This window comes from Pedobacter frigiditerrae, from assembly GCF_004331645.1.
In the GTDB taxonomy this organism is placed as follows: Bacteria; Bacteroidota; Bacteroidia; order Sphingobacteriales; family Sphingobacteriaceae; genus Pedobacter; species Pedobacter frigiditerrae.
In genome coordinates this window covers 1,153,432-1,268,774 of record NZ_SJSK01000001.1, presented here as the reverse complement: position 1 = coordinate 1,268,774, position 115,343 = coordinate 1,153,432, and the positions used below count along the sequence as shown (strand labels likewise).

Below are 115,343 nucleotides of genomic sequence, written 5' to 3'. Positions count from 1 at the left end.
CCTCAGCCACCAAAATATCAAGATGTATTTGGACATACGCTGGTAGAACTAGCCGAAGCAAATGCAAAAATTGTAGGCATTACACCCGCCATGCCCTCAGGCTCATCAATGAATATCATGATGAAGGCCATGCCAGAACGTGCATTTGATGTGGGTATTGCCGAACAACATGCGGTAACCTTTTCGGCTGGGCTAGCTACACAAGGTTTAGTGCCTTTTTGTAATATCTACTCAAGTTTTATGCAAAGAGCTTATGATCAGGTTATCCATGATGTGGCCATACAAAACTTAAATGTTGTTTTTTGTTTAGATAGAGCTGGTTTAGCAGGTGCCGATGGCGCAACACACCATGGTGCTTATGATTTGGCTTACATGCGTTGTATACCCAACATGGTGATTGCTTCTCCAATGAATGAAGAAGAATTGCGTAATTTAATGTTTACTGCCCAACAAGAAAACATAGGCCCATTTACTATCCGTTATCCTCGTGGTAATGGAGTAATGCCCGATTGGAAAAGACCTTTTAAAACACTAGAAATTGGCAAAGGGCGTAAAATAGCCGACGGAGAAGATGTAGCTATGCTATCAATTGGCCATATCGGTAATTTTGCCGTTGATGCTTGTAAGGAACTAAATAGTGAAGGAATTCATCCCGCTCATTACGATTTAAGATTTGTTAAACCTCTTGATGCTACAATGTTGCATGAAGTGTTTAATCGCTATAAAAACATCATCACCATAGAAGATGGTTGTTTACAAGGTGGTATGGGAAGTGCTATTATAGAGTTCATGGCCGACCATAACTATCAAGCGAATGTGGTTAGATTAGGCATTCCTGATGAGTTTATAGAACACGGAGAACAACCAGAACTTTGGGCAATATGTGGTTATGACACCAACGCGATTATTTCTGCCGTAAAAAAACTAGCCGTTAGTCGTACCACTAAAACAATGGCATCTTAAAAAGAGATATGGTCATCGGATGAATAGAAGGCTACATGCAATTTTCATCCCATGACAATACCACCAACGCTAATATTTATCAATTGGAAAAGAACTCAAAAATATACATCGCTGGGCATAGGGGAATGGTTGGCTCTGCCATTTACCGTAAACTGCAAAAAGAAGATTTCACTAACATCATTACCAAAACCTCTAGTGAACTAGACTTAAGAAACCAACAAGCTGTTGCCGATTTTTTTTCAACTGAGCAACCAGACTATGTATTTTTAGCAGCTGCTAAAGTTGGTGGTATTGTAGCAAACAATACCTACCGAGCAGATTTTCTTTATGAAAACCTAGCTATCCAAAATAACGTTATCCACCAATCTTATCTTACTGGTGTTAAAAAATTAATGTTCTTAGGCTCTAGTTGCATTTACCCAAAACTAGCCCCACAACCATTAAAAGAAGAATATTTATTAACTGGCTTATTGGAAGAAACCAATGAACCCTATGCCATGGCAAAAATTGCAGGCATCAAAATGTGCGATGCCTATAGGGCACAATATGGCTGTAATTTTATCTCTGTCATGCCAACCAATCTTTATGGCTATAACGATAATTACCACCCACAAAACTCACATGTTTTACCTGCTTTGATTCGTAGATTTGATGAAGCCAAAAAAAGCAATGCAAGTGAAGTAGTAATTTGGGGATCCGGAACACCCATGCGTGAATTTCTCTTTGCAGATGATTTAGCAGCCGCTTGTTATTTCCTCATGCAAACCTATAACGAACCACATTTAATTAACATTGGTACCGGCGAAGACCTAACCATTAAAGAGCTAGCATTAACAATTGCTGCAGTTGTAGGTTATAAGGGAGAGTTAAATTTTGATAGTACTAAACCTGATGGCACTCCACGTAAATTAATGGACGTATCTAAACTTCATAATTTAGGCTGGAAACATCAAATTGAATTAAAAGAAGGTCTAAAGCTAGCTTACCAGGATTACCTAAGCAAAATTTAGTCTGCTCCCTTCCTTGGTTGGTGGCTCACCAACCATTTGCTAGTTAATGGAACTATTTGTTATTGCAATTCTTGGTTGATGGGCCACCAACCAAGGGATAAAGCGTCCCACGCTACTACGCGAACGTCATACCCCTGCCTGTCCGGCAGGCAGGCAACTTGTCCCGATAGCTATCGGGAGGGCATCTTAATGCGATCGCAAGGCTCGCTATCCTTCCCTATTGCTTTAGGACTTTTGTTTGCTAGGAAATGAAGTAGCTGAGCGAGGTTAGTTATGCTCAACTTTACTGCTCTGAAGGAGTACCCTTCCGTCCTTGGTTGGTGAGCCACCAACCAAGGGATAAACTAGAGAAGGCCTGACGTAAATCGACAATGCTCACCTTGTCCCGATAGTTATAGGGAGGAAATCTTGATATAATGAAAAAGGTTTGTGTTTCCTGCAACAAACAGTAGTTAAGGCAAGTATACAACTCCACAACTCACCACCTCCACAACTAAACCCCAACCCTAAAAATCCTGATAAATATTTCTAAAGCTACTTCTCAATCCAAAAGTAACCATGGTCGTTTTATCAGTAGATAAGTTATTCTTTTCTTGCCTAAATATGGCCCCAGCTTCAAACCTCAGGTTATACTTAGGGTTAATGATATAAGAAACCCTCCCGTCTAAATAAGCAAAGTTTGTTTTTAAGCCTCCAGCAGTTTTATAGCCATTTTGCCTAACACGTGTAATATAAGACTCATTAATATCTTTCCCTACATTTTCACCGTTATTTAAACCATAAGTGGCATAATTAGCTTGTGCAGAAAAAGCCCATTTATTAATTTGATAATTCCAGATGGTTAAAAATTCTCTAAAGTTAGCACCCATTGGATGTGCCAGCGCTTCGGCATAATGCCCATAATTAAGTAAAGAGCTTCTCTGGGTATACGTAAATGGACGGGCAGTATTAAACTCTGCTAAATAATTTAAGCCAGGCACTTTAAAAGCATCAAAACCTTTTACACCTAATTGATAGGCAAATTTATTAGCCCAATACCCCTTACCTGCAAAAACTTCCTTCGCTGTAAACTCATCTGCTACAGCTTGCCCATATACGGTTAAATTCTTAAGTACTTTATACTTTCCAGTAAAACCTAATAATGCATTATCAGGAGAACCATTAATACCCTCTACTGTTCTTAAAAAGATAATGGGATTAAGGTAAGACGCATCAAATCCTCGTTTACCACTAGCGTCGGCATCTTGCCAAATAATGGCATCAAAAAAACCAACAGAAAGTCGATTGTTAACATTCCAATCTAAATAATGAAAAGCGCCCCATTTTTTCCTGAAACCATTATCGTATGAAAGTTGTGGTGATAATGGGTCTTGAAATTGCGACCACATGGCCATGTATTTTACATTACCTAAGGTAGCGGTTAACTTAAGAAAGGGATAGGGTGAAGATACGTCTGATAATAACATGGAGCGATAACCATCTCCAATAAAATTTTTATCTTGTCCTAAGGTAATAGTAAGGTATTTATTAACGTTGTAATTTAAAACTGCTGTAGCATAAGCCCAATCTTTAGTAGTTTTTTCAATACCAAATTTATCATTTGCCATCCCCGGGATTACGCCCTTGCTATTCACGTAATTGGTTAAATAATTATTAAATCGAGCTTGGTTCTCAAAACCACTACTATAAAAACTAAATTTCTCTCCAATATTACCTCCAACCTGATAACCCCTGGTATTCAAGAAAGTGTTGATTTTATGCTCCGAATCCCTACCGATTTGTAGGTCTGATAAAAAGTCGATGTAAAAACTATAATCTTCTTTGTTTATTTCAACCAAGTGTTCATTAAATAACTTACGCCCAACCCAAGTACTTCGTTCTCTTATTCCAACACTAAGTAGCGAATCTAGTTTTTTAGTAAGTAGGCTATCATCGGCTATTACAGGCTTAAAAGAGGTATGAAATCTAGTGTCTAAGCTGTATAAATCTCTATTTAATTTTTGATATTGATAATAGCTATAAGGTATAATCTGTTGGGCACTTAAAGTTGAGGCGGCAAAAATTAAAAGGATACTTAGTAATCTTATTTTCATAAAGGGGTTTTATTATTTAATGCTAGGCGTATGATCTAATTCTTCGAAGACTGAGTTTTTGCTCTTGTACTCTCTCACCAAAGCCTTCATGGTCATCACTACATTTCTATCATCATTTTTCCTAGCATGATCTAGTAGTGTATATATTTGTGATTCAATTTCAGAGAAAACATATTCACGCACCTTCCCAATCATGATTTTTTCATGATGCGTTGGCATGGTATTCTCACTGTCATTTAAAAGTTCTTCAAACAATTTCTCTCCTGGTCTTAGACCAGTAAATTGAATCTTAATTTCTTGGTTTGGAATTAAACCCGCCAATCGAATCATTTTTTTGGCAAGTTCAACTATCTTAACAGATTTACCCATGTCAAAAATAAAGATCTCTCCTCCTGCCCCCATACACCCAGCCTCCAAAACTAATCGACAAGCCTCCGGAATGGTCATGAAATACCTTGTAATTTCTGGATGGGTAACTGTAATAGGCCCACCCTTTTCTATCTGTTGTTTAAAGCGAGGTATTACAGAGCCATTAGAACCTAAAACATTGCCAAATCTGGTGGTAATAAATCTAGTAATTGGTTTTACATCCAAATCATTAATATAACTTAAGCCATTGCTAAAAATAAAATTGGGCTTATGTAATGAATTATTTAATGATTGCACATAAATCTCAGCAATGCGCTTAGAAGCGCCCATGACATTGGTAGGATTAACCGCTTTATCTGTAGAAATCATCACAAATTTCTGTACACCATGTTTCACAGATAGATCTGCAATGGTCTTGGTTCCCCACACATTGGTTTTTACAGCTTCTGCAGGGTTATCCTCCATTAAAGGAACATGTTTATAGGCTGCTGCATGGTAAACGTAATGAGGTTTATAGGTTTCAAAAAGGTGATCCATCCTTTTCTCATCCTTAACATCCCCTACAAAGGCATGAAAATTAGTATTAGAATACGTTTCTTCTAATTCTAGGTAAATATGATGCAATGAAGTTTCAGATTGGTCGCAAAGAATAATCAAACTGGTTTCAAATTTAATTAATTGGCGTACAATCTCACTACCAATAGAGCCTGCTGCACCAGTAATTAAAATTCTTTTGCCCTTCAATTGATTCTGTATACCCTCTATATCAATCTGAATGGTTTTTCGATTTAATAAATCCTCAATATTAATGTTTTGTATCTGTCTGGTATGCAATTTACTTCTAGACCAAACATCTGCTGGCGGTATATTAAGTACCATGATGTCATTTTCTAGGCAAATGTCTACAATCTGGTTTTTTCGCTCAACAGGAATCGTATAAGAGGCAAAAATAATTTCATCAACTTGATGATCACTGATCAACTGCTCTAACTTCTCGCCTGCTATAATTTTCACTCCATCAATAGTCTTTCCAACTTTTCGTTCATCATCATCCACAAAGGCAATAATCGTTTTGTTCACTTTTCCATCGTGGTCAAAGGTTCGTTTGGTTGCCAGTCCCGCTTCTCCAGCACCATAAATAATCACCTTTCTTTTGTCAAGCGTCAAATTTTTAATGTACATGAAAAAGTACTTGATCAATACTCGGTAAGTAATCAAGAAAAGAAAGCTGGTTAAGCCATTAATAACCAATACGATATTGGAAATATAAGGGTCTCCCTTAAGAGCCAGCACAGCCATGTTAATGAAAAAGAATATTCCATTAGTGGCTATTACTGCATATAAAACCCTAAATGTATCTTGTGCACTCGTATACCTGATAATTCCAGAATAGGTTTTCACATTTAAAAAAACCATGATATTAATCACACTAATGATGATTACATTCCTGCCAAATTCTGCAGGTTGTATACTATTAAGATCAAAATTATATCGTAAGAAATACGCAATAAACAAAGAAAACAGGCAGATACCTAAATCCAGTAAAAAAATGATCCACTTTGGAACGATATTTATTTGACTAAACAATTTCATTTAATTTAAATCAAATATAACAAATATAATACCACAGTCAATTTTTTTTGATTGGCCGACATTAACAAGGTCTATCGTCAACCGTTTATCGTCTGGCGTCTGTTAAAACGCTCAACGAACAACGAACAACGCCTCACCGTCCACCGTTTGTCGTTTGTCGTCTGATAAACCCTCCACAACCCCACAACTAACCAACTCAACGCCTTCACAACTAACCGCCTCAACCCTCAATAAGCATTATCCTCACCTCTTAGCATGTTAATGATGGTCATGAAAACAATCTTCACATCTAACATGGCGGTCCAATTCTCTAAATAGTGGATATCATATTTAATACGGTTCTCCATGTCAAACGCATCTTTAGTTTCACCTCTTAAGCCATGCACCTGGGCCCAGCCCGTTATACCAGGTTTTACAAAATGACGCACCATGTATTTATCAATTATCGTTTGAAATTGATCATTTAGCTTTAAAGGATGTGGCCTTGGCCCTACTACACTCATGTCGCCAAGCATCACATTGATAAACTGCGGAAGCTCATCCAAACTACTTCGCCTTAAATAATTACCTACACGGGTTATCCTTGCATCGCCTTTTTTTGCCTGTACATACTCATGCTCTGTTTCCCTCACGCTCATGGTTCGAAATTTAAAAACAGTAAATTGTTTGTTATTTCTTCCAGCACGTTTTTGAAGAAAAAATACCGGCCCCTTTGAGTCTAGTTTAATGATAATCGCAATAAGGGGTAGTAACCACCATAATAGAAATACAAAAAGCAAACAAGAAAAGGCCAAATCGAAAAAACGTTTTTTAAATCGCTCATCTATTTCCTCTAAAGGTTCTGGCCTTATGGTAATAATGGGAAATTTGTTGCCCAGATAATTAACGTTATAATTGCCAAATAAATGAGAACCCATATCTGGAATGAATTTGAGTCTCAAACCATTTTTATCCGCCTCTTTGATCAGATCATGTACAGCTAACATCCGATCTGGTATTACAGTTACATATACATCTTTAACACCAGCAGCCGCAGCTTCGCTTAAGCGTTGCGAAATACCGCTAGATATAATTTGCAACTGATCAAAATAAACACATTCATCACCGCCAATGGTGCCGTAAAACAAGAAATTTCGTTCTTGATTAAAATGATCTATTAATCTTATAGAAGTTTGGTTGGAACCAATAACGGCTACTTCTCTAGACAATCGGAACCGATCTACAGCAAGGTAATGTATGGAAGTCCCTATTAGCCTGTTTATGATAAATGCACCAGCCAGCAAGATGTAAAACCACAATAAGAGAGATGGAGATAAATGGTTTTCTTTATGAAATTGAAGATATAACACATATAAGATCACATGTAAACCGTAAGTTCGCCAAGTGGCCCGGTAAACCTGTTCCATCTTATTCTCGCCAGTCACCCTGTATAAACCAAAATAGCCTGAGCATACCAACCATATCAAGTTACAAACTACAACATGGTTATTGTTATTTCCTATAAAAACCTCTCGATTAGCGATAGATGCCCAATAGCCTACAATATAGAAGATTATATTAATCATTAATAAATCTACTAAAGGCAAAATATACCTTAACAGGAAAACATATCTGGTTTGATTGTTCATAGGTTACAGGTTTCAGGGCCCTGTTTCTTAATGTATTTTAAACTTCACCCATACACTATAGCCTACAAAATTAACTATAAATAAATAGAATGTATGATTGAAGTACTAAAAAAGAGAGCTGCGTCGTTAAATGGACTTAAAAAGTCGATAAATATTACTTATTACTCGATATCATTAAAATTAACAATTAATCTGCTTAGTAGGCGTTTTCTTCTCCCCTAACCATATTAATCACCGTCATGAACACAATCCTCACATCAAACATCCCAGCCCAATTTTCAATGTAATAGATGTCTGCCTTAACCCTATTTTCCATATCCAATTTATCCTTTGTTTCACCCCTATAGCCATTTACCTGCGCCCAGCCCGTAATACCAGGTTTTGCAAAATGACGAACCATGTATTTTTTTATAATTTCTTGATATTGATCATTCAACAACAATGGATGTGGTCTAGGCCCAACTACGCTCATGTCTCCGTAAAACACATTGATAAATTGTGGGATCTCATCTAAACTTGTTCTTCTTAAAAAAGCGCCTATCTTGGTAATCCTGCTATCATTCTTGGTGGCCTGTTTAAATTCACCATCATCCTCGGCAACAGTCATTGTCCTAAATTTAAGTACTTTAAAAATCTCGTTATTCCGTCCTGCTCTATTTTGTTTGAATAAAACCGGCCCCTTACTTTCCAATTTAATTAACAAGGCAATAATGGGGTAAAGCCAGCTAAAAACAAACAGGATAAATAAAGAACTAAAGACTAAATCAAATGCCCTTTTTTTAAAACGATTGCTCATTTCTTCCAAAGGTTCATTTCTTAAGGTAATAATCGGGAACTCGCCTCCCATATACCCAATGGTAAAGGGCGTATTTAAGGTGCCGCCAAAATCTGGAATAAACTTTAAACGAACACAAGCCTTATCAGCTTCAGCTACCAAGGTTTTAACATCAGCCATGCGTTGTGGGGCAACAGCTACATAAACCTCCTTAACGCCATAATCTACTGCTTCTGCTAATTTTCCTGCAATAATTTGAGCAGTAACGCCTTCCTTAGAATCATAAATGGTTTCATCATCTCCTAAAGAACCATAAAACTCTAAACTTCTCTGCCCTTGCAAATAGACAGATAGCCGCTCTGCAGTAACATTAGAACCCAATACCGCTACCTTTTTTGCAGCCTTAAACTTGTTCAGTACAATATACTGAATAGAGGTACCAACAAAACGATTTAGGATAAAGGCAAAAGACAATACAATGTAAAACACAACTAAAAATGCTCTCGAAAAAGCATCCTGATTAAAAAAAATCAGGTAGGCAGAAAACAGCACAAAATGAAAGGCAACACTGCGCCAAGTACCCCTGTAAATTCTTTCTATTTTTCTAGAGCCATAAGTAGTATACAAACCAAATACAGCAGTACTTACTATCCAAATTAAATTACAGATTACAATGTGGTGGCTGTTTAACTCATTACTTAATGTTCTTCCAAAAGATACCGCTAAAAAATAGCTTGCAAAATAGATTACGTTCAACATTAAGACATCAGTTACTGGCAAAATATACCTTAAAAGATAGATGTAACGTGTTTGAATAGCCATAATCAGGGATGAATGTTAAAAAGCTTCAATATATCCACAAAGTTAATATATTATATTTTAGATTAAATACCTACAACTTGGTATTTGTTAACTTTTTGTAAGAAATTTGTGTCAAAACTTAAGGCTTAACGAAAAATTAACAGAATTAGGAAAAAAGTAAACCAAAATCAGACTAATACTGACATAAAAGAGGCTTGCATCATTAACTTACTAGAAATTTATTTAGTTTTTTGTCATCCGATGTATGGGCAACATCAATGTATCATCGGATGAAAGCCAGTAGCTCTTTCGTGTAGTCAAATATTTTGATTCATCATGCTCAGCTTCTCGTCATCCCCTCGTGCGTCCTCTCGACGATAGGAGAACCCAGAATGGCTCATTAATACCATTAAAACAATAAAAACTTATTAATAGATCTGTTAGACAAACCCACCCTTCCCATCATCTCGACGACAGGAGAACCCAGAATGGCTCATTAATACAGTTAAAGTAATAAGAACTTATTAATAGATCTCTGGGTTAATTCTCCTTGCTAACCTATAACCCCTAACCATCTAAACCCTAACCGCCTTCAACAACTCAACCTCTAACCATCCAAATTCATAAACATCCTCAGCTTCCCGAATCAAAACAAGAATTGCGAAGATCGATCCTCATCAACCTAAACCTATTAGAAGAGACCATCAGTTTTGAAGCACCTGAATTCCATTTAAGGCTTTCAATCCAATTTTTGTTTTTAAAGAAACTCTTTTAAATAAATTGTTGGTTATATATATAAGAATTTTTTACAAAAAAATGAAATCTTAAGGCATGAGTTTGTTATTCACTACCTTAAATCAAGATAATTAGAAAAATTTTCGCAAGAAATTTGTATTTTTACAGCAAACATTTAAAAAAACAGCCAACTTAATTAAAATATTAATTAATCATAAACTTTTAGTTAATTAATTAGGCAATTAAATCATCCCATATTAAAATTTTAAGGATAAACTTCGAAAATCAATGAAAAAAGCACTCATCACTGGTATTACAGGTCAAGACGGCTCTTACTTAGCCAGTCTATTATTAAAAAAAGGTTACGAAGTACATGGCATTAAACGCCGTAGTTCGTTATTCAATACCGACCGTATCGATCATTTGTATCAAGATCCTCATGAAAACGACGTTAAGTTTGTACTACACTATGGAGATTTAAGTGATTCAACAAACCTTATCCGCATTATCCAGCAGGTACAACCAGATGAGATTTATAATTTGGGTGCAATGAGCCATGTACAGGTAAGTTTCGAAACGCCTGAATATACCGCAAATGCTGATGGGATTGGCACTTTGAGGATTTTAGAAGCCATTCGTATTTTAGGTTTAGTTAATAAAACTAAGATATATCAAGCATCTACCTCAGAACTGTACGGCTTGGTGCAAGCAGTACCTCAAAGCGAAACCACCCCTTTCTATCCTCGTTCGCCTTATGCAGTAGCTAAAATGTATGCTTATTGGATTACCGTAAATTATCGTGAAGCTTATGGCATATACGCATGTAATGGCATCCTATTCAATCACGAAAGTCCACTCCGTGGAGAAACCTTCGTTACCCGTAAAATTACTCGTGGTACAGCGAAGATTGCATTAGGCATGCAAGATAAATTATATTTAGGGAACCTAGATGCACGTAGAGATTGGGGCCACGCCAAAGATTATGTAGAAGCCATGTGGTTAATCTTACAACAAGAAAAACCAGAGGACTTTGTAATCGCAACTGGCGTAACCACAACCGTACGTGATTTTATTAAGATGGCATTTGGAGAAGTGGGAATTAGCCTCGAATTTAAAGGAGAAGGTGCCGAAGAAAGAGGATATGTAACCGCATGCAGCAAACCAGAATTTCAGGTAGAAATTGGAAAAGAAGTAGTAGCCGTTGACGCTCGTTATTTCCGCCCTACTGAAGTAGACCTGTTGATCGGCGACCCAACCAAATGTAAAGAGAAGTTAAATTGGAAGCCTAAATATGACCTAGCTGGATTGGTTAACGACATGATGAATGCAGATGTAGAACTTTTCCAAAAGGAGAGAATGTTAAAAGAAGCTGGTTACGCCGTTAAAAATCAGTTCGAATAATGGACAAATCAAGCAAAATATATGTAGCAGGGCACAATGGAATGGTTGGCTCTGCTATTGTTAGAAAACTGAAAAGTGAAGGCTTTGAAAACATTATAACTCGTTCTTCCAAAGAACTAGATTTGAGGGATCAAAAAGCAGTAAGCGACTTTTTTACTACCGAAAAACCAAGTCATGTTTTCCTAGCTGCTGCAAAAGTGGGTGGCATATTGGCTAACAATATCTACCGTGCAGATTTCCTTTATGAAAATTTAATGATCCAGAACAATGTAATTCATTCTGCCTACCAAAATGAGGTTACCAAACTGATGTTCTTAGGGTCTTCATGTATTTATCCAAAACTTGCCCCACAACCATTAAAGGAAGATTATTTATTAACTGGCGAATTAGAGCCTACCAATGAGCCCTATGCCATTGCCAAAATTGCAGGCATCAAATTGTGCGACGCTTATCGTGCTCAATATGGCTGCAATTACATTTCGGTGATGCCAACTAATTTGTATGGGCCAAATGATAATTACGATTTGAATAATTCCCATGTTTTACCCGCATTAATCCGTAAGGTAATTACTGCTAAAAACAATAAGGACGCAAACGTAACCATTTGGGGAACAGGCACACCAAAAAGAGAATTTTTATATGTTGATGATTTAGCAGAAGCTTGTTTTTACTTAATGCAAACCTACAATGAGCCAGGCCTGGTAAATATTGGCGTTGGCGAAGATGTTTCCATTTTAGAACTTGCTCAATTAGTGGTTAAAGTTGTAGGTTATGAAGGAGAAATTGTAACCGATACCACAAAACCAGATGGCACGCCTAGAAAACTAATGGATGTAGGCAAACTTCATGCAAAGGGCTGGAAAGCAAAAATATCGCTCGAAGAAGGGATAACTAAAGTATATAACGAAGTTAAGAACCTTAATTGGAACTAATGAACCCTAACAATTACGTATTAATCATGGCCGGGGGTGTGGGCAGCCGATTCTGGCCTAAGAGCCGCAACAATTTCCCAAAACAATTCTTGGACATTTTAGGCATAGGAAAATCTTTATTACAGCTAACCTATGAAAGATTCCTTAAACTATGCCCTAAAGAAAATATCTTCATTGTAACCAACAATCAATATGAAGACATTATCTTACAGCAATTAGAAGGCATCACATCATCACAATTGATTTGTGAACCTAGCCGTAACAACACAGCACCATGTATTGCGTATGCTTCTTTTAAATTACAAGCACTCAATCCAGAAGCTAACATCGTGGTTGCTCCTTCTGATCATTTCATTCTTTACGAAGATGTTTTTATTGAAAAGATCAAAATCGCCTTAGCTTATACCGAGCAAAACGAAGCATTGGTAACTTTAGGAATTAACCCTATACGCCCAGACACTGGTTATGGCTATATTAAGTATGCAAGTGAAAATGTAGAGGGGGTGTACAAAGTAGCTCAATTTACGGAGAAGCCCACTTTGGATAAGGCAAAAATATTTTTGGAGGATGGGAATTATGTTTGGAATGCAGGAATTTTCATTTGGAAAGTCGGCTCCATTATCAACGCCCTACAAAAACATGCCGCAGAAATACATGATTTATTCAATAAGGGCATAGCTAACTATAACACAGAATTGGAACGTGGCTTTATCGACACACATTATCCTAACTCACCAAATATATCCATTGATTATGCAATCATGGAACAGGCGGATAATGTTTATACCATACCTGCAGAATTTGGCTGGTCTGATTTAGGTACTTGGGCATCGCTATATGATGCTGCGCCTAAAAATGAGGAGCATAATGTGATTGCGGCTCAACAAATTAATGTAAAGGATACCAATAATAGCATTATCCACATCAATGGAGATAAACTTGCTGTAATTAGAGGCCTAGAAAACTTTATTGTAGTTGATGAAGGAAATGCCTTGCTGATTTATCCAAAAGCACAAGAACAGGAAATTAAAGAAGTGGTTAAAGAAATGAGCATTAGTTTTGGTGATCGTTTTAACTAAAAAACCACATTCTCGTTAGCATTTTTATTGAAATGAATTTATGGATACCTTGGTTACTACGAGCCAAGGTATTTTCATTTATAAGGTTACTAAAATAAGATTGACGAGGTGCGTTATCGCTTAGGCTGGCTGCTTTAAGATGCCCAGGCAAGCTGAGCATGATGGTGTTTAACCACATAGGCACGTAGAAAACATAGGGTTTGTCAGAAAGGTTATATACCGCTGCAATGGCAACCGAAGATTAAATTGCATTAAGATACCCAGTCAAGCTGAGCATGACGACTCTCGACTGTTGAGCTGAGTACGGCGGTTCTGATAACTATGGGCTTGATGGGCGAAATGGGCAAGACGGCTTTGAACCACATAGAAAGATTAGCTCTTTGTCCGAAAAGCTATATGTATCGCTACAATACCAATCATAGGTTAATGGCGTTTTGCAATATTTGCGCTCTTGACGGGCAGCTATGTTGGATCAAGCGGAATTCGGATCAATGCCAAATGTTGAGGGAAGAACGCTACATTTTCCACACCTTTAAATTCGATTCTGAAGGCCTTGCTCTCTGCGTTAAAAGTAGGGCAAATATCTTTAGTCAGACTTTTGATTGATCTCTATGTCAAGCACTTTCCGTTACTTGTTATTCTTCAAATTTTCTAGCTTAATCTGATAGTGAATTTAACATTTAATCACGTTTTTTTTATGGTCCATTACGTTCCTTTTTAATAGGAGATAACTAAATTTAGGAAATTTAAAAAAGCAAACTATGGACTCAACCACATTACCGGAGTTAAACCTTCCAATTAAGGATGACTTTACAGGTGACTCTGACGGATCGATCGCACTCACGTCAACAAATGAAGTAAAATTTAAAGACACCGATGGTTTAATTAGAGAATTGACAGATGTGCCTGCGGTAATTGCACTGGTAACGCCAACATCAAGTGATGTATCATTTTTAATTAGTTAGGGATGGCAATACTAACTAACGGAAAAATAGTTAATAACTATGATCGATTTACAGGTGTGCCCTTTAATGCGACAATTTATCCTGCACTGCCAGCAGGAGTAATAGTAGATGATGCCATCTGGTTTCACAACCGAGCTGAGTTTGGGGGTGGATATGCAAAACGAGACTTTGAAGATGGGTTTGTTAATCCTGAATGGTTTGGTGCAATACCCGACGACTTAGATGAGGATTATACCGAAATCCTTCAAGCAATTTTGGATTGCGATTATTATCCCAACATTTCTTTAAGAGGCGCTTTTAAGGTAAATGATTTGGTGGTGCCAGATCATAAGGTACTAAGATGTTCGAATTTTAAACTTATCCAAAGGGCTTTAAGCACTACCACGGGAAATGTACTACTTACCTTAGGCGATAATGTTAAGATTAATGGCGAGCTTACCATTGACGGAAATAATTTGGAACTTGTAAGGCCAAATAACAATAGGGAATACATAGGACTAGAGATTGGCAATGGACTGGTAGCAGACCACATTATCATTAAAAACACCTTTAATCTTACCGCTAGAGGTATTGAGAAGAGTAATTTCAGAATTGATCAACTTACGGAAATTGGGATGGGCCGTGGCGCTCTATTGTTGCGGTGTTCTGACGGTTTTATTGGAACTTATATCAGCAGAAATGCGAATATGGTTTTTAATTCAATCTATCAACATTGCCTTGATCTGTTTTATTGTAACAATATAGAAATCAACTCTTATAATGTCTTTGATGTGCATTCAACAAGCGCTGCGCCCTCTTACGCAATAACGGGAATTACAATGGGCGGAAATAGCTTTTGCAAGATAAATTCGGCCATATTTTCTGGATTTTCATCTGATCTAACTGGGCTACCCATCGCAGAAGATGGAGGCTACGGAAACATTATCAGCAATGTACAAATTAAAGATTGGAATCTGGGTTGTGGCCTGGAAGTGCAGGGGAGCTGTTTTTGCATCTTTAACAACTGGTATATTGATGCCACTGCAATACCCAATGATGTATCGACCAGCGTAGGGATGCATATTTTAGAAACGGGGATTAGCGGCGCTTTTACAGACCCTAAATACCTGTATGTGCAAAACAGAGACCGGGGACTGGCAAATAACAATACCTTTGATAATTTTACCGTTGTAGGCGCATACGCTTCGTTTAGGGTTGCTGGCAACAATAACATCTTTAGGAATTGTGCCGCAATAGGAAATACATTCGGTTGGCGAATTCAGAGTTTGCAAGGTGGTGTTGCTACACATTACTGGAACAGCAGAATTGACGAAAAAATTGTTAATAATCGTTTTATTGACTGTAAGGCAGAGCAATGTACAATTGGTTTTGCATTTTGGGGCGGTAGAAACGTACAGTTAGTAAACCCAGAAATTAGGAACTGTAAAACTGGACTTACCAATGTTACACTGCAAATTTTTGCAAGTTCTACCGCTGCTACAACTAATACCATTACGGCGCCAATAGCAGTAACGGCCAACCAATACAAAGGATATCATATATTTATATCTAATGGGCCATCAGTAGGCGACCTCAGAAAAATTATAAGCCATACGGCTACCGTTTACACCATTGAGGGTACATTTACTACTATACCTTTAGCCAGCGAGTTCGCAATAGCAGAAGACCAAGGCGATATTTATATCAAGGGCGGACAAATCTTTGATGATCAAAATTTTGCAATGAATAGTGTTTGCAGCTTTTCGCCAGCGATTACTACGGTGGATCAGCTAAAAGAAGTAATTATTGCAAACAATGGTGATCGGATTGCCTACAATCAAAAATTTAAAATAAAGAACATTATTACGGGAGCAAGTAGCCCTGATTTGATTGTTCAATGTATTAATGTTGACCCAGATACGAGGGATCGAATTAATATTAAACCCTTAACTTTAGGCGATGGGAGTGCAATTGCTGGAGCATTAGCTACGCCATTTGTAAATGGTACAGGCACATTGAGCACTGAAGATGTACCAGTAGCCCCAGGTGCTAAATTATCTAGACTAATAGGTACGGGCACAAACTTTCCGGATGAAATTGATGGCCACTATTGGCTTAAAGTTGGTACAGAAAATGCGCAGGTGCTTAATGCTGATTACGCAGATCTGAGCAAATATTATCTCACAGACCAGCTGACGCAACTGTATGCAAACGTACCTTTTCAAATTGTGAAATGTGATATCGAAGGTATACCACAGATGGTAGATGGTCTTAACTTTAACAGGTACCATGGTGATGTTGTGATTGCAGATGACGTGATTATTAAAGGAGAAAGTAATGCTAAAATTGCTGGCTACCGATCAAGAAGTATAAATGAAATTGAGCTTACACCAAACGTTGCCGCACCCAAATTGGTGGTTGGTGCCAATAAGTATTTGACCAATAATACAACTGCAATTACCTTGGCTAATTTTACCAATGGCATAGTAGGCAGAAAAATAAGTATTCGAGCTAATGATGTAAATACGACAGTTGGTTTCCAAGGAACAAATTTAAAGGGGTACACCCGAAACGTGAAGCTAAATATTGGCGATATTATTGAAGCAACATTTACGGGCTCTTCATGGCTGTGTATAATTGTTCCCATTGGTGGTAGACTGCCATTATTTGATGTTGGCGATAGTAGTAGTACAACCCCATCTGTAATAGAAGGGGGTAAGGGTGGTACTGATTTACTTCAGTTAAAAAGAACAGATGGCTTTATAGGTACTTGGGGAATCGCTGTAAGAAGTTTTTTAACCTTTAGAGACGCCATTGCAAACTACGAAGTGTTTTCTATTGCAAGAAACACAACCCCTAGAAATATTGCTGTATTGGGCTTGGATAAGACTGCTGAGACTGTTGCTGGCCAAATTAGTGCCGAAAGTGTAATTGGGATCTCTGATAAAGTTGGAGGAGACATTTATGTAACTTCGGGGAGAGGAACAGGGAGTGCAGTACCAAGTAAAATCATTTTTTCCACGCCAGAACCAACCACTTCTGGTACTAATAGCCAAACATGGTTAGAAAGAGGGCGCTTTAGTGAAACAGGCGCATTTTTGATCGGGGCAATTTCTGATCAACCCTCATCTATATTCACAGTTGGTACCAGTACGAAAGGAACAATTCCATTTACAAGATTAACTTCACTACAAAGAAAATCAATTGTTGCACCTACAAATGGACTTTTCGTGTTTGATACCAACACCCAATTTTTATGGTTTTTTGACGGAACTGTTTGGCTGCCGGTGGCCAATCGCATAATTAGGGTTAGTAGTACAACCGACCCAGTGGATAAAGCTTTTTTAAATACTAACTATCCAGTTGTGGATTATCCGATTGGAACTGTTGTTAATTATTATAATGTTGGAAAAAGGTATGAAAGACAAACTGCTGATGTATGGACTGAACAATCTTCCGCAATATTGGCTTAATATATTCTGCGTGTACAGTGGTACATGCAGAATATTTTTACTGCATTTATATCTGACGTTCGTGCATCAGCGCTTAAGGCTAGGGAGTTAAAGTCAACTAGTAGATTTTTATTCTATAAATCTTTAAGGAAACTTACAAACACAGGGTTGTTAATCGCATGACTAATGCCCGTATCGATTAAGCCTCCGGTAATCTTATCAATTTTAAACAACCTGATCTCATTGCTATATTGATGCGCAACCAAGAGATAGTTGCCACTAGGATCTACAGCAAAATTGCGGGGACCATTACCAAGGGTGGCTGTTCTTTGAAGTAGCGTTAGCTCACCTGTTTCCTGATTGACTGCAAAACTGATCAACTGGTTGGCATCTCCCCTATTCGATAGGTATATAAATCTCCCATCAGCACCAAAATGGATGTCGGCGGCACTATTCTTGCCATTAAAATCTGATGGCATTAGCATAGCTTTTTGTACAAAAGACAAAACGCCATTATCCCAAGCTAAAACGTGTACGCTTCCATCTAATTCACCTACTACGTATGCAAATTTACCATTGCTGCTAAACAATAGGTGCCTAGGGCCAGTGCCAATTGGGAATTGATAAACTTGCTCAGGTATTTCCTTTAGGGGCTCTTTATGGTTATCTGGTTGATAGTTATAAAGGCTAAGGGTATCCAAACCTAAATTGGTTACCAATAAGAATTGCTTATCTGGTGACAGCAATGCGGCATGCATGTGCGTATTTGGGTGTAGCTCGTCTGATGGATCAGTTGGATGTTTGATTACCTGAACTAGGTTTGCTAATGAACCATCTGCATGCAGGCTAACACAACTTAAGGTACCATCACTATAATTAGCAGTAAATAAGTATTTACCCTTACTATCGGTGCTGATGAAACATGGGTCGGCTCCGCAAATGTCAATTTCGTTAATTGTTTCTAGTTTTTGCGTTTTACGGTCAAAGGAAATCGCAGTTACCTTATCTGAGGGTGTATGGCTTTCGTTAACCGTATAAATAACCGATCCGTCTGATGAAAAAGTTAAATAAGAAGGATTAGCCACAACATGGCTTGTTATTGAATTGATGCTATTATTCTGCCCATCTAGTTCTAATAAGTGCAGGCCATTGTTATCCGTTTCACTTGTATAACATCCAACTAAAAATCTCATCTTATGTTAAAATTAAGGGTTACAATTCTACTTGTTTCAAGAAATTTTGCATGATTCCGTTTAAGGAAATATTAGCGATTGCGTAATTACGAATGTGTTGTTGTTGGGCCACATCGTTATTTGCAATATTGGCCATGATTGCCTCATGTAAAGCCTTGCTATTTTCTGGCTCTACCACTATCCCGATGTTATTCTGAACCAAAACTTCATATAAACTTGTTCCTGGATTTGCCGTAGCTAGGGCAAGGCCACCGATAGATAATATGGTGGTTAATTTAGAAGGCATTACTAAATCTCCTGCATCTTTCTTCTGAATGATTAAATGTAAATCGGCCATATTCAAAAAGCGGTTAAAGGCTTCGTTTGACTGTAAGGGCAGAAAGAATACATTATCTAGGTTTTGAGCTTTTGCAAGGCCGATGAGGGTTTCTTTATAACCACCAGTACCACAAATTACATACTTGATCTCCGTATGGGCTTTACTGGCTGCGGCTACGCTAATAATTTGGTCGAGGCCCTGTTTTTCTCCAATGCTTCCTGAATACAAAACCACCTTGTCTGTAGGCTCAAAACCCCATTCCTTTTTAAGTTCATCCCTATTCTGAAGGGGATAATAATGATCAACATTTGCCCAATTTGGAAAATCAACAATTTCTCTATTTACCTTATTTTTAATCTTTGTAGTCATTCCAAGAGAAATTGTACTCACAAAATCTGCACTTTTAATCACGTATTTCTCTAAGCTCTCCAAAAAAGTTAACAATGCTTTCGATTTGATCATGTTCATCTCCCTTGCCATGTCTACCTGAAGGTCTTGAATATGATGTACCACCTTAGTCCCTTTAAAGAACCTATAAAAAAAGGCAACAAAAGCTAAATGAAAAGGCGGTGCAACCGAAATAATGAGGTCAAATCTTTTTGAAAACAATAACCTAAAAAAGACAAAAAAAGAAGTAAATAGAAATGTGCCCTCATGGATAATCCTTTTCATACCAGTAGGGTTTGCCGGCACATATAAAGGACAACGGTAAATGGTTAAACTTTTGTCTTCGTTCAACTCTTTTTTATACCAGCTGTTGCTATAGGGCGCTTGAATTTTCCAATAGGGATAGAAAGGAAAAGCTGTAATTACAGTACAATCAAATCCATTTTCTACTAGCCAATCGGTCATTTCGCCAGAATACTTACTAATACCCGTCATTTCTGGTTTAAAGAATAAACTATGAATTAAGATTCTTTTTTTAACTGCCATCTGTATAACGCTTTTTTATATTTAGAATTTATACCCTTTTTCTTCACTCATCCACTTTAAGGTCTCTCTTACACCTTCAATCCGGGTATGAGGCATTTTACCCGTTACCTCCATCGTATTCTCCAAAGGCAAAACATTATTGGTAGTCATGTTAGAAAGCCTAAAACTTGTCATCGGAAACTTAAACTTCATGGCAGTAAGTACATCACCAACCAATGCTGCTGTTTTCAACACAAAAAAAGGAACTTTTTTAATTGGCCCTTTTTTCATTTCAATAGAGATTTCATTGGCCCATTCAGAAATTTGAATGGCAGGTAAATCTCCTAAATAATAGGTCTGTTTATTGATGTTTTGGGCATCCATGATTTTCCTGATCTGGTTTACCGTATTACCGATATAACCATAAGATTTTGTACAGGCTTTTCCAAAATCAAAATATTTCTTCTGATATACAATATTAAAAAAGTCGATATACGGAATATTAAACCATGGTCCCCAAATGGAAGTTGGCCTTACAATTACCCAATCATAACTTACATCCTTAATAGCCTTCACTAACTTTTCTCCTGCTACCTTACTTTCTCCGTAAGTGGTATGTGGTGTATAAGTATCATAGTCTTTCGGAATAAAACCTGGCTTACAAACGTACATCGACGAAGTATAGATTACCTTTTTAAGCGCTGGCAGTTTAGCCGCAATATCAATTATATTTTGGGTACCCTGTGTATTGGCTAAATAATGTTCAGCCGTGGTTCCAATAATATCCGTTACCGCTGCTAAGTGCACTATAACATTTGGATTAAAATCCAAGATTAAGTTTTCTAACAGCGGCTGATCCAAAATATCAACCTTTTTCCAATAAGGATCATGGGCCTTTTTTAAAGGCTTAACACTATCCAAATTCAAAACATTTAAGCCATCGTCAATTAAGCTTTGCATTAAATTAGTTCCTATAAAACCGGAACCTCCCGTAACCAAAATTTTCATATCTTATTGTTTAACTGGTTTTTTCATAATTCTATCTTTCAATACCCTCGCTGGAGACCCTACGCAAACTTTACCACTCGGAATAGACTTCAAAACCGTGCTTCTTGCTCCAATTACAGTACCTCTACCAATAGTTATTCCTGGGGCTAAGTAAACATCGTTAGTTATCCAACATTCATCTTCAATTACTAGATCCTTTGCATAGATATCAAAAGTAATCTGATCATAATCGTGTCCCCCCGTATTAAAATAAACTTTATGTGCTACTGCCACATTTGAGCCAATATCAATTCTACCTAGACTATACAATACACAATCATCGCCTATCCATGTATAATCTCCAATGCTGATGTTCCATGGATAAGTAACTTTAACAGTCGATCTTATTAAAGCTTTTTTACCGATTTTGGCTCCAAATAACCTCAGTAAAAATCTTCTCCATCCATATAAAATTTGTGGAGACCAGCTAAATATGGTGCTCTGAACAATCCACCATAATTGAACAGTAATTTTTGATTTACCCCTAAATGTTTTAGGAACCCTGAAAATACTTAAATCTTGATATTCCATATTAATTAAAGAACTTTAAATACATATTTGCTAATTGTCCTGTTTTATATTGTTCTCCTACAGTGAAAGAGTCCTTCTTTAATTTGTCTTTGTCATGAGGCTTCAAGGCTTCTAATATGCAGCTCTTCAAGTCAGATAAGTCACTTTCGCAAAGCCACCCAGGACTAAGATCTGCTCTTTCAAATAGTTCCTTATAGATATATACATTTTTAGAAATCAGTACTGGTGTTCCACTCTGAAGCGCTTCTACGATTGCTAGACCAAAGTTTTCATTTTTTGAAGGTAATACAAATGCATCAGCACCTACATAAGCATCTGCTTTGTCTTGTCCAGTAATTAGCCCAATAAACCTTGCGGTGTTTTCAAGATGATACTCCTTTAAAAGTACTCTCATCTCATCTGCATATTCATTTTTATCATCCCCGGCGATGATAAAACTAAGTCTTGCCGAATCAATTTGGCCGTCTTTAATCAATTCAGACAAGGCAATAATAAAATTATTTAGTCCTTTTTTATAATTGATACGAGATAGAAATAAAAAAACGAACTGATTTTTATCAATTCCATATTTAGTCCTAAATGAGACGCCATCTCCTGTTATTCCCTCCTCGTAATCAACAGGCAATGGTAAAACAACAGCATTTTTTGCCTTTTCCCCAAAGTAGTGGATTACGTCTGTTTCTATCTGACTGGTGCAAAAAATATACTTGGCATTAAGTAATATTTTATTAACTATAAGTTTTCCAAGTATTTTTTTAAAATAAAATTTTTTCTTTATATCGAATGGATCTAATGAACCATGGGGAGATATATAGTAAGTCAAGTTATTTTTTAAGGCAAAGGCGTATAACTGTAATATGGCAATATTCCAAACACTATGAAAATAAATAACATCAAATGCCGTATAGTTTTGTTTAAACCAGTTAACTCCTTCACTAGCGTAAGCCTGACCAGCAATTTGCTTGGAATTAAAGCCAATTGTATTTTCTGGCAAAATTTCAGGGTTATCACCAATTGATAGAATTTTATATTCAATTCCAGCTGTTTTAAAAAGTGTAGTTACGTTCAAAACTGCAGTAGGAACACCTCCCCTTTTCGGATGTAAACCATCAACTATATGTAGAACCTTCATTTGATTATAACTATTTAATATTTTTCTCTAACATTTTAGGCAATAATTTTTCTAGGGCTGTAACCTGGAATAACTTTCTCATCTCTTTTCTTTTCTCTAAATCGGACGTTTTTTTTAAGGCTAAGATTTCCAAAATGTGATTTGAAAATTCTTTAGGACTATTCCCAATAAAGAAAACTTGAGAAATTTCTTTAGGAAGACCCTTAACCCCATATATCGTAGATACAACTGGATTATCTAACGATAACATATTTATTGCTTTTATATTTACGCCACTACTAAATCTTACAGGATTTATCAGCACATTGGATTTCTGAATGTATTCATTCGTATCAGGTACATTGGTGAAAAGATCAATAAATTCTGAATTATTGCAAGCTTTAATGATTTCTGTAACTGGATTTGACCCAACAACAGCAAATCGTAGACCAGGTATCTTTTCGTTTATTAATGGTAAAACATCATTAATAAACCATAACAATCCAGAAACATTATTTGGGGCATATAAATTACCAATAAATGCGATATGATAAAATTTTGTCAATTTATTTACATCAGTTACTAAATTCCCCATAGTATCATCAATAATCGGAGGTAGCCAATATCCATTCTTGAAATTTTGTTTTTCCCAAAAAGCAAGATCCTCTATCGAAATATCAAAAAAGGCATCAGCTTTCGAAATCAAATTATATTCAAAGCTTTTAAGATGAATATTCATTGCAAGAAGTGACATCTTTGATCTGATTCCTTTAGCAAGTTTCAATTGCCCCCACATATAATTGTGCTCGACATTGTGAAGCCTTAATGAAAAAGGCACTGCTAAATCTTTTGCGAGCCTCAAACCCGTTTCTCCTCCATATATGCTATCAATGAATATCGCATCTGGGTTAAACTGAGTAGCTTTAGTTAATAATGATTTATAATCAGCCTTTTTTAGCATCCTAGCAGCTACCTGCGAAGGAAAAGAGATTAATTTAATTATTCGATTTAAGGTACTAGAAAGTGGGAACGTAGCTAAACTTGCTACTTGCCTTAATACACAATCTACATTCTCTTTACTTGGTGTGGATTTTTCTGGATGCCAAGTAACAAGAAATACCTCGACATTTAATTTTTTAAAAGCTAAAATTCTATTCCATATATCAACTTTTGCACCATGATTTGCTGGAAATGGAAATTCTGATGCAATAATTAAGACTTTCATAACTTATTATAGATTAAATCAATTATGGGTTATTGTTTTTATATGTAAAATAGTATTGCGTATTTATTGCAATTGCAACCATAAATAATAATAATTGGTAATTAAGCAGATTCATCCCCCCAATTGCCTCTGTAATGCCAGCAAGAATATTATAGATTAAAAAAGAAAGAAATGCGTAACTTGTTAAAGGGTTATATTTCCATAGATATGCAACCCGTGACAAAAGTTGGTACAATAATCCAATATAAACCACAAGTCCAATATACCCATAATCAAATAGTATTGTAAACAAGGAAGTATGAGAACTTGCTGATAGTTCAGGATCATTATAGCCCTCAAAAAGATAAGCCCACATTTTAGAAGCTCCCGAACCAAAGTGTCCATATAATCCATAACCTATAGTATGAATCCATTTAAAATCAATAAATTCTGCAAAGGAAATTGCCCAAACTACAGACCTTGAACTTGCAGTTTTTATATCTTCATCACCCCTTGCCAAGAATTCAAGTGCAGGAATATTTGCTGAAAGTGCTAAAATACTAACAAATATCAATGGCCCTAAGATAACTACGAAAGCCATAAGGCTAATTTTTTTATTGAGTACTTGCTTATTTTTTAGAAAATAAACAACCAAGGTAATTATCAAAGGGTAAAATAAGGCCCCCCTTGAATCTGTTGATATTAATGTTAAAATAAATATTGCCGAAGCAAAACCTGTTAAATACCTATTCTTCTTATACCATAAAAATAATGGAATTGATAAAGACAAAACCCCGCCAACAAAAACAGAATAACTATTTACTCCTTTTACCAACGGAAATTCAATTCTATTTATAATTATCCCAAAATTTGACAATAAAACGGATGGTGTGGTTGACTCCCCTGCAATCGAAGAGCTAGGCAATACTTTAATGTTTAAAAGATATAATATCCAATTAGATAAGGAAAAAAGTGCAAACGGCAGAATAATCAAATAAATAAAAATTGTAGCATAATCATATTTGTTTTTTCTTACGAAATAATAGACTATAAATGAATAGAAAGAAACAAATAATAATAAGTTAGATGTGGAGTAAACTGAAGCCGATAAGGTGTCTTCAACCGGATTATTATTTCTAACAATGGCAAACACTATTAACAAGCTAAAGATAAATATCAGTTTATTAATTTCTATTATCTTCAAAAATGATATTTTGAAATATATTGTAACCCATTCAATAAATAACAAAACTAAAGGAATAAGTCTTAGCACATTCGATTGTGAATACCCAAAAGGCATTAGCATTAAGAAAATCAATAATATCGAATAGAACATTATGTTTAATAGTTTAATTTATTTACTCGCTTTTTGAGATCTCTTACTCAATGTTTCTGTATATGAGAAATGCATCATTGTAAATTTGTAGCCTCTATTTTCTGCAATAGTTAAAGCGTGATCTAAGGAGTCGCCATGTACATTTTTGACATATGATTCTGGTGAATCTTTTGGCACTAGTGTATTAAAAAATCCATTGTGCAAATTCTTTAACTCATCAACATCATCAGTGTAAAAATGTCTAGATGAATTCTTCCAAAAAAGTTTATCATCAGGGGATCTCCCGTCAAAGCCCCATAAATTTACATTTTTACTTAAAGTACATGCTAATGGCAGCAGCAATAACGGTAAAACGTTCCCAACTAAAGGTAACCTATATTCCTTAGTTAGATCTGTTGTGAAAATGGTCTTATTTCCAAACGGTATTGGAATTAATCTATCTTTAAATTCACTAAACTCTTTTAAGCAAAATGGATAGAATATTGCAGGCATAACGAAATAGGTATTCGTTCTAGCAAGGCAATTTCTCAGGTCTTTTCTGAATTTCTGCGCAAATTGTGCAATCCCATAATGATATATACCATCTCCCGCAACAATGAAATGTGGATTAATGTAATCCCATAACTCTGTATCTTTAACGATTGTGTTACTTACAATCCTTATACCATCATTCCAATTTTCTTCATTTGCTTTTTCTAAAGATGGCCCTGTACCCAGGATATAAGCTTTTTGGTATGAATTTTTTAGACTCTCAGTTAGTTCCTCCAGCTTCTTTTTCCCTTCCCTGACTCCTTTTGATACTTCCTCTTTATGTAAGATGCTTAATAGTTTATGGTACTCCCAACCCTCCACTACATAATTTTCAAAATCGAAGTTAAATACCTCCCCCTTCTTTAATGAAAATGATTTTTCTGAAAAATCAGTTGCATCAACGAAACCAATTAATGAATAATCTAAATACTGCTTCGGTAATATTTTATGAGTATACGTTATATCGTTATCTAAGCCAAAATATTTTAGTCTTCTTAATACTTCTTTTAATTTGTCATTAAAAGAAGTAGAAGGTTGACTAGGAAGATAAATCTGAAGATAGTTATGCTTTTTAAAAATTAAATTCCTTATTGCATTGACAAGCGGTTTTAGTTTCTTTTTCATATCCTAGGTTGATGAATTATCGTAAATAGTATGTAAAGTAAAAATAAGATAGTGGGGGTTAATAAAACTTTCTTTTCAAAATCATAAAAACTTATATTAAGTGAACGATAGGAATACCTAGCTGCATACCAAGCATAAAAACCCAAATACCCAATTAGCATTGCTATTGGAACTGCATAAATGCCAATATAGTTTACCAATAATAAGCAGGACACGATGTATAGAACTCCAGAAATGCCATCTGCAATATGAGAAATGATATGATTTGTAGACATATAAGCCTGTATGTGCATTGCCCCAAAACGATGTACAAAGAAAGCGAAACTAATCAACACCCACATTTTTTGATCAACGAATTTCAAATCACTTCCTATTAAACCTAATAAATAATCTGAAAATAAGCCAACAAAAATTACTCCCAAGACAAATACGAAATGACTTAATCCCATACCTCTTATAATGGCTTTCCGCAGATTCGTTAAATCATTTTTAATTCTATACATCGCAAACAAAGGTAGTTTGCTATAAAAAGGAGCCATTGACACCTCTTTGATTTGATTAATTATTCGCAATGCCAATAAATAAGCTGCAACAGATGGGGTATTGCCTACTTGTGCATAAATTAATCCTGTTAAATTAGTTAGTCCAACTGACATTAACCCTGAAATCCCACTTCGCCATGCAGGAACCCAAATTTGTTTAAATAATTTTCTATCAAACGGCAAAGAGGGCGAAATTTTATTATAAAATTTATCATCTACATTTATGCATAAATACCAATCTCTCAATACATTTAAAAGTACCCAGAATTGATTTACAATTACTAAATTCAATAGAGAGGGAGCAAATGCTAGTACTAATAAACTTGTTATTATACTTCCCAAGCTGGTCATCGATTCTATCCTTCTAACTAAAGCTATTTTATTTAACCCCTCTAAAAAATTCATATAAATCCTACCATAAAAACTAATGGTTGAAATAAATATAATTATCACCCAGGCTATCCATGCTTGATTTATATTATTTGATTGTTGTATTGGCTTAAACATAGACCAAGTACCCAATGTTATCATTCCTACAAAAACGATAATTGTAAGTACAACATAAATATACTTCATTGTTGAAATTATTCTACTCAGCAAATCAATATTAGGTCTACTTATATCAGTAATTTCACCGTCAGTATTACTCCCGTCTTTATAAACAAAGATATCTTTGGCTCCACCAAAAGCGTAAGCAATGATTCTTGAAAAAGTTTGTCTAAACCCAAAATCAGATAGACTTTGTAATGAAATTACCGTCGAAAATAAATACCAAAGTACAATATCACCCTCAGAAAAAAATTTCAACACCATTGGTAACACTACAAAAAGTGTTAATGCCTTTGTCGAATAACTCATCCAGGTCATGATAGTGGGTGAGTTCAATACCTTGTTAAAATTTTTATTAGCCAATTATCTTAATATTAAATTGTAAATAGCATATTTACCATTATCAATTACCAAACTTGTTTTTAGTACTTTAGAATAATTCAAATTCTTCATCAATGTACTTGCATCCCTAGTAAACTCTTTCTCAGGTATTTTAGTTGGGGCAGCATTTAAGACAATTAATCTCATATTCTTATCATTAAGCTTAAGTACTTTTACCCATAGATTATCATTTATACTGCTATTTGAAATATTATTGAAGCCAATTATTTCTCCTTTCAGAAAATTCATTGTCTTTTTAAAATATTCGGGCTTCATATAAAATCTTTTTCGACTTTTGGTATCAACAAGGATATCCCAAGGAATAACATAATCGCGACCATTTAAATAATTGTAAAATAGCAACCAATCTTGTAATACAATGTTGTTAGATACTAAAGTAAACAGCTGAGTTTTCTGTAGCTCATCAGCCAATCTATATGCCTTTGATAAATATAAAATATTGAGATTACCAACACCTAATTCAGCAACTCCTCTATCAAACACCTTATATATATTATTCCACTCACCATTTCCGTTATTGGTTAATAATTTGATGTTAGTATTTTGCTCTAATAATTTTTTTTTAAGTTGTGAAAGAAAAATAACTACTGATTCTTCTTGATACTTCTCGTAATCTTTTATAAAATATTTATTATTTTTTAGTTCATTTTTGATCTGTAACTTATCCAAACGCCCTATATTAATTGCACCTGATCTTTTCGAATAACCTTCTAAACAATATTCGCAGAAACACCCGTAGGAATTAGGTTTGTCTAATTTAAGCTGCGCATTAAATAACGCATCATCAATAAAAATTCCATATGCACCTAGTTTCAATAGCTTTTCAGCCTTTCTAAAAAACAAATCCTTAAATAAAGGATTATTCACACATCCCCAATAAGGGTTGGTAATATTCCAATTCCTCATCCAAGGAGCAATATATCCTAATCCGTCTATACTCTTAATTCTATACTTAAGATTTGTATATCCAACAGAATCAGGATATTGAGGATTTAGAGTTAGGCTGTAAGACAAACCCATTTCCCTATACACATCAGTTGTCTTAACATCTTCTGTATAAGTCCAATCAATTCTTTGTGGTTTGAAATATTTTATTGCATCGATTGTCTTAACAGAGTCATGCAAGTCTCTAGGATGAAACCATCTAGATGATAATACGGCTTTTTGACCGTAAGATAAATTACTTAATATGCAAAGGAAAAGAAAAATTCCAATATTAAATAAAACACTCTTCCAGATCCCTAACCTAACATGCATACTTAAATTTTATTCAAGATCCTTTAATACATTACTAATTCCACCATCAATGTTTAAGTTGGCACCATTGATAAAGCCCAATTTATCTTCAGCTAACAACAAGGCCAGTTGCGATACCTCTTGTGGTTTACCAATCCTTTGGCTTGGATGCAATTCATTTAATAATTGAACCTTAGCCTCATCATTATCAAACCCATCCCTTAACATTTGGGTATCTATTGCTGCGGGGCTAATGGCGTTTACCCTCACTCTTCCCTGTAAATCAACAGACATGGCCTTGGTTAACCCAACTAAGGCACTTTTAGAGCTGGCATAGGCCACAAAGCGTTTTTTAGTCAATTGATGGTGTATGCTGGCAATATTAATGATAGAACCCATTGATTTTTCTAACCTCGACAAGAAAAATTGACTTAACATTAATGGCCCTGTTAGGTTTACATTTAAAGTCTGATTCCAATCTTCTAATTTAACTTCTGCAACACTGCCTAGTATTTGTACCGCAGCATTATTGATCAATAAAAAAAGTGCTGGTATTTCTGCATCAAAAACTGCTTCCAATTCCTTTTTGTAATTAGCATCTGAACAATACTGGTGCAAATCAAACTTAAAGAACTTGTCGCAATAAGGTACTTCTGCTGCCCTCACATCCAAACCTACTACATGATAATTGTTTTCCTTAAAGGTTTTGGCCAATTGGCTTCCAATACCACCTAAAACGCCTGTTATTACTACTGTTTTTTTATCCATTATTTGATATCTAAAAATCCGAATAGTATTTCTATTGCCCTATGGCTTGCACGAATAACGGCTTCTTTTGTATTTGAACCGTTATGTGTACCAAATATACATTGCTCAAAAGTCCGTAATTCGCTATCGGCTGGTAGCGGCTCTATTTCAAAAACATCTAAACCAGCAGCACTCACTTTTCCAGATTTTAAAGCGTCAATTAAAGCGGGTTCATCAATCAGCGGGCCGCGTGCCACATTGATTACTTTAACACCGTCTTTCATTTGAGCAATGGTTTCTGCATTAATCATGTGGTAGCTTGAAGGCGTTAAGGCGCAAGTGATGATCACAAAATCTGCTGCTTCTAATCCTTCAGGAAAAGGAAGGACTTGGTCTACCCCTGCTTGTGCTGCATTCAAATTAGTGAATGGATCATAGGCATTAATTTTTACATCAAAACCTTTTAATCTTCTTGCCACAGCTAAACCTATATCACCCAAACCAATTAAGGCAACCGTTTTATCAACTGTAGACATACCTGGAGGCTTAATCCAGTTACCCTTGCGCACTTCGCGGTCTACTTTATAACTCTCCCTTAGCAAGCCTGTAAAGTAAGCTAATGCCATGTCTGCCACTTCATTGCCAAACATTCTTGGTGTATTCTGAATAGGAATACCCAATTTCTCACAAGCCTTAAAGTCAACATTATCTACCCCAACTCCCCATTTAACAGCCGCCCTTAGCTTACCATTCTTACCCGCCGTAAAAACACGCTCAGTTGCAGGGTCATCACCAATAATCCAAGCATCAACCGTCGGAACAAGCTCAATCAGTTCTTCCTCTGTTAATACCTGTACCACATTTGGCGTAATCAATTCTATACCCTTTTCTTCAAATAGGTGCCTAAGCTGATCTATGGCTTTAAGCATTGGTGGACATGTTACTAATACTTTCATTTTTATAGGTTATTCAGGTTTTTATATAATAGTTCGGCCATGATGAAGTTTAACTCTACATCGATGTCTTGTGCTTCGGCTTCTGGAATTTCATATAGGAATGGTCTATCTCCTATTCGGTTATGCTTCTTTTCCAATATTTCCTTTGTAAAAAGATAAAAGCAAGAATTCTCTTCAAATATGGGTGGCAAATCTTGAGTCCTTAACAAAATATTTGCATTGTGATTAATTGGCCTAGCTAAGCTATCCCAAAACCTTACGTGTTTTCTGGTTACAGAAAACAAGGAATCATGCATTGGATACAAGTCCAAAAATTTGGCTATACCTGCACTTAATGTCTGTGCAGTTAAAATTGGATTGGTACTATGTGTTTGTAGGTAAAAGTCTGATGGCACTTGATTGATGGAATTTAATAACACATCATTCATGGGTATGGCGCCATCTTTTAAATGTTCAGGACGTTCCAAAACAAGCACCGTAGGGAATACGGCTGCACATTGTTCCATTACAATCGGGCTATCCGTATCAATCACTACCTGGTCAATTTGTTTACAATCAAGCAAGGTTTGTACCACATGGTGAAACAAGGGTTTACCTGCAAAATCACGGTAGTTTTTACCTGGTACACGCTCACTAGAATGGCGCATGGGTACTATAGCTGTTAATCTATTTTTTGTCATCTAAAGAATAATCTAAATCTGCATAATTAATGGCCTCACCAAATCCTTGATGGCTTTCGGCCTCTCTTCTTTGAAATAATTTTTTCCTAAAATCATTAGGATAATACATCCTCATCCTTAAGGTTTCATCTGGCTTCGATTTGCCATTATAACCTAAATAAGTACCCCAAAACTGCAAGGTCCTGAACATGATAATCGAGGAAAATTCCTTAAAGAATTTTTTCTCATGAATGGCATGTACAGCATCAGACCAAATATTTGAATTGGTTAGTCTAATAAAACTCCAAAAAGAGAATTTCTCTTCAGGGTAAATATTTTTAAGTGCAATGGCTTCCCTGCGGTACCTGTTTTTTATCCTAGAAGGGGTTTCTTCATGTACGTGTACAATGGGCGCATAAGCTTCATAAGCAATCTGATAGCCTTCTGCCTGTATTTTGGTAGCCCAATCCAGGTCTTCTAGCCCAGTTAATTGTACATCATAAGGTTGCTTTTGCCATAATTCCTTACGGATTACCGCATTGGCATTATTGCAAAATGGGATAGACTGCTCATAATTTGAAACTGCCGGAAACCATTTTTTAAACAACTGATGTTCTGAGTATTTGGTCAGGTCGTTACCAACCTGTCTGCCATATACCAAAGCCACCTTATCATTTTTAAATGGCGCTATCATTTTTTGTACCCAGTCTGTATATAAAGGATAAACGTGTGCACTGGCAAACAATAAAAACTCCCCGGTTGCCGCTTCACAGCCCACATTAATGGCCCTTCCAAAGGAGAAGTTCTCTGGTCTAATGTTAACTATCTTAACGCCAAATTGCTTTGCAATCTCAACCGTACGATCAGTAGAGCCAGAATCAACCAAAATCACCTCAATATCCCGATAAAGTGTTTGTTTTTGAATGCCAACCAATAACTGACCGATGTGTTTTTCTTCATTAAAAGAACGGATAATGATGCTACATTTGATCGCTGTCATTTCTTTTACTAATTGCTATGTTATATTTTATTTATTTGGAATAAGTAGAAAAATCTTTATGGTCTTTTTTATTTAATTGTTCGGCAGTTAATGTTTTAAAATAGGCATAAGTACGTTCCAAACCTTCTTTTCTACTTACCTTAGGCTCCCAACCCAACAATTCCCTAGCCAGGCTAATGTCTGGTTGTCTTTGCTTAGGATCATCTACTGGCAAATCATGATACACCACTTTTTGGTTAGACCCTGTTAAAGCAATGATCTCTTCGGCAAAAGCCTTAATGGTTATTTCATCTGGATTGCCAATATTTACCGGACTTGCATAATCAGATAATAATAAACGGTAAATCCCTTCTACTAAATCATCTACATAACAGAAAGCCCTGGTCTGGCTTCCATCTCCAAAAATGGTAATGTCTTCGCCCCTAATGGCCTGCCCTATAAATGCTGGCAATACACGGCCATCGTTTAAACGCATGCGAGGGCCATAGGTATTAAAGATCCTTACAATTCTAGTTTCTAAGCCATGGAAAGTATGATAAGCCATGGTCATGGCCTCTTGGAAACGTTTAGCTTCATCATATACACCACGAGGCCCTACTGGATTTACATTGCCCCAATAACTCTCTACTTGAGGGTGTACGGTTGGGTCTCCATAGATCTCTGAGGTAGAAGCAATTAAAACCCTTGCATTTTTTGCCTTCGCTAAACCTAATAAATTATGTATACCCAAAGAACCAACTTTTAAGGTTTGGATAGGGATTTTTAAGTAATCGATTGGACTGGCTGGTGAAGCAAAGTGTAAGATATAATCTAATGCTCCAGCAACATGTACAAATTTACTTACATCATGATGATGAAATTCAAAATTTTCTAAAGGAAATAAATGCTCTATGTTCTGTAAATCGCCAGTAATGAGGTTATCCATGGCAATAACATGATAACCTTCTTTAATAAAACGATCACATAAATGTGAACCTAAAAATCCTGCTGCACCTGTTATTAGTATTCTTTTTTTCATTATTCTGCGGTTTTAGGTTGTGAACCAATGCCATAATAGGTAAAGCCTTCTGCAGCTATGGTTTTTGCCTGGTAAATGTTACGGCCATCAAAAATTACACGGCCATGCATGACCGATTTAATTTTGTTCCAATCTGGCAACCTAAACTCTGGCCATTCTGTTACCAATAACAAAGCCTCAGCTCCCTTAACCGCATCAATGGCATCTTTTACAAAGATCACTCGCTTATCTGCAAAATGTTTAGCTTCTTCCATCGCAATTGGATCATAGGCCAATACCGTTGCACCTGCCTTTAAAAGCTCATCAATCAAGATCAATGAGGGTGCTTCACGCATGTCATCGGTATTAGGCTTAAAAGACAAACCCCACATACCAAATGTTTTGCCTTTTAAATCACCATTAAAGTGTTTTTCAATTTTTTTGAACAGTACAAATTTCTGGTCATCATTTACTTCATCTACGGCTTTTAAGATCCGCATATTATATTTGTAGTCATCTGCGGTATGGAATAGTGCTTTTACGTCTTTAGGGAAACAAGAACCGCCATAACCTATGCCTGGGTAGATAAATCGAGTACCAATACGTGGATCTGAACCTATACCCTTACGCACCTCGTTTACATCTGCGCCCACCAATTCGCACAGATTGGCAATATCATTCATGAAAGATATCTTTGTGGCCAACATCGCATTAGCTGCATACTTGGTCATTTCTGCAGAAGGAATGTCCATGAAATAAATGGGATGCCCATTCAATACAAAGGGTTGATATAATTTAGTTAAGGTTTCTTTAGCTCGCTCAGATTCTACACCTACCACAATACGATCAGGTTTTAAAAAGTCATCAACAGCAGCACCTTCTTTTAAAAACTCCGGATTAGAAGCTACATCAAAAGGAAGATCTACACCACGTTTGTCTAATGCAGCAGCAATAGCTGCCTTTACCTTTTTAGCCGTTCCAACTGGCACCGTACTTTTGGTTACCACAATGGCATAATCTTCAATGTAGGTACCCACGGTATCTGCTACCTGCAACACATACTTCAAATCTGCACTGCCATCTTCTCCCGGAGGAGTGCCTACAGCAATGAAGATTACAGATGCCCCTTTTACCGATGCCTCGAAATCGGTACTAAAAGATAGCCTCCCTTTGTTATAGTTGTTTTCTACCAGTTGCTCTAAACCGGGCTCATAAATAGGTAAGATACCTTTTTTTAAGTTATCAATCTTTTTTTGGTCTACATCAACACAAATTACCTCTGTTCCAATTTCTGCCAAACAGGTTCCGGTAACCAAGCCCACATAACCAGTGCCTACAATAATAATTTTCATAATGAACTGCTCTTAACGAATCTTTATAATTTTGAATATAAATGTGTGTTACTTTCTTCCTAATATGCGTCTCCAAATACTCTTTTTAGTCTTTTCGTTACCATAATTGCCGTAGCCGTAGCCATAACCATAGCCATAGCCGTAACCGTAACCGTAACCGTAGCCATAACCGTAACCATAAGAATCAGAAGCATGAATATCATTTACCACAATGCCTAGTTGTTTCATTTTTTTATCTCTAAGCAATTCCTCCACAATGTTTAATTGTGCTTTATAGGTATATTTTTGACGTACCAAATACAAACAGATATCCGCATAAGGCGCCAATAATTGGGCATCCGTAACGATACCTACTGGTGGGGCATCAATAATGATATAATCAAATTGTTGCTTCAATTCTTCCATTAATATCCCTGTTCGTTCATTTAATAAAGACTCAGCAGGATTTGGAGGAATAGGGCCTGAATTAATGATGAATAAATTCTCATGGATGTTCAAAGGTTTAATCAAATCACTAGCCTTTAAATCTTTTTGAATGATGTAATTGGTAAAACCTTGTTTATTGGTTATATCTAACTTCGCAGATAAACCCGGTTTACGTAAATCCAGCTCCATTAACAAGACTTTTTTACCTGTAATGGCTAAGATATTACCCAGATTAATGGCCATGAACGATTTACCTTCCCCAGACATGCTCGAGGTAAACAAAATCACTTTTTGGTCTTTCCCATCTAAATAAAAGGAAAGATTGGTACGCAAGGCCCTAAACTGTTCTGCAATGGCCGAACGTGAACTATTGGCCACAATTAAATTATCTGCCTCATCATTATGGCTGATCTCTCCTAAAATAGGCACATCAGTGGCCCTAATAATATCATCCTTGTTATTTACCTTGTTGTTAAGCAAATCTAGCACATAAATGATACTTATCGGAATAACAAAGCCCATAACCACCCCGAAAAGTCCAATTATATTCTTTTGTGGGCTATAAGGTTTAACTGCTGATTTTGGTGGATCAATTGTTTTTGAATTCGCAATATTTGATGTTTTCGAGATGGCTGTTTCCTCGCTTTTTTGCATCAAGAAGATATACAACTCTTGTTTGATCCTTTGCTGGCGCGCCAAGTCTAAATAATCTTTCTCAATAGCAGGTACTTGTTTAACTTGTCCCTCTGCATTTTTCATTTGCGAATTCAGTTTATCCCTGGTAATTTGCAAACTGCTTTTACTGGAAATTAAATTCGCCAGCATGTCTTTACGCAGGTTCGCGATTTGCTGATCTAAGTTTAAAATAATAGGATTGGTATCTGTTAAACCCAATAATCGCCGTTCACGTTCTAATGATAAGGCGTTGTAACGTTCAATCAAACCCGTAAATACTAAATCAGCAGGCATCAAAGAACTTGGTAAAACTCGCTTTTTATCATCCTTTAAATAATCCTGCAAACTATTCAACATGCTCAACTGTATTTCTACCTTGGCTAAATCGTTCATATAAACGGCAGAATTTTGCACCAATAGTTTAGCCTGTTCACTCATGTCAGCCAAATTATTCTGCTGTTTAAAACCCTGGATATTACCCTCCAAATCGCCCAGTTCAGTACCAATGTACCTTAGCCTGCTATTGATGAATTTAATGGTACTGTCTGCCACCTCATTTTTATCTTTCAGGTTGGCCTCTACATACTTTTCAATCAATTTATTGAGAATGTCCTCTCCCTTTTTAGGGATGGCGTGGTTGATGCTTAAATCTACAATGGTAACCAGTTTATTGGTAACGGCAACCTCCAAGTCTTCGGTTAAGTCGGCAACCTTTTTATCTACAGAAGAGATGGTAAAGCTATAATCCTTATCCTTAAATGGTTTTAATGGATTTTTAGTAATGATAAAGGATCCGATCTTAGGAATGTTGATCGCTTGATTGAACTTAGCTACTGTATTTAATTCATCTGTAGTAACCGCGATTCGATTAGCTGTTAATAATTTCAGGTTAACTTTTGTAGTAGTAATGGTATCTTCCGCAGTTATTAAATGGACTTTAAATGGACTTTGGTACAATTCTACATCTTTAACCCTACCATGATGGTAATAGGTAATGTTTAAATCCATGTCACGTACCACCTGCTCCATTAAGTGGCGTGTCTTTAAAATCTCCGCTTCATTGTCTACCGTACTCTTAGAACCTAATAGCCCACCTAAACTCCCTAGCAGATCGCTACCACCTAACATCCCTGCACCCTTTTTTTCATCATTAACCAATACCCTTGCACTGATCTTGTACATGGGGGTTTTATAACGGATGTATAAATAAGCCGCACCCAAACAAAGGCATACAGAGAGAATTAACCAAGGCCATTTCCCTATAATTTTAGCTAACAAGACCTTTAAGTTAACGCCCTCATCCTCTCTATCCTTCTCGATATTTGATATAGTATTATTCATGTTTTTCTAAAGTAAATTATATGGGTTAAAACCTAAAGCCTACTAAATAAGATTACCAACACTGACAGTGCTGAGCCAATAATGGCATAGGTTTGTGTACGGGCCGCATTTAAAGAGGCAGCCTTACCCTTGTTAGGTTCTACGTAGATCACATCGTTTTGTTTAAGGTAAAAGTAAGGGCTATTGATAAATTCGGTAGAATTTAAATCAAAGCGAATGAACTCTTTCTTGCCCGCGTTGTCACGAATTAACATGACATTTTCCCGGCGACCAAAGATGGTCATGTCACCTGCTAAACCTAGGGCATCTAAAAAAGTAACCTTCTCATTGGGCATGGTATAAACTGCAGGGCGATTAACCTCTCCTAAAACGGTAATTTTGAAGTTTGCAAAACGCACCTCTACACTCGGTTTATTATATAAAGCTGCTACTTTAGTCCTGATTAGATTTTTGGCTTCAAAAGTGGTTAAACCAGCTAACTTAAGTTTTCCAATACCTACCAATTCTACCTCACCATTTTTATCTACCAAAAAAGCGCTTGCTTGTTGGGCCGCTGTAGCAGTTGCCGAGTTAGTTGTGCCACCCAATGATTGCAAACTAGTCCCTTGGTTAACCACCATGGTGCTTTGTGGATCTATACTCAAGATGTTAATGGATAAGATGTCATCTGCTTGGATAACGGGCTCAGTAAAGGTGGCCATGGTTTTAATTTGAGAACCTCCGGTTAAGGGTATATCCTGAAAGTAGCTCACTTTTTTAGTGCTTGCACAAGAGGCAAGAAGACCGATTAAAAAAAGCGCAATTAGGCTTCTTAAATAAGAAGGAAGGTAAGTTTTTAACATATAGGGATAGATAATTGCAGTAAAGATAAGAAGTTTAGTTTAAAAGACATTGATTTTTGAGGCCCCTCATACTAAACCAAGTTTTTCTAAGTAAAATTGTTGTTGTTGTCAAATAATTTTTGGTTTTTAAAAGGGTAATTGCCAATTTGTTTAAATAACTCGCCATTTTTAACACTATGTTCTAATGCCTTTAAGTGTTTTTCATGATGCAAGTCGGTAGCAGCTAAGTCATACAGCTTATTTTTCAGCAAATAATCAGTAACTAACTTTACTTCTTTTCCATAATATCCGGTAACCGACAATAAATTCAATTGAAACAGGCAGCCCATGTCTTTAAAACGTTGGTAACGGCTTAAGCTTTTATGGTAAAAGTTATATCGTTCGGGATGTGCCAAAATTACGGTATAGCCCTTAATCTGTAGATCAAACACAGTTTGTTCTATATGAGGGGCCTCAGAGAGGTAAGACATTTCTATCAAGATATAATTGTCTGGCATCAGTTGTAATGGTTCATCCATGTTAAAATCGCCATCAATCATGTATTCTGCTCCTGCAGCTACTTTTATGTTAGAACCCGCCTTCTTCAAACTTTCTTTTACGGTAGCTAATGCCGCACCAATGCTTGCTGGGGTATTGGGATATAATTCTTTAAAAATATGTGGTGTACAGATGAATTTGCTAAAACCCAGTTCATTTAACTTTTTAATCAGAAAAAGAGAAGTCTCTAAATCTGGAGCTCCATCATCTAAGCCTGGCAGTAAATGGGAGTGCAAATCTACACCGAGCCAAGTCAGATCGGCAACTAATGGAGGTTTCGTTTTAAAAAAAGAGAGCATAGGGATGATTTTCTTTAAAAATCCAAACAATTTTAAGCTTAAAACCTAAATTATCGTGAAATAACATAAGTAAATAAGCTTATCGGTGCTAAATTACTACTTTTTAGTCAAAAAGCAAGTGTAAATAACACACTAACTCACCAACCGTCTTAAAAAAGCTGAATTAAAATCATTTTGACATCAAAATTTTTAGTTTTTTAATCTTAAGTTAACGTTGTTGAGGGTGGAGAAGTTAGAGGTTAGGAGTTGGGAGGCTGGAGTAGTTAGCAATATATTCCATTAAGCAACTAGGAATCTGTTTGGCTTTAGCGCGCTATTACTGCCCCAACTCATTTTATCATTGCATAAAATTAATTAAGGAAAACCTGCCCATCACATATGCCCATAATGGGCAGGTTTTTTTGCTATTGTTTGATAAACTCAATAAAGTAGGGCTGTTTCCAAGACCCTTTACATTTTCTTACACTAGTCCACTCATTTGTAGTTGAACTACATTTAGCACTTAATACTTGCCCTATTAGGCCAGACCTGTAATATTGGTTTGGTCTATTTGCTAAGATTTGCTGGCCAACAAATGCTTCGATGGCTTGTTTAGCTTTTTGGTTAACCGTATTTTGGGTGCAGCAACCACTTACGCCTTTCCAACTGATAGAAGCAACTCCCTCAATGCGCAAAACTTGACCAGGTGTTGGCTTCTGAAATTTATTGATCGAATCTACAAGTGTACCAAGTTCTACTAAAATCGAATCTTTGGTTGCTTTCGCCCAGCAAGTGTCTGATTCCATTTTTTCATAGTCCGAGTCGTCAATTGTAACCATGATGTTGTCTGAGTCACAACCTGCAACATTTGAGTTACTGTCAGCTTTTTTTTCTCCGCATCCAATAAATCCAAGTGCTAAGCATAAGAGAAGAATTGCAATGGTGTTTTGTCTAAAATTTTTCATTGTCCTTTAGTTTAATTTCCTAGTCGTATGGCTTGCTAGGATCGCCCCGTTTTTTTGATTGGTCTCTGGTCTCCACTTTATATGGTTTTGTAGGCAAGGTCAAGAGATCAGTTGGCAGTTTATAAGGTCTTTTACCACAGCTCTCGATGATGTTTTTTTCGTTAAAATCATCATCATGAAACTAAGCCCATTGCTTAGAAAATGCAATACCTAGATTTAGGTAATTTAAAGCCATAAAGTAAAGAAAATGAATATTTTACCCCTTAAAACAAAGAATAATCAAATGCAATTGCAGACTTGAACTTTGTTATGCATTGCCATTACCTCGCTGGCGCATTCTTGTGTGCGGCCAAGTACCTAGGGGGAATGTGACCGAGGGTTTGGGCGGAGGAAAGAGTCTAAGTCCTAGCAATCGCATTACGATACCCTCCCGATAGCTATCGGGACAAGCTGAGTATGACGCTCGCCGGTTGTAGCCGCCAAAACACAGCCCCCACCCCCTAACCCCTCCGATGTGAAATCGGAGCAGGCTCTAAAGGGGGAATACTGGGAGCACAATCCCTCAGAATTGAATGCAAGATTGTAAGCGTTATTTAAAGGACAATCGCCTTCTAAAAAACAAAAAACTAAATACCACAACTACCACCACCAAAAGACAACCCCCATAACTCATTCCTTCCCATTCCACCTTTTTCTCCTTCTGCTTTGTAACACTTACCTTTTCTTGTTTAAGCCTAGTGTTTGATCCCCTATTGGCTGATGTTACCTTGCTAAAATCAACTAAACTGGATTGTTTACCCCTCATTTCCATTTTAAAAGCCTCGCCTGCAAAACCGGTAGCTGGCGAAAAGGTAAAAGGTCCTTTTGGCCAAATGGTTAGCTCCATCATGGTATAGGTACTATCCCTAATGTTGACGGCTTGTTGAACCGCCAGCGTTTCGGAATGTTCCTGGCTAAGGGTTTCCTTTTTTATGTTTTTGCTAAACAACTTATCCTTGTTTAAGGTGCCACAGCCCGGCAACAAAAAAGCACAAGTAATGATGGTTAGCTTTTTCATCTTAAACCCTCCTTCCTTGGCTCGTTTAACCAATCTGCGTAAACCTTGATGGTTCTCAGGTGCCTCAGCTTTCGGTAAACCCCATCCCCTTCCCTGCTACCTACCACATTGGTATTCCCCTCTATGGTATAAAGCCAATTACCTTGTTTTTTCTCTACCAAACCACAATGTGCAATGCGCCCCAATGCTGCGAAGTAAATCCCAAACACATCTGCCGGTTGTGGCTTAAGCGTTTGCCGAGCCAAAGGGAATAAACCAGGGCTCCAAGCCGTTTTGGGTTGCACATAACCAGCCTGACCGTAAACCCAACTCACAAAACTGGCGCACCAAGGTTCACCTTTTTTGTTGCCGGTGTAGCGAAGGTATTTTTCTACTTGTATTCCATCGTTGTTGCCCGTTGCCTCATGAACGCCAAGTTGTGATTGGGCAATGGCGAGGATGTTTGAGGTTAACTGGAGTTGGGTTAACTGGTTAATTGTGGAACTGGTTAACTGGCTTGTGGTTAACTGGAGTTGGGTTAACTGGTTAATTGTGTAATTGTTTAACTGTCGATTAACCGATTCGACAGTTAACCCTCTCCCCGATTTTACAATTAACCCCCTCCCTAAAATATCGCCGCCAGGCTCAACAGCCCTCCCAAAAAAAGCAAGGCAAACAATGCCCAGTACAATACGAATCGTTGCCATAACTGTAAGTTCTTAAATTGTAAAACCATCATGTTAATTGTGGGTAGGCCAAGCCAGCTTAAGAGCCACCTGAATAAAAGGATGGAGATGCCCAGCAATAGTAAAAAGCTGATCAATGCGAAGAGCAGCAGTTGCCAGATGCCATTATCCAATAAGCCAACCTCAGTGTTAAGGCTCGTGAGTAAAAAAGGCAAGCCTTGCCATGATACCGCAGCCGCTAGGAGAATTGCCACAAAAGGCAAAATGTGTTTATTTAAGGTCCCGCTTGGGGATGTAATTTTTAAAGTTTTCATATCATAAAAATTAAGTTGGCACCTCGCAAAAGGTGCCAACTGGGTTAAGAATTGTTTAAACTATCACTATTGGTGCAACATAGCTAGTTGGCGACTGCCTATCACCATTTCGGCTTACGTAAAAGAAATACGCATGCACCGTCTGTCCAGAAAAATCTGCTGGGATCTCCAGTACGGTTCCCATATCAGACCTTGCCCCTACCGTGGTATACGAGAGGAAGAAATTTTGCTGCTCGTTGTAAAGCAATACCACCATGGTATCTTCAGGAAAGGCATTTAACGCATTTATCTGAGGTGACCATGCCACATCTAAACTGCCAGCTACAGCAGAACTGACAACCAAGCTACTTGGTGGCTGCAATGTACCCTTGCTAATCTGCAACTTTGCCTTGTCCAAATCGTAAGCTGGATAAGTGCCTATTACCGCATTGCCCAACGCATGCTGTATGCCCAGGTTAAAGCCCGTTGTCCTACCAGATTTCTGGCCCTTGTAGCCCAACAGCAATATATCCTTAATTGGCCCCATGAACTTAAGCACCGCCGCAAAGCGTGCCCTTTGATCCAACTGCTTTAAGCTAGCTGGCTTGGTACTGATTTTTGGCAGTCCCTTGATGTAACTGATATCGTTCCATCTACTACCGATAACACTTCCGGCCTTGCCAGAGAAGCCTCCATTGGCTCCGTTTCTAATTGTTCCCATTTTTTTAAAAATTTAAATTGTGAAACCCTGATGGCCGGCCGGTACACCAGAGCGTGGAACAAACATAGAAACGCAAAACCTAAGAACCTAGCAATGAGACCCTTGTGACTGGATTTGACTGGGTTTGACCGAATTTGACCGATTGCCGAGTGGCCTGAGTTAGAAAAAACAGCAAAAACCATCGCCTTTTGCTCAACTTGGCGGCGTAACTGCATCGTAAAAGGATGGGGTTGCGACCGTAAAGTGATTGACTTGGCTTCGGGAGCTGTTCGGGATTTTCCCGACCACTTCCCGACCGTTTCCCGAAGCCTTCCCGAACGCTTCCCGAAGCAGACTCGACCGCTTCCCGAACAGCTCCCGAAGAAACCTAAATGAATTCCCGAAGAAATTACGAAGAATATTGGCTTGTCCGTTGACCGTTTTTCGTTGCTCGTTAGCAACTCGTTTTTACAAAGAATGGGCGGGTTTGTGCCGCACATACCAGCTCTTAAAGGTGGCGTTTTCACGGGCACTCGGACTAACTTCTTTCATTAAGGCGGTTAAGACCTTATTGTCATTTAAGGGATTTGGCAGCGGGTCAAACAACATCACGGTTGTTCGTTTTGGGTCAATTACCTTGATATCTTCTATTGCCTTAAGGTTAATAATCAGCGACCTATGCAATTGAAAAAACCGATTGGTGGGCAATTGGGTCATGGTGTCTTTGAGTGTCAAATCCCAACCTGTTTTTTCGCCAAAGTAATTAACAACGTAACAACTCTTGTTTTCTGCAAATAGATAGGCAATTTCTGCAAAAGGCAAGGGTAATGGCGGCTGCGTTGTTTTTTGTGCCAACAAGGATTTTGGGGTCTTCTTGCCCCGGTGCTTTTTTTCCCACAACAGGTGTAAATAAGCACTGAGCACAACCAATAACAAAACAATTAAGGGTATATACCTACTGATGTAAACCGTTTTAAGCACATTTATGCCAAGGCGATTAAAATAAATGGCGGCGGCTATAAACAGCGGCAGCACCGGAAAAACCACGCCAAGCACCAGTTGCCAAAACAACCGCTTGCTGTAATTGGTATGCCAAGGCAGGCGGTAGTCTAAAAAACGAGTAACCCAAATCACAAGTACTATGGCACCGTAGGCAAATAAACAGCTGCATATGGATGCAATGTAAAAACCTACGTTGGTAAAAATAACTTCGAATGGCTTTTTCTCTTGATACAAAATGACGCCATTGGCAGCACAAAAAGCTGCCGCCATTTTAAAGCGCATCCCTAGGTAAACATTCTTGCTTACCTTGGGCAATCTAATTCTAAACATAGGTTGTGGTTATCGTGGTAATAAATATAAAACAAATGCCAAAAAACCGAAAAAAGGCAGTTTTACGCTTTATCTGATTGTGCCACAAAAACTTAGGCCTGCAAAATAAGCCATAGTACTCCTCCCCTAAAAATCAACGTCTCGCTTATCGTGCAATTACTTCCACGCTTATCAAAATAGTGCGTTTAAGCTAAACCAAACCACATTTTAAATTTTAGATTTAGCTTATAAAAAATCTAATTATGAGAAAATTTACATTTAATGAAGCAGGTTTTCAGGCCCTTCAACAAGAATTGTATCAGCTTAACAACGATATGTTGGCAGCTGAAGCTTACCAGATTAAAAACGCGTTTGCAGCATGGGTACTATCAAAGTTTGAGCTTGCCCAAAGCCAGATCGACTTCCTAAACAAGCTAAACGAGGCCTATGTTGTTTTCATGGCAGAGCAGACCAGTTTCGCCGTGGGCAACCGGCTACCAGTTAGCCTAGCAAAGGAAGAGGCTCCAGCAAATGGCGATGATCAGGGTAAAATTGTTTACACCAAAAGCTCGCTAACGGCTAGTAATGCCCATCCTAGCGGTTTTGCGGCAGGTGGCGAATTGTTGTTCATGATCAGTTACACGGGTTAATGCCTGTTGGGAGCCTAGGTAATCAGGCTCCCAATTTAACTTTGTTAACGCGCTGTTCCCTTTAAGTATCTGGCATAAAGTTCGGTTTTGCCGCCAACAATTCTTGCAACACAGCAAAGTTATAATACCATTTACCTGCAACCTGTTTGGCGGGCAAGAGCTTGTTCTTGCGCAAACGGTACAGCGAACTGTCACTTATCTTCAATAGGTTTTTTACATCGGCATTGTCTAACCACTCTTCTGGTGGCAAGGGCTGGCTAAGCGATTGGCAAAGGTTAACCAGTTGATGCTGTAAAGCCAGTAACTCATCTAGCTTGCTTAAGATTTCGGTGTGCATGGTTCCAGTATTTAAGTGGAAAAATTAATGCAGGATGTATGGATGAAGTTAATGGCTCGGCATGTGCCAATCAATCAGCTTAATTTAAATAAACGCACCATGAATTTTAAACATTTTCTTAACCACCTGCAACAGCGGTGTGAACAGGTAACCGAATTTGAAAGCGCCATTAACGAACGGGCCAAGGAAATAGAAATGAATAAGGGACAAGTGTTGCTTTACCCTGGCGAGGTATGCAAATACGTTTATTTTGTGCATAGTGGTTTCTTAAGGCTTTACCATGAGACACCTTACCAAGAAGCTACGGTAGATTTTGCCGGTGAAGGACAATTTACCACTTGCATGGCCAGCTTCTTTACCCAACAAAAAAGCAAAGAAGGCATTGTATGCGAGAGCAGCGGCATTCTTTTCAGAATCAGTTACCATGATTGGCTTTCTCTTGAAGACCTTTCGCCAGTATTCATTCTGTTAAGCAAGGCTATTTTTCAGGAATACCTAACCCTTATTAGCGAGGAGCGAAACGTATTTAGAACCAGTAATGCCACCCAAAAATACCTTTACCTAAAAAGCAGGCATCCGCAGATCAGTAACCTAGTGAGCCAAAAACACATTGCCTCCTATCTGGGCATCACCGAGCAAAGCATGAGCATTATTCGCAAAGGCTTGATAAGGTAACCTTAATTTTTTCCTCAAGTATTTCTTAAGATAAACTAAGTCCTAATTACTGTCTGCCAAACGAAATTTGTTGCAAAGAGATTTGAACATGTCTATTGCACGGCGCAGGCAAAAACTGCAGAAATTACTTTTCATGTTGAAACACAAGCAGGTGCAAACCGCAGCTGCCGTTGCCCAACAGCTCCACTGCCACCCATCAACGGTAGTGAAATTGCTATACCGGTTGCGCAAAGATGGTTACCAAATCACTTATGATAAAAGTTTAAAGCGGTATGTGTTGGTGGAGGAGGGTTAAAGGGGGTTAAATGGTTAATTGTTGAACTGGTTAATTGAGCGACCCCATCGAGGAATTTAGTAAAAACCAAATTTAAGTTCGCCTCTAGGAGGCAAAACTTAAGGTATCGCCTACCAAAACGGCAAATATTTTCCGTCATCCGATTGCTATCGGATTCGAGGGAAGCATAGCGACGAGAACACCGAAGGGCTCAGCAGAGCTAAATCTATCTCATAGCTACAACCTAATTATTTAAACCAACTTTTTCGGCTGTTTTTTCAAATGCAATAAAGCAGCACACGTCATGAAAAATTTAAAAAAATTATTACCAGTTATCGCAGTTGTATTAGGCTTGGTTATTGCTTTTGGCACTAGTGCGTTTAAAGCGAAAGTAAAAACTCCAGTAGTTTATGAGTACACCAGTAATTCTCATTTAGCTGCAGACATTAAGAACATTGCGAACTGGGAAGTTGCCGATTTGGAAACTCCAAGCTGTGGTGAGTCTGGCGATCTTGTTTGTCGTTTTAGCTTTGAGGGTGACATGACAGATTTGCAAAATTATCTGGAAGACACCGCAACTGACGTTGCAGATATTAATGATAACGCCATTAACAAAAAACAGTAATTGATAAAGGCGGGCTTTGTTGCCCGCCTTTATTATGGATTTTGCTTTAAACCTACTAGGTTGATGATGTATTCTGGTAAGGGCATTGCAAATCGGGGATCGTTAGGAGGCAAAACCAATTGAGATGAATTATAATTTCGTTTCAATTCAATTTGATAGCCAAGTAAATTGAGCCTCTTTACATCAGGCCAACGCAAGCCTCTCGACAACAATTCTTTTCTTCTCTCCATTAATATCCAATCGACCACCTTTTTTTGATCGTTACTCTCAAATTTCGTATACAGCTTATTTTTATCCCATCGCTTTAACATAAAAGCGTTTAGGTCAGCCAAGGCCTCCATTAACCTGTTCTGTCTTGCATAACTTTCTGCCCTATTTAAATACATCTCATCTACTGCCGGGCCAAAGAATTGTGAGGTGCCACCGGAGTAATTTCCCTTAAAACTAAAATCAGTTCCTATTGTCTTAAAATACATCTTTTTCCGTAGGTCATCGGTATGGTATTGTTGGTAAAGTTCTGGCACAACAAAGGCATTGGCTTGGTTAAGCATTTCGGGATTTGCATCATTTAAATGAAAAAGCACCTCTCCCTTGTATGCCGTAAACGGGTTGGCGGCTGAAGACACCAATGTGTTGTAATCTAAGAGCGTTGCATTAACCTGAAGTACAGAATCTGCATATAGACCAGCCTCTACATACTTGTTCATCGATAAATACGCTCTAGAGAGCAGGGCAAAAGCGGCAACTTTTGACGGCCTCATTGGATGTATTTGAGTTAGTGGCAATAATTTTGCCGCCTGCTTCAAATCAGAAAGTATCTGCGCATAGGTTGCCCCTAGCGTTGCCCTCTCGCTTTTGACATTAAAATCAGTGTTTTCCCTTATTACCAATCCCAAGTTTGTGCTTGCTCCCTCGTCGCTATAGGCATTGCACCATACAAATGCAGCGTGTAACAGTGCAGTACCCTTAAAAGCGTGTGCCTGCCCCTTTATGTTATCCCATTCTTTATAGTTGCCGGTATTTCTTTCTATGTTAGCAATATTATCCATTACCGTATTTCCATAATAAACGGTTCTATAAGTGTTTTGCCAACTGTTTGATACATCCTCAAACTGATTTTGTTTCTCCCAGTTATAAATGTTTACGTCTGTTTGTTTGAAAATAGCCTTTAACGCCGCATCCTTAACAAAAAAATTATCAGCGGCAATTTCTCCCGCGTAAACCATCTGTGAATTTTGGCGCAGGTCATCATCCATGAGTGCCTGCAAGTCTATTAATGTGTTAGGCGCCGCTAGTTTTTTATCTGGTTTTGCGTCTAAAAATTTCTCGCAAGAAATTAAGCTTATTAGTAACATCCCTGCACTAAATATGATTGCTATTTTAGTTTTCATTTTTTCGAATTTAGAGTGTACAACGTATTCCAAGTGAGAAGTATTTGCTTGGTAGTATTTGGTTATCTCGGTAATCTGGATCAATGCCTTGTTTATTGGCCGTCCAAATAACGCCAAGATTGCTTGCGTTAGCTTGCAGCTGTATAGATTTAAAAGGGAGCTTGTTTAGCCATTCGCGTTTTAACTCATAACCTATAGAAATATAGGCCAAACGTACGTTATCACCCTTCAATACCGCTACGCCTGCATAATTGTAAAAAGCATCCCTCCTGCTTACCGCAGGGTAAACCAAAGAGGGTACATTGGTAACTAATTCATCACCTGGTTTTTGCCACCTCTTCAGATAGTCTGGATGACCCACATTTGATGCAAATAAATTAGAATAATTAATGCTATTTGGCCTAAAGTAGTGTCCCAATTTATAGGTAAACCTTGCGGTTGCACTAAAACCTTTGTAGCTGAAGGTGTTACCCAAGTTACCAAACATGGTTGGGAATGCCGGGCCATTGTACACTAAATCCTTTACGCTAACATCTGCACCAGTAAGCAGGTTATAATCGCTAGAGACCTCGCCCTTATAATAGCCCCGTGGGTTTCCATTTGTAGGGTCTAGGCCAGCCCATTGATAGGAAAACACGCCATACACGGGATAGCCAATTAGAGGGGTGCCGATTGTACCATTGCCAACAAACTGACTTCCCTGTACGCTTGCCAAATAATATGCTTTTACCTCATCCTTATATAGGTTAAAGTTCAGGTCTGTAGTCCATTTAAATGCACCAGTCGTGTTAACGGTATTCAATGAAACATCTAAACCCCTTGCCCTTATGCTGGCTACATTTTTAGTGATGCTAGTGGCCGCAATAGCCGTATAATCAACCAAGCTCGTTCCATAAAGGTCAACTGCTTTTTTGTGATAAACCTCTATGCTACCCTTGATGCGTTGATTTACCAGGGCGAAATCTATGGCGATATTGGTGGTGCCAACCTTTTCCCACCTTAACGATGGGTTGCTAAACTGACCGAACCTAGCTATCCCCGTATTGGTAAATGCTGACGTTGTACCACCAACAATGGTTGTTAGGGAGCTTTTACTTAAATCTACATTACCGCTATAACCGTAACTTCCCCTTAGTTTTAGATAAGGCAACCATGGCACTTTATAAAAGGATTCTCTACCGATTACCCAGCCTGCTCCCACTGACCATAATGGTTTCCATTTCTCGTTTGTTGCTACCCCGTAAATGTTAGAGGCATCCTTTCTCATGCTTGCTGAGAACAGGTATTTATCATCGAATCCATAACCCAAATTGGCATAAAGTGAAACAAACCTATTCAGCTTACTGGTTAGGTTATTGGGGCCTTGGTCTAGGTAACTCATGGTTTTGCTGATATAATTTGGATAAGTGGTGGCCATGTTCATGCCTACATTTGTTAAGCGTTCATCACTATAGCCATATACCCTAAACCCATCTCCCTCTGTCTTATTCTCGCTAAACTCCCATCCAGCCAGGGCATTTACGGTATGCTTGTTCCATTGTTTGTCGTAATTAACCTGCGAACGAAAGCTCTGGGCATTTAGGCTAACTTGGGTCTGATCTAGTATTTCCCCTATGGGGATAATCCTTGTTACCTCTCCGTTGCTACCAATCTGGGTAAACGTATTTACCATGTTGCGCACCATGTAACTGTTTGTGCCGTAAATACTTTTAGCTTGCTCTACCTGCTTTTCTGCTTGGTAATAGGCCCTAACACTTAATGAGGGGAGTACTTGATAACGTAAACTTACATTCCCCAATAAATCACTCGATGCATTGCTGATGTTATTATTCAGGTAATCGTTAATTGGATAGTAATTCCAATTGCCAAATACGGTTTGGTTAAGGGTGTTTAAATAAGAAAGGGAATAACCCTTGGCTACCGAAACAGGATTGCCTTGATCATCTAACAAACGCAAATAAGGGTAAGTGACCCCACCAGTAGAGGCCAAATCACCATAACCTACCTTACCGGGCGCTCCATTATTTTTGGTATAGGCGAGACTAAAATCTAGCTCTAGCTTTTTTGTGATTTTTAGCGTATTCCTACTCATTAGGTTTAACCTAGAATCTAAACCGCCTAGATCAGATCGGTTATTGTCATATCCGGCTAACACATTCCAATTTATTCGATCGGCGCTACCTCTTAAGCTGATGCTATATTGCTGCTTAATTGCCTTTCCATAATTGAGCTGAAGCAGTTCTTCCCTGATATCAGTTTGCCGCATTGTACTTGCCATGGCCTCAAAACCTGCGGCATCAATTTGGCCTCTCGTTTTTGCCAGCAATAGTTCTACAAATGGCGAGAGGGCTGCCTTGGCAACGGCATTGATTTTACTGGTATAATAGCCCTTATCATATAACATTTGTTCTACCTCCATGAATGAAGCAGCATCCAATTGTTTCATGGTAAATAGGTTGGGTTTTTCTACAACACTCCAATTGGCATTAACATCAATTGCCAAAGCCTCGCCCGTCTTGGCCTTTTTAGAGGTCAAGACAATTACGCCATTGCCTGCCCTGCTTCCCCAGATTGAGGCTGCAGCGGCATCTTTCAGGATCGTTATGCTTTCAATATCATTTGGGTTAATGTTCTGCAAATCTCCCTGATATGGAAAATTATCCAAGATAATTAAGGGTGTTCTTGGTCCGGAGATCGTGCTAAGCCCTCTTACCATCAGGTTACCAAGTGAGCTCGACCTTTTATCGACAGTGATACCATTGGCTACCGCCTCGAGCCTACTGATGATATCGGTACTCATTTGCTCGTTGAGCTGCTTGTTGCTAATGGTAACGAACGACCCCGTAGCCCTTTCTTTGGCCAAGGTTTGGTAACCTGTGTTAATGGCTACTTCCTGCAGTATGTTTAAGCTGGGCAGTAGGTAAAAATTTAGGCTCTTGCTGGGCAAGGTAATGGTGGTGTTAATGGAAACATAACCCATATATTTGATCTGTACCTGATAAGTGCCAGTTGGGTAATTTAACATGAACTGCCCATTGTTGCCGCTAGTAAGCGGCTGTTTCCCAACTACGTTGATGCTTGCCCCACTAATGGGCACGGTATCTGGCAGGCTATAGACGTGGAACTGGTTCTGTTGTGCATTTGCGGCAAGGCCAAATATGATCAGGCAGATGGTGATTAACTTCTTCATGGCTTATTGGTAAGCTCTGCCTGCGCTTTATTATTCTCGTCTTTAATGTCAGCAAGATAATGTTCAATGGTCTGTTCGTTTATCATTTCGGCACCAGTTATGGCCAATACTTCTCCTTTTGCGCCTAGCCAAACATAGTGTGGCAGGTAACTGTGCGGAAAAAGCTTGTACAACACCGTATCGTTATATATGGTTGTTAGGTTAGCTTTAATGAAAGGGGCTTTCTCTCCCGATAAGATTCCTCTCATGCGCTCGGGTGTATCTTTTGTGTATTTGGCATTCACCAAAACCACTTGGAACTGTGTTTTATACTTTTCTTGCAATTGACCGAGCAAATCGAATTTATAGATACAATTGGTACACCAAGTGGCCCAAAAGTCTAATAAGATTAATTTGCCCTTAAACTGGCTTAGGTTTAGGCTATCATGCTGTTTGGTAGCTGTGCCAAGTACGGGATAGTTTTGGTTTAAGGTTGTTGCTGGTATTTTTTGACCAAGGTTTAGCGGTTTCATCTCTTGCGCCTCGGCAAAAAAATTTAGGCATGACAATGCCATTACGCATATTATCGTTGTTTTTTTCATAGGTAGTAAAATTTGTTTTTCTTGGTTTTTGGTCCTTTTCTATTAGTTCCTTTATCCTTGAACTATGCTAACCGCCCAGCAATGGCCTCAGTAAATTCTCGTTAAAAAATCATTAGGAAGAACCGTAAAGAAATAAAAGCTGTTTGAGCGAAGCGAGTTCTTTTATTTTAGGTTCAGACTTTTGATTTTTAGAGAATTTAGTGCAGCCTTGATTTTTTGGTTACTTTTGGATCAAGCCAAAAGAAAGAGCCCTCGGTGGCGGTGAGCCGAGGCCAGCCTGTGCATTGGGCTATCTATCCCATTAGCACAGCCCTAAAAAAAGCGGGAACACCTTTACCTCATAAGAAAAAGGGGAATTGATTTATTAACCACTAACAACCTACATTCTTGTTCCCGCTTAAGACCTTTCAAACTGGCTTGCCAATGATGAGTGCAAACAGCTGTTTTTGAGTAACATTTGGAGCTACCAATGCAGAAAAAACAGCGACGCCAACTTTCCCACTAACTGTGAAAATGTTCACTTCTTTTACATTCTGAGCCAGTTTTCTCATTATTTTTTAGTTGTTGAAAAATATTTAAACAAAAACCAGCCCTTACCACCTATTTCAAAGCAGTTTACGGAAAACCGTATAGTTTTATAGCAAAAAGATGTTTACCTTGGGATAGCAACAAACCATCGTATTACACCTTTAGCTTTAAAAACTAAAGGGCTGGTACAAAAACTAAATGTAAACCGATCTAAAGAACTGAAGCGCTCTCAATTCGCACCAGCCTCTTTTTTATTGGCCTATTTTAATTTTTGAATTTCTAGCGTGCTACGATGGAGAACAGATCACGTTCTTTATAAGGAGTAAAAGGGAATAATTACGCAACAACCGAACCGGCTGCTGGTAATGGGAAACATTTGGTTTTTTCGTTTTCATTAGGTTAGGTATTTGGTTATGTAAAACGATGGGTACCCAAGGCAAAAGAAATAAACCGAATTGGTTAAAGACCAATAAGGCGAACCTCAATGCTTTTGAACTGGTACCGCTAAGAACCACTCAAACTGTAGTTTGAGTTCCACAAAAGACTGACACGAGGTTCGCCTTATTGAATATGATATCACGAAGATAGCAAAACTCAATAAAAAGGCGAACGCACGATCGGCTCATGTGGAAATTAGCGGTTTCGTTCATGAGTGACATCGTAAAAAGCAAGGTTTTACCCCTCTTCTATTTGTCGCTATTAATAAAACAATATTACAAAAAGTTTCTCATTAAACGATAAACTTTTTAGAATTATTTTTTGATTTAAATGAAGAAAATTAATCGGCTAGCGGAAGTATTAATTGAAAAAGACGTTTACAATAGAGAAATAGCAAAGCTTGTGAACAAATCTGAGCAGACAGTTTCTAGATGGACAAATAATCATAGGCAGCCTTCAGTAGATGATTTAAATAAGATAGCGGAATTTTTAAGAGTAGACATAAGAGAATTGCTAAATCCTAGTGATTGGAGCGAGAGTAAGGTTGAGGGGTTTAAACCTAAAAAGTAAAAGCTATGTCCATAAAAGAAATTGGCCTACCAGATGAAATTGTCATGAACCAAATTTATTTGGTACGTGCTCAGAAAGTTATGCTCGATAGGGATTTGGCAATACTTTACGGGGTGGAGACTAGAGTATTAAAACAAGCAGTAAGGCGGAACATAGATCGCTTCCCAGAAGACTTTATGTTCGAAGTTAGAGAGGAAGAGCTAGATGAGATGGTATCACAATCTGTGATACCAGACAAGAAATCATTTGGAGGTGCTAAACCATTCGCATTTACAGAACAAGGGGTCGCCATGTTATCCAGTGTGCTTAGCAGTAAACAAGCTATACAAGTGAATATACAGATCATTAGGGTTTTCACTAAGATAAGACAGCTATTAACAGACAATACAGAACTAAGATTAGAAATAGCAGAAATCAAAACCATATTGCAGAAACACGCTGAAATGCACACCAACCAAAGCAAGAACATAGAACTTGTCTTTAATTACCTAGATGAACTTGGTGAGAAGAAGGAACAAGTAACAGTTGAAAGAAAAGAGATTGGTTATAAGATTAACAAAGAGAAAAAAACAAACTCACAAAACAGATGAGGCACTTAGAAAAAGCTTGGGTACGCATAGTTATAGCTCTCCTGTTAGGAGGTGTATTGCGAGAAGCAATATTTATTTCTACTGGTGAGCCAAATAGACCCAGAGGTGCAAACTATGATGTTATCACCTTAGCATATTTTGCGGGTGTATATCTCATCTTAACTTTTTATGTGAGAAGTAAAAAGAAGAATACTGTTGGTTGAAAGCTAAGTGAGAACTGAAAAGACTGCATTACTAGGAATGACTACCCTACGAAGTGGAAAAAGCTTGACAGCAAAAAAATATTTGCTGACAGGTAATAATAAATTAAAGAAAAGCTAAATTAAAAAGCTGATAAATGGATAACCATATAACCGAATTTAGGCCAGGAAAGCGCATAGGTGCTAACTTATCTATATTAACATTACAAGAAAAAAAACTGGTAGATATTTTAACTAAATATGATTGGTTTCTCACTAGAGTAGATGAGATTTTTATTGCAAATAGTGCCTATAAGGCAATGTTAATGAAGCCATCCCCCAAGATTAAACAAGCTTTCAACATATCTAGGGAAGTCGTTTTCGCATTCAGCCCATATGATACGTTCCAGCCAAGATCTATAGATTCGATTGAACATTATGATATTCAAGAGCTAAGATTAGAAGAAATCTGTAGCGTAATTATTAGCAAGGATAACGATATTGAACAAAAATTAAATTCTATCCTTAAGACGAACGAGGAAGCTAGAGTTATTGTGCCATTTTCTTACCACGAACTAGAAGAGTCAGCAAATGATCCAGATTATTTTATTAATAAATTTCGCCAGAACTTTTATTCCAGAGATTTATTTGGCATTCAAGACCCCTTGAAGAAAGATTTGTACTTTTTTGGCAGGAGAGATTTGATTCACACCTTAGTCAACAAACACTTATCTTCTGAAAATGCAGGCATTTTTGGTTTACGTAAAACTGGAAAAACATCGATTCTTTATGGTATCGAAAGAGCTTTAGACAGGAAGAATTCCACAACAGTTTTTGTCGATTGCCAGACATTACACCTAAAAAAGTGGAATACAGCGTTGCTATACATTATAGATGAACTTAGGAAGTCTTCTAGTGTTAAAAATGAGGACTTAAAACTTATTAAAGGATATGAGAAGCTAGAATTTGTATCAGATTTTTTTCTAGATGATATCAAAACCATATATCATAAAAACGGCAAAAAAAGCATTTTGTTAATTTTTGATGAAATAGAACACATCACATTTGAAAGCTCGATTAGCTCGGATTGGAAGAACGGAGATAGCTACATCAAATTTTGGCAAATAATCAGAAGCACTTATCAGAAGTTGAGACAGATTAATGTTATGACTTACTTAATTACTGGAACTAATCCTAAATGCATTGAACAATCAGCGGTCAATAAAATAGATAACCCAATTTTTGCGCAATTCCAACCAATTTACATACCACCATTTGATTTTAATCAAACTAAGGAAATGCTAGATAAATTAGGTGGCTATATGGGTTTAAAATTTGATGAAATAACATGCGCTAGGCTCGTCGAAGATTTTGGCGGCCACCCCCTATTAATGAGGCAAATGTGCAGTTTTATACATAGAAAAACTGTAAAACCTAGACCACACCATATACATAAAAGTGAATATGAAAATCTAAAGAAACTTTTCTACGAAGATGAATCAGGTTTCATTAAATATGCACAAATGGTTTTGGAAGTTTTAGATAACTGGTATCCTGATGAGGCTCAAATGTTAACTTGGTTATCAATTGGAGACAACGAAACTTTTAAGGGTCTAGCAGATGCGTCACCTGATTATATTAAACACTTAATAAATTATGGTATAATCGAAAAAAATGACGAAAATTACTCCTTTTCAATTGAATCACTCAAAGACTATCTATCAAGAAAAAACAAATACAAGAGACTCAGACTTACCAACGAAGAAAAACAAAATGAAATTAGTGTTAGAAGAAATACGATTGAACCTATTTTAAGAAAATATGTTAGAAACACGTTAAAGGCCAATTATGGTGAAGTTGAAGCGAAAAAGTTAATTATTAAGGAAATCTATGGTGCAAAAGAAATTTCAAAACACGAAAACAAACCATACGCAGAATTTTATGATTCGAATAAACACAATATATACTTAAAAACATTATTTGATTTGATGAAGAAACATTGGGAGAAATGTTTCCGAAATACTTTCGAAATAGACGAAAAAGTTTTTGAGGCTAAGGCAACGTTTATAAATCATTTAAGAAAAGGAGATGCCCACGCAAGCAAAATAACCGATCAAGATTTTCAGTCCTTCAGGGGAGCTATGGAGTGGCTTGAAGAAAGGCTTCATGAGTTTAATTAATAGTTTAAGGAAACAGCTAACAAGTTTAGATTTTGTATTATGGTAAGGAGGTACTGCAAATCAGACTTAGAAATACATTATGCTGGTTTGAAATGTCTAAGTAAAAAAACGTTAAAAATTTCATCAGGATTAAAATATTTGTCAAATATCTACATTACAAAGCAATCATCTTCAATCTCATCAAGCTTAACTAAGATACTCTCATTTTGAAAAAACTTATCCCGGATATAACAGAAGTTACGTAAAATAATTAACAAACGTGAATGCAAACGCTCGAAACACTAAAAACCAAACTTACCAAATTTAAAATCTCAGATAGCCATTTGGCTGAGGTTTGGGTAACACAAAACGGTGGCAAGATTCGGCTATTTACGTTACTCGACATAATTATAAGGCATAGATATATAGACATCGGGGAGGCTAACCCAATTTTATCAAAACTATGCTTACAGTATTTAAACTATTATCCATCCATACCACAATTAGACTTAGAAAAAATAGCAATATCCCTCGATTATTCTAGAGAAAGGATTAGGCAGGTTAACGATGAATTCCGAGTAAACTTTAACAAAAAGTTTTCATTTGTAAGAGACCTTGAAATTTTAGATGAGCTAATGATCAATGAGGATTTAAGCTTCTTCAGTTTAAGCAAGCAAAGCACAGAAGATATAAACCTGGTTAATAGAACAAATTTTGCAAATAAATTTATTACTAGGATTTACAGCGTGCTTAATTCAAAAAATTACAATTATATAGGATTTGATGAAAAAGCGGAATGGAGATCAGGTTACTTAGTTAAAAACATAATCAACTTTGATTTCATCAACATTATAAACAATTACTTCTTTAAATTACGCCCAAACCCTATTAGACACATCGACGAAGTTTGGTCTTATAGCGAAATTGGATTAGACATAAGTGCTAATTTAGAGAAAATGATACTACAACATTTGGTAAGTTCGGAGTGTTCTTTGAGCTCCTTCAACGACGTGGGCCTACTATTACCAAGAACGAAAAAAATTAATATAGATGAAAAGATCGAGTCTGTTTTAAATGATCTAAAAATTGAACGAAAAGGACACCATATAGACACCATAATTTCTTCGCTATATATGCAGTATGGAAAATTGGAAAGAAAATCGACGGTTAGGTCTAGATTAAACACCAATAAAAAGTTTTCTTCCTACGGAAAAACAAGCACTTATATTTTGACAGAGTGGCTTGACGTTCCGGAGTCCAATATCATCATAGGCGACTATTGGCGTGTATGTCAACATATCCTTGAGTTAGAGCCTAAACCAGTTGACATAATATCGCTTGTAGACAGGGTTGGTTTTTACCGTAGAAACCCAGATAAAAAAAGTATACATACGATATTAACCCAGAAAAGAGAAATTTTCAATATTGAAGGTTCCTTTATTGGTTTGGTAGCAAATGAAAATCATAATAGTTTTTTTAAAGAAGCAAAACGTATTCCAGGTCATTATTTTACAGATGACTATTGGGAAAACTTACTTAAAACAAATGTTGATATAAAACAACATTTTAAGGAACTGGGGTTATTGCAGGTACAAATTGATTATTTGATAAAATACAGAAACCAGCAGAATGAAGACTTTCTGGTTAATTCAAATGTTAATATAAATTTTTCTCAGAGAATCGTAGAAATTGAGGATATAAAAGAGCGACTTGAACTTTTAGCTACAACAGATAGTAAAATTTACAGCTTCACAAAAAGAAGACGGGAACATATATTACTTAAGCAATTTTTATTTCAAAACAACGAATTAATAACGTGCGCTATATGCGGCCAAACTCTGCCCAAAAGGCTAATAAATGTCGCACATATCAAACGACGTTGTACAGCATCGGAGGCAGAAAGAAAAAATCCTTTTATAGTTTTTGCTGCCTGCTCTTTAGGATGCGATGCCCTCTATGAAAAAGGATATATATCAGTAGATCCCACTGGGAAGATTAAATCATTAAGACACACTTCAAATTCAAATAACCTTTCAAAGCATCTTGAGGCAATAATTGAAAAAAAATGTGATGCATACAATGAGAATAATAAAGGCTTTTTTAGGGATCACTATAACTTTCATGCAGCACTGAAAAATCAATCAAACTAACTTAATCTGAAAGCAATGGAAGAAGTTCACACACTCGCAAAAGACTACTTGCAACCAAACAAATGAAAACTGAACAGAGACGAAGATTAGACTACGATTTAATAAACATCCTGGAATATATACTATAATGAGTTGATTAAAAGGAATGAGGAACATATTGACACTACACGAAGCAATAGCAATTGTTCTCTTAAATATGTCAGACAGAAAAGCGACATTTATTGAGATTGCTAATGAAATTGAAAATAGAAACTTTTATCCAAATAGAAAGGGTAACATTTCCCTAGCAAAACAAATTAAGCTGCGTAGTGCAATTAATTCAAGTCCCTATTTAAACACCTGGTTCGAAGTTATCTCTGACACAGAAATAAGATTAATCTAATATCTAAAATATAATTATGAGCATACCTACGCATTTAAGCCATAAGCCCATTATTGGCGTTGACAATTATGATAAAATTGATAGTATTTATGTCGGTAACACGGACGTTGAAGCTCTGTCCATAGGAAATGCACAGTACGATCATGGAGAGATTTCACTTAAGGTCTGGAGAAGAGTGAGTAACAGATGGAGCAGGCAAAGCGAAGAGCTTCCAATCCATAGAAATTTAGATTTAAGCATATTATTTCTTGCAGCTCTAATGACCGATGTCAATTCCAATTACTCCAAATCCAGCCTGAGAGAAGAAATCGTAAACAAACAAAAGGTAGGAGAAATTAGAGGTTATTACGAAGAGAACGAAAACAAACTCAGACCAAGAATATTAGAACTAAAGAAGGTTTTAGATGAATTTTTATTGTTAACTTAACTTTTATCCAACATGAAGCCAAAAGAGCTTTTTTTTCTATTGTTCAACTGCCATACCGAAAGTGATCTTGAAAAGATTATAAGTTTAAATAGCGGAATTTTTAAACAGGCGAATTGGTTCCCCTTAGGTGGTAATGAAAATAATTATGGCGTCATAGAAAATCAACAGGCTTCCCCGATAGCTGCTTTGATAGAAAAAGTAACAAATTCTATAGATGCAACGCTAATGAGAAAATGTTATGAAGCCAAAATAGAACCTAGCGCTGAAGATGCTCCAAAAACAATGGAGCAAGCAAGAACAAAATTCTATCCAAAGTATAAAGACTGGGATTTAACTAGTCACAGAAAGACTCAAGCTAAAGAAATACAGATACTAGCAGATGGCCCGAAGCTAAACACATCACTTACTATTTATGACAATGGCGAAGGACAACATCCTCAAAATTTCGAGAATTCATTCTTATCCCTGTTAAGAGGAAACAAAAATGAAATCCAATTTGTGCAGGGTAAGTATAATATGGGGGGTAGTGGTGCAATTATTTTTTGTGGAAAAAGGGGGTATCAGCTTATTGCTTCACGTAGGTATGACAAAACGGGCGAGTTTGGATTTACCTTAACCCGAAAGCACCCTTTTAGCAAAGATGAACAAGGAAAAAAGAAAAACACTTGGTATGAGTTTTTAAAGATTGATAATAAAATTCCTTCATTTGGTATTGAAAAACTAGATTTAGGGCTACATGATAGCTTCTTTGAAACCGGTAGTATTATCAAACTATATTCTTACGACCTACCTTCCGGTAGTCGATCAGTAATATCTAGAGATTTAAATCAAAGTATCAACGAGTTTCTTTTTGAGCCAGCACTGCCAATACTAACAGTTGATCGTTCCTATCGATACCCCGATGATAGAAATCTTGAAAGAGACTTGTTTGGGTTAAAACGAAGGCTTGAAGGTGATGATAATAAATATATTGAAGATTACTTTTCTGAAGACTACCACGACACAGAAATTGGAAAATTTAAGGTCACATGTTATGTTTTTAATACTAGAATAGATGATAAGAATGTAAAGGAAACTAAGGACACTATTCAACGGGAATTTTTTAAGAACAATATGTCTGTCGTGTTTTCAATGAATGGTCAGGTGCATGGGAATTTTGGTTCTGAATTTATCTCGAGGTCTTTGAAATTTAACTTATTAAAGCCCCACCTTCTTATACATGTTGATTGTACAAACATGGAATATGACTTTAGAAGTGACCTTTTTATGGCATCAAGGGATAGACTAAAAGAAGGAGATCATACTACAAAATTGAGAAAATTTCTCACTTCAAAATTAGGCAGTAGTAAAGGAAGATTAGCTGAAATTGAAAAACGCCGTAGAGATAGCATTTCTGTAGATTCTAAAAATACCCAGGAAATGTTAAAGTCATTTTCTAAAAATCTTCCTATGGATAGTAATTTAATGAAATTGCTTAATCAAGCTTTTAAGATTGATATCAAGGAAGAAAAGCCAAAAATAAAACCTGAGCAACAGAAAACAAAAAAGATAGATCAAGAAGCTTTTAGGCCACAACGATTCCCCTCTTTTTTAAAAGTGAAATCACAGCTAAATGAAGGAAAAAAATGCATTAACCTACCTAAGGGACAAGAAAAAACCATTCGTTTTGAAACAGATGTAGAAAACCATTACTTCGACAGAGTAGAAGAGCCGGGTCTATTCACTATTGGCTTAGTTAGTTATATTCCCAAAGCAAATAATGGTATTGGTGGAACTGTCTCAGGTGTAAAAGAAGCAGTTGAAGACGTTTTTAATATCAATACCTCTAGCCCACATGATGGCACCATTAGATTAAACCTCTTGACAAATAACGAAGTTAAAGTTGGAGATGAAATTGAAATGAAGGCTATACTAACTGGTGCAGGGGAAGAATTTGAGGAACTTTTTTGGATTAAGGTAGTCGACCCTGAAGAAAAAAAAGAGACCATAAAAAAAGAAGATCAGGCCTCTGATAATAATATAGGCCTCCCTCCTTTTGTTCTAGTATATAAAGAAAAAAAAGAGGACTATCTTACATGGGATGAAGTAGAGGAAGGTCTTGACGATAAAGTTGATTACGATATTGTCATGATTCCACAGGTTAATGGTGATAATATTGATAAGATTATCATCAACATGGATAGCCATGTATTAAAATCCTTTAAATCTAGTTACAAAAATCAAGACCAGCTAGAAATAGCTGACCGCAAATATATTTCATCCGTTTATTTTCACACTTTATTCCTCTATACCATTACAAAGAATAAAAAATACGCAATACACCAAACGAAAGAACGTGATGAGGAAGTGGATTTAAGCAGCTATTTAAAGGATTTGTTTTCTAGCTTTTACTCTGAGTTTATTTTAAATTTTGGATCGAATGATTTGTTAGAAATGATGGGAGAGTAAAGATTAAGCCAACTTAATTTTTAAAACATCCAACCTTCTCTCAACATTTTGTTTTAATGAACCATCTTTCGCAAATGCTGTTATGTATTTATACAATTCTGGATCGAAATCTTGATCTTTTACATCTAATAAATTTGCGGATTTACTAATATATTTTCTTCGTTTTAATTCAAAATCCTTGAATTTAGCAGCAATATTCTTTACATTTATCTTTTTTGCTCCAACCTGGTTTATATAATTCAAAATATCCACAAATGCCCATTTATTTTTGAAAAATCCAGGAATTAAATCATTTATCTTCTTTAGAATATCTAATGATGATTTTAGTTTGATTATTAAGTCTTTTACTTTTGATTGAGTAGCTGCGTCATTTTCAGTAAGTTCAATATAAAGTTCACTCATCGCCTTCGCTTTTAAATCTTTATTATTATTGAAAAACAATAATGTAGCAGCGTTATCCAAATATTCTTGATAGGTAAATCTTCGATCAACAATTTTAGAATTAGCAAAAAATGGATGACTTATTAAAGACTTTAAAGTAGTTCCAAAATAACTTGGAATTGCATTTCTTAATTCAGCAGGATTTAAACTAACCCCTTGCTGCAGTCTTGCAAATAATTCATTTACTTCATTATTAGTAGCAGTTAGTATTTCAGCAAATGTAAGCTCAAAGTCCAAAAACTCATTTTGTTTATCGAGTGGTAGATCTTTAAAAAACATACCGTTATATATGTCATTAGGTTTAGTTAATTTACCTAAACCATATATATTGTTTACATAATCCCAAATTGCTTTCATCCGTTGTTGACCATCCGTTACTTCGAATTTGTAACCATCAGTTGGATTATTAAAATATCTAACATAAAATTTAGGAAGGTCAAAACCTTGTATGATTGAATCTATTAATTTTTGCTTTCTTGTTAAAGTCCAAACATCTGTCCTTTGATATTGTGGCTTAGGATTTATGGTTTTTTTTTCGTCAATCAATTCCTGAATCGACCAATTTTGCTTCTTTATCTTCATAATGTTATATAAAACAAGCCGCACATCCTTCTTCTTCTGCATCGAGAATATCGATGAGCTTATTAGAACGAAAATTTTGAGAGGCGTTTTGCTGTTTAGTTAAAAATTCTTGTTTAATTTGTTGGATACGCTCGGGGTTAATCAATTCTTCCAAGCGTTCGTCTTGCATCCAGGTGTAACCGTCTTTTTCATATTCCATAGCTAAAAAGAACTTGGCTGGATTTTGCTCATAGAGCCATACCCATTCTATTTTACGTTGAAAAAAACAGAAAAAACAGCCTGAGCGGCTACGGTTATAATGCCCTGTTTTACCATTTACTTCATAAGGGATTTCTTCATAATAAGCAGGAACCCCTACTCCACTTTCGCGTAATATCCTGAAAATATCGTCACGTATTAAAATAGACTCGTTATCTAACAATGGGAACTCATCTACTAAAGCAATCGGCAATTGGCTACTTTTTAAGGATTGAAATGCCACATGATTAAACTCCTTAATCCCCAAGCCCATTAAAGCTTTTAGCTTTTGGTTCTGGGTATAGCCCATACGCAATGGGGTTTTTATAATATCTGCTGCCCTTTGGTAAATGTTCTCCGTTAAGAAATCTTTATAAAGGGTAAGTAAATGCTGCTGATTGTCATTGGCTAATACCTTCCCTATCACTTCCTCACTCCAAATGTTTTCTCTAAATGGAAAGATGGATTGTACGTGTGGTTTGGTAGAGATATAACCCTCGCGATCTTCATCTCCCCGGATGCCTACATAAGAAATTACAGGTGTAGTACCTATGTAATTTTCAAAAGGTTCTATCTTTAATTTTTGGGTACACCAACGGGCATTAGATGAAGGTAGGTAGCCACCAAATAACTGGTGATAAAAATCAAAAGGATTATCGTGGTCTGCTGTTTTGGCATCTAGCTTTTTAATAGACACACCTAGTTTAGATTCTAGGTTATGGATTAGCTGGTAAGTCTCATCTAACTCTTTACCCGTATCACAAGTATAGAATTCTATATCCATTTGCGGATAAAGTTCTTTCATATAGATAGCCAAAGCGGCACTATCCTTACCTCCCGAAATACCTAGTACATGCCTTACGCTACTGCCCATCTTCTAATGTCTGTTTTAACAGTTTAGCCAATATAGCAATTTTTGTGCTTTTATTTTCCTTATGCATCAAATCTGACATTCCCGTTTCTAAATCAGCAAACTGTTTACTCTGTACTTTCGGCATCCGGATAATTTTATGGCTTGCCTTTGCACCTGGTGAAGTGAGTTCGAATTTAAAGACGTCCTCTTCATCAAGGTTAACCTTTTGGATGGCCATATCGTTTAGGTTATCTAACTCATGAATTAAGTTCAAGAAACGTTCTTGCAATTGGTCTACCTCTTTATCGGTAATCTGGTCTAGTGTTTTACCTACGGTAGCTTGCGCTACTGATGATAGCCAAGCGGCACGATCATCTAAAGGTGAACATAAACGATCAAAAAAGGTTTTTTGGTAAGGTAATAGCAAATATTGTTTTAATGCCCCTTGGTAACGTTGGCGTAGCTGGGCCTTATAGTCGGCAAAAGCATAATTAGTATTCCAAAGCGAATTGATAATCCCTTCAAACTTACTCAATAACTCCTCGTAGGCATTACGTAATTCTCTAATGGCATCTTGTAATTCTGCACTAAATTGTTGCAGCAGCTCTGGTTTTTTGTTAAGCTGTACCAGGTCGTAGTTTAAGGCATTAGGCAAATCCTCAAAGAACAGTTTTTCAGGTTCTGTGGCATCTGTTAAGGCCTTTCTAACCTGTTGTGCCTTTCTGCTTACATTTTTTGTTTGCTTTACATAAGGCTTAAGGTCTTTGTAGAATTTAAAGAAAGGGATAATGGTTTTAATGAAAGCTTCATTTGATGTTTTTTGCGCCTCACCTAAAGCCAATAGGCCCCTATATTGATTAAATAGTCGTACTTTAATGCCATCTGTGTCAAATGCTTTAATGCTATAATTATGTGGGTTTTTAACCAATAGTTCTAATACTTCTGAATCTATTTCTGGAATGAAACCATTTTGACCGTACAAAGCAAAATCATCAGTTTTCATCAATAGGTAAATGGGTATCCAACAATCTAAAAAGCCTTTTTTTAATTTAAACGGTGCTTGCTCTAGTTGTTCATAAAACTCGGCAATACTACGTTTAGCCCCTTTTGAAGTTTCTATAAATGCCTGGCATGCATTAAATAAAGGTAGAAAGCAATAAGGATCTTGGGTTTTTTCGGTAATTTCCTGTAAAGACCAGCCCTCTTCTGTTTGACAATGTATCCCCGTTTCCTTTAGTAAAGAGAGGTAAATAGCTTTTTGTGGTGGGAAACCTTTAATGCCCAAACCTTCTTCATGGCTATTTTTTATTAATGCTTCTACCAATGCCTTTCTAGCACCAGATATCGGTGTAGAAAGTTTAGTTTTATTAGCCAATTCACTTACAAAAATAGGCGTTAAGTGATACACCTCGTTAGCTATATCAGATAAAAATGCGTTAAAGTCTTTGCTATTTCTGAAGGTTTTAATATTACCATGGTAATACCATTTAACTGATTCAGCATCATAAAAACCTTCGTACAGAAAATAATTAAGCAAGTTTTTCTGTATTTCAATAATGGCGTTTAACTCTCGCTGAATGATTTTATCATCAGGGTATTTGTCTTTAGCAATACCTGCCTTTTCTATTTCCTCTATGGCATGTTGTATATCATCTACCCTTAGAAAGTGAGCATATAGGATCGCATGCCCATGAGATGCTGATTCTTTTAAAAGTTCTGCTTCCTTAATGTTAGCATTAAAGATTAAATTGATAAAACCATCTACCTGTCCGCTAGGTTGTGAAGCTTGATAAGGGCTATCGGTAATTTTATACTCGAATACCCGAGGCGTACCCCTTTCGTAATAAGCACGTTTTGCAGAAACAGGTGCCAAGGGCAAATAACCATTTAAGAAATTAACAATGTTATTGGCTCGGCTAATTTCTAAACCAGCCTCTTGTATCGCATCTTCTATATTTACTACTGTAGTTTCTGAGTAGAAGTAACGGTGCGAATGTTTGTTATAACCTAGTAAGTTTCTTTTAAGCAAATTATCAATAGCCTCGGTTACGCCTTCTAACTTCGCTGTTAATTCTATGTATTTTGTTAAAAATACTTGATCTAATCTTGCACCTGCATGGCTAAAGATATTTAATAGCCCAATGGTTTTAATTAAAGTTTGGTAAAGGATATGTTCTTCTTCATCTACTTCTCCCTCTATTCTTTCTAGGGCATTTTTAATTTCTGCCCATTTGCTGTAATGGATATTAGCCTTAGAGTTTAAAAAAGAATAGAGGTTGTAGTTCAAATAATCGTATACATTGGCTACCCCGTAAAAGTGCTGGCGCTTAGGTTCAAATTCATCTAGCCCATAGAAACTATCAGTATTTAAGAAAGTAAATAAGGAACGTTCATTTTGCCCGTACTGCTGTAAAGCTAGCGCTAGTACACTACCCGAAAGTAAGTCTAATGGAAATAATTTCTTGGCTATTTTCTCATCGAAATAATCTTTTAAAGAGAATGCCCTAGCTTTGGCAATTTCCTCGATTAAAGCATTAATTAACTGGATTTGAGACCTATCTGGGCGTCCCTCTATCCTCTTACTAGCTAGCAATAACAATTGCTCTACTGGTTCGTTAAAGGTAAGTTCTTTAAAACGGCCTTTAACCTTAGTCCATTCGTTACGTTGGGTAGCATTAAGGTTTACCGAATAGGCTGCAAAATCTTGGTGTAAGGTTGTAATAAATGCTGCTTCATATTCCGCATTGCTAATAAGTTCTGCAATCTGCTGTAAAAAGTAAAGTTCCTTTTCGGCATTGTGAGTGGAGGCATATTCTAAGAATTTGCCAAACTCATCAATCATAAAAATAAAGCCCTTGCCTTGGGCATTTGCTGCTTTAATAAGTACTTCTAGCTCTTGCACCAATACTACAGGCTTAATACTTGATGAACCTATTACCGTTTTTACGTTATCGATAATCGAATCGTAATTACCTACAAGCTTAAGTATTTCGAAATGTTTGTGCTTTTTCCAGTCTTGGCTTTCTGCAAAAATTTGTTCTTCATTTAGGTGGTAAGCCAAAGCATTTAGAAAAGTAGACTTCCCTGTACCATATGCACCAATTAAATTGAATGACCTAACGCCTGCCGCATAGTTTTTAACCACGGAAGTAAATACTTCTTGCGTGTTAGGTGTGATGATATAATCGGCAACCTCAAAATTGTTGAGGAGTATATTTTGAGATGGAGAAAAATGCTTAACCATTGTAATACCAGTTTAGAAACGTCACTTTATCCAATTCTTGTTTGATTTGTAATACCCTATTGCCTGCGGTTTCATTATAGTTAAATTCAACTGGCCAAGTATCAGCTAGTTGAGCCAGCTTATCTTCCAATCCCCTTTCAGTTAGGCAAAATATGTTGCCTGGAGAATTGATCCCTTCTAGCAGATCTTTAAATGCTAGTGATTGTATATGGCTACCATAAGTATCAAGAATAGCATAGGCTAGAATAGCTATTGGCATTTCTGCCCTGCTTTCCCTAATTACCTTAAACCATTGTTGGTTGTTACCTTGTATATCAATCTTGTTAAAAGGACGAATGAGGTTAAGTTCTACCAATAAATTTGCTGTTTCTTCTTCTATATCTGCCTTGCCATCATTAGCCCGGTTATAGGTACGCAAGAAAACGTTCACATCCGCTTCGTAAGTTTTATCGCTAAAATGTTTTAAGCCTGCTTCTTCTGTTTTACGCTTTAAGAAAGAAATAAGCTGTGGCCTTGTAAATTCATTCTTTTCTTTTAGAAACTGATTAAAGAAAGTATAGAAGATAAATAGCTTTTCATTTTTAATAGCCGAATAATGCAATAGCCAAAGGCTAGCTGTATCCTCTAAATAGGGGTCTACTCCTGCAAGTAAGTAATTACCAAAGGTTGTGATTTGATCGGCTTCATCTGCAATACCGAAACCTTTTAACCAGAATTTAATAGCGGTAGTCATATTCTTACCCACTCCCAAATGCACTACAGCATCGTCTTCTGAAAAAGAGCGCTGGGCCAATAAGTGCTCATACCCTTTTTTTAACCAAAACTGCCTGCAAACAAATGTTTCATGACCTGAGAAACTTATTTTCATACTTAAATATCACCTTAAAAAAAAGACTTTGAAAGCCTATAAACCTAAAGTTATCAACAAAAACAACTCTCTAGTTTTCAACCAGTTAAACAAACCCCAGTTTAAACCAAAATTCAACTATGTTAACAATTAAAAAACCTGCTTTTAAACAACCTTACTATCTTTGTTTTAACAAATAAGGGAGCCTCACACTCCCCTACAATCTTTATCAGAAGAAACAATATTCTCGCAAGAATATTGGTAATTCAATCCTCGAAGCTATCGCTTCGAGGATTTTTATTTAATGAGCAAAATTACAGTTAAAAGTTTATTTTGCCATAATTCGTTATACTTTTATTTCATTTATTTCACAAACTGAATATCCCATCTGGCGCAGACCTCTCGCTTGTGACCTAGTTAATGTCGCCAATGTGTTTGGATAAGTACTTAATGTCTATTGCGGTTTGGCTTGGCCGAAAGGCAAATGATCAATAAGAAAGCTAGGGATGATAATTTTTACCGATTAAAGGTAATGAAAAAACAAACTCGCCCATTTTGGCAGATTGTTTCATTTGTTTATAATTCATAAACAAGTTGCTCTTGTTGGTTAATATTATAAAATATACTTATCATTATTTACCGATAAAATTGTCACTTATAAAAAAAAGCACTGCATAAAATCAAACCTCATTATCAACTAGTTATAAAGAATTATACGGAAGTGTCCTTTACGGGACATAAAATTTTTTGTTTGATTTCGAAAGCCATCAATAAAAAACCACTCACAAAAATGTCATCTATGAAAAAGAGCAGAGGAACAAAATTGCCACTCATTATCAGTAAGTTACAGCTATTGTTACGCAATTGTCCTTTATGAGCACAACTAGAGATTAAAATGGGTGTGAATAATCTTACCTGGAAGACCAGAATAAATAACTGACAATTAACAACTTACAGTATCAGATTCTCCCCACTAATTGTAAAAATTACTTGTCGTTTATCAGCTATAAAACGATACATAGCTTTATCCAATTGATTTAGAGCACTTTTTGCCTGTCCTTTCGTGGGCAAGAAAAGATAAGTCAATTTGTAAAAGTTAATTTATACCAATTACATAATATTTAGATTATGATACCTTCTAAAAAAACCTTTCAGAAATACATATTGCCAGTTATCATTGCAGGTATACTTGGGTGGTTTTTTAATCATTATCTAACTAATGAGCCTGCTAAATTAGTGTCAAGAGAGATTACAATAAATAAAAATGTGGATGGTTCGGTAACTGAGCGTAAAATGGAGATTTATAAGTGAGTAAATAATTCAGCAAATCGCTTATTTTTCTCTCAAGTATTTAAATATAAATTGCATTTTGAATATATAATGAGGTACAATTGTGTTATGGCATTATATTTTATAGATGATTTACTACTATGTTTTGCGCCACTAATAAATTATTGCTCAATTGAAAAAAGCAGAAGAATATGCAAAGAAGTATCTCGCTGAAGAGATAAAGGAAATAGAAAATACTACGAGAATTAATCACCTATTAAATCTTAGTGTTTTTGAAAAAGCCTCCATTCTCAAATATACCAATGATGGATATGAGGATTTGAATGAATACCTTAGAAAAACAGAAGGTAAAGAAAAAACTGATTTTGGGAAGATTATTGATCAAAGCCTTTCTAAACTTGACAATTACAATGGCTTGGTTTACCGATGCGCCACACTAAGTAAAAAGGAATTGCAACTGTATAAGAATGCTTTTGAATTAGCAAAGCCCATTGTAGAACATACCTTTCTATCAACGAGTAAATCAAAGACAATAGCTTATATGTTTGGAAAGAACACCATTTTTAGAATATATAGTAGAACAGGAAAAGATATTGAAAAAATTGCTAAATTTGGTAGTGATCATCCTCAAAACGAACAAGAGGTATTATTTAGAACAGGAAGTGCTTTTGACATATTAGATATATCAAAAGAAGGATCACGTACGTTAATAACAATGGAGGAAAGAAAATGACAACTATACAGTTAGAAAAATTTACTGAAACGGGCATAATTGCTCAGGAAGAAGTTGTGAAGATTTCGAATATCATTCTTAATGCTTTTTCTCCTAATCATCAAAAAAAAATAAGTCTTACATCCGCAAACAAGAAGGAACAATTAATTGACAGTTTTTCTGAATTAATCGAAAAGATCATGGATGTTTCTAATTCTCGCCAAGAAAAACTAATGCTCATTAATTTTCTTGACAAGCTAAACCATCAAAAAGAGGTTTTGGAAATTTTGAGTGGAGAAAGAAAATTTAATGATATTAAAAAAGCATCAGAAAGATTAGGTAAAAAAGCCCAATCGGCGTTTGAGACTAAGTAATTTATCGCTAAAAAAGCACAAGCTATTTATCGATTTTACAATTTTCGAGAACAACCTAAAATCTTATTAATATGATTAAAACATTAAGCAAAACCAGTCAAATTAAGGACAAACTTAAAATGGACGGCAAAGTTTCTTATCTTGATAAACCTGAGCATTTGCATGCAATCATAGCGATGAATGAAGAAATGGAAAGTGTTCGTAGGGAATATCACATTAAAGATAGGAATTCGCAAAATTCAGCTTCCCACATGATATTAACAGCTTAAAAAAGCCATTGGTATAAAACACGATTAATTAATATATTATACTTAGTCAAGCCTCTTCCCTTTGGAACGTAACTAAGTCAATTTTAGCCTCAGACGTGTCTGGGGCTTTTTTATTGGGCTAAAAAAACAAAATGTGGGATAAAATAAAAGCTATAAACCTTTAAAAACCGCAAAACCCGGTACATTTCGTGATGTATCGGGCTTCGAAACTCCTTTCTCCGAGTATGGCAGAAGAAGCATTATAAAAGTAAATATAATTTTTGTTAACCCAATTATGTCTGTTAGATTTTTCCAGTGCACTAAGATAACCTTCCAGTATCTATCGGAACAAGTTGACTATCAAATTATTTAGCCGTGCTTAATTACCCAATGTAATCTGTTTAGCCTCTGTTAACACAATTTGTGGCTTATCATTATACAAAACCAACTTACCAGTAACACAAACTTTTTTGTTCAAGTAAGTTTTTTCTGGTTCGGTAAATTTAGCGAGGTCTGCCTTGTAAATTACCACCGTTAACAATTGTTTAGGGAATGCAGCGCCTAGATTAACTAGGGCTAAGCCATTTAATGCCCTGGTGGTGTAAACAGAATCGCAAATGGTTACGGTATCGCCAATGTGTTTAGAGATGGCTGCAATGTCTATTTTGGTTTGGCTTTTGGCAGCTAGGCAAATAAATAGGAATAAAGCTAGGGATGATAGTTTTTTCATAGTTGAAGGTAATGAAAATACACTTATTAAAGATTAGATTCTATCCATAATTTAAACTCCAACAGCCTATCTAATAAAGGTTGGTTAACATTGCTTAGTGGGTCTTAAAGAAGCCGTAATCGCGTTTTATTCAATTAGCAATTTCAGCACATTTACACATTTACCTTTTCCTTACTTTTGAATAAACCATTACCTCATTCCATTTATGAAATCCATCTCGCCAAACATCTTTGTGAATGACTTACCAGCAACCATCATCTTTTACACCAAACTCGGCTTTAACTTAACTGATGAGGTGACCACTCCCGAAGGCGAAAAAGTATTTGCCCTGATGACGAACGGCAGTGTTATCTTCATGTTTCAGACCTTTGCCAGCATCGAAGGCCAGCACCCGATGGTGAGGCGTGCCGATGGAGGTTCGCTTTTGTTGTACATTAGTCTGAATAACATCCAGCAGTATCATGATGATATTAAAGATCACGTAACCCTGCTAACAGGTCTGGAGCAAACTTTTTATGGTGCAACTGAATTTTCGCTATGCGACAATAATAATTACCTGCTAACTTTCGCAGAACATGACTAAAGAGGAACTCAATCCACTAGATGTAACACCGGCAGAAGTGAAAAAGCTGCGGGCACTGAAAATCAAGAAGAGTGAAATGCACCTGCACAAAATAGAGGTATTGCAGCAATTGCTTAATACCTCAAAGATCAGGGCGATGGAGCTGTTTGCGCTATCTGAGTTTCAGAGTCTTCCCTCAATCGGGATACGCTTTGCGCATGACCTGATTGGGATGGGCTATTATTCCCTACGCGACCTGAAAAGAAAGGACGGGGCAAAGCTCACCGATCAATACGAATTGCAAAAAGGGGTATGGATAGATCCTTGTGTTGAAGATCAGTTTCGGCTTGTGGTACATTTTGCCAACCACCCAGATAGTAAACTCAACTGGTGGAATTTCACGCCCGAGCGCAAGGCCTTTCGCGAAAAGAATGGCTATCCCGCCACCCGGCCGAAAAAGCCCTGGTTTGAGGCACCTCAATATCAAACAGGCAAACAAATACCGGCCACACATGAGGCCACCCAAAAAGACCTGCATAAAAAACTGAAGCTTGCATTGGCGTACATGACCAAACATCCCGAAGAAAAAATCACCATCGCCCAACTTGCTGATTTGGCACACCTCTCCCAATATCATTTCATCCGCTGCTTTCGCAGTGCCTATGAACTAACGCCACTGCAATACCTCACGCGACTACGATTGAAGCAAGCATCTTTACTATTGCAGCAATCAGCTACCAAGGTAGGCAACATCGTACCCCAATGTGGCTTTGAGAACGAGAGCTCCTTTATACGCTTGTTCAAAAAAGAATTCAGGATGACACCGATGGCTTACCGGAAGGAGTTTGGGAAGAAGAGGTAAGCTAGCATTTAACCCAGCGTAGCTTTGCTCCCTGCTATTTATATTTGCACCATTCGGTAACATGGCGTGTATTGAGTTCCTCATAAACGGGCATTTATTACCATGGCATCTTTTGGATAACAGCCAATTAACCAGAATTAAGCAAATTATGGGTTTGGCATTATATTTTACTGATTTAATAAGGGATGATGACCTGCCGAAGAGTGGTTGCTTTCTCTTAGGCTTACGCAACTTGGTCCTACCTTTGGTTATAGTGGTAATATAAAAAGTAAAATGATAGGCCCAAGTATTGCGTATTAAAAAATTGTAACTCAGCATTAAAACATCTACCCTGTTGTGATAATTGAGAGAGGTGCTTGAAGAAATTCAGGTGCCTTTTTTATTTAAACGGGATTAATCTGGGAGCGGGTTTTCTTGTGGTTACCGTGAAGACCAAAACTAAGTTTAGTTTGGGTAATTAACTCCAGAGGCTCATGCATGGTGCGGTGATAACACCGACCATAAGATAAAGATAACGATAGGGCAATATTTCTGATATAGATTTTCTTAAATTTACCAGAATAGAGAAACAACTAAACCCAAAACGCTCAATGAAGATATATAAAATTCTAATGCTGTTAACAGCTATCTCATTTGCTGCTATCTATTCTTCTTGCAGCCAAAAACAAGAGAAACTGGATTGTAAAAACTTAAGAAACGTTAAGTTAAAATATCTAGATGCTGATGATACAACTGCTTATATCGTTATTTCTGGGAATAGGCACATGGAATATTACAATGCTGGAAAAAACTTTATTAAATCGGAAGTTAAACAGGTAAACGACTGTGAGATTAATGTATTCTTTTTAGAAAGCAACATTAAAGACTTACCTTTTAAAAAAGGTGATGTGCTAAATATAGTTTTTGATAAAGTAGAAAATGGAGTATTACATTGCCAGACTAAAATGGGCAACAGGATCATGCCACAACGCTTTAAAGTATTGCCGAATGAATAAGCTTAGCGATGAGTATTTAAGGCCGAAAATACAATGGTACAGTGATAAAACCGACCATAGGATAATGAGCCATTCTAGGTTCTCTTATCGTCGAAATGACGAATTTGTTAAGTGACACAGAAGGTTCTAAACAAATTTAATAGAGAGCTAAAAATAACGTCAGGTATTATTCCAAGCATTACAACTTAAAATTATAAGCTACACCGATTTTTGCATGGAAATTGTTTGCATTTTGTTTATCCCATACCCAATATGCAGTTGCGTTCTCAAATCTATACTGATAATTTAACGAATGCGTAAGGCCTAATTGCGAGCTTAACAAGAACTGGCCAAATGTCCAATCACCTTTTAATGTTGCATCAATATCTACCCAATGCCGTCTTGGCTCTATGGCATTGGCATAAGCATCATAATACAAGTCATTTTGATTTACCATACGCTCAAATTGTATGCCTAAGCGCTTTAAGCCACTTACCCAGCTTAGCTCTAAAGTTTGTAAATTACTACCTGGGCCGATACCTGCACCCAATACCTGGCCCTCATTGGTATAACCATCTATTAGTTGATGGTGCGTGTACCATGCAGGCGTAGGTCTTAACGTACTTGTTTTTGTAGACTCTAACTGCGTTAATTCTAAAGCGATTTGTATAAACTCATTTTCTTTACCTCTATAAGGCACCAACTTTCTAAAACCTGCTACATAGGCACGGGTATGATCTAATTCTACAATTGCATCCCTCAAATCCCACGAATGGTCATTCTTTCCCCACTGCAAATAAACCTCACTTTTAGCCTCAGGCATTACCCATTTTGCAAAAAAGGAAATATATTGGTCTCGTTTTTTTGTGTCTTCTTCGTTTACAGAAGGGTCAGCGCCTTGAAAAGCTTTCTTTTCTAAACTTGAAAAAATAGGGAGATAATCGCTAAACTTGTTTCCCATATCGCGGGTGTTTACAATAAACGAGCGATCAAACCCTAAATAAAGACCTGGCAACCATTTGGGTTGATAGGTGAAGACAATTGCTGATAGGTAGCGCCAATCCTTTACTTTTTCCTTATATTGATTACCAGCAGGCATTGGCACGCCAGACTGATCTAACCTACCTCCTATAACTTGTGTTTCAAAAGAGCCTATTGGGGTAAGCACTGGTCTATTGGTATGGAAAGTGGTATGCTTAAAACCAGCTGCATTATTAGTCATAAGCAATGAGTTTCTAAAGCCGGGACCCCACCACAAATTTTCATTTGAAACCCCCATAGAAATGGGACCCAAGTTTAACAGCAGGCTACTTTGCCCTAAATTAAACTTTTGATAAGTACCTGTGCCAAATTGTTCTGGCAAATCTATTCTATTTCGATAGCTAGCATATGCATTTTTAAAACGCACGTCATAATTTTGGTCAGAAATTTTGGTAAATGATTTATTTTGCGCCCATACCACTTCTGGCTTAAACTGAAAGCTCACCGGGCCAAAACGTGCATAAACACCTGCCGAAAGCATGGTTTGCAAACCCTTGGCACCAATCATGGCCCCATCATTAATCCCATAGGGATGATGGCTGTTGAACTGATTTTGCCAAACTACTGGCAATACATACAAAGCCAGCTTTTTATTTGGAGATAGGTATAATAGAGACCGTAAATATTTTTCAACGAAACTAGAATCAGTCCCTACCTTTGGCAGGTTTAAGGGTCTTATTAAATAAGATCTATTAGAAGTATCGTTACCCAGCACCTGCTGTCTGCGATAATAATCATCTACTTGTTCTAACATGCCAACGGGAACGGTTTGGGCATGGCAAAAAGTAAAACCAAAACCCAATAAAAAAAGCAACCAAAACTTCATTATAAAGATATTTTAAATGAACATATTTTCAATTTTTAAATATATGCTATTTCTTTTAAGTAAAAAACTGATAAGCCAAGCATAATAGCCGCTTAACATCGGCTTAATTGAAACCTTAGGGCTTAAGAAACAATCTTTTAATATTATTTGAACTAAAAAGCACATAAACTACAACTAAAAAGAGTAGTATAAATCGAAATGGCAGAGACGCTTTAAGAAATAACAAATTTGACACTGCTAAATAAACAACAATAACCAAAAATAGATGCTGAGCTATAAAACTTATTGAAAAATTGATCCTGAATATTTTTTTTGAGTAACTATACGTGATCAAACAATATAACAGCTGGATTAAGATAGACACCAAACAAGCGCCCAATATGCCATAGTTGGCTATGGAAAAGATATTTAAAATAAAGCTCAGCAACGACAGCGCAATTGCAATTTTTAACATGAGTAGTGTTTTGCCAGCCACCTCCAGCCCCTTGTGCAAATAGGAAGAAATAGCAGCAAAAAAAACAGACAGGAGTACTAAGAGCATTAAATTACCATTTAAAAAATAATCCTGATCAACAATTTTTACCAGAAACCATTCGCCAACAAGTAACAAGGCACAAAAACAGATAGTAAACAGGCTAATTAATAATTCTATATTTTGAGACAGTACCTTTTCAATATCCTTATTGTCTTTTTCCTTTTTCCAGGTTCTCATGATAATAGGGTGACTGGCCAATAGTAAGGGGGTAGTAATAAGTGCCGACAAACCAATGGCCAGGTCTTTAAAGGCAATGTAATTACCCACTAGCAGATCAAAATTCAAGTATTTAAACAGAATTCTATCTCCCAAGGTATAAAATTGCGTGGCAAAAAGCCAACCACAAATAGGCAAGCCATAACTTAGTATCCTATTGATGTGTATTTTTTTAACATACCCAAAAATTGGAAGTAGCATTAATTTGAGGAGGATACCCTCTGCATAAACCGTATAGAGGTTAGCCATGAAATAGCTAAAAAATAATGCAAAAAAAACAACCAGCAAATTTTGTTGAAAAAAGTAATAACAACAGATTACACCGATGATCTGAAGAATACTCTGAATGCTAGCTGCTTTGGCTTGTATACCAATCTTTCTTTCTACCTGCAAAAAACTATTAGAAAGACTAAGAAAACTTTGGGCACAAAGTAACAGCAGCCCCATGGCTATAGTGGCAAAATTGATATTTGCAAAATAACTAGTCAATACAAAACAAATGGAGCCAAAAACAAAAAAAACCAACTGTATGGCTACAACGTTTACGTGAAGAACCATCACGTTAGCATTTTTATTATAATCTGGAAAAAGATAAATAACAGCACTGTTTATCCAACCATTAACCAATTGGCCAAACAAAATTACTGTTGCAAGTACGAAAGAATAATAGCCGTACAATGTGGTAGATAATGTATGCGTGAGCACATAAATGGTAAGCAAGCCTGAAAGTCCCGGTAAAAATTTTACTGGCAAATATCTTACAGCATCCCGCCAAATTTCGTTATTGATTTTGCTCATTCATCATGCAGTAATTTCGCTAAAGATACTCAATCGATACAAGAAAGATAATCGTATAAGTTAAATTAATTGCCTAACGGTATGACTTAACCTTTTTTATAAGCTCTTTATATTTAAAAAGCAGATCCTGATGCTGAGGCACTTGTTCTTTTTGATCCTCATAGATTAAAAACTTGTGAATGCGTCTAAAATACCCGAATTTCCACAAAAAAACCCTAAAACGTAGGGCCAGGGTAATTGTTGTCTTTAGCATTGCAAAAGTACTTTGACTATAGTGCTTTTTATAAAGGTGCAACAATCCCTTAATGTCACTTTCGAACGAGAAAACTGGGTTATTTACAGAAGAGGTACCCCCAAAATGGATTACCTTGGCGCCAGAGCAATAAACAAACGTATAATTCTCTTTCGCTGTTCTTAGGGCAAACTCACAATCTTCATGATAAAAAACCATTTCTTCATCTAACATCCCAACCTTTTCAATTATTTCTCTTTTTAGCAAAATGCAAGCAAAAGACAGATAATCCATGTTAACCACATGATCTGCCTCCAATAAAAAAGCAGGTTTTTTCCAAAAAAAGAGCCATCTGAAAAATGGATTATTTACTAACTTAAACAGCACTATACTCATGTTGGTTAGTCGCAAAAATATCTTTATGGTACTGGGAAAATCAAACCAGCTTCGCTGAATGGTGTGGTTGCGGTTAAGCAAGGTGGGGCCTAAAATAGAATGATTTTGGGAAACTGCAGTATGCATTAAAATCTCAAGTGTATCTTGGTAAAGCAAAGTATCACTGTTAAGTAACAATAGATATTTTCCCTTAGCATTTTTTATACCCAGATTAACGCCTTTAGCAAAACCAAGGTTAACAGCTGATTCGATAAGGATAACTTCACTAAATTCTTCCTTTACTCTATTAACCGTATGGTCTACGGAGTGGTTATCTACTAAAATTACTTCAAAACTATAATTTACTGTAGAGTTATATATCGACTTTATACAGGCTAAGGAGACTTCTTCGGTATTAAAGGTTACAATAATTATACTTAAGTCTATAGGCTGCATACTTCAAAAAACCGTAAATAAATCTCGAGATTAACAAATTTAAAAAAAATATGTCGACTAGGCCTCAACAAATAAGAAATTTCAATAGAAAGAAGGAATAATTGGGTATGCATTATAAAATTTACAGGCCTAAAAGCTTTTGTCTACCTTCTAATTTAAATCTCAGGAACACAAACAGCATTAAAATACCAAAACTTAGACCAAATGCGTAATAAAAGTTGCTATCTAAGAGAAAGATCAAAGCAAAATTAACTCCCAATTGCACTATCATATATAAAAACGAAACTAAAGGGTGCGATATTCTTTTTTCATTTGCCAAAAACTGATAAAAATGAGTGCGGTGAGCCTCGAAAATGTTTTCTTTTCTAATTAGCCTAAAAAACACAGTAATTCCTGTATCTAAGCCATAGATCAATAACAAGAATATATAACTCATGTTTTGAGCAGTAACGATTAATTGGCCAATTAAAAAAACCAAGATAAAAGCGATACTAACACTACCCACATCACCGGCGAAACATTTTGCTTTTTTGCGAAAATTGAAAAAATTAAATACCAACAGCGATAATCCAATTATAATTATCAAATCATTGGAAGTAAATTCTACCACATTAGTGTTGATATAGAACAGGGAGCCTATTGTAATTAAGCTATAACCTCCTGTTATTCCATTAATGCCATCCATAAAGTTGTAGGCATTGATTGTACCTATGACAAATACTCCTGCTGCTATTAGCCAATACCATGGCAAAACATATAAATTCCACTGATAAAAAATTAGTAAAACAGAAATCAGGTGTATGGTTAAACGTACCTTATTGTTTAAAGTTAAAATATCATCCAAAAAGCTGATGACTGAAATTAAAAATAAGCCTAAAACGAAATATGGAAATTGAAATTCAGATTGTGTAAAAAACAGCACTCCCGCGATACTAAAAATTATTCCTCCACCTCTTAATGTAACGTTGCTATGTGAGCTTCGTGCATTGGGCTGATCTATAATCTTAAAGCGCATAGCAATCCTAAAATAAGCCAATTCAATCAAAAATAAAGCAATCAATAAAATTATGGTAATTAAAATAGACATAATGATTTTAGCTAATGAGGGTAAGTAAACCCATAAATTAATTATCGTTAAAAGATTTCGCTGTTAACGTGAGGCCTTCCCTAGTACTTAATGGTAGTTGGACATGAAGTGCTTGCTTTATTTTTTGATTAGAAACGCAATAGTTTTCTGTTAATTTCTGTAATCTTTCGGTGTTTAAGGGCAGTTTTAAAAAATCCCCTAGTTTAGCCGATAGACCTAAAATTTTTACTGGGATATGTAACAATTTAGGTCGTTTCTCACTCGCTTCTGCCAATATAGAAACAACTTCATTGGTTGATAAGGCATCATCGTCTGCAACATTGTATATGCCAGAAGGGATGTCGGTTTCTAATAATCTTTGGATAACGAAACACAAATTTTTAACACTCAAAAAAGAACGTTTATTTTTAAAAGCAGCTAAAGGGTAGGGAATACCTTTTTTCACAAACTGGTACAGTAAATTTAAATTCCCTTTATTTCCAGGGCCATGAATCATACAGGGCCGAAGTATATAAAAACTCTTGCCTAATGGTAATGGTTGCATCTGGATATAGGTTTCGGCCATTTGCTTGGATTTTCCATAGTGGGTTTGTGGATTTGGGACTTCTTCTTCATCCAACCATCCCTGAACCGAATCAGCAACTGCTTTTACAGAACTAATGAAAATAAATTTTTTAGCCTTAGATTCTAGGAATGAATCATATAGCGCTTTAGTGAGTTCAAAATTAATTTCATAATACTCGTCCGGGTTCGATGTTTTCTTTAAATCATGCGCTTTACCTGCAAGATGGACAATAGAGTCACTGTCCGTTATAGTATCTGAATTTATGTCATTTAACTGCCTTCTATTTATGCAGTTTAAAGTGAAATCATTCTCTTCTAAGTATTTTAATAAATTATGTCCAACAAAACCAGAACTTCCAGTAATTAATACTTTCATTTATTTAACTTTTCTTTAATTAATGACTTATAAAATTGATTTTGAAAAGAGTAAATTGCATCTGCAGAAAAATACTTCAACCCCCTGTCTCTTGCATTAACTTTCATTTTCATTAATTTTTCTTCGTCTTTATATAATTTTAACATTGCTTCAGAAAAACGAACAACATCCTTGTATGGGACTAAGATACCTGAAAAATCATTTTCTATTGAATCTTGTAAGCCAACTATATCAAAACCTACAGCAGGCACTCCTAAAACCGAAGCCTCAATAACAACTGACCCAAACCCCTCACTACTACTAGGCAAGCACAAAACATCACTTATGGCAAGATACTTTTCATGATCTTTTACAATGCCCAAACTTATAATTTTGTCTTTAATATTTGAATACTGTTCAAACAATACATCTAAATAGCCATTAGACTCATCTGGACCAATAAACAATAGCTTAGTATTAGGTAGGAAAGCTAAGCGATTAAAACTTTCAAATATTTCCTTAATGCCTTTAATTAAGGATTTTCGAGCAAGATAAACATATACAAAATCATTCTCTCCTATTCCAAGTTCTTTTCTCAAAACATTTCTGTCTTTAACAATCGAAACATCAAATTTTTCTAGGTTTACTCCTGACAATGATCCTTTTCCTAAATATGCAATAGGTTTTCCTTTTACCAAAAACCCATTTTGTGCTAAAAAATTTGACTGCGAAGGGCTATCGGTAAGGCAAGCCGTATTACACAGTAGTACAAATCTATCTAAAAATTTATATGCCATTCTACCTATACCGGATTTAGTATTCCAAACCTGTCCAGTAAATGTGTGTATCCGTATAGGAATAAACGAAATTAAGCCAGCAATAGCCCCTAAAAATCCCGCTTTAGGCATTATTGAATGCATGATTTGGGGACGTATTTTTAGACAAATAAATATTAATTTCGAAAGTGCCTTTAAATCATGATAAATAGATACTTTTCTGTAAATCTGATTATCAATAAAAGTTACATAAGGATATACTTCATTATATCTACTAACATTATCACCTGTTATATATAAATCATAGTCTTTTTCAGCTCTCTCAATAAAATTTTTTAAATGCCATGGTACTACCTCAGCTTGAGTAACTATGCGAAGTAGTTTAATTTTTTTATCCATTTTACATCTTTAATATTTCAAAATTACAGCGCCTAAAATGCTATTTCTTATTTTTATAAAACTGAACTAATTTCATTATAGTTTCTTCAGTAGTTACAACTGGTTTATAGCCAAGCTCATTTTCGATTTTTTTTGTTTCATAAATTGATCTATTGCTCAAGGCATTTACACGCGAAACAGTTAATGGATTTTTAGGAATGAAAGAAGTTAGTCTTGCTATTGATTTTATAGGGGCTATAGGAATTCGCAATCGGGGCATCGGCTTTTTCAAGTATTTTACAATTAACTCAACAAACTCTTCAATTGTACAAAAACTAGAAACAATATATATTTGATTTTTTGCATTTTGCTTAGTTGCTGCTAAATATAAAGCTTCTATAACATTTTCTACTGGAACATAATTAGCTGAAGCACCTTTTAATCCAACAAAAAAATACAACCCTTTGTCAATTGTTTTTACCAGCTGAAATAAAGATTTATTTTTCATTTCGAAACCAAATACATTGGAAGGTCTTACCAGTGTATAAGTAAATCCTACTTCTTTAGCCGCCTCTAAAACTAAAAAATCAGACTCTAATTTTGTTTTTTCGTACTCATTGATTGGGTTGTATGGTTGGCTTTCACTAACAACTCCTGTATAAATAGGGCCGTAAACGCCTGTGCTACTCAACTGAACCCAATGTTTGATTTTCCCAGATGCAGCTTTGATTAGGTTTTTAGTACCTTCAACATTAATTGCATACATTTTAGATTCCTCTCGAATTTCTGCAGCACAATGGTATAAAACATCAGCTCCATTCGTAAAATCTATCAATGAATCTACATCAGCTAAATCACCAATGTATATTTTTACTTTACCATCAAAGTCGGAAGATTTCCCTTTGGTCCTAGATAAAATGCGCACTTCATCATTTAGATCAATATGCTTTTTTATCAAATATTTCCCAATAAAGCCTGTAGCTCCTGTAATTGCAATTATCATACTCTTAATTATAAAAAAACAAACGTTTCTTTTTCACCAACAAAACTCTCCTAAAGTATTTAAGCATTAAAAAAAGATAGAGAGAACCATATTCAATATGATTTACCACTTTACTGTCTAATGCATATTTCAGATTCTTAATTTCTCCTTTCTGCATCTCCCATAAATTACTAGAAAGTCCCTTCTCGCCAAAAAAAGCTTTATCTCCCCCAAAAACTATTAAACTTTCATTTAACAAATAAGTTTCTTTTTTCCTTGCAATTTTAATGAAGTAATTAGCATCCTCACAATACTTTTGTTTTTCATCAAAAAAGCCGATTTCTGTTAAAATCTCTTTCTTGAAGATAACAGTTGATGTTACAAAAAACATTTTATAAAGCAAATCTTTAGCTGAGAGTTTAGTAAGTTTTCCAATTTTTATATGCAAAAAGTCTTTTAATATTTCATCATTCCTATTGGTTCCCAAAAAATCAATATGAGGATTTTCCAACAACACCTGCAACTGTATTTCTAATTTATTGGATAGCCATTTGTCGTCACTATCTAATAAAGCTATCCAATCGCCATTAGCTTTTTCCATACCTACATTTCTTGCTTTAGATACTCCTTGATTATATTGGTTAATCAAAACGAAATTAAGTCCCTTGTTTCTTTCTATAAATTGTTCGATTAGTTGAAGCGAATCATCAGTACTTCCATCATTAACAATTATTATTTCAAGCTCTTTATAGCTTTGGTTTTTAACAGATTCTAAACTTGAAAGAATAGTATCAGATGAGTTGTAAACAGGTATAATAACAGATATCATAGGATTAAATTTTTATTCTGATTCTTCCCAAAAAAAACTATATGGTATATAGGAAGATTCCGCACTTTCTACTTGAGTAGTTATATTTTTGATTGTTGAAAAGAACCCTAAAAGCCCTATACAAAAAACACAGGCAAAAAAAACATTTACCTTTTCAATCAAAAAATTCTCTTGCTTTATTAAAATAATTAGTGAAAATAAAAACAGCATCTGAAAACGCAAGCCAGCATAAGAAACTTTTGCTAAAGCAAATGATGCTATTTCTAGAACCAAAAGAACAATTAGAATTTTATTGGATCTTTCTTTCGTTGAAAAAATGACAAAGGTAATTGTTAATGAAATAAATAATAATAAGGGGAATAAGCCGGATGTTATTGATGGGGAAACCAAATCTTTATATGCTTCTTGCTTATCAACAAAATACAATAATTTATCAGAAAAATTAACTCCGAAAGCAATTATTAAAACAAGGATTGCAGCAAAGGCAATAAGGTATTTCTTGCTTAGTTTAAAAATAAGAAAAGCTATTATTATAATAAAAGAAGAATACTGTATAGATAACGCTAGAAAACAAAATAAAATAAACTTAATATTTTTTTTATCGTATAAATTATCAATTGCTATTGTTAATAAAGTAAAACTTAATCCAAAACGCAAAATATTCATATTCATTTCATAAAAAAAAATAGGAAAAAGCAAATAAATAAAAAGCAAAATATTGTTGCGATTGGTTGAATACGATTTGAAAAGCAAAAAGATAGTTATTGCACTAACGATTGCGGTGTTAAACCGAGCGCTCAGCCCAAATAAATCAATAAAAACAGTGAGCATACTAAACCCCGGCTCAAAGTCATGAACATCTGAAGATTCATTTCGCAATGCGAGAAAATGTTTAAAATATTGCATCGTATCTGTACCAATATTTCCTCGTAGTACAACTAACAAAATAGCCGGAAGTAAAAAAATAAAAAAAACTAAGGCTGTAGGTAACCGCTTATTAAATTTTATAAGGAAAGCACAAGACAATAAACACAAATACGGAAATATATAGTAAAACATAGTTACTAAATTATATAAAAGTAGGGCATTTTTGATTTACAATTTCAACTGCATCTGCTATGTTTTCAACATTTCGGTTCCTTATTTTAGTTTTAAAAATTCTGGTTTTGACAATATAATTTATCAGTTTAATTGCTTCTAAACCAAAAAAGAAAGAAACAAGCGCCCAAAAGACAATTAAATTGTCTTTCCTTTGTTTTCGAACCTGCTCTGTTTTATTTAATACAAGTTTTAAAATAAATCTACCATTTATTAATATTCCCTTAGCGAACAATGGATAAGCATAAAACTTATCGTATAGCGCTGCTTGATTCATATCAATTAACGATTTTAGTCCTGACTCGGCCCAGATAGTTTCAACGCTGTAATACATTGGGACCTTTTTATCCCAAACATAATCTCCTCTATTTTTTAAATGTGGTATACTTTCTATACTCCCAGAATGTTCTCCTGTTTTTGCTTGGACAGTAGTACTGGATGCACAGGCTCCCGTTATCGTACAAGGAAAGCCAATTACATAGTGCTTTTTAACAATACAAGAAAGTGCCACAGAAGAATAAATATCAGGGCTCAAGCCGCCAAAATAATTAGCTGTTAATCTCTTTATCTCATCCATACACGATTTTTTTATGAGTCCGTGATAGATTCGAGGCAATTTATAAGTTTGATAATCTAGAAAGCCGTCTCTTACCAATTTATTTAAATTTTCTCTTGCATCCACTATCTCTTTTGTCTTTTTAAAATCAGACAACACTAACATTCCTGTCTTAAATGATTCTATATTTATATTTGGCCATATATAATCTATCATATGTGTAGAGGTAACTGAGTCGATATCATTATCCTTTGCCCATTGAGCTACTTTAAGTAGATTAGGTAAAATACTATCATCATCCCCAATCATGCAAACATACTCTCCAGTAGCTAGACCTAAACATCTATTAAAATTCTCAATTGAGCTGATTGGAGATACATCATATCGATATATTATTCTATCATCATTCAATTGCGCTACGAATTCTTTTACCTGTTCAGTATCACTATTATCTGAAATAGCAATTTCAACAGTATTGTTTGCTATCATTAATATAGATTTTATCGCCTCTATACAATAAAATTCTCTATTTTTTGTCGCGATTACGATGCTTAAAAGTGGCTTCATCTCTTTTAATTATTAACAAGGGTATGATGTGACTTAAAGTTTAAATCTCCTTTTAGTTCCTTTATGGGGACCAAAATCAAGGTGCCAACTATCAGAGTGGATAAAGTTGAAATTCCAATCCAAACCAATACAATTATGCGGCCGTATTCCTCAAAAATATGAACCAGTGAAAACACAAAGGCAATACTTAGCGTAATTACGAGAGGCAAAATAATTTGTTTGATATAAACCCTACTGATTGTTTTTGATTTGATGAATTTTTTATCAATAAAATAAAGATAAACTATAGTTGAAAATATCTGAACACCACAAAAAACACCAGCCGCACCTATTGCTCCATAATATTTTGTCACTAACCAATAACCTGGCAATGTTACTATTAAACTAATAATTCCAAGTAGGTTATTTAATTTTGTATAACCATTAGCTATTGCAATGTAATAAGGAATTACTTGTAAAGACAACATTGCATACGCCATAGCAACTATTGGTATAAATTCAGAAATATGTTCTGCTAATTTTATATCCCCTGTCCAAATCCAAACAATTTTTTCGCCAAAAAAGGTCAAATTTGCCATAATTGAAAAAATTAATATGGCAACATAAACACTAACCTTCTTGAATAAACTAGAAGCTTCTTTTTGTTTGTCTGCTGAATATTGAGCTGTAAAACGAGGTAAAATAGCCGTAGCAATTGGATTTACTAAAACCAAAATTCCTTGTGATAAAGAAATTGCTAAAGTATAATACCCTAAGCTTTCCAACGAAAGTAATTTACTAATAGCAATTTTATCCATTTGGGTATTTAAGGCCGCAACTAAAGCGATAAGCAGCATTCCTCCAGCAAACCCCCAAACACGTTTAAAAACAACTTTTTCAATTTTAATAGATAAAGCAAGAGAATAGCGGCCTTTTAGTGTTTTCTCAAGAGAGAGTTTTATAAGTATCGCAAAAATAACTGTTGACAAGGTTTGCCATAAAAAAAACGTTTCCAATGTTGGTGAAAACATAATAGCAATGACTACAAAGCCATTTCGCACCATCCCCCATCCAACTTGATATACATTAGCTTTAACTTGATTTTCTAACCCTAACAATCCGCCCATATAAAAGCGAAAAAGTAGCTGAAAGCCAATGTCAAAACTTATAATTTTAAAAAAAAATGAGGCTTGATCTAGATTATATTCTTTTAAGTTTAACCATTGTTCGGCAATAAGACTAGATAGAAAAAAAACTGTTGAGATACAGATAAAAATAACTATTAAATAAACAGATTCTAATGTTTTAAAGATTCGTTGTTTTTCTTCTCTAGGAATATCCGTTCTTGCAAACTCGCGAGATAAGGTGGCTGTTAAACCTGCATCTAAAATTACCATTATACCTGCTATAACTAAGGAAAAGCTAATGATCGAATATTTTTCAAATCCTAAAAAGTGTATATATAATGGTATGAACAAAAAATTAGAAAGAATTCCAAAAAATTTACCAATCAAATTTGCTATTATATTTTTTCTCATTGTACGATTAAAATTTCTTGAAAAATGAAAATCATTAAATGTTCTAATTAAAAATTACGCCCATTATATTCGAGTAATTCAATTGCCTTATTATAGTTGTATAACATCACATTAATAACTTTTAGACTTGGTGTAGTTATCCGTTCTTTTAATACAAGTTTCCAATCATATTTCGCATATAAAGGAACAAATAAAATACTGAAACTAATCCCCATACCTTCCCCACATAATTAGCCAAAATATTTTTGAACATACAGAAAAAATTAAAACCTTAAGACAGTACCCCCCCAAGAATACCCTACTCCAAAACCCGCAATGAGAACATTGGTTCCCTTATTTATCCTATTATCAATCATGGCATTTTTTAATGCAATAGGGATTGTTGAAGACACCGTATTACCACATTCTTTTAAGAATAAATAAAATTTAGATTCATCAATACCTATTTTTTTCCTTAGATGGTTGAGCATAAATTGATTGGCTTGATGAAAAACATACAAATCAATCGTTTCAAGTTTTAATACATTTTTAAACAAAACGTTATCAATTAAACTAGGCACAGCACTAGATGTAAATGAAAAAATTTCAGGCCCATTCATATATAAGTATGAGGGGTTTAGAACATTACCATACTCATCAATAGTTTCCTTCTCTTCCCTCAAAGGGTTTCTAGCTCCTCCATTTTTAATGATCAGATTTTGTGCCCCAGCGCCATCGGTGCCTAAATCAAAATCCCCTATTTCACAGATTCCATCGGTGCTAATTATTGTTGCACTAGCTCCATCTCCAAAAATAGTTCGGTTAGATTTATCTCCTTTATGGATAAATTTTGTATAAGTCTCAGAGGTAATCAACAAAATATTTCTTGCTATCCTTGCTGCTATAAGTCCTTTAGCTAGAGCTAGGCCATAAACATATCCAGAACAGCCAAGATTAAAATCAAGTGCACCTACTGTTTTATTCATTCCTAGGCGATCCTGTACAATACAGGCGGTAGTAGGTAAAATATAGTCAGGACTTTGTGTGCATAATAAAATAAAATCTACGTCAGCTCTATTGATATTATTGTTTTCGAATAACTTTTTTGAAACAGTAACTGCCATATCTGAAGTAAATTCTTCTTTATCAGCTATATGCCTTTCGTAAATGCCTGTTTTTGCGGAAATCTTATCTACTGACCAGTCTGGAAAATCTACACTGATTTGTGTATTATCCAAAACATCGGCGGGTAAATAATATTCTATACATTTTATATATGCTTTAATCATTACCTTGTTATTGTGTGTCCTCCATCTATTATAAATTCAGAGCCCGTTACCCACGTGGAGAGATCAGAAAGTAAATACAAAATTTGATTTGACACATCCCCTGTAGACCCAAACCCTAAAGGGTAAGAAAGCTCAATTTTTTTCATGTTTTCTTGGTCAACAATGCCCTGATCGTCAATTAAGTTCGTTTTAACAATTCCTGGGTGTATGATATTAACTCGGATTTTCTTTCCAGACAACTCTGTTGCCAATACTTTAGCATAAGCTGTAATGGCAGCTTTAGAAGCAGCGTAAAGACCTGTGCCAGCAACACCTAGTTTAGAAGAAATTGAAGAAATTACAACAATAGAAGCTCCATCTTTTATCTTTTTCTTCTTCAATAAAGCTTGTATAAGCAATACGTTCGCATCAAAATTAATCTCAAATATTTTTCTTATTTTCTGGCTATTAATCATTTTAGCCGGAGTGTAATCTATAATTCCGGCCGACAATACTAGTCCATCAATTGGTTCAATACTAGAAGTTAATTCATCCAAAAAATTGGGGTCTTGCAATTCGCCCGAAATTACATGAAGCGGATTTGTAGTTCCAATCTGCTTTTTGGTTTCTTCAAGTTTCCCTAAGTCTCGACCTAACAAAGTTAGCCATGCGCCAGTATTCCCTAAATCCCAAGCTGTTTGCTGTCCAATACCTGAACTAGCGCCCGTAATTAAAAAATGCTTATTAGTAAACTGATCAGATAAGTACATTAAACAATTAGTTTATATAAGTCGTCAACAGTTGAACTTTCTTGTATGTTAACTGGTGATAATTTGACTTTGTAATTATCTTCAAAATGAACAATTAAGGATAGCACTGTAAGCGAGCTCCACTCCTCTAGGTCTTTATACTGTGTTTCAAACTGAATTTCTTGAGGATCTGTTTCATCAAACAAATCTCTAAAACCTGCTAAAAATAAATCTTTATCTACCATTGTATTTTGTTTATTGGAGTAAATCTTGCTTTGTTGTTATATAAGTAACTATAAAAAGATCTTTCCAAGTGGGAATTAATCTTTTTAAAAGTTTTATTTTTCATATTAAATATAGTGCTGTTTTTATAAATCAGACCCTCACTAGGCTCCTGCGAAACAAATAATAATACATCTATCTCAGTTTCGATAACTAAAACTTCATCATTAATACTTTTAACGTTAACTCCATTTTCAGCATTTGCAAATTCGTCAGCCCAATTTTTTAACATCTCAAATTTGTCACGGATAGACATTTTTTTATAGAAGTTGGCTTTTTCCATAAGCTTAGCTGGTGAACCTGAATAAACCCTGCTCTCTTCACTGTCCTTGGTGATTACAGAGTTAATTAAATAGGTTGATCTTCTCGCTAAGGTAATTCCTGAGCCCACCACGCAAGATCCAACTAACCAGACTTCCTCTTCAATTTTAGTTGGCCTTCTAGCATATAAAATACATCCTTCAATTTGCTCTCCACTAGCAACATGTGTCCATATTTGAGAATACATGCCTACCCTAACCCCATTACCTATAAACAATTTGCCGCTTCCATCTAAAATTGTATTTTGGCCAAACCAGCAATTATGCCCAATTTCCAAACTATCCTCTCCAATCAACAACATATTGTTATGCAATACATTCCAATCGCCAATAACAACCCCATTATCGCCTACTAATATTTTAACATTGTCATTAATGATATTACAATCCCCAATAATCATCTTGGGGTTTTTAGCACCCTTAACGGCTTGAATAACAACATTAGATCCTATCCTATTAAAATCACCCATTTTAACGAATTCAGGAATAATTGTCGATTCTGCTATTGAATTAGTTGTATTAATTTCCATCTCATTAATTTTTATTATTAACCCACCACCCGCAAGGTAAGGCCAAGTACATACTTATGAACTGATCTACACCTTTAAGGGATTCTTTGTTCTCAAAAACAGAATAAATATTATTATTGATATGAACTCCTGTTGCATACCATCCCTCTTTTCTGAAATTTTCTAGCGTTTTATTTTTATCCTTACAAAGGATCCCATAAACCCAATAATTCGGTATTGTTTCTGGATTCAAATTAATGGGAACAATATCTTCGATTTCTTTAATTTTTGCATCCCAAATCCTTGCATTTCCTCGCTGTTTATCCAATAGAAATGTCAGGTGTTTCATCTGCTCAGTTCCAATATATGAATTGATTTCGCTCATTAAAGCTCCATATCCCTCAACCTCTATGTCACAATCAGGACTAATTTCACCTAAAGTCCCTCTGAATTTTGCTCTATCAATTCCATAATCTCTTATTTTTTTTGCCCTATCAAACATTTCTTGATCTCTAAAAGAAATTGCGGCACCTTCAATTGTATTGGGAAGTCTTACCGTTTGAAATGAAAAAACTGAAACATCTGAAGAAAGGTTACCCATTTGTAAATTCTTATATTCAGAGCCAAAAGCTTCAATACAGTCATCAATTACAAATAAACCATATTCTTTTGCAATAGCATTGATTTCATCTATCTCTCCAACGAAGCCACAAAAATGATTATGAAAAATCGCTTTAGTTTTAGGTGTAATTCTTTTTCTAACATCCTCAGGACACAAACTACCTGTTAATGGATTAACATCTGCCCAAACTATTTTTAAGTTTTTAACTGCAAAGGGTTGGTTGGATGCCAAGCAACTCACTGGTGAAGCTATAATTTCATCCCCTGGTTTTAATCCCAGAACAGACAAAACGACAAGCATGGCACTGTTATAGGAATTAACCGTAATTATTTTTTCATTTCCAATATAAGTGGAAAGATCTTGTTCAAATAGTCTTCCAAATTTTCCAAAAGCCAAATTACCAGAATATAGAATTTCCTCTATCTTCGGCATAATTTCCTGAGGCATATAGGGTTTGAAGATGGGGATCATTACCAGCCAGACTTAATTAGTGTAATCATTTTATCGCAATCCTCCTTGGTTACCCACCATCCACAAGGGATATGAACCATCCTGTCATAGAATAAATCTAAATTTGGTAAGTGTGCAGGAAAATCATTTAGAAAAGTATGCAAATCATTTCTTTTATGAAGTTCTGAGGCCATGATACCATGATTGGCCATTTTCTCAATAAATTTTTCTCTATGATCAACTTTTAAAGTATAAAGCCAATATGAAGGCTCCGTATTTTCATAATATTCAATAAGCTCTACACCTGGTATTCCCTTTAATTGTTCGTCTAAGTATTTTCCGTTATCAATATATTTCTGTATCAATTCATCAATGCCTTCAAGTTGAATTAATCCAATTGTGGCATTCACATTATTCATGTGATACTTATAACCTTGTATGGAAATATTGTTCTCCATTCTGGTTAATTTTTTATCCAATCCAAACCACCTTATTAATTTACCCTTTTCATATAAATCTCTATCTAATATTTGTAATGCACCCCCATCAACCGTAGTTAAATGTTTAATCGCTTGAAATGAATATACGGTAAAGGGAAAGTGGCATCCAGTTTTCCTTCCATTATATTTAGCTCCCAAAGCATGTGCTGCATCTTCGATTACAGGAACATTGTATTTTTCAGAAATCTCTTGAATTCCTTTAACATCTACCGGAATTCCTGCGTAATCAACAACAATAATTGCTTTTGTTTTAGAATTAATAACCTTTTCTATAGCCTTAGCAGATATATTCCCTGTCTTAATATCAACATCAGCCCATCGAACTTTTGCTCCAACCATTTTAATTGCAACATTTGTTGGTTCAGCAGTTAATGCTGTACTTATAACTTCATCTCCCTCTTTTACACCTGCCAAAATTAATGCAATATGCAAAGCAGCGGTTCCCGAATTTAAGGAAAGTGTGTGCCCACCACCTATAAATTCTTCGAATTTTCTTTCAAATTGCTCAACAACTTCACCTTGAGCAACATAGCCGCTATACAAAACTTGTTCAAGCCTAGGCATAAGCACCTCTTTTGGAGGAATGCTGGTTTTTATTAGAGATAACATATAGCTTACTTATTATAAGTGGATAACTCCTGTTTCACATAATCCAAGGTTAATAATAACTCCTTTAATGCTTCTACTTCTAATCTATCTGTATTATCAGAATTATATTCCTCATTAACTAATTTCGGCCCATCTTCTTGAACATACTTTGCATAATTAAGGTCTCTAAAGTCTGCTGGTACCCTGTAGAAACGACCCAAATCTTCTGCTTTAGACATTTCCTCCTTTGAACATAGGGTTTCATACATTTTTTCCGCATGACGCTCGCCAATGATATTGATTTTATTGTCAGCTTGAAACAATTCTATTAATGCTTGTGCTAATGTTTGAATTGTGGCTCCAGGGGATTTTTGTACAAAAATATCACCCGGTTGTCCATGTGTAAATGCAAACATCACCAGCTCCACTGAATCTGCTAAAGACATCATAAACCTGGTCATATTTGGATTTGTAACCGTTAGGGGCTGTCCTTCCTTTATTTGTTTGATAAATAGGGGAATGATTGATCCACGAGAACACATTACATTGCCATACCTTGTAGCCGTATAAATAGCGTTGTTATTTTTAACCCTTAAATCTCTAGCTTTAGAAATTGTAATTTTCTCCATCATTGCTTTAGAAATTCCCATGGCATTAATAGGGTATACAGCTTTATCTGTACTTAGCACTACTACTCTTTGCACTTCATTTCTTGCGGCAGCCTCTAAAACATTTTCTGCACCAAGAATATTGGTTTGTACTGCCTGCATTGGGTAAAATTCACAAGATGGCACTTGTTTTAGTGCCGCAGCATGAAATACAAAATCAACCCCATTCATCGCAGAATTTATGCTATTAAAATCGCGTACATCGCCAATGACAAAATTTAATTTATCATTTTTATATTCAATTCGCATATCTTCTTGTTTTTTCTCATCACGAGAAAAAATTCGAATCTCTTTCAAATCAGAATTCAAAAAGCCCTTTAACATCGCGTTTCCAAAAGAACCAGTGCCTCCAGTTATTAACAATATTTTATCTTTATACATATAATTATTTACTAAGGATCATTTTTATAGAATGCGAGCAAATTAAAATAAGAGCTGTTATAAACCCAAAACAAAAACTCCCTATTATTCCAGTAATGATTTTACTAACTTTTTTTATTTTTAGAGGAAAAACCGGTTCGTCAACCAATTGAATTAATGGTGTTTCTTTCAATAAGGCCATTTTAGACATTTCTAGATTTTTTACTAATTCTCCTAGTACCGCTTTATTTGTTTCGGCTGAAAACTGCATTTTTTGCATAGGTGCTACACGCTGCACTTGACGTGTAGGATTTAAGTTTGGTGTAGCATCAGATACTGATGCAGCCTTATAGATCGCACCATTCATAATTGCTCTAACCGAATCTGTTTTATGTTGTAGTATTTTAACATTCTGTAAATTCTTTTTGGTCTTAGTAACAATATAAAATTCATTTACATTTTTAACCAACTCGTCATTAAAAGTCTTTGCAAAAATTTCATCTTTAGCACTAACGTCAACCTGAATTGAACTTAATTTCTTATCAGGTTTTGCAACAGACAAATTTTCTGTATTGAGATTCATTACAATAACATTCAGGATACTATCACGCAAACGATCTGGCTTTGATTGCAAGCTATAATCCGAAAACTGTAAATTAGTAAGCGCTGGTTTGTTTGCCCATTTCTGACGTAATTCATTAAAATCGATATATCGTTCTACTAACAATTGTTTTTTACCATTTGATACAATGGGAGTTAATAAGGTTTGCACCAGAATTGTTCTCGATTTGTAAAGCCCTAAAATATTATCACCTTGAAAAATGCTCCCACCCGAGCCCCCGATATCTACTCCTGCCATAGAAGCTAAACCAGCTAGGTTACTTAATCCGCCCCCTCCTTTTTCATCCTCTAAAACAAAGGTTGTAGTTGCTGTATAAATAGGCTTTTTTAAATATGCATATAAAACCCCCAATACCCCGCCTAATAAGCTTAAAGACAAGATAACTAACCACTTGGACATAACATATTTTAACCAATCCTGGATTTTAAGAATAAGCTCTTTAAGAGACATTTCTTTATTTTCACTTTTTAAATATTGTTTCCGGTCTTCTGCTGTCATTTTATTATTTAGTAGTTTTCTTTTTTGAGGAATGCTAAGGAGATATTTATCTTAATAAACTAACAACTATTGCCGCTAGAGAAGCAAGACCCGTTCCAATTCCGATCCATGCTTGTGGACTAATTTTCTCGCGTTCTGCCTTTTTTGGGACCAATATTTCAGCACCAGGTTTAACCATAGGATAATTGTTAAAGAATAAAAACTTGCTAACAGCAGCAGCAGACCCATTTGCATATCTAATATATGTGCCTCCCTTACGGGCATTTGCAGTAAAACCTCCTGCCCCGTTAATGTATTGTTTTAAACTTTTTCCTGACAAATAAACAATACTATTGGGATTCAATACCTCTCCTGTAACCTTCACGGTTTGCAGTGTACGTGGTACACGAATTATATCGCCGTCTTCTACAATCAAATCTTGTTTAGAAAGAGGCGCTTTTAAGATTTTAACTAAGTTGATGCCTACTAAGTCACTTTGAATCAATTGTTGCTCTACTTCGACAGCTATGGTATCTTTAACCCCACTTTCTTGCAAACGTTTTAAATTTAACAATTTTTTATCTTCTTCTTCCTTTACATTAATGGCATTTTTATCATTGGGATTAACCTTAGTTGCGCCAGGTCTTTTTAGTGAAGCACCATCAGCATAGGCCGAAGAGGTTAATCCACCAGCTCGTTTAATTAAATCCGAAATTCGCTCATCTTTACGGATAATGGTGTAGATGCCAGGGTAAATCACTTCTCCTTCCAATTTAACTTGTTTTTGTACGCTATATCCTTCAGCATTTCTAACGGAAATAATGTCGAATGGTTTTAACAGAAATGGCTCGCCTTGTAATTTCAAGTCTCCATCTACATTAACGGTAAACACTTCTGCACTACGAGCAGAGGACGAAGTGGCATCACTATTTTTTACTCTTCTTGAAATTTCTATGCGATTTGGAGTAGCACCTTCCTTAAAGCCACCAGCCATTTGAATAACAGATTCTAAGGTCATGTTATCCGCATAATCAAAGGTTCCCGGAGATCTTACTTCTCCCTGGATGTTCACAATATATTCATCCCTCAAGTCAAATAAAGAACTAATGGAAATTTTATCTTCACGTTGCAAGGGAATATCACTGGCTGTGCCTGCCATGATTTTTTGCAAGTCAAATGGGATCAAAGATTTTGTATTATCAGGGTTTAATCTATTGATATACCCTCGGTTCAAAAATGCATCTTCCGTTAAGCCTTCAGATTTAGCAATCAATGCTTTTAATGTTAAGCCCTTTTCCAATTCATAAATACCTGGTCTAAATACCGCTCCAACAATTTCAACCCTATTTTGAACCCTGTCCAATATAGGCTCTACTATATATTTGTCGCCATTCTGTGGACGATAATTAGCCCATTCTGCCTTTGCAACATCTATAATCTTACGATCTTTATCTGTATTCTGGAAGGCTTTAATTCTTGCGGTATAAGCCTGTGTGCTAAATCCACCTGCAAAATCCAACACATCCTGTAAGGTTTCGTTATCCTTCACCTCAAACAGTGCCGAACGCTTAACCTCTCCTATAATTTCTACTCGTTTATTATAAACCGGTACGTTAATGATGTCTTGATCTTGTAGACGAACATTAGCTTGCTGAATACCCCTTAACAAAAAATCATAAACATCAACAGTGGCAATGATCTTGTTATTTCTAATGATTTGAATGGCCCTAAAAGACCCATTTTCCGCAGGCCCACCAGAAGCATACAAAGCGTTATAAACAGTTGACAGTGAAGAAAGCGTATAGGTGCCGGGCTTAACCAAATAGCCTGTTAATGTAACTTTGATGCTCTTGATATTCCCCAAATTGACAGCCACACTTGTTCTGCCACTAGGTATGGATGGATAGGTTTTTGCAAGGCCAGCTCTTATTTTTGATGTAGCCTGTTCTATAGTTAAACCACCAACGGCAACCCTTCCTAAATATTGAATGTTAATGATACCTTCGGCACTCACCTGTAAATTGTAACTTACCTCATTATCTCCCGTTAAATCTATCAACAGTTTATCATCAGGACCGATTACATATCCCTTTGGTGTTGCAATACGTAAGTTAGGTTCAAAAGTGATGTTTCCATTTCGGAATAAATCAGCGCCAAATATTTTTGGGCCTTCTGCCATATTCACGGCTTTATCAGGACTTCCTGGGTTATCAACAGCTTCACTTTGCTGTCTTTGGTTGTCTGTAGATTGCGTACCCACATTAGCACTTGCACCCTGCTTACGAATTTTCTCGACCCTTAAACGTAGTTTTTGGATTTCTTCGGCTTTCATGCCTTGAGCAGCTGCCATTTGTTCTAACTGCGTATCATTATATCCAATTGACTCTGCCTTTTTAATCATCTCCACAATGGTGGCATCAGATAACTCGTCAACTTTAACATTTGAATAGTTCTGCGCAACAGCAACATTGGTTACAAATAATGCAAGAAAAAAGATTACTGTCAAGGCCCCTTTAAGCTTCATATAGACTGGATGTATTTAAAAAAAATTCAATTGAAATATTAAAAAAATAGTTTAATATCTATTCATACAAACATACGGAAATATTTTATAACCATTGTGCCTGGGTAGTTGTTTGCAGTTGTTTAGAGAATAAATGCAGTTCACTTATAATATGGTCTTTGAAAATAAACATTAATTATTCTTTGTTTTTTTAACCCATACATAACGATTAGTTACACATTTTGGGCACCAATAAATGCGTATGGGTAAAAAGCCAAATAATGATTTAAGCAAAAACCCCCGGGGAATTTGGTAATGAAACGCAGATTTACATTTTCTGCAAGTATAATCTTGATAGCTCATAGATGGTAGTACATGATATAGATTTGGTTCATTTCTATATCAAATTAAACAAGGATTTGTTACCTATAATTATGCCAAAAAAACGTTTTTATCCATTAACAGACATTAAGCGCTAATAATCAATACGTTATAATCAAAGTAATTGAAACAATTTGTACTATCTATTGTTTAAGTAGTCCCTGTAGCTATACATTAATTAGGCTTTAAAAAGGAGGTGTGCAAAATTAAAAGCTATTCTCCGTTGATGAAAAATAGCTTTTGACAAAATTATATTTGAATATAATGCGAGAAAAATGGGTATAGAATTGCTCACCTTAACCCTTTATTCAAAAATATTTTTAATGCTATCGGGAAGCTTTCATATTTCTGATACAACAAGGTTAAATGATCTACAATTATTCGAAATAATTTAAAGTCTTAAAATCGCCTTCCTTTAAATATTCGTCCTTTTTCATCAAATGCAAATCAGACTGCATCATGTCCTCCACTAATGCTTGAAGATTGTATTTTGGTTCCCATCCTAATTGGGCTTTAGATTTAGTGGGATCCCCAAGGAGCAAATCAACTTCGGTAGGTCTAAAATATTTGGCGTCAACTTTTACAACGGTCATCCCTAGCTTCAATGCATCATCATTTAACCCTAAGCGACTCAACACCTCAACATCTAATCCCACAATAACACCCTTCTCATTTTCATCCTTCCCAGAAAACTCTACATCAATGCCTAGCTCTGCAAAGCTCATCCTCACAAAATCTCGGACAGTCGTAGTGATACCTGTTGCAATTACAAAATCTTCTGCTTTTTCTTGTTGCAAGATTAGCCACATGGCCTCTATATAATCTTTGGCATGGCCCCAATCTCTTTGAGCAGATAAATTACCTAGATATAGACAGTTTTGAAGACCCAATGCAATTTTACAGGCTGCCCTTGTAATTTTACGGGTTACAAAGGTTTCGCCCCTTAGTGGGCTTTCATGGTTAAACAAGATCCCATTACAAGCAAACATACCATAAGCCTCGCGATAGTTTACAGTGATCCAATAGCCATAAATTTTAGCTACCGCATAAGGCGAACGAGGGTAAAAGGGTGTAGTTTCACTTTGAGGCACCGCTTGCACCAAGCCGTATAACTCGGAGGTTGAGGCTTGATAAATCCTGGTTTTTTTGGCTAAGCCTAAAATCCTCACCGCCTCCAATAAACGTAAGGTTCCTATTCCATCAGCATTGGCAGTATATTCTGGCATTTCAAAACTTACCTGTACATGGCTCATGGCGGCTAAGTTGTAAATTTCATCAGGCTGTACTTCTTGAATGATGCGAATTAAATTGGTAGAGTCAGTTAGATCACCATAGTGCAATTTAAAATAAACATTTTTCTCATGCTGATCTTGATATAAATGGTCTATCCTATCTGTATTAAACAAAGAACTCCTTCTCTTAACACCATGTACAAAATATCCCTTTTTTAACAAAAACTCCGCTAAATAGGCCCCATCTTGCCCTGTAACTCCAGTGATTAATGCAACTTTCATATCAACCTAGCTATTTTTTTGATTTCAAACATAAGAATTTTTTCCTATCGAATATTATAAAAATTCAAGCTCCCCTATCTAGAAACGTATTTTTAGATTATAATCTTGCATCTACCAATGTTCTATCTATAAAAGACTTGGTGTCAAAAATAATTGCACCGCTGTCTCTAAATGCAGCATAATTTATTTCTTTAAAAGCCTGGTGTGCTACGGCTAAGATAACGCCGTCAAATTCTTCAGCTGGTACCTGATCAAGCAAAATGATTCCGTACTCAGCCTTAACCTTACCCTTATCTGCCCAAGGATCAAAAACAACTACCTCAACGCCAAAGGAAATTAATTCCTTATAGATATCAATCACTTTTGTATTTCTGGTATCAGGGCAGTTTTCTTTAAATGCAAATCCTAAAATTAACACTTTTGAATGTTTAATGGACTTGTCTTTTGCAATCATCATTTTAACCACCTTATTGGCAACAAACATCCCCATATTATCATTTACCCTTCTACCTGATAAAATCACTTCAGGTTTATAACCCAAGGCTTCCGATTTATGCGCAAGGTAGTATGGGTCAACGCCTATACAATGTCCTCCCACCAAACCTGGTTTATAATTGAGGAAATTCCATTTGGTTGCAGCGGCTTCCAGCACATCAGTTGTATCGATATGCATGCGGTCAAATATCAAGGCCAATTCATTAACAAAGGAAATGTTAACATCCCGCTGTGCATTTTCTATGGCCTTAGAGGCTTCAGCAACTTTGATGCTTGGTGCCAAATGTGTGCCTGCCGTGATGATGCTTGCATAGAGTTGATTTATTTCAATTGCAATTGAGGGTGTAGAGCCTGAGGTTACTTTTTTGATTTTAGTAAGGGTATTGATCTTATCACCTGGATTAATTCGTTCGGGCGAATAACCACAAAAGAAATCTTCATTAAACTTTAACTCTGAATACTGCTCTAAAATAGGCACACAATCTTCTTCAGTACAGCCTGGATAAACGGTAGATTCATAAATAACGATATCTTGTTTTTTTAACACGCTACCGATCATTGCCGAAGCATCTAACAATGGCTTAAGATCTGGCGCTTTTAATTGATCTACCGGTGTAGGCACTGTAATGATAAAGACATCACAACCACTTAAATCTGTTAAAACACTTGAAAAGCTTAACCCAATACCTCCTTCATTTGAAAGTACAAGCTGAAGATCACCTAGGTTTGCCTCTTGGGTAAGATCGACCCCTTTCTGTAAGTCATTGATTCTCTTTTCATCAATATCAAAGCCAATGACTTGATACTTTTTAGCAAACTCAATTGCCAATGGTAAACCCACATATCCTAATCCAATAACTGCAATCTGTTTAGTCTCGCTCATTTTCTCACAACAATTTGTAAAGATAAAGCATTGAAGACAATTATAACAGGTTGGGAAGAGTATTTACTTTCTACGAAGTTATTCTATTATCTTCGGATACCAGTAACAAAATTGATGATAGGCTAAATTTTAGCTATCTGATTAAAAAATCGTCATCTGGCAGCTTTGTCAATCTCTTCATAGATCTTTCGTTCCTCAGGATGACAAAATGCTTACGGGACGCTTTCTTTTAGTCATCGGATGAAAAGGTACAGTAGCCAATATTCATCCGATAAAATCTGCTACGTCATACCCAGCTTGTCCCGATAGCTATCGGGAGGGTATCTTAATATATGGGAACGGTTAAATACTATTATTTGATCAATCTAAATGTTTTGGGCATTCGAAGATTTTGATCATCTCTCAATAGATCCCCTTCGCTACCGACAGGCAGGCTTAGTTCCTCAGGATGACAAACGATTGGAGGAGGTTTTCTTTTAGTCATCGGATGAAAAAGGCATAGCTGTCGATATTCATCCGATGACAATGGATTATTTTATTAATCTTAACAAATATTCTCCATATCCACTTTTTACTAGTGGTGTAGCAATTGCTTTTAATTCTTCCTTAGTGATAAAGCCCATGCGATAAGCGATTTCTTCAATACAGCCAATTTTTAAGCCTTGTCTTTCTTCAATAATTTGAACGAATTGACCGGCTTGCATTAAAGAGGTAAATGTACCTGTATCTAACCAGGCCGTACCTCTACTCAACACGCCTACCTTTAACTTACCTTGTTCTAGGTAAACTTTATTTACGTCGGTAATTTCATATTCGCCACGCGGAGAGGGTTTAATGTTCTTAGCGATTTCTACTACAGAATTATCATAGAAATACAAACCGGGAACTGCGTAATCAGACTTAGGTGCTGTTGGTTTTTCTTCTATTGATATGGCTTTTTTATTTTCATCAAATTCGACCACACCATATCTTTCAGGATCTGCAACTTGATAAGCGAAGACCACGCCTCCATCAGGATCTGAACTGGCTTGAAGCAATTTTGCCATCCCTTCTCCATGGAAGATATTATCACCCAAAACGAGCGCCACTTTATCATTTCCAATAAAGTCTGCCCCAATTACAAAGGCTTGTGCCAAGCCATTGGGTTCTGCCTGTACGGCATAAGAGAACTTGCATCCTAAATTTGCCCCATCACCCAATAATTTTTCGAAATTTGGCAAATCATGAGGTGTTGAGATAATTAAAACCTCTTTTATTCCTGCTAGCATTAAAGTCGAAAGCGGGTAATAGATCATCGGTTTATCGTAAACCGGCATCATTTGTTTACTACAAGCCAATGTTAATGGATGCAAGCGAGTTCCGCTACCTCCTGCTAAGATTATACCTTTCATATTTTTATGTTTAATTGGTTAAGTGTAGAAATCGGTTAATCGTTAATTAAACAAATTGATCTCTATTTAAACCTTTATTTTTAAAACCTTATAAAACAGTTAACCAATTTAAACAATTAAACAGTTAACCCCTTTCCTCAATACTCATATAGTTAACCAATTAACCGATTTAAACAATTAACCGTCTAACCACCTAAACGCCTAACCCCTTTCCTCAATACTCATACAGTTAACCAATTAATCGATTTAAACAATTAACCGTCTAACCACCTAACCCCTTTCCTCAATACTCATACAGTTAACCAATTAATCGATTTAAACAATTAACCGTCTAACCACCTAAACGCCTAACCCCTTTCCTCAATACTCATACAGTTAACCAATTAATCGATTTAAACAATTAACCGTCTAAACGCCAACCCCTTTCCTCAATACCTAATTCGATTAACCAGTTTAAACAATTAAACAGTTAAACCTCTATCTACCCCTCTAGCCCCTTTATCTTCTCGATACAAGCCACTAAGCTATCTCTCCAGTAAGGAATTGTTATATTAAAAGTACTTTTAATTTTACTTTTATCCATTACTGAGAACGATGGTCTTGTTGCCCTGGTAGGATAGGCTGAACCTGGAATAGGGTTAACCTTCACTTTTGTCTCACTGATATCAAATATCGCCTTGGCAAAATCGAACCAAGAAGTTACTCCCTCATTGCTATAATGATAAGTTCCATATACCTTGCTATCTGCTTCAATCATATCAAAAATGGCATTGGCCAAATCAATGGCGTAGGTTGGTGTACCTACCTGATCGGCAATGATATTCAACTCATCCCTATCAGCACCTAACTTTAACATCGTTTTTACGAAATTATTTGCATATTCAGAATACAACCAACTGGTACGAATAATGATGTGAGATTGCAAGATATCAACAATAGCCAATTCCCCATCTAATTTGGTTTGTCCGTATACATTGATGGGTTTAGCCTCGTCATCCTCTTTCAATAACTTTACGGTATTGCCTTCAAAAACGAAATCAGTAGAAACGTGGATTAGTGTTGCATCATTTGCTTTACAAACCTCAGCTAAATGAGCAGCTCCAGTTTCATTAATCGCTTTGGCTAGTTCTATATCATCCTCGGCTTTATCAACAGCAGTATAAGCTGCACAATTGATCACATATTTAGGCTGCTCCTTCGCAAACAATTCATTTAAAAGGGCGAGATCTAAAATATTAGCGCTTTGTTCTGATGGGAAAATGATGTTTGTAATCGATCTTCGCTCTGCTACAGTTTTTATACATTGGCCTAATTGACCAGCGGCACCAATAATTAATATTTTACCCATTAAGAAAGCGATGAAAAAGTGTTTAATATTAAATCTTTATCTGCAACTGTTGCAGCCTGTGCAGATATCATCCAATCAATATTAAGTTGGGGGTCATTATAAATGACACCTAATTCTGAGGCTTTATTATAATAGTTATCACACTTATAGAAAAATTCAGCTGTTTCACTTAATACAGAAAACCCATGTAAAAAACCTCTAGGCACATACAATTGCAACTTGTTCTCTGCACTTAATTTCACTGCAACGTGCTGGCCATAAGTTGGAGACCCAAGTCTTGCATCAACGGCAACATCTAACACTTCGCCCTTAATTACACGAACCAGTTTAGCTTGTGCAAACTCGCCGCTTTGGGCATGCAAACCTCTAATTACACCATAAGAAGAGTAAGATTGGTTATCTTGAACAAATTTGCCCGACAAACCTGTTTTGGCTTCAAATGTTTGCTGGTTAAAGCTTTCAAAAAAAGACCCCCTGGCATCATCAAAAACCCTAGGTTTGATGATTAAACAATCCTTTATTCCGGTTTCTTGTATTTCCATTAAGTATTTTTGTATTGTTGGTTATAATAAGATTGATAATTACCTGAAGTTACATTCTCTAGCCATTCGTTATTGGTCAAATACCAATCGACAGTTTTTGCTAAGCCTTCTTCAAATTGCAAGCTTGGTACCCAGTCTAGCTCTTGTTGCAGTTTAGTAGAATCGATAGCGTAGCGCAGGTCATGACCAGCCCTATCTGTTACATAAGTAATTAATTTAGCCGATTCTCCTTGCTCACGATCTAATTTTTCGTCCATTATTTTACACAATAGATTAATTAAATCGATATTTTTCCATTCATTGTGTCCGCCAATGTTATAGGTCTGGCCAGTTTTTGCCTGATGAAAAATTACATCTATGGCCCTTGCATGGTCTTCTACCCAAAGCCAATCGCGAACATTTTCTCCTTTACCATAAACTGGAACCGGTTTATTGTTTTTGATGTTATTAATGGCCAGTGGTATTAATTTTTCTGGAAAATGGTGGGAACCATAGTTGTTAGAGCAGTTGGAGATTACACAATCCATTCCATAGGTATCATGGTAAGCCCTCACAAAATGATCTGAACTTGCTTTTGAAGCAGAATATGGGCTATGTGGATCGTAGGCTGTAGACTCTGTAAACATCCCTTCTTCTCCAAGTGCTCCATAAACTTCATCTGTACTTACATGATAGAATCTTTTTTGGGCATAATTACCTTTCCAACATTCTCTTGCTGCATTTAATAAGTTTACCGTACCAATTACATTGGTCATGACAAAAGCAGTTGGATCTGTTATAGAGCGGTCTACATGACTTTCTGCCGCTAAATGGATTACAGAATCAAAGTTTTCATTTCTGAATAACTCCATGATCTCGTTGGCATCTGTAATATCTGCTTTTACGAAGCGATAATTAGATTGATTTTCGATATCAGTTAAGTTGGCTAAATTACCAGCGTAGGTTAACTTATCCAGGTTAATAATTTGATATTGAGGGTAATTATTTACGAAACGGCGCACCACATGGGAGCCAATAAACCCGGCTCCTCCGGTAATTAGGATTTTCTTCAAAATGGAATCTGTTTATTTAACATCGAAAATAACATTACTACATCAATTATCCAATTTATGAAGCTAGTAATATGTGTTTGTGCGAGAAGTAACAGATATTAAACACCATCTCTTACACTATTTTCTAACTCCGTATACCATTCCAAGCCATATTTTCTAATCAATGGATCTTTTAAAAACTGGTAAACAGGAACCTTTAACTCTCTACCAAAAGAACAGGCGTCATGACAAATGTGCCACCTGTCATAATTCAGCACATCAAATTCAGGATATTTGGTTATCCTAATGGGATATAGATGGCAAGAAATTGGTTTTTTCCAATCTACCAATCCTTGTTCGTAAGCTTTTTCAATCGCACATTTTGTAATGCCACCTTCAAAAGTAACATACGCACATTCTTTATGTCCATCTACACATGGTGTAGTTAAATCTCCATCTGCATCTATTACAGATGTCCCTTGTTCTTCGATGGCCTTAATCCCTTTTGGGGCAAGTAAATGTTTAATTTTAGGATAGATTTCTGCAAGTATAGCCGTTTCAGCAACCTCAAGAGGAGCACCCGCATCACCTTCCACGCAGCAAATCCCTTTACACTTATTTAAATTGCACACAAAGCTTTCGCGGATCACATCTTCATGCACTAAAGCATTTTGTACTTCTATCATATTTTTAAGTTGGTTAATCGGTTAATTGTAACAATCGGTTAATTGATGTTCAGTTCAGTTAACCAATTCAAACAGTTAAACATTCCATCTATTTCCCTATCGGATATTTTAACCCTGTCGCTGATTTAATTTCTAAGGTTACTGAACCAACCAATATCTCCACATTGGCTTTTACAGGCACCCTGTTGCCATCATCTGTTATCCAAAGGTAAAGTTTGCTATCTTTCTTAAAGATACGCCCAGGCTTAATAGACGGGCTAAATTTTAGGCACCTAATGTTGCCGAGCTTGCTCTTTATGGTCTCCTTACCAACGTAGGCTATTTCTAGTTGAGAGATTTCATCACCCAAAAAGTAATTAAGCTTAAATACATCTCCCATTTTTAATTTTGAGATGTCTAGACTTCTTGCAAAATAATAGGCTGATACTAAATCAAAAGTTTGTGTTGTTGGCGTGGCAAAAGTACCTTTATTAGCAATTACTTTTTTTGAATCTTGATAAAACCTTGCTTTATCTTGCCGGCGGTAGCTTGCCTCACGTATATTTTCTTGATAGAAATAAGGTGTTAAATCTGTCTTATCGATATAAGAATCATAATGATCCCTTACTTTATAGAAAATATCAAATGTACCTGAGGTTTCTGCATCTACCACTAATCTATAGGTTGGCTTATTATCAAACTTCACATCAGTTGCTACCACTTTAATGGTGGCTTCAGCAGCTGTTATAAATCCATATTTCAACTTATATTGTAACACTTCTCCTTCTTTAAAAATAGGATCTTTTTTAAGGGGTAGTTCTTGGGCAAATGCAGCAATGCCAATTAACAAAAGGGCGAAAAATATTGTCAGTCTTTTCATATTTGTTGTGCAAACAAAAAGCAATCCAAATTTGTTAATCTTTTCTTTTATAGATTGGAACAGTTGAGCATGGCTCGCCGTACATGATGCTTTTTGCAACTGGAGTAAGTAATGCCGTAATTTCTACATAGGCAGCAACTGGCACATTGATATCAGCACAACCTTTAATTACTACACGTTCTCCTGTAAATGAATTGATATCAATTTTTGATAATGCCTTAGTATAAAGAACCGCTTCTAGTGTTTCTAAGCTGCCAAATACTACTTCATTGGCAAACGGTTTAAATCTATTTGCCAATAACATATATGCCCAAGTTGGAACAATAGCATCGGCACTACAGGTGATGGCTATATTTTTATCTCTATACTGCTCCCAATTGTGTGCTTTAATAAACGCTCTAAAGTCTTGCTCTTTTAAAATCAATCCGTGAAAAAGATTGTCTTTAATATCATACACCAAGCGTTCTCCTTTGTGGAAATATTCTTCCAAATTTAAGGTGATTAAACCACTGGAAGCTACCTTATTTACAATGTTCTCTTGAATATCCATGGCTCTAAAATAAAAAACCGCCTCGATGTATAGTCGAGACGGTTACAAAATTACGTAATAAAGATTAATAGAATTTCACCCTATTGTCTTTTATCTCAGTTTTCTCTTGCAAAGCTTGGAAAGCTGCACCTAAAGAACGTTGTGTAACGCCCAATATCATGGTTTCTTTTTGTTTAAATGTATTTGCCATTGGCGCAGGATTTGTGAAACCTTGTACAGTAAACACATATACACCTTTATCGCCTTCAATTGGTTTAGATACTTTACCAACTTGCGATCCAAATACAGCACCTACCACTTTGTTTTCTTGAGCTAGGCCTGGAATAATTGGATTTGCAAACACCATATTTTGAACAGGCATTGCAGTTTTACCTAATTTAGCAGCAACTTGATCAATAGATCCGCCTAAAGCTTTATTGAGTTTTTCGGTTAACATTTTAGCTTTAACTGCATTCATTACCATTGGCTGGATTTGCTTTTTCACATCAGCCAAAGTTAATTGACCTTTAGGCATTACATCTGTTAAATGAGCAACAACATAAGCGTTATCCATTGAATATACAGTAGGCAATACATCACCTTTATCGGCTGCATATGCATCTTTAATTAACGGACGAGGGTTATCTAAACCAGGAGCAAATCCTTGGGTTGCTGTAACTTTATCAGCTAATGCTACGGTATAACCACTTTTTTGAGCTAGATCTTTAAAATTATCTCCTTTAACGTCTGCTAAAAATGCAGTTGCTTTTTTATAAGCTGTTTGTCTGGTTTTTTCACTTGGCGCTAAAGATTTTTCTATGTAAGCTAATTTTACAACCTTAGAAGAACCAACTTGTTTTTCGATTTTAAGAATGTGAATACCAAATTGAGATTTAATTATTTTAAGATCTCCGGTATTACCATTGAAAGCTGCATTTTCAAACTCAGGAACCATGGTACCGCGAGCAAAAGTTCCTAAATCGCCACCTTTTCCTTTACTTGCATCTGTATTATATGTATCAGCAAATGCAGCAAAACTAGCACCACCTTGTATTGCTTTTTTAAGTGAGTCTGCTAATTTATAAGCATTTGCCTCTCCACCTAGTTTACTTGGATCTAATAGGATATTACTAGCTTTAACAGAATCTGGTGAGAAACGGCTATCTACAACTTTAATTAACTTATAAGAGTTACCAGAGAATACTGGGCCATAAAAACTTCCTGCTGGATAGTTAAATATTACCGAATCAACTGCTGGATCTAATTTTCCTTTAGAAATGTACGTGTAAGGAACTTTTACATCTGAATTATTTGCAGCAAACAACGAATCGTTTGGTGTAGTTCTAAAATCAGCTGCTAATTTATCTACTTGAGTTTTAACCACGGCAGTATCAGCTTTGGTTGGTTTAATGCTAAATGAAACATATTCAAATCCACGAGTTTCTGTAGGATTATCGAAACGTTTTTTATTAGCATCATAATAAGCTTGATAATCTTCATCAGAAATCTTAACAGCTGCATCTAAAATAGAGCTATAATCTAAATTCACATATTTAAAGCTAGCTAATTTGTTACGGTTATTATACTCATCAGTAGCTTCTAAAGTAGACACATAAACAGAGTTACGAATTAAGTTAGCATATTTTTGTTGTAAAGCTTGTTTCTCGATTTGCTCTTCTAATTGTAACCATTTTGCCTTAAGTTCTGGATTTGACTCCCTTGCCTTTAAAGAGCTCATTAAACCATTACGGTCTATTTGTCCGGTTTGTTGATCAGAGAAATTCTGAAGAATTAATTGACTTGGTCTTTCACCATTGATTAAATCATACAATTCATCGCCGCTAACAATTAAACCTAGTCTAGCATATTCTTTTCCTAAAAGAACCTCGCCAACCTCAGCTTGCCATGCATTATCAATAGCCATAGCCTGCATTTGAGGATTGATATTTGAACCATATTGTTGTCTAAACTGTGCTAAGCTTTGTTCTACTTTTGGATTAAACTCTTCGTATTTAATTTCTTTTCCATCAATCTCTCCAACTGAATTTCTTGATGCACCAAAAATTGCTGTTCCCTGTTGTAGCAACGGCTCCAAAACAAATAACGCTAATACCACCGCGATACCTCCTACTAGAAAATATCCCATCTTGGTACGCATGAATGTCATTACTCCCATATTATTATTATTCTTATTTTTTATTTTTTTAAGAGGGCGCAAGATACAAATTTGGAACTAATTTGAAAATATTAATTTTATTTGATTTTGCCCTTGAAAACTAAGCAGATATGGCCAAGAAAAAATGAATTATTGTAGCAAATCTCCCTTAACATTACCTTGTCCAGAAGCGTCTTTAATCTTATAAGTGCTCAAATCTTGTGGTGCAGAAAACTCAGTTCCATTTAATACGTTACCATCTTTTGTGGTAACCGTACCAGATGGCGAAAAATACATTCGCTTGTTTTCATCCCAAGTTAACTCTTCTGTAGTAAAAGTGATTTTATCTGTAACAATAATTACATTCCTTCTGAAGATGGTTATTTTCTCTGTTTCTTTATTAATGGCATAATCAGATTTGATTGTACCAGTGGTTTTTAAAAACTCATCAAAGAATTCGATTTTTACACCGCTTGGCATTTCGTTATAACTAGCACCTTGAGACGGAACGACTTTATCATAAATTGGCGCGTAACCTTTTCCTTTTACTTTGGCCGAATCACTATAAATAATCTCGGCTCCATAGGTCCTGTCTTTACTTAAGGTTATTTGTTTAGAAGAAACTGCAGACACATTTTTCATGTCATCATCATTACAAGACGACATGACCAATAATAATGCGATGGTAAAAGTTAACTTGAGGCCAGATTTAATATCCGAAGCTTTCATTAATCAAACCTAAACCTTTGGAACCAGCTATTGGTGTTAAGTGCAAACCCTAAGTGAATGTTAAGGTATTTTTCTTGCAATAAACCATTGTTTGTATTACCTCTTTTACCTAACTCTGCACTTAAATTCATTCTGTAAAGCGAGCCTCTAGCGTAAGAAGACAGAGGTAAGCCTAAACCAAACGTGATACCCATTTGCTTCACATCTTGTTTATTCAGTTGGATATATGTTTTATCGTATGAAAACCCTAAACGGTAGTCAACTCTTTTAAAGTAACCATTAATGGCAGTTACATCAGGCGTATATTGACCGCCTACTGAAACTCCATAGGTATCTTGTAAACCTTGGTTTACCTTGTCTATACTTAGTTCAGACCATTTACCCATTCTATAATCTGCTCCAATTAACCACTTATTCTCTTTTACGATACTAAAACCAAAATTATGGATCAAAGGTAATTTTAAGTTTGTTGGGCTGTTTTCTACAAATAATAAAGTATCTATAGCTGTTTGTTCATCGCCATTGGAATCGTTAAAGTATTGAGTGGCAACTTGTGTTTTCTTAGAATTAATTTTTGAAGAAGAAGAACCTGAGTAACCAAGAACCAACGAAGTTTTATTACCTAGATTGAAATCATATTGTGCGCCATAAGTGAAAGCTATACCGCCAACGCTATTTTTAGATTGTAAGCGAGAGTTAATTGCGCCTGGTTCTTGCACATATTCTGTAGATCTGTTTTCTGTTAGGTTACCAAATAAATATTCGGCATTAGCACCTATCCTGAAATGATCTCCAAACTGTACACCGTAACCTAGATAAGCTTTAGTTAAGCCACCTTCTCCTAGATATTCGTAATCTACGGTTTTGGTATTGGCAGTGGTAGTACCAATTTTTACTGTGTTTTTGAAGTTATAACCAAGTTCAGAATAAGGTAAAATTCCAAAACTTAATCCCGATTTTCTAGACAATGGAAATGCAAATGCAATATGACTTAATGTAGCATTAAAGCTATTCTCTGTTTGTGAGCTATTCTTCAGTTCGGTGAAGCTGCCGGTTAAGCCCATGTCTAAAGTGGTAATTGTAGTACCAGCATAAGATGCAGGATTTTGAACATTGATATTATTGAAGTAGTTAGTCCTGAAAACGCCGGTTGATATACCTCCCATTGCCCTGTACTGTGGCAATGAACCGCCTTTAATATTTCCAACGCCAAATCTTGAATATGGAGACTGTGTGGTAACTTGTGCATTTGCAATAATGCTTGTTAATAATAGACAAACTGCAAACGTATATTTTAATCTTTGGTACATATTATAATGTAATAACTTCATTTAATCCTTTTAAAACCAAATATGGTTCATGTATAATTTGGGTGGCAAAGATGCTGTTTTTTAATTGTTTGTTCAAAAAATCTGCATCTCCTCCTGTAATAATTACTTTCAGGCCTTTATTTTTTTTATTTTCAATCGCTATAAATCCTTCAACTTCGTTTAAAATGCCCTGTAAAACACCATTTTTAATTGCATTCTCAGTGTCATTCCCATCAGGGATAACTGTCTCCTGTTTATCCCACTCTATTAATGGCAATCTTCCGGTATAATGATTTAAAGCTTCAAATCTCATTCTTATGCCCAAACTAATACTTCCTCCAAAGTATTCGCCGTTTGCTGTTAAAACATCATAAGTGATACAGGTTCCAGCATCTATCATTAAGCAGTTTTCTCCAAGGTAGAGTTTGTAAGCTGCAATTACTTTTGCCCATCTATCTAAGCCTAATGTACTTAGCGTTTGATAGTTGTTTTTTATGCCACCAATGTTTTTTGTGGTAAATGGCAGATAATTTACTGATTGTTGCAAAAACGCTCCGAGTTGCCCTACATCTTTACTAACACTTGAAACTGTTGCATTTTTGATTTGATATTTTTCAATCAATTTTATTAGTTCATTTTGATTCAATTCTTTTAATCGCTCAAAATGAACCAGCTCTTTTTCATTAAAAACTGCCAGTTTACTATTTGTGTTTCCTATGTCGATTACCAGATTATACATTAAAATCTAGGCTAAAAACAATACGGTAAATGCCAAACTTCACGACACAAAGCTATTAATCTTTAGCTAGTTTCAACGTGCGAAATTGTTAAAAAAGGTTAAACGAATAAAAAATACTGTATCGCGAGAACTAATACCACAAATAATGATTCGTAAAACCAACGTTTTTTAGCATTTGAAAAGTAGTATGCCAACAAAACTGCTCCGGGTGGGACACTCAATATAAAATGATAGAGCCTAAAATCTGGTTTGGTATAAAAGCTAATGATGGCCACCACAAACATAAAAAACAACATCTGAAAGGCCTTTCTTGTACTGATAAAACTTCTAAAGAAATTTTCTCTTAATTGTAAGGATGCCAATACCATAATTACGCTTACAGGAACTAACACCAAATAATCATTGTATTTGATTTGAAGATTAGACGGGAAAAGGTTAGTTAATGGGCGCCAAATTTTATAAAACTGGGTAATGTTATCATTCCAGTAATAAAAAACTGCGATAAAGAAAAATATGGTCAAAAAGCCAATAAAACCTGCAATCCATTCTCTCCAATTAAAAGAACGATACAGTAATAAACTTAACCATAGCATGATTAACAAAACAATAAAGGGGAAATAAATTATTGTACCAAAGGCGATGATCATTCCTATGTCGAACATGGTCATCATGGCGTTTGGAGTTTTGCTGATCTTTAGAAATTTATCCATGATCCAGATCAGTAAGAAATTGCAAATAAGGGGCGGACTTAATATTAAAAATTGTAAGAATAAACTAGATCCAGTAATGTATAATAATGCAGGTAAGTAACTTGGTTTTGCCAAAAGGCCATGGTTATTGATTATTCTATTGAATAATATGGCTTGAATAAATACGATGATTGTAGCAAAAAATATATTTGCACTAGGCGAAAGACTATTTGACAGCGGAATTTGAATAAAAAACTTGGCATAAGGTTCTAAAAACTCAAAGTTCAATTGTTCTGGCATATTTATAAAAATAGCCAAGCGCATGAAAACAGTATACGCTGCAAGCAATATTAAGTTTAATGGGTTTAGATTTCGAAACTGATTGATCATGCCGATTTAATAACGGCAAAGTAAAGAAATTTATCTCTAATTTAACCACAACTAATTTGAGGTTTCGTCATGCTCAGCTTGTCCCGATAGCTATCGGGAGGGCATCGTAATGCGACTGCACAGCTATTTGTTTATTCTTCATTCCTTTCTAACGCATTACGATTCCCTCCTGCGAGGGAATGACGTGACTACATGGCAGAAATAAGTATTTTACCTTGCGTACTTACGCACTACATTTTTTACAATTTCTGCAGTTTCATCTGGAAAATTAAATTGATGCGATTGTGGATTGGCTACGAAGTCTTTTAAAACGGGAAGCCAGTTTCTGTTACTACCCCAAATTACCGGCAAACCTAACTCCTTTAGGGCATAAGCGTTACACTGTTGCTCATATTGAAACCTCATTGGAGCCACCAAGAGTTTTTTGCCAAGAAACAAGGCCTCTGCCGGACCTTCAAAACCACCGCCGGTAAATAAACCAGTAGAACTAGCCATGCTTTGATTAAACTTTATATTGTTTACTGGTTCAACAAAAACATTTCCATCAGCGTAACTTGTTTTTGTATGTTTTGAGAAAACTTCCCAACGGACTGACGGAATTTGTTTAAGTAATTTTACCAAATCCTTATCATCTATCGCCGGAAGGTAAACTGTATAATGGCCTAAATTTGAGGTCATCAGTTCTCTTATTTCACTTCTTATTACTGGTGTGTATATAAAGTCGTCATATCTTTGAAAATGAAAACCAATGTGATGAGTTGTTGGCGCATAGCGACTTAAAATTAACTTTCCCCAATCTATGGTTCTTGGCCTAGGTACTTTTTTAGATTTGAAAGAAGCTTGATGACTAAGAGAAACACTTTCTATACCCTGACTTTTACAAGCCCAAGCTGTTACAGGTTCAAAATCGTTTATGATAAGGTTATAATCTTTAAGAGATACAGCATTCATGTCTTTTCTGAAACGAAATAAATTCATATTCTTCCAAGTCTTGAAATGGTCTACCCCTCCCTTTTTACCGAAAATAAAGCTAAAACCATGTAATTGATATTTAACTTCTTGAGCTAATTTTACATCCGCTTGTGTACCGGAAATTAAGATATCTAAATCGCCATGCTGTTGCAATAACGGAACAATTTCCCTAGCTCTGCTAACGTGCCCATTTCCGGTGCCTTGTATGGCATAAAGTATCTTCATCTGCGGCTAATATCTGTATTTTTCGTCAGTATTTATAGTTTTAATGAAAACGAAGCCTCGCCTGCCGGTTGGCAGGTATCATGATTTTATATTCTTTTAGTTTCTTAATTTAAACACCATGATGGCTTTTTGTTTTAGACCATCTCTAATTTAATCTTTTCTAGTAGTACGTTAACATTTAGTTTACTATGCAGATCTTCACTGTCTGATAACTCGCCTAATTCAACCTCATCTTTTTCAAAATCCTTGTGGTTATATTTAAATACTTTCCACTCTTTATTTGCATATTCCAAGGCAGTTAAACTTTCTACCCAATCGCCACTATTCAAGTAAGTAACATCTCCGAGTTCGGTTGTTACTTTTCTATTTTCTGCCTGATGAATATGTCCACAAACGACATACTCATAACCTTTTTCGATTGCTAATTCGGCAGCAGTTTGCTCAAAGCTATTGATGAATTTTACGGCATCCTTAAATTTGGCTTTTATCTTTTGAGAAAAGCTCATTTTTTGTCTACCAATTAAAGCCAGACACCAATTAACAAAGCTGTTAATTAAAATTAAGCTATCATAACCAATCGCACCCATTTTTGCGAGCCATTTAGAGTGTTGCATGGTTACATCAAAAACATCACCATGAAAAAACCAGCCCTTTTTGCCATCAATATCTAATACCAATTTATTTTGCAGGTGAAAAGCGCCCATGTGTAAATCAGCAAATTTTCTTAGCAACTCATCATGGTTTCCTGTTAAATAATAAACTGGTACTCCTTCAACTACAAATTTCATCAACTTTCTAATGACTTTCATATGCGTTTCTGGCCAGTATCTTTTGCTAAATTGCCAGATGTCTATAATATCACCATTGAGAATAATTTTTTTTGGTTTGATGCTTTTAAGGTATTTTAAGAGCTCTTTGGCGTGACAACCATAGGTACCTAAATGTACGTCAGAAATGACTACAATTTCTACTTCTCTCTTTTCCATACGCTAAATTTTGAGGGTAAACAGCCTGTTGCCAGTGGGCTGACAATTTATTCTTTAAAGAAATGATTGTGTTAATCTTCTTCTTCATCAATAGTCAAATCATAAGGACTAAAGAAAAAAGCGATGATTACAATTGCACAAACAGCTAAAAACAATTCTGGCATATTGATATTTTTATCTTTACAAAATTGCAACGAATAGATTAACAATATGTTAAGTGCAGATTATGAATTGAATTGGTGTTTTTCGTTTTGCGTTGTTCGTTTTTCGACAGACAACAGACGGTTAAACAAAAAAGCCACAGATTAACAGATTTGAATCTGCGCATCTGCGGCTATAAATTTTCACTTGTGGTCGGTGTTATCACCGATCCGCCAAAATGAATTGTTGAATTGGTTGGTGAGGACACCAACCAAGGGAATAGAATAAAAAAGCCACAGATTTTCAGATGATAAATCAATCTGCGAATCTGTGGCTAAAACATTTAAGGGTTAGCTAAACTAAGCTACTTTCTTTTTCTTGTTATCAGCATAAATACCAAAACCTAAAAATGCAATTAGTAAGATAGAACCAGCCAGTGATATTTTCTCTCCAGTGTAATAAGATTTAGGTTCGAATTTAAATTCCACTTTGTGGTTACCAGCCTCTAATTGAGCGGCTCTTAAAACGTAGTCTGCTCTAAAATATGGTTTCTCTTTTCCATCGATATACATATTCCATCCCTTATCATAATAGATTTCA

At 36.0% G+C, this 115,343-nt stretch carries 102 protein-coding genes (2 of these 102 only partly in view); 26 read left to right on the top strand and 76 right to left on the bottom strand.

Going from position 1 to position 115,343, the window contains the following annotated elements; all coding sequences use genetic code 11:
- Both dxs and fcl (EZ428_RS05455) read left to right on the top strand, forming a co-directional pair.
- Window positions 1-963: the 3' portion of a 1-deoxy-D-xylulose-5-phosphate synthase gene (gene dxs, locus EZ428_RS05460; RefSeq protein ID WP_131552088.1), read on the top strand. The gene continues 966 nt to the left of window position 1, outside the view; the window shows 963 of its 1,929 coding nt (coding positions 967-1,929); its start codon lies beyond the left edge, outside the window; it ends in the stop codon at window positions 961-963.
- An 83-nt stretch (window positions 964-1,046) separates the two neighbouring features.
- A complete protein-coding gene (gene fcl / locus EZ428_RS05455; RefSeq protein ID WP_225871016.1) occupies window positions 1,047-1,973 on the top strand; it encodes a GDP-L-fucose synthase in 927 nt (308 codons plus the stop codon).
- A 506-nt stretch (window positions 1,974-2,479) separates the two neighbouring features.
- Here the strand turns inward: fcl (EZ428_RS05455) and EZ428_RS05450 are convergent.
- The 4 genes from EZ428_RS05450 to EZ428_RS05435 form a co-directional block, all read right to left on the bottom strand.
- A complete protein-coding gene (locus EZ428_RS05450) occupies window positions 2,480-4,066 on the bottom strand; it encodes a gliding motility protein RemB (protein ID WP_131552086.1) in 1,587 nt (528 codons plus the stop codon).
- A 12-nt stretch (window positions 4,067-4,078) separates the two neighbouring features.
- Window positions 4,079-6,028 (bottom strand): polysaccharide biosynthesis protein, encoded by a 1,950-nt coding sequence (locus EZ428_RS05445; RefSeq protein ID WP_131552085.1) that lies wholly within the window; start codon window positions 6,026-6,028, stop codon window positions 4,079-4,081.
- Between the two features lie 227 nt (window positions 6,029-6,255).
- A complete protein-coding gene (locus EZ428_RS05440; RefSeq protein WP_131552084.1) occupies window positions 6,256-7,656 on the bottom strand; it encodes an exopolysaccharide biosynthesis polyprenyl glycosylphosphotransferase in 1,401 nt (466 codons plus the stop codon).
- 196 nt (window positions 7,657-7,852) lie between these two features.
- Window positions 7,853-9,253 (bottom strand): undecaprenyl-phosphate glucose phosphotransferase, encoded by a 1,401-nt coding sequence (locus tag EZ428_RS05435; RefSeq protein WP_225870999.1) that lies wholly within the window; start codon window positions 9,251-9,253, stop codon window positions 7,853-7,855.
- 1,002 nt (window positions 9,254-10,255) lie between these two features.
- Between EZ428_RS05435 and gmd (EZ428_RS05430) the strand changes: the two genes are divergently transcribed.
- The 5 genes from gmd (EZ428_RS05430) to EZ428_RS05410 all read left to right on the top strand — a co-directional run bounded on the left by gmd (EZ428_RS05430) (window position 10,256) and on the right by EZ428_RS05410 (window position 17,796).
- Window positions 10,256-11,368, top strand: coding sequence for a GDP-mannose 4,6-dehydratase (gene gmd / locus EZ428_RS05430; RefSeq protein WP_131552083.1), 1,113 nt, complete (start codon window positions 10,256-10,258; stop codon window positions 11,366-11,368).
- Entirely contained in the window at window positions 11,368-12,300 is a 933-nt protein-coding gene (gene fcl, locus EZ428_RS05425; RefSeq protein ID WP_131552082.1) for a GDP-L-fucose synthase, read from the top strand. The genes gmd (EZ428_RS05430) and fcl (EZ428_RS05425) overlap by 1 nt, the downstream gene beginning before the upstream one ends.
- Window positions 12,300-13,379 (top strand): mannose-1-phosphate guanylyltransferase, encoded by a 1,080-nt coding sequence (locus tag EZ428_RS05420; RefSeq protein ID WP_131552081.1) that lies wholly within the window; start codon window positions 12,300-12,302, stop codon window positions 13,377-13,379. Before fcl (EZ428_RS05425) ends, EZ428_RS05420 begins: the two co-directional genes overlap by 1 nt.
- Before the next feature lie 761 nt (window positions 13,380-14,140).
- The gene (locus EZ428_RS05415; protein ID WP_131552080.1) at window positions 14,141-14,344 is read left to right on the top strand and encodes a hypothetical protein; all 204 of its coding nucleotides are present in this window, start codon (window positions 14,141-14,143) and stop codon (window positions 14,342-14,344) included.
- 2 nt (window positions 14,345-14,346) lie between these two features.
- Complete coding sequence (locus tag EZ428_RS05410) at window positions 14,347-17,796, top strand: hypothetical protein (RefSeq protein WP_131552079.1); 3,450 nt, start codon at window positions 14,347-14,349, stop codon at window positions 17,794-17,796.
- A 113-nt stretch (window positions 17,797-17,909) separates the two neighbouring features.
- Here the strand turns inward: EZ428_RS05410 and EZ428_RS05405 are convergent, their stop codons facing one another.
- The 25 genes from EZ428_RS05405 to EZ428_RS05285 form a co-directional block, all read right to left on the bottom strand.
- Window positions 17,910-18,968, bottom strand: a complete 1,059-nt coding sequence (locus EZ428_RS05405; RefSeq protein ID WP_131552078.1) for a lactonase family protein — start codon at window positions 18,966-18,968, stop codon at window positions 17,910-17,912.
- Between the two features lie 19 nt (window positions 18,969-18,987).
- The gene (locus tag EZ428_RS05400) at window positions 18,988-20,220 is read right to left on the bottom strand and encodes a WcaI family glycosyltransferase (protein ID WP_131552077.1); all 1,233 of its coding nucleotides are present in this window, start codon (window positions 20,218-20,220) and stop codon (window positions 18,988-18,990) included.
- A 21-nt stretch (window positions 20,221-20,241) separates the two neighbouring features.
- Entirely contained in the window at window positions 20,242-21,207 is a 966-nt protein-coding gene (locus tag EZ428_RS05395; RefSeq protein ID WP_131552076.1) for an NAD-dependent epimerase/dehydratase family protein, read from the bottom strand.
- A 3-nt stretch (window positions 21,208-21,210) separates the two neighbouring features.
- Complete coding sequence (locus EZ428_RS05390) at window positions 21,211-21,777, bottom strand: WcaF family extracellular polysaccharide biosynthesis acetyltransferase (RefSeq protein WP_131552075.1); 567 nt, start codon at window positions 21,775-21,777, stop codon at window positions 21,211-21,213.
- A 1-nt stretch (window position 21,778) separates the two neighbouring features.
- Window positions 21,779-22,909, bottom strand: coding sequence for a glycosyltransferase (locus EZ428_RS05385; RefSeq protein WP_131552074.1), 1,131 nt, complete (start codon window positions 22,907-22,909; stop codon window positions 21,779-21,781).
- Between the two features lie 10 nt (window positions 22,910-22,919).
- Entirely contained in the window at window positions 22,920-24,113 is a 1,194-nt protein-coding gene (locus tag EZ428_RS05380) for a glycosyltransferase (RefSeq protein ID WP_131552073.1), read from the bottom strand.
- Between the two features lie 22 nt (window positions 24,114-24,135).
- Window positions 24,136-25,296 carry an O-antigen polymerase gene (locus EZ428_RS05375; protein ID WP_165501711.1) on the bottom strand — a complete coding sequence of 387 codons (1,161 nt, stop codon included), beginning with the start codon at window positions 25,294-25,296 and terminating at the stop codon, window positions 24,136-24,138.
- Between the two features lie 150 nt (window positions 25,297-25,446).
- Window positions 25,447-26,583 (bottom strand): hypothetical protein, encoded by a 1,137-nt coding sequence (locus tag EZ428_RS05370; protein WP_131552071.1) that lies wholly within the window; start codon window positions 26,581-26,583, stop codon window positions 25,447-25,449.
- A complete protein-coding gene (locus tag EZ428_RS05365; RefSeq protein WP_131552070.1) occupies window positions 26,580-28,037 on the bottom strand; it encodes a hypothetical protein in 1,458 nt (485 codons plus the stop codon). The genes EZ428_RS05370 and EZ428_RS05365 overlap by 4 nt, the downstream gene beginning before the upstream one ends.
- Window positions 28,038-29,333 carry a hypothetical protein gene (locus tag EZ428_RS05360; RefSeq protein WP_131552069.1) on the bottom strand — a complete coding sequence of 432 codons (1,296 nt, stop codon included), beginning with the start codon at window positions 29,331-29,333 and terminating at the stop codon, window positions 28,038-28,040. It lies immediately after the preceding gene.
- Between the two features lie 9 nt (window positions 29,334-29,342).
- A complete protein-coding gene (locus EZ428_RS05355; protein ID WP_131552068.1) occupies window positions 29,343-30,080 on the bottom strand; it encodes an SDR family NAD(P)-dependent oxidoreductase in 738 nt (245 codons plus the stop codon).
- A complete protein-coding gene (locus EZ428_RS05350) occupies window positions 30,080-31,015 on the bottom strand; it encodes a phosphoglycerate dehydrogenase (RefSeq protein WP_131552067.1) in 936 nt (311 codons plus the stop codon). The genes EZ428_RS05355 and EZ428_RS05350 overlap by 1 nt, the downstream gene beginning before the upstream one ends.
- 2 nt (window positions 31,016-31,017) lie before the next feature.
- The gene (locus tag EZ428_RS05345) at window positions 31,018-31,695 is read right to left on the bottom strand and encodes an acylneuraminate cytidylyltransferase family protein (protein ID WP_131552066.1); all 678 of its coding nucleotides are present in this window, start codon (window positions 31,693-31,695) and stop codon (window positions 31,018-31,020) included.
- The gene (locus tag EZ428_RS05340) at window positions 31,682-32,674 is read right to left on the bottom strand and encodes a glycosyltransferase family 2 protein (protein ID WP_205945603.1); all 993 of its coding nucleotides are present in this window, start codon (window positions 32,672-32,674) and stop codon (window positions 31,682-31,684) included. Before EZ428_RS05340 ends, EZ428_RS05345 begins: the two co-directional genes overlap by 14 nt.
- Window positions 32,675-32,705: 31 nt before the next feature.
- Entirely contained in the window at window positions 32,706-33,695 is a 990-nt protein-coding gene (locus tag EZ428_RS05335; protein ID WP_205945639.1) for a UDP-glucuronic acid decarboxylase family protein, read from the bottom strand.
- Complete coding sequence (locus EZ428_RS05330) at window positions 33,692-35,023, bottom strand: UDP-glucose dehydrogenase family protein (protein ID WP_131552064.1); 1,332 nt, start codon at window positions 35,021-35,023, stop codon at window positions 33,692-33,694. The genes EZ428_RS05335 and EZ428_RS05330 overlap by 4 nt, the downstream gene beginning before the upstream one ends.
- Window positions 35,024-35,071: 48 nt before the next feature.
- Complete coding sequence (locus EZ428_RS05325; RefSeq protein WP_131552063.1) at window positions 35,072-37,465, bottom strand: GumC family protein; 2,394 nt, start codon at window positions 37,463-37,465, stop codon at window positions 35,072-35,074.
- Window positions 37,466-37,497: 32 nt separating this feature from the next.
- The gene (locus tag EZ428_RS05320) at window positions 37,498-38,307 is read right to left on the bottom strand and encodes a polysaccharide biosynthesis/export family protein (RefSeq protein ID WP_131552062.1); all 810 of its coding nucleotides are present in this window, start codon (window positions 38,305-38,307) and stop codon (window positions 37,498-37,500) included.
- 86 nt (window positions 38,308-38,393) lie between these two features.
- The gene (locus EZ428_RS05315) at window positions 38,394-39,143 is read right to left on the bottom strand and encodes a tyrosine-protein phosphatase (protein WP_131552061.1); all 750 of its coding nucleotides are present in this window, start codon (window positions 39,141-39,143) and stop codon (window positions 38,394-38,396) included.
- A 404-nt stretch (window positions 39,144-39,547) separates the two neighbouring features.
- Entirely contained in the window at window positions 39,548-40,087 is a 540-nt protein-coding gene (locus EZ428_RS05310) for a hypothetical protein (RefSeq protein WP_131552060.1), read from the bottom strand.
- A 589-nt stretch (window positions 40,088-40,676) separates the two neighbouring features.
- Window positions 40,677-41,144: a hypothetical protein gene (locus EZ428_RS05305; protein WP_131552059.1), complete on the bottom strand. Its 468-nt coding sequence runs from the start codon at window positions 41,142-41,144 to the stop codon at window positions 40,677-40,679.
- Window positions 41,141-41,830, bottom strand: a complete 690-nt coding sequence (locus EZ428_RS05300; protein WP_225870998.1) for a hypothetical protein — start codon at window positions 41,828-41,830, stop codon at window positions 41,141-41,143. The genes EZ428_RS05305 and EZ428_RS05300 overlap by 4 nt, the downstream gene beginning before the upstream one ends.
- On the bottom strand, window positions 41,749-42,123 hold the full coding sequence (locus EZ428_RS05295; RefSeq protein WP_131552058.1) for a hypothetical protein: 375 nt from the start codon (window positions 42,121-42,123) through the stop codon (window positions 41,749-41,751). Before EZ428_RS05295 ends, EZ428_RS05300 begins: the two co-directional genes overlap by 82 nt.
- Window positions 42,124-42,178: 55 nt before the next feature.
- Window positions 42,179-42,823 (bottom strand): DUF6266 family protein, encoded by a 645-nt coding sequence (locus EZ428_RS05290; RefSeq protein ID WP_131552057.1) that lies wholly within the window; start codon window positions 42,821-42,823, stop codon window positions 42,179-42,181.
- 447 nt (window positions 42,824-43,270) lie between these two features.
- Window positions 43,271-44,074: a LytTR family DNA-binding domain-containing protein gene (locus tag EZ428_RS05285; RefSeq protein WP_165501710.1), complete on the bottom strand. Its 804-nt coding sequence runs from the start codon at window positions 44,072-44,074 to the stop codon at window positions 43,271-43,273.
- A gap of 302 nt (window positions 44,075-44,376) precedes the next feature.
- Here EZ428_RS05285 and EZ428_RS05280 point away from each other — a divergent pair, with 302 nt between their 5' ends.
- Complete coding sequence (locus tag EZ428_RS05280; RefSeq protein WP_131552055.1) at window positions 44,377-44,763, top strand: hypothetical protein; 387 nt, start codon at window positions 44,377-44,379, stop codon at window positions 44,761-44,763.
- Between the two features lie 61 nt (window positions 44,764-44,824).
- Here EZ428_RS05280 and EZ428_RS05275 read toward each other — a convergent pair whose 3' ends face one another.
- Window positions 44,825-45,100, bottom strand: coding sequence for a helix-turn-helix domain-containing protein (locus EZ428_RS05275; protein WP_131552054.1), 276 nt, complete (start codon window positions 45,098-45,100; stop codon window positions 44,825-44,827).
- 99 nt (window positions 45,101-45,199) lie between these two features.
- Between EZ428_RS05275 and EZ428_RS05270 the strand changes: the two genes are divergently transcribed.
- The 3 genes from EZ428_RS05270 to EZ428_RS05260 all read left to right on the top strand — a co-directional run bounded on the left by EZ428_RS05270 (window position 45,200) and on the right by EZ428_RS05260 (window position 46,674).
- On the top strand, window positions 45,200-45,775 hold the full coding sequence (locus tag EZ428_RS05270) for a Crp/Fnr family transcriptional regulator (RefSeq protein WP_165501709.1): 576 nt from the start codon (window positions 45,200-45,202) through the stop codon (window positions 45,773-45,775).
- 88 nt (window positions 45,776-45,863) lie between these two features.
- Window positions 45,864-46,070 carry a helix-turn-helix domain-containing protein gene (locus EZ428_RS24350; protein WP_165501708.1) on the top strand — a complete coding sequence of 69 codons (207 nt, stop codon included), beginning with the start codon at window positions 45,864-45,866 and terminating at the stop codon, window positions 46,068-46,070.
- A 283-nt stretch (window positions 46,071-46,353) separates the two neighbouring features.
- Complete coding sequence (locus tag EZ428_RS05260; protein WP_131552051.1) at window positions 46,354-46,674, top strand: DUF6520 family protein; 321 nt, start codon at window positions 46,354-46,356, stop codon at window positions 46,672-46,674.
- A gap of 32 nt (window positions 46,675-46,706) precedes the next feature.
- Here EZ428_RS05260 and EZ428_RS05255 read toward each other — a convergent pair whose 3' ends face one another.
- The 4 genes from EZ428_RS05255 to EZ428_RS23940 all read right to left on the bottom strand — a co-directional run bounded on the left by EZ428_RS05255 (window position 46,707) and on the right by EZ428_RS23940 (window position 52,387).
- A complete protein-coding gene (locus tag EZ428_RS05255; protein WP_131552050.1) occupies window positions 46,707-48,065 on the bottom strand; it encodes a RagB/SusD family nutrient uptake outer membrane protein in 1,359 nt (452 codons plus the stop codon).
- A 10-nt stretch (window positions 48,066-48,075) separates the two neighbouring features.
- Window positions 48,076-51,255 carry a SusC/RagA family TonB-linked outer membrane protein gene (locus EZ428_RS05250; RefSeq protein WP_131552049.1) on the bottom strand — a complete coding sequence of 1,060 codons (3,180 nt, stop codon included), beginning with the start codon at window positions 51,253-51,255 and terminating at the stop codon, window positions 48,076-48,078.
- Window positions 51,252-51,836: a TlpA family protein disulfide reductase gene (locus EZ428_RS05245; protein ID WP_131552048.1), complete on the bottom strand. Its 585-nt coding sequence runs from the start codon at window positions 51,834-51,836 to the stop codon at window positions 51,252-51,254. The genes EZ428_RS05250 and EZ428_RS05245 overlap by 4 nt, the downstream gene beginning before the upstream one ends.
- A 407-nt stretch (window positions 51,837-52,243) precedes the next feature.
- Window positions 52,244-52,387, bottom strand: coding sequence for a hypothetical protein (locus EZ428_RS23940; protein ID WP_165501707.1), 144 nt, complete (start codon window positions 52,385-52,387; stop codon window positions 52,244-52,246).
- A 745-nt stretch (window positions 52,388-53,132) separates the two neighbouring features.
- On the opposite strand from EZ428_RS23940, the gene EZ428_RS05240 reads away from it, so the two are divergent.
- The 8 genes from EZ428_RS05240 (at window position 53,133) to EZ428_RS05205 (ending at window position 61,707) form a co-directional block, all read left to right on the top strand.
- On the top strand, window positions 53,133-53,372 hold the full coding sequence (locus tag EZ428_RS05240) for a helix-turn-helix transcriptional regulator (RefSeq protein WP_131552047.1): 240 nt from the start codon (window positions 53,133-53,135) through the stop codon (window positions 53,370-53,372).
- Window positions 53,373-53,377: 5 nt separating this feature from the next.
- The gene (locus EZ428_RS05235; RefSeq protein WP_131552046.1) at window positions 53,378-53,962 is read left to right on the top strand and encodes an ORF6N domain-containing protein; all 585 of its coding nucleotides are present in this window, start codon (window positions 53,378-53,380) and stop codon (window positions 53,960-53,962) included.
- Window positions 53,959-54,165 (top strand): hypothetical protein, encoded by a 207-nt coding sequence (locus EZ428_RS05230; protein ID WP_131552045.1) that lies wholly within the window; start codon window positions 53,959-53,961, stop codon window positions 54,163-54,165. Before EZ428_RS05235 ends, EZ428_RS05230 begins: the two co-directional genes overlap by 4 nt.
- Window positions 54,166-54,299: 134 nt before the next feature.
- A complete protein-coding gene (locus EZ428_RS05225) occupies window positions 54,300-56,321 on the top strand; it encodes an ATP-binding protein (RefSeq protein ID WP_131552044.1) in 2,022 nt (673 codons plus the stop codon).
- 263 nt (window positions 56,322-56,584) lie between these two features.
- Window positions 56,585-58,450, top strand: a complete 1,866-nt coding sequence (locus EZ428_RS05220) for a hypothetical protein (protein ID WP_131552043.1) — start codon at window positions 56,585-56,587, stop codon at window positions 58,448-58,450.
- Between the two features lie 145 nt (window positions 58,451-58,595).
- On the top strand, window positions 58,596-58,832 hold the full coding sequence (locus EZ428_RS05215; RefSeq protein WP_131552042.1) for a hypothetical protein: 237 nt from the start codon (window positions 58,596-58,598) through the stop codon (window positions 58,830-58,832).
- Window positions 58,833-58,848: 16 nt separating this feature from the next.
- Window positions 58,849-59,259: a DUF6530 family protein gene (locus tag EZ428_RS05210; RefSeq protein WP_131552041.1), complete on the top strand. Its 411-nt coding sequence runs from the start codon at window positions 58,849-58,851 to the stop codon at window positions 59,257-59,259.
- A 12-nt stretch (window positions 59,260-59,271) separates the two neighbouring features.
- Window positions 59,272-61,707: a hypothetical protein gene (locus EZ428_RS05205; RefSeq protein WP_205945601.1), complete on the top strand. Its 2,436-nt coding sequence runs from the start codon at window positions 59,272-59,274 to the stop codon at window positions 61,705-61,707.
- A gap of 3 nt (window positions 61,708-61,710) precedes the next feature.
- Here EZ428_RS05205 and EZ428_RS05200 read toward each other — a convergent pair whose 3' ends face one another.
- Genes EZ428_RS05200 through EZ428_RS05185 form a run of 4 tightly spaced genes read right to left on the bottom strand, consistent with a single transcriptional unit; the run spans window position 61,711 to window position 67,932 of the window.
- Window positions 61,711-62,730 carry a DUF262 domain-containing protein gene (locus EZ428_RS05200; RefSeq protein WP_165501706.1) on the bottom strand — a complete coding sequence of 340 codons (1,020 nt, stop codon included), beginning with the start codon at window positions 62,728-62,730 and terminating at the stop codon, window positions 61,711-61,713.
- A 4-nt stretch (window positions 62,731-62,734) separates the two neighbouring features.
- Window positions 62,735-63,841, bottom strand: coding sequence for a phosphoadenosine phosphosulfate reductase family protein (locus tag EZ428_RS05195; protein WP_131552039.1), 1,107 nt, complete (start codon window positions 63,839-63,841; stop codon window positions 62,735-62,737).
- Entirely contained in the window at window positions 63,831-67,064 is a 3,234-nt protein-coding gene (locus EZ428_RS05190; protein ID WP_131552038.1) for an ATP-binding protein, read from the bottom strand. The genes EZ428_RS05195 and EZ428_RS05190 overlap by 11 nt, the downstream gene beginning before the upstream one ends.
- Entirely contained in the window at window positions 67,057-67,932 is an 876-nt protein-coding gene (locus EZ428_RS05185; protein ID WP_131552037.1) for a DUF4007 family protein, read from the bottom strand. Before EZ428_RS05185 ends, EZ428_RS05190 begins: the two co-directional genes overlap by 8 nt.
- A 1,107-nt stretch (window positions 67,933-69,039) precedes the next feature.
- On the opposite strand from EZ428_RS05185, the gene EZ428_RS05180 reads away from it, so the two are divergent.
- From EZ428_RS05180 to EZ428_RS05165, 4 genes are all read left to right on the top strand, one after another.
- On the top strand, window positions 69,040-69,222 hold the full coding sequence (locus EZ428_RS05180) for a hypothetical protein (RefSeq protein ID WP_131552036.1): 183 nt from the start codon (window positions 69,040-69,042) through the stop codon (window positions 69,220-69,222).
- Between the two features lie 151 nt (window positions 69,223-69,373).
- On the top strand, window positions 69,374-69,934 hold the full coding sequence (locus EZ428_RS05175; RefSeq protein ID WP_165501705.1) for an ADP-ribosyltransferase: 561 nt from the start codon (window positions 69,374-69,376) through the stop codon (window positions 69,932-69,934).
- Window positions 69,931-70,287: a hypothetical protein gene (locus tag EZ428_RS05170; protein WP_131552034.1), complete on the top strand. Its 357-nt coding sequence runs from the start codon at window positions 69,931-69,933 to the stop codon at window positions 70,285-70,287. The genes EZ428_RS05175 and EZ428_RS05170 overlap by 4 nt, the downstream gene beginning before the upstream one ends.
- Before the next feature lie 71 nt (window positions 70,288-70,358).
- Window positions 70,359-70,556 (top strand): hypothetical protein, encoded by a 198-nt coding sequence (locus tag EZ428_RS05165; RefSeq protein WP_131552033.1) that lies wholly within the window; start codon window positions 70,359-70,361, stop codon window positions 70,554-70,556.
- Between the two features lie 358 nt (window positions 70,557-70,914).
- On the opposite strand, the gene EZ428_RS05160 is transcribed toward EZ428_RS05165, so the two are convergent.
- Complete coding sequence (locus EZ428_RS05160) at window positions 70,915-71,265, bottom strand: asparagine--tRNA ligase (protein ID WP_131552032.1); 351 nt, start codon at window positions 71,263-71,265, stop codon at window positions 70,915-70,917.
- A 205-nt stretch (window positions 71,266-71,470) separates the two neighbouring features.
- Between EZ428_RS05160 and EZ428_RS05155 the strand changes: the two genes are divergently transcribed.
- The 3 genes from EZ428_RS05155 to EZ428_RS05145 all read left to right on the top strand — a co-directional run bounded on the left by EZ428_RS05155 (window position 71,471) and on the right by EZ428_RS05145 (window position 73,684).
- Window positions 71,471-71,848, top strand: a complete 378-nt coding sequence (locus tag EZ428_RS05155; RefSeq protein ID WP_131552031.1) for a VOC family protein — start codon at window positions 71,471-71,473, stop codon at window positions 71,846-71,848.
- Window positions 71,841-72,689 carry a helix-hairpin-helix domain-containing protein gene (locus EZ428_RS05150; protein ID WP_131552030.1) on the top strand — a complete coding sequence of 283 codons (849 nt, stop codon included), beginning with the start codon at window positions 71,841-71,843 and terminating at the stop codon, window positions 72,687-72,689. The genes EZ428_RS05155 and EZ428_RS05150 overlap by 8 nt, the downstream gene beginning before the upstream one ends.
- Before the next feature lie 590 nt (window positions 72,690-73,279).
- Window positions 73,280-73,684 carry an SH3 domain-containing protein gene (locus EZ428_RS05145; protein ID WP_131552029.1) on the top strand — a complete coding sequence of 135 codons (405 nt, stop codon included), beginning with the start codon at window positions 73,280-73,282 and terminating at the stop codon, window positions 73,682-73,684.
- A gap of 178 nt (window positions 73,685-73,862) precedes the next feature.
- On the opposite strand, the gene EZ428_RS05140 is transcribed toward EZ428_RS05145, so the two are convergent.
- From EZ428_RS05140 to EZ428_RS04960, 37 genes are all read right to left on the bottom strand, one after another.
- Window positions 73,863-75,530 (bottom strand): capsule assembly Wzi family protein, encoded by a 1,668-nt coding sequence (locus EZ428_RS05140; RefSeq protein WP_131552028.1) that lies wholly within the window; start codon window positions 75,528-75,530, stop codon window positions 73,863-73,865.
- A 115-nt stretch (window positions 75,531-75,645) separates the two neighbouring features.
- Complete coding sequence (locus EZ428_RS05135; protein WP_131552027.1) at window positions 75,646-77,079, bottom strand: lipopolysaccharide biosynthesis protein; 1,434 nt, start codon at window positions 77,077-77,079, stop codon at window positions 75,646-75,648.
- A 73-nt stretch (window positions 77,080-77,152) separates the two neighbouring features.
- A complete protein-coding gene (locus EZ428_RS05130; protein ID WP_131552026.1) occupies window positions 77,153-78,142 on the bottom strand; it encodes a glycosyltransferase family 2 protein in 990 nt (329 codons plus the stop codon).
- Window positions 78,143-78,263: 121 nt separating this feature from the next.
- Window positions 78,264-79,229: an MraY family glycosyltransferase gene (locus EZ428_RS05125; RefSeq protein WP_131552025.1), complete on the bottom strand. Its 966-nt coding sequence runs from the start codon at window positions 79,227-79,229 to the stop codon at window positions 78,264-78,266.
- Between the two features lie 37 nt (window positions 79,230-79,266).
- A complete protein-coding gene (locus tag EZ428_RS05120; protein WP_131552024.1) occupies window positions 79,267-80,169 on the bottom strand; it encodes an NAD-dependent epimerase/dehydratase family protein in 903 nt (300 codons plus the stop codon).
- Window positions 80,166-81,323, bottom strand: coding sequence for a glycosyltransferase (locus tag EZ428_RS05115; protein ID WP_131552023.1), 1,158 nt, complete (start codon window positions 81,321-81,323; stop codon window positions 80,166-80,168). The genes EZ428_RS05120 and EZ428_RS05115 overlap by 4 nt, the downstream gene beginning before the upstream one ends.
- Window positions 81,324-81,363: 40 nt before the next feature.
- Window positions 81,364-82,305: an NAD-dependent epimerase/dehydratase family protein gene (locus tag EZ428_RS05110; RefSeq protein ID WP_131552022.1), complete on the bottom strand. Its 942-nt coding sequence runs from the start codon at window positions 82,303-82,305 to the stop codon at window positions 81,364-81,366.
- 4 nt (window positions 82,306-82,309) lie between these two features.
- Window positions 82,310-83,113, bottom strand: coding sequence for a glycosyltransferase family 2 protein (locus EZ428_RS05105; RefSeq protein ID WP_131552021.1), 804 nt, complete (start codon window positions 83,111-83,113; stop codon window positions 82,310-82,312).
- Between the two features lie 12 nt (window positions 83,114-83,125).
- Complete coding sequence (locus tag EZ428_RS05100) at window positions 83,126-84,172, bottom strand: EpsG family protein (protein WP_131552020.1); 1,047 nt, start codon at window positions 84,170-84,172, stop codon at window positions 83,126-83,128.
- 10 nt (window positions 84,173-84,182) lie between these two features.
- Complete coding sequence (locus EZ428_RS05095; protein ID WP_131552019.1) at window positions 84,183-85,334, bottom strand: glycosyltransferase; 1,152 nt, start codon at window positions 85,332-85,334, stop codon at window positions 84,183-84,185.
- A gap of 5 nt (window positions 85,335-85,339) precedes the next feature.
- Complete coding sequence (locus EZ428_RS05090; protein WP_131552018.1) at window positions 85,340-86,851, bottom strand: lipopolysaccharide biosynthesis protein; 1,512 nt, start codon at window positions 86,849-86,851, stop codon at window positions 85,340-85,342.
- Window positions 86,852-87,114: 263 nt separating this feature from the next.
- On the bottom strand, window positions 87,115-88,119 hold the full coding sequence (locus tag EZ428_RS05085) for a 3-oxoacyl-ACP synthase III family protein (protein WP_225870997.1): 1,005 nt from the start codon (window positions 88,117-88,119) through the stop codon (window positions 87,115-87,117).
- Complete coding sequence (locus EZ428_RS05080; protein WP_131552017.1) at window positions 88,119-88,868, bottom strand: SDR family NAD(P)-dependent oxidoreductase; 750 nt, start codon at window positions 88,866-88,868, stop codon at window positions 88,119-88,121. The genes EZ428_RS05085 and EZ428_RS05080 overlap by 1 nt, the downstream gene beginning before the upstream one ends.
- Entirely contained in the window at window positions 88,868-89,092 is a 225-nt protein-coding gene (locus tag EZ428_RS05075) for a phosphopantetheine-binding protein (protein WP_131552016.1), read from the bottom strand. The genes EZ428_RS05080 and EZ428_RS05075 overlap by 1 nt, the downstream gene beginning before the upstream one ends.
- Window positions 89,086-89,979 (bottom strand): hypothetical protein, encoded by an 894-nt coding sequence (locus tag EZ428_RS05070; RefSeq protein WP_131552015.1) that lies wholly within the window; start codon window positions 89,977-89,979, stop codon window positions 89,086-89,088. Before EZ428_RS05070 ends, EZ428_RS05075 begins: the two co-directional genes overlap by 7 nt.
- Window positions 89,980-89,983: 4 nt before the next feature.
- A complete protein-coding gene (locus EZ428_RS05065) occupies window positions 89,984-91,012 on the bottom strand; it encodes an aminotransferase class V-fold PLP-dependent enzyme (protein ID WP_205945599.1) in 1,029 nt (342 codons plus the stop codon).
- 38 nt (window positions 91,013-91,050) lie between these two features.
- On the bottom strand, window positions 91,051-92,139 hold the full coding sequence (locus EZ428_RS05060) for a DegT/DnrJ/EryC1/StrS family aminotransferase (RefSeq protein ID WP_131552013.1): 1,089 nt from the start codon (window positions 92,137-92,139) through the stop codon (window positions 91,051-91,053).
- A gap of 5 nt (window positions 92,140-92,144) precedes the next feature.
- Window positions 92,145-93,167, bottom strand: coding sequence for a polysaccharide biosynthesis protein (locus EZ428_RS05055; RefSeq protein ID WP_131552012.1), 1,023 nt, complete (start codon window positions 93,165-93,167; stop codon window positions 92,145-92,147).
- 4 nt (window positions 93,168-93,171) lie between these two features.
- Window positions 93,172-94,266 carry a Wzz/FepE/Etk N-terminal domain-containing protein gene (locus EZ428_RS05050; protein WP_131552011.1) on the bottom strand — a complete coding sequence of 365 codons (1,095 nt, stop codon included), beginning with the start codon at window positions 94,264-94,266 and terminating at the stop codon, window positions 93,172-93,174.
- A gap of 46 nt (window positions 94,267-94,312) precedes the next feature.
- The gene (locus tag EZ428_RS05045; RefSeq protein WP_131552010.1) at window positions 94,313-96,769 is read right to left on the bottom strand and encodes an SLBB domain-containing protein; all 2,457 of its coding nucleotides are present in this window, start codon (window positions 96,767-96,769) and stop codon (window positions 94,313-94,315) included.
- Between the two features lie 737 nt (window positions 96,770-97,506).
- Window positions 97,507-98,643 carry a GDP-mannose 4,6-dehydratase gene (gene gmd / locus EZ428_RS05040; RefSeq protein WP_131552009.1) on the bottom strand — a complete coding sequence of 379 codons (1,137 nt, stop codon included), beginning with the start codon at window positions 98,641-98,643 and terminating at the stop codon, window positions 97,507-97,509.
- Window positions 98,644-98,740: 97 nt separating this feature from the next.
- Window positions 98,741-100,021, bottom strand: a complete 1,281-nt coding sequence (locus EZ428_RS05035) for a nucleotide sugar dehydrogenase (RefSeq protein WP_131552008.1) — start codon at window positions 100,019-100,021, stop codon at window positions 98,741-98,743.
- A gap of 530 nt (window positions 100,022-100,551) precedes the next feature.
- The gene (gene rfbA, locus EZ428_RS05030; RefSeq protein WP_131552007.1) at window positions 100,552-101,412 is read right to left on the bottom strand and encodes a glucose-1-phosphate thymidylyltransferase RfbA; all 861 of its coding nucleotides are present in this window, start codon (window positions 101,410-101,412) and stop codon (window positions 100,552-100,554) included.
- Window positions 101,413-101,893: 481 nt separating this feature from the next.
- Window positions 101,894-102,760 (bottom strand): dTDP-4-dehydrorhamnose reductase, encoded by an 867-nt coding sequence (gene rfbD, locus EZ428_RS05025; protein WP_131552006.1) that lies wholly within the window; start codon window positions 102,758-102,760, stop codon window positions 101,894-101,896.
- Window positions 102,760-103,302, bottom strand: a complete 543-nt coding sequence (gene rfbC, locus EZ428_RS05020; RefSeq protein ID WP_131552005.1) for a dTDP-4-dehydrorhamnose 3,5-epimerase — start codon at window positions 103,300-103,302, stop codon at window positions 102,760-102,762. Before rfbC ends, rfbD begins: the two co-directional genes overlap by 1 nt.
- Window positions 103,302-104,354 (bottom strand): dTDP-glucose 4,6-dehydratase, encoded by a 1,053-nt coding sequence (rfbB, locus tag EZ428_RS05015; RefSeq protein ID WP_131552004.1) that lies wholly within the window; start codon window positions 104,352-104,354, stop codon window positions 103,302-103,304. Before rfbB ends, rfbC begins: the two co-directional genes overlap by 1 nt.
- Window positions 104,355-104,452: 98 nt before the next feature.
- Window positions 104,453-105,019 carry a DUF3109 family protein gene (locus tag EZ428_RS05010; RefSeq protein ID WP_131552003.1) on the bottom strand — a complete coding sequence of 189 codons (567 nt, stop codon included), beginning with the start codon at window positions 105,017-105,019 and terminating at the stop codon, window positions 104,453-104,455.
- Window positions 105,020-105,107: 88 nt separating this feature from the next.
- Complete coding sequence (locus tag EZ428_RS05005; protein ID WP_131552002.1) at window positions 105,108-105,878, bottom strand: DUF3108 domain-containing protein; 771 nt, start codon at window positions 105,876-105,878, stop codon at window positions 105,108-105,110.
- Window positions 105,879-105,912: 34 nt separating this feature from the next.
- Window positions 105,913-106,428: a DUF2480 family protein gene (locus tag EZ428_RS05000; RefSeq protein WP_131552001.1), complete on the bottom strand. Its 516-nt coding sequence runs from the start codon at window positions 106,426-106,428 to the stop codon at window positions 105,913-105,915.
- 64 nt (window positions 106,429-106,492) lie between these two features.
- Complete coding sequence (locus EZ428_RS04995; RefSeq protein ID WP_225871015.1) at window positions 106,493-108,565, bottom strand: peptidylprolyl isomerase; 2,073 nt, start codon at window positions 108,563-108,565, stop codon at window positions 106,493-106,495.
- A 147-nt stretch (window positions 108,566-108,712) separates the two neighbouring features.
- Complete coding sequence (locus EZ428_RS04990; protein ID WP_131551999.1) at window positions 108,713-109,291, bottom strand: LptA/OstA family protein; 579 nt, start codon at window positions 109,289-109,291, stop codon at window positions 108,713-108,715.
- The gene (locus EZ428_RS04985; RefSeq protein WP_225870996.1) at window positions 109,291-110,622 is read right to left on the bottom strand and encodes a hypothetical protein; all 1,332 of its coding nucleotides are present in this window, start codon (window positions 110,620-110,622) and stop codon (window positions 109,291-109,293) included. Before EZ428_RS04985 ends, EZ428_RS04990 begins: the two co-directional genes overlap by 1 nt.
- Window positions 110,603-111,340, bottom strand: coding sequence for a type III pantothenate kinase (locus EZ428_RS04980; RefSeq protein ID WP_131551998.1), 738 nt, complete (start codon window positions 111,338-111,340; stop codon window positions 110,603-110,605). Before EZ428_RS04980 ends, EZ428_RS04985 begins: the two co-directional genes overlap by 20 nt.
- A 98-nt stretch (window positions 111,341-111,438) precedes the next feature.
- A complete protein-coding gene (locus EZ428_RS04975; protein WP_131551997.1) occupies window positions 111,439-112,419 on the bottom strand; it encodes a DUF6427 family protein in 981 nt (326 codons plus the stop codon).
- 210 nt (window positions 112,420-112,629) lie between these two features.
- Window positions 112,630-113,616 (bottom strand): glycosyltransferase family protein, encoded by a 987-nt coding sequence (locus tag EZ428_RS04970; RefSeq protein ID WP_131551996.1) that lies wholly within the window; start codon window positions 113,614-113,616, stop codon window positions 112,630-112,632.
- 134 nt (window positions 113,617-113,750) lie between these two features.
- On the bottom strand, window positions 113,751-114,602 hold the full coding sequence (locus EZ428_RS04965; protein ID WP_131551995.1) for a UDP-2,3-diacylglucosamine diphosphatase: 852 nt from the start codon (window positions 114,600-114,602) through the stop codon (window positions 113,751-113,753).
- A gap of 500 nt (window positions 114,603-115,102) precedes the next feature.
- On the bottom strand, window positions 115,103-115,343 hold the 3' portion of the coding sequence (locus EZ428_RS04960; protein WP_131551994.1) for a YfhO family protein. It continues 2,261 nt past the right edge of the window; 241 of the gene's 2,502 nt are visible here — the last part of the coding sequence; its start codon lies off the right edge, out of view; it ends in the stop codon at window positions 115,103-115,105.

Bases quoted from the DNA above. Each gene is read 5' to 3' on its own strand.
- EZ428_RS05090 (WP_131552018.1), bottom strand. From the start codon at position 86,851: ATGAGAAAAAATATAATAGCAAATTTGATTGGTAAATTTTTTGGAATT.
- EZ428_RS05370 (WP_131552071.1), bottom strand. From the start codon at position 26,583: ATGAAAAAGAAACTAAAACCGCTTGTCAATGCAATAAGGAATTTAATT.
- EZ428_RS05035 (WP_131552008.1), bottom strand. From the start codon at position 100,021: ATGAGCGAGACTAAACAGATTGCAGTTATTGGATTAGGATATGTGGGT.
- EZ428_RS05235 (WP_131552046.1), top strand. From the start codon at position 53,378: ATGTCCATAAAAGAAATTGGCCTACCAGATGAAATTGTCATGAACCAA.
- gmd (WP_131552009.1), bottom strand. From the start codon at position 98,643: ATGAAAGTTGCATTAATCACTGGAGTTACAGGGCAAGATGGGGCCTAT.
- EZ428_RS05065 (WP_205945599.1), bottom strand. From the start codon at position 91,012: ATGCCGAAGATAGAGGAAATTCTATATTCTGGTAATTTGGCTTTTGGA.
- rfbA (WP_131552007.1), bottom strand. From the start codon at position 101,412: ATGAAAGGTATAATCTTAGCAGGAGGTAGCGGAACTCGCTTGCATCCA.
- EZ428_RS05220 (WP_131552043.1), top strand. From the start codon at position 56,585: ATGCAAACGCTCGAAACACTAAAAACCAAACTTACCAAATTTAAAATC.
- EZ428_RS05165 (WP_131552033.1), top strand. From the start codon at position 70,359: ATGATTAAAACATTAAGCAAAACCAGTCAAATTAAGGACAAACTTAAA.
- EZ428_RS05415 (WP_131552080.1), top strand. From the start codon at position 14,141: ATGGACTCAACCACATTACCGGAGTTAAACCTTCCAATTAAGGATGAC.
- EZ428_RS04990 (WP_131551999.1), bottom strand. From the start codon at position 109,291: ATGAAAGCTTCGGATATTAAATCTGGCCTCAAGTTAACTTTTACCATC.
- EZ428_RS05280 (WP_131552055.1), top strand. From the start codon at position 44,377: ATGAGAAAATTTACATTTAATGAAGCAGGTTTTCAGGCCCTTCAACAA.
- EZ428_RS04965 (WP_131551995.1), bottom strand. From the start codon at position 114,602: ATGGAAAAGAGAGAAGTAGAAATTGTAGTCATTTCTGACGTACATTTA.
- EZ428_RS04985 (WP_225870996.1), bottom strand. From the start codon at position 110,622: ATGAAGTTATTACATTATAATATGTACCAAAGATTAAAATATACGTTT.
- EZ428_RS05300 (WP_225870998.1), bottom strand. From the start codon at position 41,830: ATGGCAACGATTCGTATTGTACTGGGCATTGTTTGCCTTGCTTTTTTT.
- EZ428_RS05420 (WP_131552081.1), top strand. From the start codon at position 12,300: ATGAACCCTAACAATTACGTATTAATCATGGCCGGGGGTGTGGGCAGC.
- EZ428_RS04980 (WP_131551998.1), bottom strand. From the start codon at position 111,340: ATGTATAATCTGGTAATCGACATAGGAAACACAAATAGTAAACTGGCA.
- EZ428_RS23940 (WP_165501707.1), bottom strand. From the start codon at position 52,387: ATGAGAAAACTGGCTCAGAATGTAAAAGAAGTGAACATTTTCACAGTT.
- EZ428_RS05045 (WP_131552010.1), bottom strand. From the start codon at position 96,769: ATGAAGCTTAAAGGGGCCTTGACAGTAATCTTTTTTCTTGCATTATTT.
- EZ428_RS05055 (WP_131552012.1), bottom strand. From the start codon at position 93,167: ATGTATAAAGATAAAATATTGTTAATAACTGGAGGCACTGGTTCTTTT.
- EZ428_RS05210 (WP_131552041.1), top strand. From the start codon at position 58,849: ATGAGCATACCTACGCATTTAAGCCATAAGCCCATTATTGGCGTTGAC.
- EZ428_RS05315 (WP_131552061.1), bottom strand. From the start codon at position 39,143: ATGCTCTCTTTTTTTAAAACGAAACCTCCATTAGTTGCCGATCTGACT.
- EZ428_RS05410 (WP_131552079.1), top strand. From the start codon at position 14,347: ATGGCAATACTAACTAACGGAAAAATAGTTAATAACTATGATCGATTT.
- EZ428_RS05060 (WP_131552013.1), bottom strand. From the start codon at position 92,139: ATGTTATCTCTAATAAAAACCAGCATTCCTCCAAAAGAGGTGCTTATG.
- EZ428_RS05325 (WP_131552063.1), bottom strand. From the start codon at position 37,465: ATGAATAATACTATATCAAATATCGAGAAGGATAGAGAGGATGAGGGC.
- EZ428_RS05135 (WP_131552027.1), bottom strand. From the start codon at position 77,079: ATGAGCAAAATCAATAACGAAATTTGGCGGGATGCTGTAAGATATTTG.
- EZ428_RS05150 (WP_131552030.1), top strand. From the start codon at position 71,841: ATGACTAAAGAGGAACTCAATCCACTAGATGTAACACCGGCAGAAGTG.
- EZ428_RS05100 (WP_131552020.1), bottom strand. From the start codon at position 84,172: ATGTTTTACTATATATTTCCGTATTTGTGTTTATTGTCTTGTGCTTTC.
- EZ428_RS05440 (WP_131552084.1), bottom strand. From the start codon at position 7,656: ATGAACAATCAAACCAGATATGTTTTCCTGTTAAGGTATATTTTGCCT.
- EZ428_RS04970 (WP_131551996.1), bottom strand. From the start codon at position 113,616: ATGAAGATACTTTATGCCATACAAGGCACCGGAAATGGGCACGTTAGC.
- EZ428_RS05355 (WP_131552068.1), bottom strand. From the start codon at position 30,080: ATGGATAAAAAAACAGTAGTAATAACAGGCGTTTTAGGTGGTATTGGA.
- EZ428_RS05230 (WP_131552045.1), top strand. From the start codon at position 53,959: ATGAGGCACTTAGAAAAAGCTTGGGTACGCATAGTTATAGCTCTCCTG.
- EZ428_RS05400 (WP_131552077.1), bottom strand. From the start codon at position 20,220: ATGGCAGTTAAAAAAAGAATCTTAATTCATAGTTTATTCTTTAAACCA.
- rfbD (WP_131552006.1), bottom strand. From the start codon at position 102,760: ATGGGTAAAATATTAATTATTGGTGCCGCTGGTCAATTAGGCCAATGT.
- EZ428_RS05360 (WP_131552069.1), bottom strand. From the start codon at position 29,333: ATGCATGTTAGGTTAGGGATCTGGAAGAGTGTTTTATTTAATATTGGA.
- EZ428_RS05170 (WP_131552034.1), top strand. From the start codon at position 69,931: ATGACAACTATACAGTTAGAAAAATTTACTGAAACGGGCATAATTGCT.
- EZ428_RS05010 (WP_131552003.1), bottom strand. From the start codon at position 105,019: ATGATAGAAGTACAAAATGCTTTAGTGCATGAAGATGTGATCCGCGAA.
- EZ428_RS05385 (WP_131552074.1), bottom strand. From the start codon at position 22,909: ATGAAGGTTCTACATATAGTTGATGGTTTACATCCGAAAAGGGGAGGT.
- EZ428_RS05190 (WP_131552038.1), bottom strand. From the start codon at position 67,064: ATGGTTAAGCATTTTTCTCCATCTCAAAATATACTCCTCAACAATTTT.
- EZ428_RS05435 (WP_225870999.1), bottom strand. From the start codon at position 9,253: ATGGCTATTCAAACACGTTACATCTATCTTTTAAGGTATATTTTGCCA.
- EZ428_RS05345 (WP_131552066.1), bottom strand. From the start codon at position 31,695: ATGACAAAAAATAGATTAACAGCTATAGTACCCATGCGCCATTCTAGT.
- EZ428_RS05445 (WP_131552085.1), bottom strand. From the start codon at position 6,028: ATGAAATTGTTTAGTCAAATAAATATCGTTCCAAAGTGGATCATTTTT.
- EZ428_RS05245 (WP_131552048.1), bottom strand. From the start codon at position 51,836: ATGAAAAAAACAACGATAATATGCGTAATGGCATTGTCATGCCTAAAT.
- EZ428_RS05105 (WP_131552021.1), bottom strand. From the start codon at position 83,113: ATGATATCTGTTATTATACCTGTTTACAACTCATCTGATACTATTCTT.
- EZ428_RS04975 (WP_131551997.1), bottom strand. From the start codon at position 112,419: ATGATCAATCAGTTTCGAAATCTAAACCCATTAAACTTAATATTGCTT.
- EZ428_RS05145 (WP_131552029.1), top strand. From the start codon at position 73,280: ATGAAGATATATAAAATTCTAATGCTGTTAACAGCTATCTCATTTGCT.
- EZ428_RS05340 (WP_205945603.1), bottom strand. From the start codon at position 32,674: ATGACAGCGATCAAATGTAGCATCATTATCCGTTCTTTTAATGAAGAA.
- EZ428_RS05075 (WP_131552016.1), bottom strand. From the start codon at position 89,092: ATGGTAGATAAAGATTTATTTTTAGCAGGTTTTAGAGATTTGTTTGAT.
- EZ428_RS05125 (WP_131552025.1), bottom strand. From the start codon at position 79,229: ATGTCTATTTTAATTACCATAATTTTATTGATTGCTTTATTTTTGATT.
- EZ428_RS05115 (WP_131552023.1), bottom strand. From the start codon at position 81,323: ATGGATAAAAAAATTAAACTACTTCGCATAGTTACTCAAGCTGAGGTA.
- EZ428_RS05085 (WP_225870997.1), bottom strand. From the start codon at position 88,119: ATGATTAAAGCATATATAAAATGTATAGAATATTATTTACCCGCCGAT.
- EZ428_RS05080 (WP_131552017.1), bottom strand. From the start codon at position 88,868: ATGTACTTATCTGATCAGTTTACTAATAAGCATTTTTTAATTACGGGC.
- EZ428_RS05130 (WP_131552026.1), bottom strand. From the start codon at position 78,142: ATGCAGCCTATAGACTTAAGTATAATTATTGTAACCTTTAATACCGAA.
- EZ428_RS05395 (WP_131552076.1), bottom strand. From the start codon at position 21,207: ATGAAAATTTTGGTTACGGGAGGTTCCGGTTTTATAGGAACTAATTTA.
- EZ428_RS05205 (WP_205945601.1), top strand. From the start codon at position 59,272: ATGAAGCCAAAAGAGCTTTTTTTTCTATTGTTCAACTGCCATACCGAA.
- EZ428_RS05070 (WP_131552015.1), bottom strand. From the start codon at position 89,979: ATGGAAATTAATACAACTAATTCAATAGCAGAATCGACAATTATTCCT.
- EZ428_RS04995 (WP_225871015.1), bottom strand. From the start codon at position 108,565: ATGCGTACCAAGATGGGATATTTTCTAGTAGGAGGTATCGCGGTGGTA.
- gmd (WP_131552083.1), top strand. From the start codon at position 10,256: ATGAAAAAAGCACTCATCACTGGTATTACAGGTCAAGACGGCTCTTAC.
- EZ428_RS05320 (WP_131552062.1), bottom strand. From the start codon at position 38,307: ATGTTAAAAACTTACCTTCCTTCTTATTTAAGAAGCCTAATTGCGCTT.
- EZ428_RS05270 (WP_165501709.1), top strand. From the start codon at position 45,200: ATGAATTTTAAACATTTTCTTAACCACCTGCAACAGCGGTGTGAACAG.
- EZ428_RS05380 (WP_131552073.1), bottom strand. From the start codon at position 24,113: ATGAAAGTCTTAATTATTGCATCAGAATTTCCATTTCCAGCAAATCAT.
- EZ428_RS05155 (WP_131552031.1), top strand. From the start codon at position 71,471: ATGAAATCCATCTCGCCAAACATCTTTGTGAATGACTTACCAGCAACC.
- EZ428_RS05290 (WP_131552057.1), bottom strand. From the start codon at position 42,823: ATGGGAACAATTAGAAACGGAGCCAATGGAGGCTTCTCTGGCAAGGCC.
- EZ428_RS05215 (WP_131552042.1), top strand. From the start codon at position 58,596: ATGAGGAACATATTGACACTACACGAAGCAATAGCAATTGTTCTCTTA.
- EZ428_RS05225 (WP_131552044.1), top strand. From the start codon at position 54,300: ATGGATAACCATATAACCGAATTTAGGCCAGGAAAGCGCATAGGTGCT.
- EZ428_RS05160 (WP_131552032.1), bottom strand. From the start codon at position 71,265: ATGAAAAAACTATCATCCCTAGCTTTATTCCTATTTATTTGCCTAGCT.
- EZ428_RS05285 (WP_165501710.1), bottom strand. From the start codon at position 44,074: ATGGCGGCAGCTTTTTGTGCTGCCAATGGCGTCATTTTGTATCAAGAG.
- EZ428_RS05050 (WP_131552011.1), bottom strand. From the start codon at position 94,266: ATGACAGCAGAAGACCGGAAACAATATTTAAAAAGTGAAAATAAAGAA.
- EZ428_RS05110 (WP_131552022.1), bottom strand. From the start codon at position 82,305: ATGATAATTGCAATTACAGGAGCTACAGGCTTTATTGGGAAATATTTG.
- fcl (WP_131552082.1), top strand. From the start codon at position 11,368: ATGGACAAATCAAGCAAAATATATGTAGCAGGGCACAATGGAATGGTT.
- EZ428_RS05310 (WP_131552060.1), bottom strand. From the start codon at position 40,087: ATGAAAAATTTTAGACAAAACACCATTGCAATTCTTCTCTTATGCTTA.
- EZ428_RS05185 (WP_131552037.1), bottom strand. From the start codon at position 67,932: ATGAAAATAAGTTTCTCAGGTCATGAAACATTTGTTTGCAGGCAGTTT.
- EZ428_RS05180 (WP_131552036.1), top strand. From the start codon at position 69,040: ATGATACCTTCTAAAAAAACCTTTCAGAAATACATATTGCCAGTTATC.
- EZ428_RS05195 (WP_131552039.1), bottom strand. From the start codon at position 63,841: ATGGGCAGTAGCGTAAGGCATGTACTAGGTATTTCGGGAGGTAAGGAT.
- EZ428_RS24350 (WP_165501708.1), top strand. From the start codon at position 45,864: ATGTCTATTGCACGGCGCAGGCAAAAACTGCAGAAATTACTTTTCATG.
- EZ428_RS05000 (WP_131552001.1), bottom strand. From the start codon at position 106,428: ATGGATATTCAAGAGAACATTGTAAATAAGGTAGCTTCCAGTGGTTTA.
- EZ428_RS05255 (WP_131552050.1), bottom strand. From the start codon at position 48,065: ATGAAAACTAAAATAGCAATCATATTTAGTGCAGGGATGTTACTAATA.
- EZ428_RS05200 (WP_165501706.1), bottom strand. From the start codon at position 62,730: ATGAAGATAAAGAAGCAAAATTGGTCGATTCAGGAATTGATTGACGAA.
- EZ428_RS05330 (WP_131552064.1), bottom strand. From the start codon at position 35,023: ATGAAAATTATTATTGTAGGCACTGGTTATGTGGGCTTGGTTACCGGA.
- EZ428_RS05140 (WP_131552028.1), bottom strand. From the start codon at position 75,530: ATGAAGTTTTGGTTGCTTTTTTTATTGGGTTTTGGTTTTACTTTTTGC.
- EZ428_RS05275 (WP_131552054.1), bottom strand. From the start codon at position 45,100: ATGCACACCGAAATCTTAAGCAAGCTAGATGAGTTACTGGCTTTACAG.
- EZ428_RS05250 (WP_131552049.1), bottom strand. From the start codon at position 51,255: ATGAAGAAGTTAATCACCATCTGCCTGATCATATTTGGCCTTGCCGCA.
- EZ428_RS05260 (WP_131552051.1), top strand. From the start codon at position 46,354: ATGAAAAATTTAAAAAAATTATTACCAGTTATCGCAGTTGTATTAGGC.
- EZ428_RS05305 (WP_131552059.1), bottom strand. From the start codon at position 41,144: ATGAAAAAGCTAACCATCATTACTTGTGCTTTTTTGTTGCCGGGCTGT.
- EZ428_RS05390 (WP_131552075.1), bottom strand. From the start codon at position 21,777: ATGGAATATCAAGATTTAAGTATTTTCAGGGTTCCTAAAACATTTAGG.
- rfbC (WP_131552005.1), bottom strand. From the start codon at position 103,302: ATGGAAATACAAGAAACCGGAATAAAGGATTGTTTAATCATCAAACCT.
- EZ428_RS05095 (WP_131552019.1), bottom strand. From the start codon at position 85,334: ATGAAGCCACTTTTAAGCATCGTAATCGCGACAAAAAATAGAGAATTT.
- EZ428_RS05450 (WP_131552086.1), bottom strand. From the start codon at position 4,066: ATGAAAATAAGATTACTAAGTATCCTTTTAATTTTTGCCGCCTCAACT.
- EZ428_RS05295 (WP_131552058.1), bottom strand. From the start codon at position 42,123: ATGAAAACTTTAAAAATTACATCCCCAAGCGGGACCTTAAATAAACAC.
- EZ428_RS05005 (WP_131552002.1), bottom strand. From the start codon at position 105,878: ATGAAAAGACTGACAATATTTTTCGCCCTTTTGTTAATTGGCATTGCT.
- EZ428_RS05120 (WP_131552024.1), bottom strand. From the start codon at position 80,169: ATGAAAGTATTAATTACTGGAAGTTCTGGTTTTGTTGGACATAATTTA.
- EZ428_RS05350 (WP_131552067.1), bottom strand. From the start codon at position 31,015: ATGAAAGTATTAGTAACATGTCCACCAATGCTTAAAGCCATAGATCAG.
- EZ428_RS05240 (WP_131552047.1), top strand. From the start codon at position 53,133: ATGAAGAAAATTAATCGGCTAGCGGAAGTATTAATTGAAAAAGACGTT.
- EZ428_RS05405 (WP_131552078.1), bottom strand. From the start codon at position 18,968: ATGAGATTTTTAGTTGGATGTTATACAAGTGAAACGGATAACAATGGC.